This window comes from Niveibacterium sp. 24ML, assembly GCF_026586805.1.
In the GTDB taxonomy this organism is placed as follows: Bacteria; Pseudomonadota; Gammaproteobacteria; order Burkholderiales; family Rhodocyclaceae; genus Niveibacterium.
Map to the genome: position 1 here is coordinate 224,589 of NZ_JAPFHA010000002.1, position 94,026 is coordinate 318,614.

Genomic DNA, 94,026 nt, shown 5'->3' on the forward strand with positions numbered 1-94,026 from the left:
GTTCGTGCGCGAGCCGACGTCGTTCCAGGTACCGTCAAGGCAGACGACGAGGGTGCGGGAGTCTTGGTCCGTCATGGTGTTCCGTCGGTGTGGGCGCCAAATCTCTTGATGGCACGATGCGTGGGCTTTTGCAAGCGTGATGTGCGCGCGCAGGGCGGCTGCGGGGCTGCGTGTGCGGCCCGCTATCGCACAAGGTGTGTGGCACGCCTCAGGTCTAGAATGCTGCGCAGCTTCACGTCGACGCAGGCCGGGTGGGTGCTGCCGCGATTGATCCAGACGGTGCCCATCCCCAGAGCCTTGGCGGCGCGCAGGTTGGGCAGGGTGTCTTCGACCAGCACGCAGCGGTGCGCCGGCACCCTCAGGGCATGCAGCACATGGCGGAAGGCGCGCGTCTGGGGTTTGGGCTGCAGCCCGAGTTGTTCGATGCCGAACACCGCCTCAAAGCTGCGATCGAGCCCGATGCCCGCGAGCACCGCGTTGGCGTAGGCGCGCGGCGCGTTCGAGAAGACCACCTTGCGCCCCGGCAGCATGCGCAGCCGTGCCGCCAGTGCGCGCTGGAACACCAGCATCTGCTTGAGTTGCGGGAACTGGTGGGTGTGGTGGAGGAAGTGGTCCGGATCGGTGCCGTGATGCCGCATCAGCCCGAGCAGGGTTGCGCCGTAGCGATGCCAGTAGTCGATCCGCAGCGCGTTGGCGGCGGATTCGTCGAGACCCAGATTGCGCATCAGGTAGTCGGTCATCGACCGGTTGATGTGCGGAAAGATGTGCGGGCTTGCGTCGTGCAGCGTGTTGTCCAGATCGAACAGCCAGATCCGGTGTGCCTGCGTCGTGGAAGTTGTCATCAAGGGGTGTCGCCCGGGCGAGGTTTGAACTGGATCACCGAGCGGCCGTCCTCAAGCGTTTTGGGGGCAGCCTTCCAGGCATGGCCATAGATGATCTCGAAGCTGGCGGGCAAGCGGCCGTCTTGCCGCAGTTGCTCGTAAGCGGCCCGCGCGCGAGCCCAGGCGCCTTTGCCCGCAAGGCCGCGCGGCCGGGCGTCGGAAACATTGGTGGCGCCGGCACGGCGCAGGTCGGCCAGCAGGCCGTCGAGATCGGCGTAGGTGAGGGTGATGGTTTCCATGTCCATCACCGGCTCAGAGAAGCCGGCCCGGACCAGGCAGTCCCCCAGATCGTGCATGTCGATGAAGCGGTGGACCCGTTCGCCGCTGCCGGCGGGCATCGCGGCGCGCAGCTCCTTCAGGGTGTCCGGGCCCAGCGTCGAGAACATCAACATGCCGCCCACTTCCAGCACCCGGTGCATTTCGCGCACTGCCGGCATCGGATCGGCAAGCCAGTTGAGCATCAGGTTCGACCACACCATCTGCATCGTGGCGCGCGCCAGCGGCAAGGCTTCCACATCGCCGCAGATCAGGCGCGGATCGGTGCTGCGGGCGCCGCCCAGCAGGCGTTGGAAGAAGCTGCGTTCGCTGCGCGCCATCTGGATCAGCGGCAGCGCGAAGTCCACGCCGAAGCGTTCGGCCTTGGGGTAGCGCTCGCCGAGCAGGGCGAAATCCGGGCCGATGCCACAGCCGGCATCGAGCAGGCGCGCCGGTTCGTGGCGGATGTAGGCAAGGCGCTCGGCCATGCGCTGCGCGACCTCGCGTGCGAGAAAGCCGCCTGCGTCGGCGTGTGGCGCGCTCCGCCCGAAGCGCAGCCGCGCCGCCCGGCGGTCGAGCGAAAAGTCCTGCGGGATTGTCATGAGCGAGGATTCTACCTTCCCCGGCGTAGGCGGGCGGGCTGTTGCGCGGCCGTCCGCCCGGGGCGCTGGCGCCGGGCGGCACGGTAAACCTTGAAGGCTGCGCGGCGGCCGGCTATGGTCTGGCTCGCCCATTCAAGCATTTGCTTGCTTGGGCCGTTAATGCGCCATCCAACCTCGTCCAACCCTTTGCCAGAAACGCTCAGAACAATGCGATTGCCCCTTTTGCCGCTTGCGCTTGTGCGCAGCCTGATTGCCGGGCTGCTGTGCTGGATGGCCGCAAGCGGCGCAGTGCTCGCCAGTATCGCGAGCGAGATTGAAGCGATCGAGCGCCGCCATGGCGCCGACGCCGAAGTGGTGATCGAGAAGATCCGCCAGTACGAAGGGCCGGCGCGCAAGGCCGGTGGTGCGGATTTGCGGGTGTTTCTCTCGGCATGGGGCTTCGCCCACGCGGCGGCGTCCAAGCTGGGCGTGGCCGAAGCGGCGCTCGCTGATCTCTCGCGCCTGGCCGAGCAGACGAAAGACCCGGAAACCGAGGCGTCTGCCTATGTCTTGCGGGCCAGCCTGCTCGATATGTCCGGCCGCGTGCGCGACGCGAAGATTTGGTCGGACAAGGCGATGCCACTGATTGCAAAGACCAAGGACGGCAGCCTTGCCTACTGGGCGCATTCGGTGGCCGCGATCCTGGCGTACGAGACTGGCAGCCTGGCAAGCGCGGTGACCCACTTCCAGCAGGCCCGCCAGATCGCAGAGGCATCGAACGACTTGCGCCGCGTCAGCCAGTCTTACCTGAACATGCTGTCCGTCTTGATTGTCATGAAGGACTGGGATGCTGCGCTGGAGGCCATCGACAAGGGCTATGCCGCCGCCGAGAAAGACGGCCAGAAGAGCCTGATGTTGCTGGCACGCAGCTATGAGGTGATTGCCGCCGAGGGCAAGGGCGATCTGGCGCGGCAACGGGCGGCGAGTGAAGCGTCGGTGGCGCTGGCCGAGGGCAGCGCGGGCCGGGTGGCGCAGATCGAGGCGGCGCTCAGCCTGGCGGACGTCAGTCTGCGGGCTGGCAACTACGAAACAGCGCTGGCCCACGCGCAGCGCATCGCCGTGCTGGCGGCGGAAATCGATGATCCGGCCTACAAGGCCGACGCCAATATTTTTCGTGGCCTTGCTTTGGTGGGCTTGCGCAAGCTGCCGGAGGGGCGGCGTCTGGTGGACGAAGGTTTCGCCTACTACCGTACGGTCGAGGCGAAAACCGACCTGTTGATATGGATCCAGCAGTACGGCGACATGCTTGAGCGGGCGGGCGACGTCAAGCATGCGCTGGAACAGGTACGCGAAGCGCAGAAGATGGAAAACGAGATGGTGTCGGCCGATCGACGCCGCGTCTTGCTTGAGCTTCAGCAGAAGTACGCCGCAGACGCGCGCGAGAAGGAAATTGCCTTGCTCAGCCGCGATAACGCCTTGAAGACTGCCGCGCTGGCGCAGGAGCGCACTTCGCGGCACCTGTGGTGGGCGCTGGCGGCGGTGTTCGTGCTGGCAACCCTGCTGGCCCTGTCGCTGTTCTTGCGGGTGCGGCGTGCGAACCAGTTGCTGGCGGCGAAGAACACCGATCTTGAATACCTCAGCGCGCACGATCCGCTCACCGGTTTGCTCAATCGCCGCCATTTCACCGGCGTGCTCGAATCCATGGCGACCGCTGTGCCGCATCGCCGTGTTGGCGATGCGGATGATCTTGTGCGGGCGGTCTTCCTGCTGGACGTGGACCGCTTCAAGCGGATCAACGATACGCACGGTCATGGTATTGGCGACAAGGTGCTGGTCAGCGTTGCGCACCGCCTGCGCGCGGCTCTGCGCGACAGCGAGACCGTCGTGCGCTGGGGGGGCGAGGAGTTCCTGGTGCTTGCGCCGGCCATTGCGCTCGGGCAACTGGATGAACTGGCCGTGCGGCTGCTCAACACCGTGGGCGCCGAGCCGGTGGACCTGGATGGCGCCAAGCTCAGGGTCACGATCAGTCTTGGCTATGCGCCGCTCGAAATGCCCGATGACCCAGAGCCCGCGAACTGGGAGCACGCCCTGCATCGCGCCGATCAGGCCCTGTTCCTGGCCAAGCGGCGGGGGCGCAATCAGGCGATTGGCGTGCATTCGATCGCCGATGTCGCCGCGCTTGAGGCGGATGCCGAGACGTCGCCGCGCTCGATTGTCGGGCCGGCGGGCTGAACCGGGTGTGGGGCGAGATCGCCGAATACCTTGCGACCCACCCGGGCGCCTGGCTGCTGCTACGCGCGACGCTTGCAAGCGGCTTGATGTGGCTGGCGTGGCGCCTGGGCGGCCCCTTCGGTCTTGTCATTGCGCTGGTGCCGGCCGTCACCCTGATCGTCGTGCCCTTCACCCACGCGAGCTTCGGGCTCCTGCGCTGGGCCCGCAAACGGCACCTCAAACCCTGGGATGGCCGATGGTATGAATTCGATGGCCGCCAGATCCGCATCTTCGAACAGGCCGATCACAGCTGGATCTGCGCCGAGGATGTCTTTGCCGTCTTCGGCGAGGTGAGCGACAAGGTGACGCACGAGCGTTACCGCACGCGCTTTGGCGCCCTGGGTTACCGCGAACCTGCTGGCGAGTCGCTCGTCTGTTTTTCCGAGGCGGCCTTGCGGCGTTACCTGAGCCTGCGGTCCGACGACACCGCCCGGCGGTTTGCCCGCTGGCTGGGGCAAACCCTGTTCGCGCATGAAAAACGGCGCCGTGAGGCGCCGTTCAAGTAGGGCTGGGCGGCGGATTACACCGACTTCATGCCCAGTCGTTCGAGCAACGTGCGGTCGCCTTCGACATCCGGGTTGCCGGTCGTCAGCAACTTGTCGCCGTAGAAGATCGAGTTCGCGCCTGCCAGAAAGGCCAGCGCCTGGCCCTCGTCCGTCATCTCGCGGCGGCCGGCGGAAAGGCGCACATAACTTTTCGGCATCGTGATGCGGGCTGCCGCAATCGTGCGGATGAACTCGAAGGGGTCGATCTTTGGCTGATCGGCCAAAGGCGTGCCTTCGACCGCGACGAGGCTGTTGATCGGCACCGATTCCGGCGGCGGCGTCATGTTCGCCAGCTGCGCAATCATGGCCGCGCGGCCCCGGCGCGTTTCGCCCATGCCGACGATGCCGCCCGAGCACACGTTGATTCCGGCATCGCGCACCTTGTCGATGGTGTCGAAGCGGTCTGCCTGCGAGTGGGTGCCGATCACGCTGCCGTAGAACTCCGGCGCGGTATCGATGTTGTGGTTGTAGTAGTCGAGGCCGGCCTCCTTGAGCTTTTGCGCTTGCCCTTCACGCAGCATGCCCAGGGTGACGCAGGTTTCCAGGCCGAGCGCCTTGACCTGCTTGACCATCTCGATCACCGGCTCAAGGTCGCGATCTTTCGGGCCGCGCCAGGCGGCGCCCATGCAGAAGCGGCTGGCGCCATTGGCTTTGGCAAGCTTGGCTTTCTCGACCACCTCGGCAATCTTCATCAGCTCTTCGCTCTGAACGCCCGTCTGGTAGCGCTTGGCCTGCGAACAGTAGCCGCAGTCTTCCGAGCAGCCGCCGGTCTTGATCGAGAGCAGCGTCGAGCGCTGCACGGCGTTCGGGTCAAAGTGTTCGCGATGCACCTGGGCGGCGCGGAAAACCAGGTCCATGAACGGCAAGTCAAAGAGCGCCTGAACCTCGGCGGTGCTCCAGCGTTGGGGGGCTTTCTGGGTCGGCGCCACGGCGGCGGATTCAGCGACCGATTCGTTGGCGGTTGCGGATAAGCTCATAGGAATGCTTCCTGCTGCGGTGTGACAATCGCCGAATGGTCGGTGAAAGGCGAGAGCCGTGTCAAACCTGATTGTCGCGTTGCAGCACGCAGGCGGGGCGCTTTGGGCGCGGATGCTGCCGCAGTACTGCTTTGTGTGCGGTGAAAACTCGGCGGCGCGCGTGCTCTGCCCGGACTGCGAATCCGCCTTGCCACGACTGGCCGCGGCGCGTTGCCCGGTGTGCGCCATCGATAGCCCGGAAGGGGCCGTCTGCGGCCGTTGCCTTGCCAGCCGCCCGCGCTACGACGCGGCGCATGCCGCCTTCCCTTACGCGTTCCCGATCCGCGAGATGGTGCATGCCTTCAAGTTTGATGCCCGCTTTGCGGTGGGGCGCTACCTTGGCCAAGCCCTGCCTGCGGCGCTTGCGGACGGCGTGTTCGATTGTGTGGTGCCGGCGCCGTTGCATCCGCAGCGGCTTGCGCAGCGCGGCTTCAATCAGGCGCTGCTGCTTGCCGAGCCGCTCGCGCGCGCCTTGCGGGTACCCTTGCTGCGCGACGCGATCCGCAAGACCCGCCTGGTGCCCACCCAAGCGGGGCTGCCGCTTGAAGCGCGGCGGCGAAATCTGCGCGGCGCGCTGCAGGCACAGCAGCGCTTCGACGGCCTGCGCGTGCTGGTGGTGGATGATGTGATGACCAGTGGCACCACGCTGGACGAAATCGCCGCAACGCTCAAGGCGGCTGGCGCCGCGCGGGTCGAGGCGCTGGTGGTGGCGCGCACGCCTTCGCGCCACAGCGGCTAGCCCGGGGCTAGAGCTCACCCATCATCATGGGGTCGGGTTCGGGCTTGATCGTGCCGCGGTGGAGCATGCTTTCGAACACGCCCGGGGGCACCGGCGGGCACCAGTAGTAGCCCTGGGCTTCGGCACAGCCTTCGCGCTTGAGGAATTCAACCTGGGCGATGGTCTCGGCGCCTTCGGCGATCACATCGAGCTTGAGCGCCTCTCCGAGCTGGATGATGGCGCGCACGATCGCCACGTCGTCCGAATCGCCCGGCACATCGCGCACGAAGCTCTGGTCGATTTTCAGGCGGTCTACCGCGAAGCGCTTGAGGTAAGAGAGGCTTGAGTAGCCGGTGCCGAAATCGTCGATCGACAGGCGCACACCGATGCTCTTGAGTTGGTGGATCGTCGCCAGTACCTCTTCGGCATTGTCCATCAGCAGCGATTCGGTCAGCTCCAGTTCTACCCGGTCTGGCTCATGGCCGGTTTCGGTGATCACCTGGCGCACCATCTCCACGATGTTGTCGCGGCGGAACTGCAGGGCGGAAATGTTCACCGCCATCATGATCGGCGGCAGGCCTTTCTGTTCCCAGGCACGCGCCTGGCGGCAGGCTTCCCGCAGTACCCAGCGCCCGAGCGGGATGATCAGGCCCGACTCTTCGGCGATCGGGATGAACTTGGCCGGCGAGATGAAGCCGCGTTGCGGGTGCTGCCAGCGCAGCAGCGCTTCGGCGCCCACCACCTGGTGGTCGTGCAGTGAAACCTGCGGCTGGTAGTAAAGCGTCATCTCCTTGCGCTCGATCGCCTGACGCAGCGCGTTCTCCAGCTGCAGTCGGTCGAGCGCGTTGGCGTTCATCGCTTCGGTGAAGAAGCGGAAGGTGTTTCGGCCGCCTTCCTTGGCGTGGTACATCGCGGTATCGGCATTGCGCATCAGCGTTTCGGGATCGCGGCCATCATTCGGATAGACCGAGATGCCGATCGAGAACGAGGTGCCGATGCGGTGCGCGTCTACCTCGAAGGGGGTTGCCAGCGCGTCGAGAATCTTTTCGGCCACCCGCGCAGGGGCGTCGGCCGTCTGCACCGGGTTGAGCAGGATGATGAACTCGTCGCCCCCCTGACGGCACACGGTGTCGGAATCGCGCACGCAGCTGCGCACCCGTTCGGCCACCTGTTGCAGCAAGCGGTCGCCGGCGTGGTGGCCGAGCGAGTCGTTCACCATCTTGAAGCGGTCAAGGTCAAGGAAGAGCAGGCCTACCATCGTGCGTTCGCGGTGGGCACGCGCGATCGCTTGCAGCAGGCGGTCCTGCATCAGCATGCGGTTGGGCAGGCCGGTGAGCGGATCGTGGTGACCCAGATACTTGATGCGCGCTTCGCTGGCCTTGCGTTCGGTGATGTCAGCAAACACCGCGACGTAATGCGAGATCTCGCCGTCCTGGCCGCGCACCGAACTGACCGAGAGCCACTCGGGGAATGCCTTGCCGTTCTTGCGGGTGTTCCAGACCTCGCCCTGCCAGAAGCCATCCCGCTCAACCGTGCGCGATACGCCTTCAAAAAAGCCGGTTTCGTGGCGGCTGCCGGCCACATCGGGCAGGCTGCGGCCAATCACTTCCTGCGGCTCGAAGCCGGTGACATTGCTGAAGGCGCGGTTGGCGCGCAGGATGCGCCGCGAGGCATCGGCCACCACAATGGCTTCAACGCTGTTATCGAAAACCGATGCGGCAAGCCGCATTTCGGCCTCGGCGTGGAGGCGGTCGGTGATGTCGATGATGGAACTGACCACCGCGTAGGGCGTGGATTCGCCCTCGCGCCGCAAGGGGGTGGACTTGGTCCAGATTGATCGGGTGCCGCCCTCGGCATGCTCGAAGGTAACGGTTTCGCTGACCACTTCACCGGTTTGCAGGGCGCGCATCGGCGGCAGGGTCTCCGGGGCGCGCGGTGCGCCGTCGGCGGTGACATAACGGACCAGGCCGGAATCGAGCCTGTAGCGCGCCATCTGCTGCATGCTCAGCCCGTAGATGCGTGCGGCGGCGTCGTTCGAGACCACCACGTTCGCGTCGGCGTCACGCATCACGATGCCTTCGTCGAGCGAGGCGACCAGGGTGCGCATGCGCGCTTCGCTTTCACGCAGCACGGCTTCGGCCTGCTTGCGCCCGCTGATGTCTTCAATCACCACCATGTACTGACTGGGTTCGCGCGAAAGGCCACGCACCAGGCTCACCGTCATGGCGACCCAGACGGCGGTCTGGTCGCGCCGGCGGATCCGCATCTCAAGCGACACGACTTGCTGCTGAGAGGCCAGCAGGCCCGCGAGCTTGGCATCGAGCAGTCCGGCGTCTTCCGGATGGGCGACGTCGCGAAAGTCCGCCTGCAGCAGATCGGCTTCCGAATAGCCGCTGATCTCGCTGAAGTAGTGGTTGATGCGGGTGTAGCGCCCGGCCAGCGAACACATTGCAATGCCCACGGCTGCTTGTTCGAAGGTCGAGCGGAAGCGCGCTTCCGAATCTTCCAGCGCGGCTTCGGTCGCCTTGTGCGCCGAGAGGTTGATCAACAGGCTGGTGACGCGCTCGATCTGGCCATCGGCCCTGCGATGCACGGTACGCATGTCGCGCAGGAAGACGGTCTGGCCATCGGCGTGCAGCATGCGGTATTCCAGTTCGTGGTCGTAACCCTGTTCCGTCTGGCTACGGAAAAACTCGATGACGAAGCTGCGGTCTTCCGGGTGAATGTTTTCGCGCCAGAAGGCGGGCTGACTCCAAGCTATGAGCGGGAAGCCCAGCAAGAGCTCGGCTTGCGGCGACACGTAGGTGCACAAACTGGTGCGCGGGTCGAATTCCCAGGCGACGATGTTCGTGCCTTCAACCGTTTTGCGGAAGCGCTGTGCTTCTTCGCGTGCGGCATCCCGCTGCCGCAACAGCGCGCGTGCGTGTTGTCGGTTCGCCAACGCGGCATAGGCGCCCACCATGCCCGCGATCATTCCGCCCAGCGCCAGCAGCCACAGCCAGTTGGGTTCTGAGGCGCCCGCGTTGCTGGCCAGCGCCGGCCCGGCAATCACTGCGGCGCTGAACGTCAGAAAGAGAGTCGAGGGCGTGTGGGGCATGCGGCGGAGGCGGTGCGCGTCTCTGTTTTGGGGGGTCCAGTTGGGGTTTACGGTCAGGGGGCGCAGAACTTGATGGCGCGCATGCGTTGGAATGCCCGGCCGCATCAAAGCAAACGGCCCCGCCGTGGCGGGGCCGTTTGCTTTGATGCGGCCAGAAGCGGACTGGCGGCCAAGCGCTTACAGTTCTTTGGCGTGGCTGGCGAGGTATTCGGCGACACCGGCGGTCGAAGCCTTCATGCCGGCCTTGCCCTTGTTCCAGCCTGCCGGGCAGACTTCGCCGTGCTCTTCGGTGAATTGCAGCGCGTCGACCATGCGGATCATTTCGTCGACGTTGCGGCCCAGCGGCAGGTCGTTGACGACCTGGTGGCGCACGACGCCGGCCTTGTCGATCAGGAAGGAGCCGCGGAAGGCGACGCCGCCTGCGGCTTCCACATCGTAAGCACGGCAGATGTCGTGCTTGATGTCGGCCACCAGGGTGTAGCCGACCTGGCCGATGCCGCCGTTGTTCACCGGGGTGTTCTTCCATGCGAGGTGGGTGAACTGCGAGTCGATCGACACGCCGATCACTTCAACGCCGCGCTGCTTGAACTCTTCGAGCCGGTGATCGAAGGCGATCAGTTCGGACGGGCAGACGAAAGTGAAGTCCAGCGGGTAGAAGAAGATCACGCCGTACTTGCCCTTGATGGCATCGGAGAGCTTGTAGTTTTCAACCACTTCGTTGTTGCCGAGGACGGCTGCCGCGACGAAGTCCGGCGCTTGTTTGCCTACGAGAACTGCCATGTGGGTCTCCTTGTTGCGTTTGGGGTTGGGCGCGGGAGTATTCCGCACGCCATGAAGGGCGTCAAACCTTGCGGTGACGAACAGACTTCATTCTAGACCGTCGGGCGCTCGGCGAAATCCCTTGTCACAGAAGGATCATCTTCGGCCGGCGTGCGCAGCACCTGGACCACCCGCGCGGCTGGCGGCCCGCGATGGGCCCATTCGGCGAGCGCGTCCACCGCCACGGCGGGGCCGCGCACGAAGGCTTCAACGCTGCCATCGCGGCGGTTGCGGACCCAGCCATCCACCCCAAGCCGCTCGGCCGCTTGCACCATCCACCAGCGGTAACCGACGCCCTGCACCGAGCCGGTGATCAGCAGCAATTCAGTCTTGATCGTGTTCAAGCGAGCCTCCTTAACATGCGCGCCTCTTCGATGCCTTCCTGCAGCGTGTCGCAGACACGGTTGCTGCCGAGCCGTTCGAGGAAGCCGGAGCGCTGGATGATCGAGCCCGGCTGCTTGTTCAGGCCGCACAGCACCAGATCCGAGCCGCGTTTGCGCAGATCCCGGAGCAAGGTGTCGAGCATTTCCAGCGCGGTGGTGTCGAGACTGATCACCTTGTGCATATCGAGCACCAGCATCGTCGTATCCATCTGCTCGGGGTCCAGCTCGTCTTCAATCTTGCCGACCGTGCCGAAGAACATCGAACCGAAGACCTGGAAGGCCATGATGCCGGCGTTGCTGCTGCCGTCGGGTGCCTGCGCCGGCAGCACGACGCGTTCAACGCCGCTGAGCGTCTGCACCCGGTAGATGAAGAACAGGCTCGCCAACACCATCCCGATTTCAACGGCCAGGGTCAGATCGAAGATGACGGTGATCACGAAGGTTGCCAGCAGCACCACCCGATAGTTCATCGAATAGCGCCGAAGTTCCCGGAATTCGTGCCATTCGCCCATATTCACCGCCACCAGCACCACGATCGCCGAGAGCGTGGCCAGTGGCACATGGGCGGCGAGTGGGGCGGCGATCAGCACCACCAGCAGCAGCGTGATCGCGTGGGCGATGCCTGCTACCGGCGTGCGGCCGCCGCTGCGCACGTTGGTGGCGGTGCGGGCGATCGCGCCTGTGGCGGCGAAGCCGCCGAACAGCGGCGCAGCCAGGTTGGCGATGCCCTGCGCCATCAGCTCCTGGTTGGGGTCGTGGCGGTCGTCGATGGCGGCATCGGCGACGCGTGCCGAGAGCAGCGATTCGATTGCCCCCAGCAGTGCGATCGTGATGGCCGGCGAGATCAGGCGTCCGAGGTCAGAGAGGGTGAGTGCGGGCAGGCTGATCGGCGGGATCGACTGGGGAATGCCGCCGAAGCGGCTGCCGATGGTTTCGACCGGCAGCGCGAACAAGGCGTTGGCCGCGGTCGCGAGCACCAGCACCGCGAGCGGGCCTGGCACCCGCGCCATCCAGGGCACTTGCTTGGCGGCGCGGTTCCAGCCCAGCAGCACGCCAAGTGAGCCGAACGCGAGCGCCACGGTGGGCAGATCTGCGTGCGGAATCGCCGTTGCCAGCGCCTGCACCTTGGCGAAGAACTCGGCCGGCAGGTTCTCGATCGGCAGGCCGAGGAAGTCCTTGATCTGGGCGAGGAAGATCACCACCGCGATACCGTTGGTAAAGCCGATCACCACCGTGCGGGGGATGAAGCGGATCAGGCTGCCCAGCCGCGCGAGCGCGAGCCCGACGAGCATGGCGCCGGCGAGCATCGTCGCGATCAGCAGGTTCTGCACGCCGTACTGGGCGACGATGCCGTAGATGATGGGGATGAATGCGCCGGTCGGGCCGCCGATCTGCACTCGCGAGCCGCCGAACAGTGCGATCAGCAGGCCGGCGACGATGGCCGTCCAGATGCCGGCGGTGGGTGACATCCCGCTGGCGATGGCGAAGGCCATGGCCAGCGGCAGGGCCAGAACGCCAACGGTGAGGCCCGCTGACAGATCCTGGCCAAGTTGCGCGCGGCTATAGCCGGGCAGGGTGTCGAGAAGCTTGGGTCGAAATTTGATCAAGGTGCTGCGCTCCAGTGCATTTGCGGACATTCGTGTCATGCATGGATAGCGCGCCGGGCCAGGCCCGGTGATGTGTGATCCAGCGCTTGTTCTTGGTTAGCGGCATCGTTCAGCCCAGCTTGATGAACAGGCCCACCACCAGCGGAATCAACACCGCGGCGACCAGGCCATGAATGCCGAGCGCAAGGCCGGCAAAGGCGCCGGCTTCCGGGTGCTCCTGAAATGCGCGCGCGGTGCCGATGCCGTGGGCAGCGGTGCCCAGCGCAAAACCGCGTACCGCCGGGCGATGTACGCCAAAGTTCGTCAGCAGTGTGGGGCCGGCCATTGCGCCAACAATGCCGGTGAGGATGCAGAACACCGCGGTCAGTGAGGGCGAACCGCCAATTTGTTCGGTAATGCCCATCGCGATCGGTGTGGTGACCGACTTGGGGATCAGCGCCAGCACGGTGTCGCGGCTGGCGCCCAGCGCCCAGGCGGTGGCCACCGCGCTGGCCGCGCCCGCTGCGCCGCCGCCGAGCAAGCCCACCGCGAGGGCCAGGCGGATACGCTTCATGCGCGACCACATCGCCGCCATCGGCACCGCAAAGGCCACGGTGGCGGGGCCAAGCAGGAAGTGCACGAACTGCGCGCCCTCGAAGTAACGCTGGTAGTCCTCGCCGATGGCGGTGATGCCCAGTGCGAGCAGGATCACCGTGATCGCAACCGGATTGGCGAGCGGGTGAAACTTGCACTTTTTCGCGATGGCTTGCGCGGCGAGGTAGGCGCCGAGGGTTGCGCTCAGCGCGAAAAGCGGCGAAGCCGAGAGGTAAACCCAGAGGCGGAAGATGTCGTCGCTCACGCCTCGTCATCCTCGGGCGCCAGTCGGTGCGCCACCCAGGCCGTCACGACCAACCCCACCGCCGTGCTGACGATCAGCGCAACGACGATCGGCAGCCACTCCTGCCGCAGACGCGGCAGGAACATCACCACGCCCACACCCGCGGGGATGAAGAGCAGTGCCAGGTGGCTGTGCAGCATTTCGGCCGTGGGGCGCAGCCGTTCGATCAACTGCGGGCGCGCGCGCAGCAGCACAAACAACAGCAGCAGGCCGATCACCGGGCCGGGGATCGGCAGGCCGAGCAGGCGAGTACAGGCCTCACCCAGGAGCTGAAAGACCAGCAGTGCGAACAGGCCTTCGAGCATCTGGGCGGTCAGCGGTCGCGCTGCGGTGCTTGATGTGGCATTTGCTTGAGTACTTCTGCCAGCATCTTGACGGCCGCCACGATGATCGTCGCCAGGCCACCCAGGGTAAAGACGGCCGCCTGCAGCGTCGACCCCGGCACGTTGTTGAAGAAGAAGCCGGGGCCATGCGCCAGGTAGCCCGCGCCGAGTGCAAGCGCGAGCACGCCGGCCACATCCACCAGCGCCCACATCATGATCGTGGGCGTCGGGCGGATGCGTGGTTTGCCGGCGGCGCTCACTTCACCCGCATCCCGGGCGTGGCGCCCGAGTCGGGCGAGAGGATGAAGAGGCCGGGCGTCGTGCCGCTGTCGTCGGACGCCGCGAGCACCATGCCTTCGCTCATGCCGAACTTCATCTTGCGCGGTGCGAGGTTGGCCACCATCACCGTCATGCGGCCGACCAGCGTGGCCGGGTCGTAGGCCGACTTGATGCCGGCAAAGACCTGACGCGGCTTGGGTTCGCCAATGTCGAGCTGCAGCTTCAGCAGTTTGGCGGCGCCTTCGACATGCTCGGCCGACACGATCTTCGCGATGCGCAGATCGACCTTGCCGAAGTCGTCGATGCTGATGAAGGGCTCGAAGTCGTCGGCCTTCTTCGCTTCTTCAACCGCCTCGTGCGTCTGGTGCTGGCTGTGACGCTGCGGTTGCTCCGGCGCCGCCGGCGGAATGTTCTCGGGCGGCGGGAAGAGGGCTTCGAGTTGTTTCGGGTCGACGCGGGTCATCAGGTGCTCGTAGGGGTTGATGGTGGCGAGCAAGCGGGTGTCGTCCCAGCGCGAGAAATCGCAGTTGAGCAGACGGGCCACTTTGCCGGCCACGGCGGGCATCACGGGCGCCAGCATGCGGGTGAGGCGCACGAAGGCGTTGAGCGCCACCGAGCAGACGCGGTGCAGATCGGCTTCGCGGCCGGCGAGCTTGGCCAGCTCCCACGGCGCATTGGCGTTCACGTATTCGTTGGTGCGATCGGCCAGCGCCATGATTTCGCGGATCGCCTTGGAGTACTCGCGCCCTTCGAGGAAGTCGCCCACCGGGCCGCTCGCAGCGGCGATCGACGCCAGCAGTGCGGCGCCATCGTCACCGAAGTCGGTCGACACCTGGCCGCCGAAGCGTTTGGTGACGAAACCGGCGCAGCGGCTGGCGATGTTCACATACTTGCCGATCAGGTCGGAATTGACCCGTGCGAGGAAGTCCTCGGAGGTGAAGTCCACATCCTCGACGTTGGCGTTGAGCTTGGCGGCAATGTAGTAGCGCATCCACTCGGCGTTCATGCCCAGTTCGAGGTAGCGCAACGGCGAGATGCCGGTGCCGCGCGATTTGCTCATCTTCTCGCCCGATACCGTCATGAAACCGTGCACGAACACGTTGTCCGGCACCTTGTAGGGCTTGCCGGCAAAGTGAAGCATCGCGGGCCAGAAAAGGCAGTGGAAGTAGACGATGTCCTTGCCGATGAAGTGGATCTGCTCGGTCTGCTTGTCGGCCAGGAAGGCGGCCATGTCGCCACCGAGTTTGTGGAAATGGTTCTTCAGGCTCGCCAGGTAGCCGATCGGCGCGTCCAGCCAGACGTAGAAGTACTTGCCCGGTGCATCCGGAATCGGGATGCCGAAGTAGGGTTCGTCGCGCGAGATGTCCCAGTCCGCGAGGCCGTCGCCGGATTCGAGCCACTCGTTGGCCTTGTTCGCAATCTGCGGCTGCAGGCGCTCGCCCTGGGTCCAGCCGCGCAGGAACTCGACGCAGCGCGGGTCAGAGAGGCGGAAGAAGAAGTGCTCCGACTGCTTGATCACCGGCGTCGCGCCCGAGAGCGCCGAGTACGGGTTCTTCAGCTCGGTCGGCGCATACACCGCGCCGCAGCTCTCACAGTTGTCGCCGTACTGGTCCTTCGCGCCGCAGCGCGGGCACTCGCCCTTGATGTAGCGATCCGGCAGGAACATCGACTTGACCGGATCGAAGAACTGCTCGATCACCTTGCGGTCGATGAAGCCCGCGTCGCGCAGGCGCACATAGATGTCCTGCGACAGCTCGACGTTTTCGGCCGAGTCGGTCGAATGCCAGTTGTCGAAGTGGATATGGAAGCCGTCGAGGTACTGCGGGCGGCCGGCCGCGATGCCGGCGACCAGTGCCTGCGGCGTGATGCCCTCGGCCTCGGCCTTGAGCATGATCGGTGCGCCATGCGCGTCGTCGGCGCAGACGAAATGGACTTCGTGACCGCGCATGCGCTGATACCGCACCCAGATGTCGGCCTGGGTGTATTCCATGATGTGGCCGATATGGAACGGGGCGTTGGCGTAGGGCAGGGCGGTGGTGACGAAGAGCTTGCGTTGTGGCGCGGTCATGTGCGTTCCGGTGCAGCGGGAAAACCTCAATTCTAGCAAGCGCGCGGCCGCGCGGCCGATTGCTTGATGCGCCGCCTTGTCAGTGCGCAATCTGAGCCGACAGATACCAGCCCTGCTGGTGTGCTTTGTCGGCGATATTGCCCAGATCGGCCCAGGCGGCGGTCAGCGAAAAACGCTTGGCCGGGAACCAGGCGATGAAGACATCCTTGAAGGCGTCTTCGCGGAAGGCGCTGAGCTTGTCTGGCTTGCTGCGGTACTCGGTGCCCAGCACCAGATCGTCGCGCAAGAACAGGCCGAGCGAAACTTCCGGCTGTATCGAGTAGTCATCCGAGCGGTCGCCGCCAAAGCCGAGCAGGCCGAGCTGGTTGGCGCGGGTGGCGCGCAGCGTAAGGTTGGCGAAGAGGCTGCGGCCAAGCGGGCCGTCCAGCCAAAGCTTGCTGGCGGCGAGGTAGGCCTCCCAGTCATCGCCACGCACCGCACCAAGCGCCTTGGGGACGAGCGCGTAGTCCCGGTTGCGCTTGTACTGCAGCCCCAGCGCGATCTGTGGCAGCCAGCGATCCTGGTCGAACACCGCATCACCGAGCAGGCGGACTTTGGCGCCATAGCTTTCCAGCACGATCGTTTCGCCCGGCACCGTACTGCCCAGGTCGAAATGCTGGATCGAGTATGAGAGTTCGAGCCGATCGGCCACGCCGATCGCCGCACCGGCGCTGTCGAGCCTGAAGTCGCCGGTATCCACGCGCGTGAGGAAGGCGCTGCCGCCGACCTGGTTGCGTGTGCCGTAGCCGGTGATCAGCGCCCAGGGCACCAGCCCGCCGCCGCCAGCGCCTTCCAGTTGTGACACGCCGCCCGTCGCAATCAGGCGATCGCCGGGTGCCAGCCGCAGGCTCAAGCCGGCCTCGTCAGCGGCGCGCACGCCGACGTTCAAGAAAACCGGCAGCAGGGCCGATATCCAGTGAATCAATCGTCTTGCGCTCGGGCGCGGCAAGCAGCGGGCTGGCATGAAGGGCATCGGATGTTGTTGAACGCAAAAGGGCCGGGGCGCGGACGCACGCGGATAGCCTTGATTACGGCCGCTCTCGCGTGCGGCTTGATGGCGCCCGCCTCGGCGCTTGCGAGTGAGCCCTCGAACTATGCGGCGCTGGGCGGCGCAGACGGCGTTGCCCAGATCGTCAGCGCCTTGCTCGACCGCTCGACGAGCGATCCGCAAACGCGGCGGACGTTCGCCAAAATCAACCGGCCACAGCTCGAAAAGCGCCTCGGGCAGCAGATCTGCCAACTGAGCGGCGGCGGTTGTGTGTACGAAGGCGAAAGCATGCTGCTTTCGCACGGCGGCATGAAGATCACTGAGTCGGAGTTCTACGGCATGGTCGAGCACCTGCGCGAGGTGCTCGACGCGCGCAGTGTTCCCTTGGCAACCAAGAACGCGCTGCTTGCGCAGCTGGCACCGATGAAGCGCGACATCGTGGGGCACTGAGCGGATGAAGCGATGCCGATGAAAGTGACGCTGCTGTGCCTGCTGCTCCTGATCGGTGGCGCGGCGCAGGCCGCCGAGCTGAGCCTTGCCGTGAGCAACGCGAGCGGGGCCGCGCTTGAGAACGCGGTGGCGACGCTCACGCCGGTGGGCAGGGCGAGCTCGCCCAAGCCCGCCAAAGCGGTGATCGACCAGATCAACAAGGAGTTCGTGCCCTACGTCAGCGTGGTGCCGGTGGGGTCCGCGGTGAGCTTCCCGAATCAGGACAACATCCGCCACAGCGTGTACTCCTTCTCCCCGGCAAAGAAGTTCGAACTCAAGCTCTACTCAGGCACCCAGGCCGAGCCGGTGGTGTTCGACAAGGCCGGCGTGGTGGCGCTCGGTTGCAACATTCACGACTGGATGATTGCCTACGTCTACGTCACCGAGGCGCCGTTCTACGGCCGCAGCGATGCGCGCGGCAACATTGCCTTCAGCGGCATTGAGCCGGGTGAATACGAGCTGCGGGTGTGGCACCCGGACAGCGCGGCGCCAGAAGTCGTGCGGCCGCTGCGGCTTGGCAACGAGGCGCAGCGGCTGAGCCAGAGTCTGCCGGCCAAAGCGCGGGCCGCCGCCGGAGGCAGCCATTCGCACTGATCTGCCGCCCGCGCGCCGGGCTGAGGATGTGGCGCCGGTGGCCCGCGCGATCGAAGCGCCGGCAAGCCCGCAACGCATGCACTGGCTGCGACGCTTGCCATTGCGCACCCGAATCGGCGTGCTGGTGATCGGCCTGCTGGCGTTGTTTCTGGCGGCGGCGATTCTCGCGGTGTGGTTCGGCAGCCAGAACTTTGCTCGGCAGCGGATCTCTGATGAGCTGATCGTCGGTCAGAAAGTCCTGCGCCGCTCGATCGAACAGGATCAGGCGCGGCTCGTACAGGCTGCCCGTGTGCTCAGCGCTGACTTCGGCTTCCGCGATGCGGTGGCCTCGGCGGATGCCGGCACCGTGTTGTCGGCGCTGGCCAATCAGGCCGGACGGATCGAAGCCAGCGCCGCACTGCAGTTCGATACCCGCGGGCAGGTGGTGGCCAGTACCGTGCCGGTGCGCAGCGGGGCCGAGGCTCAGGTGCTGCAGGCGCTGCTTGAGCGGGCGCGCACCGCCGGCGGCGCCGATGGCATCGTGACCCTCGGTGGCCGGCCGATGCTGGTGGTGCTCAGTCCGGTCAAGGCGCCGGTGGTGATTGGCTGGGTTGTACTCGGGTTTGCGCTCGACGATCGCGTTGCTGCGCAGCTCGGCGCGCTGACCGGCGCGAGCATTGCCATCGTCGGCCAGGCGCAGGGGCGCAGTGTGCTGCAGGCCAGCGCCAGCAGCGCGGCACTGCGCGGCGAAATCACTGCGGCGCTTGCGGCCAGGCGTTTGTTGGCGCCATCGCAGCCCCGCGCGATCGAGCTGGGGGGTGTGCGCTTCCTCTACGTGGCGACGCCGCTTGATTCGCAAGGGCAGGCGGCGATCCTGCAACTGCAGTCGCTCGACGATGCGCTCAAGCCCTACCGACAGCTCGCGATCACGCTGTTTGGCCTGCTCATGCTGGCCTTCTTCGCGGCGGTTGCCGCCACACGCTGGATCGCAGGCAGCGTCTCTGGCCCGATCCAGCGCCTCGCGCGGGCGGCCGCGGCGATCAGTGCGGGCGATTATGGCCAGACGCTGCCGGTCGACTCGCAGGACGAGATCGGCCGTTTATCGGAAGGTTTCAACGCAATGTCCTGCGCGGTGCAGTTGCGCGAAGCCGAGATCCGCGAGCTGGCCGCGAAGGATGTGCTGACCGGCTTGCTCAACCGCACTGAACTTGAGCGTCAGGCGCATGAGTTGCTGCAAGGCGGACAGCCGGCGCTGGTGCTGATCATCGACATCGACCGATTCAAGGCAATCAACAACGTGCTCGGGTTCCGGATCGGCGATCAGGTGATCTGCGAAGTCGCAGATCGGCTGCGGATGCTGTTCCGCGACGGCGACGCGGTTGCACGGCTGGCGGCAGACGAATTCGCGCTGATCGCGCACGGCCCGCTGTGCGAAGACATTGCAAGCATCAAGGCGCGGGTCGAACAGGCCTTCGCAACGCCGTTCGAGCTCGCCGGCTCGGCGCTCGACGTAGCGGTATCGCTGGGCGCATCGCGTTTCCCGGATCACGGTAACGACGTGCAGACGCTGATTCGCAACGCCGAGATGGCGCTCAAGTGTGCCAAGCGGCAGCACAGCGGGCTGCTGGTGTTCGAACCGGCGATGGATCAGAGCCGGGTGGTGCATCTGTCGATGTTGTCAGAACTGCGCCGCGCGGTGGAACGCGACGAGCTGCGCCTTTACCTGCAACCCAAGATTTCGCTGCGCACCGGGCGGGTGGAGAGCGCCGAAGCGCTGGTGCGCTGGCAGCATCCCGAGCGCGGCTTCATTCCGCCGGGGGATTTCATCCCCTTCGCCGAACAGACCGGGCGCATCGGCATGCTCACGCGCTGGATGCTGCGGCAGGCGATGCTGCTGGCGACCGAGCAGGCGGCGGCAGGCACACCGCTGCAGATATCGGTGAATGTGTCGACCTTCGATATCCAGGACGACGGCTTCCCCGCCGCGCTCGACACGCTGCTGGGCGAAACCGGCGGCAGTGCGTCGCAGATCCGGCTGGAAATCACCGAAAGCGGTGTGATGGACGACCCGGAGCGCGCCCTGTCGGTGCTGGCGGCGCTGCGCGAACGCGGCTTCACCCTGTCGATCGACGATTTCGGCACCGGCTACTCGTCACTCGCCTACCTGCGGCGGATGCCGGTGTCGGAACTGAAGATCGACCGCTCTTTTGTGCGCGGCGTGCATCGCGAATCGGACGGTGTGCGCCTGCTGCGCTCGACGATCGAGTTGGGGCACAACCTCGACCTTTCGGTGGTGGCCGAAGGCGTTGAAACGATCGATGAATGGCAGACGCTGGCAGCCTTGGGTTGCGACTACGCGCAGGGCTTCTACGCGAGCAAACCCTTGCCGATCAAAGACTTCCTCGCTTGGCGCGTGGCGAATGCGCCATTGCGGGTGGCGCCGACCGACTAGCGTCGGCGGTGTGCCACGAGCGGCGTGATAAACTTGACTGAATCAGTCGGAATTATCCCGTCTCTAGTGAGTGGAACGATGAGTCTTAGCGAACAGCAGGTTCTCGAACTGGTCGGCGCGCTGACCGATCCCAACACCAACAAGCCCTACGCGGCGGCCAAGGCGGTCAAAGCTGCGCGCGTCAGCGGTGGCAGCGTCGAGATTACGATCGAGCTTGGTTATCCGGCGCGCAGCCAGTTTGCCGGCATCGCCGCGCAAGTCGAAGCGGCGTTGCGGGCGCAGCCGGGCGTCAGCGCGGTGCGGGTGCAGGTGAGCAGCCGCATCGTGCCGCACACGGTGCAGGGCAACGTGAAGCTGCTGCCCGGCGTGAAGAACATCATTGCGGTGTCGTCCGGCAAGGGCGGCGTCGGCAAGAGCACGACCGCGGTGAACCTTGCGCTCGCGCTGGCGAACGAGGGCGCGCGCGTCGGCATTCTCGACGCCGATATCTACGGCCCCAGCCAGCCGCAGATGCTGGGTCTGGGGGGCGAACGCCCCGAGAGCGAAGACGGCAAGACGATGCTGCCCCTTCAGGCGCATGGCTTGCAGGCCAACTCGATCGGTTTCCTGGTCGATGTCGAGCAGCCGATGGTCTGGCGCGGCCCGATGGCGACGCAGGCACTGCGCCAGTTGCTGATGGATACCAACTGGGACGAGCTCGACTTCCTCGTCATCGACATGCCGCCAGGCACCGGCGACATCCAGCTCACGCTTGCGCAGATCGTGCCGGTGACCGGCGCGGTGATCGTTACGACGCCGCAGGACATCGCGCTGCTCGACGCCCGCAAGGGCCTGAAGATGTTCGAGAAGGTCGGCATTCCGATTCTCGGCATCGTCGAGAACATGAGCATTCACATCTGCTCGAACTGCGGCCACCAGGAATACATCTTCGGCGCCGGTGGCGGCGAGAAGATGTGCGCGGACTACGGTGTGCCGTTCCTCGGCGGTTTGCCGCTGGATATCCGTATCCGCGAGCAGACCGACTCGGGCGTGCCGACGGTGGTGGCCGAGCCCGAGGGCGCGCTGGCCGATGCGTATCGCGGCATCGCGCGCAAGGTGGCGATTGCGATCGCCGAACGTCAGCGCGACATGCGTTTCAAGTTCCCGAATATCGTGGTGCAGAACACCTGAACGCCGCCTTGCGGGGCAGAAAAAGAAACGCCGGCAATTGCCGGCGTTTTTTGTTGAATTCGGCTCGGTCTCAGCCGAATGCGAACCACGCCAGCACGGCGATTAACGCCGCCCCGCCGAGGGCGATTGCAATCAGGTGGGTCGTGTTGCGCGGAGGCTTGGATGTGGGCACCGGGGTGTCGCTGTCGGGCCCCATCACCATGATTGTGGTGGCGCCGTGCACGTCCGGTATGTGCGTGGGTGGATCGGGAAGGCGCACAGACTTGACCGGCAGCTTGATCAACTGAGGCGCCATCTCGGGGGTGATCGTCGGCGGGCCGTTCGGCGCGGGCCGCTTGGTTTCAAGGTGAGCCATCGCGCGCAACGGGGTTGCGCGGATTTCGGTCTTCAGTTGTTGCGGCGGAATCTCGGGGGGCTCGTGGGGCCGGGTCTCGGCTGTCAGCGCCTGGATCGAATCAAGATAAGTCGCCACGATCAGGTGATCAGGGTTCGCCTCTTCACTGGCTTGCGGCGCAGGCACCCCCGGCTTTGCCTGGGCCGGCTTGCGCGGCACGATGCGGGTTGGCAGCACCGATTGTTCGGCGAGCTCCGCGCGGGTCGGGTCGAAGGCTTCACGGACCCCGGCAGTGGTCTCCGACGATGCCCCCATGCCGTAATGCGGGAGGTTGTGGCTGGCGAGGTGCGTGCGTTCCGGATCGAAAGCTTCGCTTACGCCGCTGGTTCGCTCGGCGGCGGGCGGTTTATTGAACTGCGGCGAGGGGGTGTTGGGCAGGTCGGGCGGGGCCAGTACATCCTCAGCCGCCACCACGGGCACGGGGCTTGGGGCCGGTTTGGCTGGGGGGGCTGCAGGGCTTGGGCTGGCAGCGGGTGCCACCGGTGTTTCCGGCATCGGCTCAGCCGTGGCACGCATGCCGATACGCGCAAGAAGCGCCACGTAGCGCTCTGCACTGGCTTGATCGAGGTTCTTCTTGAGGATCGCCACGCGGCCGGAGAACATCATGCGCGCTTGCTCTACGCTGGCCCCGAGCCGCGCGGCCGCTGTCTCCATGACTTGTTCGCGAATGTGTCCTTCGATCACATCGCCACGGAAGGTGATCCGGTAGCGCGTCTCCATCGGGTTTGCCTGGCCTTTCAATTCGGGTCGGGGTGCTGTCGGGCGTCGGTGCGGCAACGCCGCCGCGATGACATGGGGGCGGGTGTGCGTCGCAACGAATACCCGGCATCATAAATTGCGATGCGTGCTTTTTAAGTGATTCGCCATGCCGCGACTCAGAATTTTGCGTTCGGGCGCTCGATTGTGATGTGCCATCCTTCATTGCGGGTCACGACGCGGTGGTCGGCGATGGCCCCCCAGCCGATTGCGCGGCCGTCTTGCCAGAGCACCGGCGTGGCGGCGCGCCACCAGGGCGGAACCGCCGCTTCGCGTGCGAGCGTCTTGATGTCGCGTGCGGGGCGGCCTGGATGTGGCTGGAGGCGTTCGCCACCTTGTCGCCGCCTGAACCGCAGCGCGCCCGGCTGCAATGCCAGTGCGCCCGGCTCGGCGCCGCGTCGCAGGTGGATGCAAAGATCGCCCCACTGCAGCGTTGGTTCGCCCTGCCAGACGGCGTCTTGCCCCGGCGCGGGCGCTTCACCTTGCTCGAACCACACGTTCCCGTCGTCGGCGCATAGCGCCCAGTCGCCAAAGCGCGCGCGCCAGGGCGGGTTGGCTTCGCGGAGCTGCCGCAGCGCTTCGAGCAGTTGCGGGGTGTCTGGCGGGGTGTAGCCGTGGCTTGCAAGGCGGGCGCGTATCAGGTTTTTCAGTCGCGCATCGCTTAGGTTCAGCAGCGCTGCGCGGGCGGCGCCGCGTGGCCCGGCTACGGCGGCCAGATCACGCAGGGCCAGTTCGTCGAGCAGGCCGGCGGCTTCGTCGAAGTGCCGGGCGGCGCGCGCAAGCGCGGCCTCGGCGCCAGGAAAGCGCTGATTGAGCGGGGCAAGCAGGGTGTGGCGAAAGAAGTTGCGGCTGTAGTGCGTATCGGCGTTACTCGGGTCCTCGATCCAGCGCAGTTGCGCCGCAGTGGCCCATGCGTGCAGGCAGGCGCGGGATTCGTCGAGGAGCGGGCGCAGCAGGCTCGGCGGGCCGCCACGTGGATCGGCCTCGCGCATGGCGGCCGCACCATGCACGCCGCTCCCGCGGGTAAGCCGGTGCAGCAGGGTTTCAGCCTGGTCGCCGCGGTGGTGGGCCAGCACCAGCGCGTCGCCGCCGAGCCCGCGCAGGGCGGCATGGCGGGCGGCGCGGGCCGCCGCTTCGATGCCCTTCCCGCTGCGACGGTCGACGTCCACCACGAGTACCGATACCGGTACCCCGAGCGCGTCGCCGACCTGCTGGCAGTGCCTGGCCCAGGCATCCGCCTGTGGCTGCAGGCGGTGATTGACATGCGCGGCTTCAAGCCGCAAACCCAGCGCCGGGGCGCTGCGGGCCAGCAGGTGAAGCAGCACGGTGGAATCGAGCCCGCCGCTGAATGCGGCAATCAGGCGTTGCCCGGGTTGGGTGAGGCGGGCGAGGGTGGTGCAAAAGCGCTCGGGGAGTGCGGCGACGTCCGCAGGAAGGGGCGTCGCCGGCACCGCCGGGTCAGGCAATCGACTGTTCCTTGAAACGGCCGTAGCTCATGATCTTCTCGAAGCGCTGTTCGATCAGTTCGTTCGTGGACAGGTCGGCCACTTGCCGCAGGGCCTCTGCGAGCCCGCGCTTGAGTGTTTGCGACATCGCGCGGTGGTCGCGATGGGCGCCGCCGATCGGCTCGTTGATGATCTTGTCGATCAGCCCGAGCGACTTGAGGCGCGAGGCGGTGATGCCCATGGTTTCGGCCGCGTCCGAGGCGCGCTCGGCGCTCTTCCACAGGATCGAGGCACAGCCTTCCGGCGAAATGACCGAGTAGGTGGCGTACTGCAGCATCATCAGCTGGTCGCCCACCGCAATCGCGAGCGCCCCGCCGGAGCCGCCTTCACCAATGATGGTGGCAATCAGCGGCACCTTCAGTTCAGCCATCACGTAAAGGTTGCGGCCAATCGCTTCGGACTGCCCGCGCTCTTCGGCGTCGATGCCCGGATACGCGCCGGGGGTGTCGACGAAGGTGAAGATCGGCATGCCGAATTTTTCGGCCAGCCGCATCAGGCGCTCGGCCTTGCGGTAGCCCTCGGGCCGTGGCATGCCGAAGTTGCGCAGGATCTTCTCTTTGGTGTCGCGCCCTTTCTGATGGCCGATCACCATGCACGGCGTGCCGTTGAAGCGCGCAATGCCGCCGACGATCGCCTTGTCGTCCGCGAAGTTGCGGTCGCCGTGCAGTTCCTTGAAGTCGGTGAAGATGTGCTCGACGTAATCGAGCGTGTAAGGCCGCTGCGGATGGCGCGCCACCATGGCGATCTGCCACGGCGTGAGCTTGGCGTAGATGTCTTTGGTGAGTGCCTGGCGTTTGACCTCGAGGCGAGCGATCTCTTCCGAGATGTCGACCGCCGAGTCGTCCTGCACAAAGCGCAACTCTTCAATCTTGGATTCGAGCTCCGCGATCGGTTGCTCGAAGTCGAGGGCAGTGATTTTCATGCCGGGCCGCAATTTGAAAGGTGGGCGATTGTAACCGAAGCCCCGGTCAAGGAATTGCTGCCTGCTTGTGCAGTTGACCTGACCCGGACGGCTGCCGTGCGCGCGGCCCGGCCACGCATCGGCCGGCGGCCTCAGTGGCTGGCGGCCACCTGATAGCTGCGGATCTCGTACCGATCGCCTTGTTCAAGCATTGATAGTGGCGTCAGTTTCAGCGCCTTGTTCTGCCCCAGCAGGAATAGCGGCGCGCCGGGCCGTACCCCCGGTGCGGGCACGACCAGACGGATCGTGGCATCGCGCTGCAGCGGGTCGAGCAGTAGTACCCGCACATGCTGCGAGCCATCGTCGGCGTCGGCGGCGAGCGGGTGCCAGGACAGTACTTCGACGCCGACATGAATCGTGCTATCGGCACTGCGCTGCATTCGCCGCACGACCGCGGCGATCCAGCGGGTGCCGTCGTTCGAATGCAGGCCGAGCAGTGCGCCGATCCGCAAGCGGCTGTTTTCATCGGGCGGAGCGCTGAGCCCGATGCCGTGGGTGCTCGCGTCGCGCTGCTCCCACAAGGCGTTCTGCCCGCCCGCATGGTTGCTGAGTTGGTCGGCGAGGGGGTCGAGTCCTTCCACCACATGCAGCTTGCCGGGCAGTTTGTGGCGGCGGTGGCGCCGCACCGGCGGGGTCTCCGACCAGTGATGGATCAGGTGATGCAGCAGCGCCGAGAGCAAGGCGGCATCCTCGGTGGCCGCACCGAGTGCGGGTGGTAACTCGCCTTGCTTGACTTGCTGTTCCATTTCGAACAGCAGGCCCAGGGCGTCGCCGCCGCTGAAGTAGCGTATCGTGGGTCCGGGCTCGGGTGGGCGTGCCATGCGCATCGGCGCATCGCCGCGCGCCGGGTCAATCCAGAAGACGGTGCTGCGATCCGGGGTGGTGCTGAGCAGGAGTGAGCCGAGCACGTAGTGGATCACCTGGCCCGCCAGCATGATCTGGCGTTCGGAGAGTTCGTCAAGCGCTGCCGTTGCGAAGGCTACCGTGCGCAGGTACTCGCGCTCGGCGGTGGTCTCGGTCTGCCGCCCGCTGCGCAGGCGCACCGGTTTGGTGGCTTGCTCGTTCTGCAGCGCAACCAGGTAGGCATCGCCACAGCGGCGCCAGTGGTTCGGATCGAAGGGGCCGTAGCGCAGGGCGTCCCAGCGCTGCATGGCGCTGCTGGCGCGCAATTGCCGCACCGATATGTCGGAGGCCAGTTGCGCATAGGGTTTGCGGCCGTTCTCGATGAGTTTGAGCAGATCCGCGTAGCGCCCGCACAGCATCGCGAGGTAGTGCCGCGTGCGTTGCCAGCGTTGGCTGGCAACGGCCCCCCACTTGAGGGTGCTCGACACATAGCGTTCGGTCAGGTGCCGGGCATGGGGCTGCATGGCTTCGTCGAAGCTGAGCAGGAGCCGGAACAGCGCAGCGGGGTCGCTGCCTTCGTCAATCGGCGTGAGCGTTTCGAGCCAGCCGGTGGCCTCGCGCAACGCGTCGTCTGGGGGCAGCGCGCCGATCTCGGTGACCGCGCGCTGTAGTTCGCGCACGTCGGCAAGCGGGTGGTCGGGGCGAGAAGGGAAAAGCTTGAGCATGCGGGCCTTTGTCGTGTGCGCCAGAACGCAGGGCGATGTCCTGCCTGCCCATGGCAGATAGCATCGCACCAATGCCGGGGCGCTGTCACCGGTACAATGGCGACTTTTTTCGGGCCGGTATCAGCGATGCGCCAGTATCACGAACTCATGCGTCACGTGCTCGAGCACGGACACCGCAAGTCGGACCGCACCGGTACCGGCACCCTTTCCGTTTTTGGCTGGCAGATGCGCTTTGATCTGGCAGAGGGCTTCCCGCTGGTGACCACCAAGAAGCTGCACTTGCGCTCGATCATCCACGAACTGCTGTGGTTTCTGCAGGGCGATACCAACATCCGCTACCTGAAGGAAAACGGCGTTTCGATCTGGGACGAATGGGCGGACGAAAACGGCGAACTGGGGCCGGTTTATGGCAAGCAGTGGCGGCGCTGGGAAACGGCCTCGGGTGAGACGGTTGACCAGATCAAGCAGTTGGTCGAAGGCCTCAAGAAGAACCCGGATTCGCGGCGCCACCTGGTGTCCGCCTGGAATCCCGGCGAGGTGGACAAGATGGCGCTGCCGCCCTGCCACGCGCTGTTCCAGTTCTACGTGGCCGAAGGCAAGCTTTCCTGCCAGCTGTACCAGCGCAGCGCAGACATCTTCCTTGGCGTGCCCTTCAACATTGCCTCCTACGCACTGCTGACGCTAATGATTGCGCAGGTCTGCGGCTACGAGCCGGGCGATTTCGTGCACACCCTGGGCGATGCGCACCTGTACTCCAACCATCTTGACCAGACTCGCCTGCAGCTCTCGCGCGAGCTGCGCCCCCTGCCGACGATGCGGATCAACCCAGAGGTGAAGGATCTGTTCGCCTTCCGCTTCGAGGACTTCGTGCTCGAAGGCTACGACCCGCACCCGCACATCCCGGCGCCGGTGGCTGTGTAATGCCGCGCATTGCCCTGATCGCCGCGGTGGCGCAGAACCGTGTGATTGGCCGCGACAACACCTTGCCCTGGCGCCTGCGTGATGACCTCAAGCGCTTCAAGGCGCTGACGCTGGGCCAGCCGGTCGTTATGGGCCGCAAGACCTGGGATTCGCTGGGCCGGCCCTTGCCCGGGCGGCGCAACATCGTGATCACGCGCCAGCAAGGCTTGGTCCTTGAAGGCGCCGAGGTGCTGCATTCGCTTGACGAGGCCTTGGCCGCCTGCGGCGAGGTCGAGCGCATCTTCATCATCGGCGGTGCGCAGCTGTACGCCGAGGCGCTGCCCCGCGCGGACGAACTCTGGCTGACCGAAGTGAAGGCCGATGTGGCCGGCGACACGGTTTTCCCCGAGTGGCGCGATCAGGGCTTCACCGAAGTGCGGCGCGAATCCCGGCTGGCGGACGCCGCGCACGATCACGACTTCGATTGGGTCGACTACCAGCGCGTGAGCTAGTCGCCGGGCCGCCGCAGCGCGCGGCGCGCCCTTAATGCCGCAGCAGCGGCTTGATCAGTTGCTCGGCGCCGTCCCAGACGATCTCGATGCCGATGCACAGCACGACAAAGGCCGTCAGGCGCAGCAGCACGGTGGTGCCGGTCTTGCCCAGCAAGCCGACGATGCGGTCGGCAAAGCCGTAGCTCAGGTAAATGATCAAGGCGATCACCGCCACGCCCAGCACCGCACCCAGCGGTGCGGCGATCGGGCGGGTGCCGTCCTTGTAAATGCTGGCACCCAGCGTCAGGGCAACGGCAATCGAGCCCGGCCCCACCGTGAGCGGAAAAGTGTGCGGATAGAAGGCCCGGCTGGCAGCCACCGGGCGCGTCAGTTCAACCCGCTTGGCCGGATCATCCTGATGGGCATCGTCGGTCTGCAGCATGTTCCAGCCAATCGACGCGACCAGCATGCCGCCGGCAATCTTCACGGTGGCCGTCGAAATGCCGAAATACTCAAGCACATAAGAGCCGATGAACATGGCGCACAGCAGCAGCAGCGACGCATTCCATGCCACCTGGCGCGCGAGGTAGCGGCGCGTGTCCGCCGAGGCGCCGTGGGTGAGCATGAGGAAGATTGGCGCGCCCCCGGGTGGGTTGATGATCGGCAGCAGCGCGGCCATGATCAGCGCGGTGTTCTTGACGGTGTTCTGAAGGATTTCGAAGAGCATGGGCGGTGCGGTTTCCAGCAAACCGCGATTGTGCCGCAAGCGGCGTCAGCGCGGCTGCCAGCGTCGCAGGAACAAGCAGGCCGCCGCCGCAAGCCAGCCCAGCGAGTGGGCCAGCAGGGCCAGCAGTTCGGTGCGGATGGCCGAAAACGGCGCGCCAAGCTGATTCACCGCCAACGAGGCCTGGATGCCAGCCGTGGAGGGCAGCAACCAGCGCAGGGTTGCGATCGGTTCGGGCAGCGACTCGGCAGGCCAGGGGAAGCCGGAAACAAACAGCATCGGGATCGACGAAAACAGCAGCATCTGCATGCCACGCTCGCGCACACCGAACAATTGCCCGAGAAACAGCCCGAAGGCGCTGCAGGCGAGGCCGAACAACACCGCCACGCTCAGCATTTCGGCCAGGCGTGGCGCTTGCGGGTAGCCCTGGACGTGATAGACAAAGCCGAAGAAGTAGAGCGCGTTGAGGCTGCCGATCAGCGCAAAGGCCAGCCACAGCCCGAGCAGGCCGCTGACCGGCGCGGCGCGCAGCTGCCCGGCCAGCGTGCGCTGGCCCGCGGCCTGTTGTTCGGCCCAAAGCCCCAGCAGCAGCGAAATGCCGATCACCAGCGTCTGCTGCACGATCAGCGGCGCAACGCCGGGCACCACGTAGCTGCCATACCCTTCGTTCACGTTGAAGAGGGGGCGCGCCAGGTAATTGACCGGCATAGCGGATTCGAGCGCTTGCCTCGCCGTCGCGCCGCGGCTCTCGAAGCGACGCACGTCAATGCCGGCCGACAGCGTGCCCGCCGCGCCGGCAAAGCCGCTCAGCAGGGTTTTGCTGACCAGCGGGTAAGCGCCGTTGCCCACCACCTGCAGGACTACATGTTTCCCGCGCATCAGATCCGCGCGAAAGCCGCTCGGGATCACCGCGACGCCGAACACCGCGCCACTTGCCAGGGCTGCCTGCGCGGCGGGCAGATCGCTGGAGATGCTGCGCACGTCCAGCTGCGGGCTGGCCTGCGCGAAGCGGATCAACTGGCGCGACAGCGCTGTGTGATCCAGATCGACCACCGCGACCGGAACGCGTTCAAGCGTTTCGCGCTCGTAGGGCAACGGGTAGAAAAAGGAATAGCCGACACAGGCGATCAGCAGCAGGAGCACCGCGCCGGGGTCGGCGAGTACTGCGCGCCAGGTGGCAAGGACGGCACGGCCGATATTCATCGTGCGCCCCAGCGTTGCGCTTGCCCCGCCACCCGTTTGAGGGCGATCGCGGCGCCGACGGTGCCGAGCATCAGCATCAGCAGCAAGATGCCCAGCGCCGGCGCCGACTCATGCAAAGGCGTGCCCATTTGCCACTGCTGGCTTTGCAGTTGCAGCCACCAGGTTAGCGGCAGGATCGCCGCCCAGGCTTTCGCGGCAAGCGGCATCGCCATCAGCGGGAAGGCTTGCCCGACGTAGGCGAAAGCCGGCGCGGTGTAGAAGCCCACCACACTGAGCGCGGTGCGCAGGTTGGCGGTGAGGGCGGCAATCATGGCGCCAAGCAGCAGGTAGGCGGCCACCATGGTGAGCATGCCGAGTGCCAGCATGGCGTGCGCGCCCCAAGGCACGGCGCTTTGAAGCCCGCCCCAGGCGATCAGGAACGCGAGCCCCCAGATCGCGAACACCGCGAAGGCCGGCAGCAGCTTGCCGAGCAGCGCCGCAAGGGGCTGGCCGTCGGCAACCGCGAGCCAGTCAGGCAGGGTGCGGTCACGGATCTCGCGGCCGACGACACTGACGCCGACCACCATGATGAAGATTTGCAAGACCGACGGCAGCAGCGCGGCGCCCAGAAAGGCCCGATAGTCGATCGATTCGTTGTAGAGGCTCACCAGGCTCAGGCTGATCGGCTGCGCGCTCTCGCTCACCGCCAGCGGGGACTCACCGCGTTTTTCACGGGCGACAACGCGGATACCTGCGCCGAAGGTGAGTGTGGCCGCCTGCACATCCTTGGCGACGATGCCGGCCGCGGTGGCGAACTGGGCGTTGTAGAAGAACAGGACGTCGGCGCCTTGTGCGCGCTTGAGCTTGCGCTCGAAGCCGGCGGGGATCTCCACCACGCCGTAGATCGTGCGGGCCTGGATCGCATGCGTGGCGGCCTGGTGATCGCTCGGCGCGGTGACGATGCGCACGCCCGGCGCCGCGTCGATCAGGCGGGCGAGCTGGCGCGACAGCGGCGAACGGTCGGCGTCAAGCAGGCCGATCGGCAAATCGCGGATCTGCCCGGCAGCGAAGATGCCGGCGATCAGCAAGAAGCTGATCAGCGGCAGCCAGAGCAGCAGCGCGCGGTCCCAGCGATCGCGCGCGAGGTGGGCCAGTTCACGCCGCAGGCTGCGGCGCAGGGCGGCAATGAACATCGCGTCAGCGGCGCACGACAACGCTCATGCCGGGGTGCAGATCGGCCTCGGGCTTGAGCGGATGGGCAATCACTTCAAAGGTGCGCAGATCGACGCCCTGCGTGCCGCGCACGTTCTTCCAGGTCGCGAAGTCAGGCAGCGGGGCCAGACGGGTGACTTTGAACCGCAGGGTCTTGCCGAGTGCCGGAAGCTCGGCGTCGAATTCGGCACCCAGCTTGAAGCGAGCAAGCTGGTCTTCGCGCACGTTGATCACGGCCCAGCTGTCCTTGCGGTCGACCAGGGTGATGACCGGAAAGCCCTGCGGTGCCATTTCGCCGGCGTGGATCTGCAGCTTGGCCACTTCGCCGGCCGCCGGCGCGCTGATGCGCGTTTCGTTCAGGTAGGCGGCCACCTCGGTCATCGCGCCGCTGGCCTGGCGCGCCTGCGCGGCGGCGGCGGCCTTGTCCTCGACCCGCGCGCCAGTGCGTGCCATGTCGTACTGCGCGCGGGCCGCGTCGGCCTGGGCGCGTGCGGCGCGAGCCTGGGTTTGTGCTTCGTCGTGCTTTTGCTGGGCTATCAGGCCTTCGCGGTAGAGGGTGGCAATTCGCCTGGCGGTGGTTTCGGCCAGCTCGGCAGCGGCCACGGCCCGCTGCCAGTTCAGTTCCGCCATGCGGATTTCCTCGCCGCGGGCGCCGGCCTGGGCCTTGCTGCTGACCGATTCGGCCGCTTCGTGCGCGGCCGTGGCTTGCAGCATCTTCGCCTTGAGTTCCGGGCTTTCGATCTCGAACAGGGCTGCGCCAGCCTTTACCTGCTGCCCTTCGGCAACCAGCACCTGCGAGACGCGGCCCGGCAGCTTGCTTGCGACATCGATCGTGCGCGATTCGATCTGGCCTTGAATTGGCAGGCTGGCCGGCCCGCTCGCGGCCCAGATGCCCCAGGCGATCAGGCCCAGCGCGGCAAGGCCGACGGCTGCGGAAGCGATGAATTTCTTGTTCATGGTTGGGTGACCGTGACGGGGGTAGGGCGCTCGATGCGCAGATCGGCGTGTTGGGCGTACTCGGCAAAGCGCTCGCTCTGGCCACTGGCTTCAAGCAGTTCGGCCAGGGCTACGACATAGTCCCGAGCGGCCTGGGCGCGGTCGATCTGCGCGCGCGACAAGGCGAGGCGCGCATCGACCAGATCGAGCGAGGTACTCAGGCCTTCGCGAAAGCCGCTTTCGCGCAGCTTCACGTTCTCGTCGGCGAGGGCGATGCTCGATTCGAGCAGCAGGTAGCGCTGGCGGGCCTGTTCCACCTCGCGCCAACGTTTGTCGATGAGGGTGCTGATGTCGTCGCGCGCCTGTTCGGTGTAGGCGGCAAGGCCCGCGCTCTGGCGCTGGCTGGCGGCGATCATGCTGCCGCGGTCGATGCGGTCGAACAGCGTGAAGCGCAGGCCCACGCCGACCACCCAGTCCGGTTCCACTGGCGTCAGCACTTCCTTGTTGAACTGGTAGGTGCCAAAGGCGAAGACTTCCGGCATCAGAGCCGAGCGCGCAATCGTTTCAAGCTGTGCGGTCTGTTGGCGTTTGGCGTCGAGCAACGCGAGGCCCGGGTGTGCGGCCAGGCCGTGTTGCGCCCAGGTCTCGATCGGTTCGAGCGGCTTGCTGCGTACGAACAGCGGTGAGCTGGGCGAGACGTCTTGCGCGCTGACCAGCATGCGGTTGAGCGCAATCTGCGCCAGCGCGCGCTCGTCCTGCGCCTTGAAGAGGTTGCGCTGCGCTTCGTCGTAAGCCACCTGGGCGTGCAGGCGGTCAGCGCGCGCAATCATGCCGGTCTTCTCGAAGCGTTCGGCCTGATGCAGATGGCGGGTGAGCGCGGCCGCTACGGCGGTGCGCACCGCCACGGCGTGTTCGGCCAGCAGCAGGCCGTAGTAGGTTTTCACCAGTTGGGTGGTGAGCGCCTCGCCGGCATGGCGCTCTTCGGCGCTGGCTTCGGCCGTGCGCGCGGTGGCCAGATCCTGCGTGGCGCTGATCTTGCCGCCGGTAAAAAGCGGCCAGTTGAAGCCGACGATCGGGCGCACGCCTTCGTTCTTGTACTGGTATTCGACGGTGGAAGGCAGCTGCGGCAACTTGATGCCGGTGGCCCCCCCGATGACGCCGACCGCCTGGTTGAGCTTGCCGGTCACGGGCGAAACATCGACTTCGTAGTCGCGTTCGAGTTTCGAGTACATCACCGTTGCATTGACTTGCGGCAGCGACAGCGAGCGGGTTGCTTGCGCTTCCAGCTCACGCGCTTCGCGATGCAGGCGCGCGGCGCGCAAGGTGCCGGACTTGTCGGCCAGCCGCAGTTGCGCCTCTTCAATGCTCAGCGGTGCGGCACCGGCACTGGCTGCGCCAAGGCTGAGGGCAAGCAACAGGGCCGCGTGCCAGGGCGTGCGATGCAATGCGGCTGCGAGCGGAGTAGGGCGGGCAGGTGTGGGCACGGCGGGTCTTTCGATCAGCGGACGCCCATGGTAGCGACTGAAGGCTGCTTAGGCAATTACATGGGCACTTCGGTTATCGGCGCAGCGGCGCTTGGGCGCCAGGATTCACGCCGCCATCCATGGTCTCACGCCGCCGCGCATGGCCCGAAGGTTTACCATGGCGCCCAGCGCTCCGATACCCACTCGCCACTCCCCACTCCCGATACCAGCCCCCACCGTGCCGCCCATCACACGCCTGAACCCCATCGTCGCCCTTGCCCTGCTGTCATTGACTTGCCTCGCCACGGCCCGCGCCGCCGCGTTCGAGTTTGAGGGTTTCGCGCTCGGCATGCCGCATGCGCAAGCGAGCACGCTGCGGCCAGACGTGGCGTGGCAGCCCGATGCCAGCGGCGCGGCCGGCAGCATGGCGCGCAAGGAATTCACGGCCAGCTACCTGGGCCGCGAGGCCCAGGTTTCGATTGGCCTTGACCCGGAAGGCAAATTTGTCCGCCTGATCGCGTTCGCCTTCCGCCCGGAGTCCGGCAGCCAGTGCATTCTTGATGCCGTGGGGGCGCGGCTGCAACTGGAGAAGCGGATCGGCCCGGCGATGGAATCGAGCAACGAGGCCTTCGGGCGCCGCATGAAGTGGATTGACGCCGATGGCGCCACCGTGCGCTGGCTTGAAGCGTGCGCGGTGGATGCCGGCGGCTATTTCGTGACCTACGCGAAGCCGGCCGACTGAGCCGGCGCCCATGCAGCGGAGCAGGCCACGCCACGCTGGCCTGCTCCGTTAGCGACTTACGCGCCCGTTTCGCTTGCCGCCTTGCCGCCCGCTGCCGCGTGTGTTGCGTGATGCGGCAACAGGCGGCGGACGAAGTTGATGCCATCGTCGACGTAGGTGAAGACGACCGGGATTACCAGCAAGCTGAGGAAGGTGGAGGTGATCAGCCCGCCGATCACGACAATCGCCATCGGGGCGCGGAAGCTGGGGTCCACGCCCAGGCCGATCGCGATCGGCAGCATGCCGGCGCCCATTGCGATGGTGGTCATGACGATCGGGCGCGCGCGCTTGTGGCAGGCGTCGAGCAGGGCGTCCCAGCGCGACATGCCGTGGTTGCGGCGCGCCATCACCGCGTACTCGACCAGCAGGATCGAGTTCTTCGTGGCAACCCCCATCAGCATGATCAGCCCGATCATCGAGGGCATCGACAGCGCGGTGCCGGTGAGGAAGAGCGCGAGGAAGGCGCCCGGCACCGAGAGCACCAGCGCAGCCAGAATCGTCACCGGCTGCACGAAGTCGTGGAACAGCAGCACCAGCACGATGTAGATGCACAGCACGCCGGTGAGCATCGCCAGGCCAAAGCTGGCGAACAGTTCCGCCATTGCTTCGGCGTCGCCCACCGTGGTTTGCGATACACCCGGCGGCAGGTTCTTCAGGCTGGGCAGTTCCAGCGCTTTGGCCGACACCTCGCCGAGCGGTTCGCCGTTGAGTTCGATCTCGAAGTTGATGTTGCGCAGGCGGTCGTAACGGTCGATCTGTGCCGGGCCGCTATCGACCGTGAGCGTGGCGATGCTGCCCAGCATCACCGGCCCCTTGCTGCCCGGCACGCTCAGGCGTGCAATCAGATCCAGGTCCTGCCGCGCATCGGCCTTGAGCTTCACCACCACCGGCACCTGGCGTTGCGACAGGTTCAGCTTGGCCAGGCCCTGGTCGTAGTCGCCCGCGGTGGCGATGCGCAGCGTATCGGCAATGGCGGCGGCGGTGACGCCCCGCTCGGCCGCCTTGGCGAAATCGGGCCGCACGATCACCTCGGGCCGCACCAGGCTGGAGGTGGAGGTCACCGCGCCAATGCCGGGGATGGTGCGCAGTTCGCGTTCGACCTTGGCGGCATGTTCGCTGAGCAGGCGGCCATCTTCGCCGGCCAGCACCAGCACATACTTCTGGTTGGCGCCCGGCAGGCCGACCGAGACGCGCGCGCCCGGTATCACTTCGAGCGCGCGGCGCAAGTCGCCTTCGATGTCTTGTTTGGTGACGCCGGGGCGGTCGCCGCGCGGCGTCATGTTGATCGTCAGCGATGCCTTGCGCACCTCCGATGCGCCGCCCGCAGCCCAGGGGTCGCCGCCGGAATTGCCGCCGCCGATTGCGGTGTAGACCAGCTTCACATGCGGGTGCTTTTCGACCAGCGCCCGCGCCTGTTCGGCCACCGCGAAGGTCTGTCTGAAGGTGCTACCGGGCGGCAACTCGATCACCACCTGGCTTTGCGAGAGGTCGTCGGGCGGCAGGAAGCCGGTTTCAAGGTACTGCACCAGCGAGAACGAGCCGAAGAAGAACACCGCCGCTGCCAGCATCGTCCAGCCGCGATGATGCAGACAGGCCTTGACCCAGCCGGTGTAGACGTCGAGCCAGCGCGGCTCGACATGCTCGCCCTTTGGGGGCTTGAGCAGGTAGGCGGCCATCATCGGGGTCAGCATGCGCGCCACCACCAGCGAGGCAAACACCGCAATCGCGGCGGTCCAGCCGAATTGCACGAAGAACTTGCCGGGCACGCCACCCATGAAGGCGGTGGGCAGGAAGACGGCGATCAGCGTGAAGGTGGTGGCGATCACCGCGAGGCCGATCTCGTCGGCCGCTTCCATCGCTGCCTGGTAGGGGGTCTTGCCCATGCGCAGGTGGCGGGTGATGTTCTCGATCTCGACGATTGCGTCATCGACCAGGATGCCGACCACGATGGAGAGCGACAGCAGGGTCACTACGTTGATCGAAAAGCCCAGCATGTGCATGCCGGCGAAGGCCGGGATGATCGACAGCGGCAGCGCGGTGGCCGAGACCAGCGTGGCACGCCAGTCGCGCAGGAACAGCCATACCACCAGCACGGCGAGCAACGCGCCCTCATAGAGCAGATACATCGAGCCGTGGTAGTTCTCTTCCACCGGCTGCACGAAGTTAAAGGCCTCGGTGATCGTGACGTCCGGGTGTTCGGCCTTGAGCGCTTCGAGCGCGGCGCGCACGCCTTGTTCGACTTCCACCTCGCCGGCGCCGCGGCTGCGGGTGATCTCGAAGCCCACCACCGGCTTGCCGTTGAGCAGCGCAGCCGAGCGTTTTTCGGCCACCGAGTCGCTGACCTTGGCGACCTGGTCAAGCCGGATCCGGCGCCCGTCAGAGAGCGGGATCTCCATCGCCGCCAGTTCGGCCGCCGAGGCCACGGTGGCGATGGTGCGAACCGATTGTTCCGATCCGCCCAGATCGGCCCGCCCGCCCGAGGCTTCCTGCTGCACCTGGCGCAACTGGCGCGAGATGTCGGCAGCGGTGGCGTTGAGCGCGAACAGGCGGTCGGGGTCGATTTCGATGCTCACCTCACGGGTGACACCGCCCACGCGCGCCACGGCGCCCACGCCGCGCACGCTGAGCATGGCCTTGGTGACGTTGTTGTCCACGAACCAGGACAGCGCCTCTTCGTCCATGCGGCTGGAGGCGATGGCGTAGGTCAGGATCGGGACGCCAGCGAGGTTCACCTTCGAGATCACCGGATCGCGCAGATCGCCGGGCAAATCCGAGCGCACGCGTGAGACGGCATCGCGTACATCATCCACCGCTTCCTGGGTGTCCTTCTCCAGCCGGAATTCGGCAGTGATGGTGGCGGTGCCGTCCTGCACCTTGGTGTAGATGTGCTTGATGCCCTGCAAGGTCGCCATCGAGTTTTCGAGCTTGCGTGCCACCTCGGTTTCGAGCTGCGCCGGGGAAGCGCCCGGCAGGCTTGCGGTGACGACGACCATCGGCAGATCGATGTCGGGGAAGTTCTGGATCTTCATCGCCTTGAAGCCGACGATGCCGGCGGCGGTGAGCAGGACGAAGAAGAGCAGGGCCGGGATCGGGTTGCGGATCGACCAGGACGAAACGTTGATTGCCGACATGGTGGGGCTCAGTTCTTTGCGGCGCTGACAACGCGCACCGTATCGCCATCGGCAAGGAAGGCGCCGCCGGCCGCGACCACCGCGGTGTCTGGCTTGAGCCCACGGACCTCAACCCGGTCGCCGACGCGGCGGCCCACGTCGATCTTCTGCTGCCGTACGCGCGAATCGGCCTCGACGACCATCACGTAGCTGAAGCCGTCGCGCAGTGACACGGCGCTTTGCGGCAGGCTCTGGGCGCTGAGCTTGCCGATCTCGACTTCGCCGCGCGCGAACATGCCGGCGCGCGCCGCACCCGCTTCGGTCAGGTCCGCATACACCAGGCCGGTGCGGGTTTGCGGGTCGATCGTGGGGGCCAGCACACGCACGCGACCGGTGGCGCTGGTGCCGCCTGCAAGATGCAGGTGCACCGTGGCGCCGGGCGTGATCTGCGACATTTCGGCCTCGGCCAGTTCGCCGCGCCACTCCAGGCGGCCGCCGCGGATCAGGCGGAACAGCTCGCCCTGCGCGATCGAGCCCACCGTGCCGGTGCGCGCCGAGATCACGCCATCGTCCGGCGCCACGACGCGGGTTTGCGACAGGCGTACTTCGTCGGCCCGCAAGCGTGCGCGCTGCGCTTCCACCCGGGCCTGGGCGGTCACCACCGCGGTTTCGGCCTGCACCATCTGCTGCGCGCTGGACATGCCGGCGCTGCGCAACTGGCGCGTGCGTTCAAGGTTGGCCTGCACCTCGTTGAGGGTCGCTTCGGCTTCGGCCAGGCCGGCCCGCGTCTGCGCGGTGTCGGCGTTGAGCGTGTCGCTGGCCAGGCGCGCGAGCAACTGGCCCTTGCGCACGGTATCGCCGACGTTCACCAGCACTTCGGTGATGCGCAGCCCGCCCAGTTCCGGCCCGACGGCTGCTTCTTGCCAGGCGGTGATGCTGCCGTTCGCGCTGAGCGTGCGCGCCCATTCGGCGGTTTCGGGCTTGACGGTCTGCACCGTCAGGGCGGCTTTGGCGCCGGGCTTTGCGGCGGCATTGGCGGGTGCCTTGGCCGGCGCATCGGGCGTGCCGCGCGTGGCGACGAAAAGGCCAATGGCGATGGCGGCGACGATGAGTGCCGCAATGACAGCGCGTTTGCGCAATTGCATGACTGCCTCTGATCTGGATGCTTACCGGTTAAGTGGCCCGCTTCCCCGCGGACGCCGACTTGGGCTCTGGGCCTGTGGGGGGCGTTGCGCTTTGGCGCGCCGAGCCTGCGATGCTAGGGCAGCACCGCAGGCATGACAAGGCGGCCGGGTGGGCGAACGCGGAGGCTGCGCGCGATGATTCTTGCGCCCGAATTTGTACGGCATGTGTCAGCCAGGATGCGCGCGGGGGGGGAAACGGAAAACGGCCCGTGCGGGCCGTTGTCATGTGCGACTGCCCGCCCGAGGCGGGGGTGTGCGCGGATCAGGGCTTGGGTTCGCCGACGAAGATCTCTACCCGGCGATTGCGCGCGCGGCCGTCGGCGGTGTCGTTGCTGGCGATCGGGTCTCGCGCGCCGCGCCCGTCAATGCTGACCCGCGTGCTGGCCACGCCGCGGCCGGCCAGGTAGTTGCGGGTGCTGGAGGCGCGGTTGACCGACAGCGGGTCGTTGATCGCGTCAGAACCGGTGCTGTCGGTATGGCCGACCACGCGCACTTCCGTGGCCTTGTTCTCGTTCAGCGTGGTCGCGAAGCGGTCGAGGATCGGGCGCATGTTCGGCTTGATGTCGGCGCGGCCGGTATCGAAGGAAAAGTCGCCCGGTACGTCGAGCTTGAGCTGGTTGTCGGCGGTCTTGCTCACCTGCACTCCGGTGCCGGCGGTGGCCTTTTCCATCTCTTTCTTCTGTTTTTCCATGTGGGCCGACCAGGCATAGCCGCCGGCCGCACCGATCACCGCACCGATGGCGGCGTCGCGGCCGACCTTGTTGCTGCCGGTGGCGGCCCCGATCAGGGCGCCGGCTGCGGCACCGCCGAGCGCGCCAATGCCGGCGCCCTTGGCTTTGTTCTGCGAGCTTTCATCCATGGTTGCGCAGCCGCCCAGCGCCAGCGTGATGGCGGTGGCGAAAGTGGCGAGTCGGGTCTTGTTCATGGTGAATTCCTGTTCGTGTGACGATGACAACTTTGCAAGTTTGCGCCACCCGTGGCGCCGCGGTTGCTACGAAATGAAACGGGCCGCATCGCGGCCCGTTGGGTGCTGCCGGTGGGCGCTGCTCAAGCCTGCTTGACGCAGTCCACGAAGTACTTCTTCTTGCCATCCACGACTTCGCTGACGAGGCCGTGCACATCAGTTTCGAAGCCGGGGAAGCGGTCGTTGAACTCGCGTACGAAGCGCAGGTAGTTGCAGATCGTGGCATTGAAGCGCTCGCCCGGGATCAGCAGCGGAATGCCGGGCGGGTAGGGTGTCACCAGCATGGCGGTGATGCGGCCTTCGAGTTCATCGATCGAAACGCGCTCGATCTCGCGGTGAGCCATCTTCGACCAGGCATCGGTCGGGCGCATCGCCGGTTCCATCTCCGAGAGGTACATCTCGGTGGTGAGGTGGGCCACGTTGTTGGCGGCGTAGAAATCGTGGATCTGCTGGCACAGATCCTTCAGCCCGATTTTCTCGTAGCGCGACTGCTTGCCGATGAATTCGGGCATCACGCGCCACAGCGGCTGGTTGCTGTCGTAGGCGTCCTTGAACTGCTGCAGCTCGGTCACCATGGTGTTCCAGCGGCCCTTGGTGATGCCGATGGTGAACATGATGAAGAAGGAGTACAGGCCGGTCTTCTCGACGATGATGCCGTGCTCGGACAGGTACTTGGTCAGGATGCTCGCCGGGATGCCCCACTCGGCAAAGCTGCCGCCCACATCCAGGCCCGGTGTGATGATCGTGGCCTTGATCGGGTCGAGCATGTTGAAGCCTTCGGCCAGGTTGCCGAAGCCGTGCCAGCGCTCGCCGGCGCGCAGCATCCAGTCTTCGCGCAGCGCCATGCCGTCGTCGGCCAGGTAGTCCGGGCCCCACACCTTGAACCACCAGTCGGCGCCCCATTCCTCGTCCACCTTGCGCATCGCGCGGCGGAAGTCGAGCGCCTCGGCGATCGACTCCTCGACCAGCGCGGTACCGCCGGGCGGTTCCATCATCGCGGCGGCGACGTCGCACGAGGCGATGATCGCGTACTGCGGCGAGGTGGAGGTGTGCATCAGGTAAGACTCGTTGAAGGTGTGCAGGTCCAACTGCCGCTGTTCCGAGTTCTGCACCAGGATCTGCGAGGCTTGCGACAGGCCGGCCAGCAGTTTATGCGTGGACTGCGTCGAGAACATCATCGACGCCTTGCAGCGCGGGCGGTCGGCACCGATGGCGTGGTAGTCGCCGTAGAAGTCGTGGAAAGCGGCGTGTGGCAGCCAGGCTTCGTCGAAGTGCAGGGTGTCGATCTTGCCATCGAGCGCCTGCTTGATTTCCTCGACGTTGTAGAGCACACCGTCGTAGGTGCTTTGCGTGATCGTCAGCACGCGCGGCTTGGCGTTCTTGTCGGTGATGAACGGGTTCTTGGCGATCTTCTTCTGGATGTTTTCCCAGCTGAATTCGCTCTTCGGGATCGGGCCGATGATGCCGAAGTGATTGCGCGTCGGCATCAGGAAGACCGGGATCGCGCCGGTCATGATGATCGAGTGCAGGATCGACTTGTGGCAGTTGCGGTCTACCACCACGATGTCGCCCGGCGCCACGGTCGAGTTCCACACGATCTTGTTCGAGGTGGAGGTGCCGTTGGTGACGAAGAACAGGTGGTCGGCATTGAAGATGCGTGCGGCGTTGCGTTCCGACGCGGCGACCGGGCCGGTGTGGTCGAGCAGCTGGCCCAGTTCATCCACCGCGTTGCACACGTCGGCGCGCAGCATGTTCTCGCCGAAGAACTGGTGGAACATGCGGCCGACCGGGCTCTTGAGGAAGGCCACGCCGCCCGAGTGCCCCGGGCAGTGCCACGAGTACGAACCATCCGCCGCGTAGTGCACCAGTGCGCGGAAGAAGGGCGGCGGCAGGCTCTCAAGGTAGTCGCGCGCTTCGCGCACGACGTAGCGGGCGATGAACTCCGGCGTGTCCTCGAACATGTGGATGAAGCCGTGCAGCTCGCGCAGCACATCGTTCGGGATGTGGCGGCTGGTGCGGGTTTCGCCATGCAGGAAGATCGGGATGTCCGGGTTGCGGAAGCGGATCTCCTGCACGAAGGAGCGCAGCTCGCCGATCGTTTCTTCTGCCTCGTCGGAGGTCAACTCCTCGTCGTCGATCGAGAGGATGAAGCAGGATGCGCGGCTCTGCTGCTGGGCGAAGGAGGTCAGGTCGCCGTAGCTGGTGACGCCCAGCACTTCCATGCCTTCTTTCTCAAGCGCATCTGCGAGCGCGCGGATGCCAAGGCCCGAGGCGTTCTCCGAACGGAAGTCCTCGTCGATGATGATGACTGGAAACTGAAAGCGCATGGCCGAACCCCGCAAAGCCAAAAGAGAAAACGGGTTGTGCGGCAGCACCCCCCGTCGGAAAGGCGCGAATGATAACAGCGTCGTGTGTCAGCGAAAGGGGCTTGGCGCAGCAGATCGGCGTAAATGCAAACGCCTGTCGCAAACTTGCAAGCGCAGCCTTGCGCGGCGGGCCCGCGCGGGGCTCAGTAGCCTGCCGTCAGGCGGTGCAGACGGGTCTCGTCGTAATAAAGCCGGTCGCGTTCCTGACGCAGTTCGTAATCGAGCCGCGAAAGCTCGGCGCGCAGCTTGCGGCGCGCATCGTCGGATTCTGCTTTTTCGAGCTTGTATTCAAGCGAGCGGCGCTGGCTGTCGAGGCTGCTCACGCGTTGGCGTTGGTCGTAAACCGCCCGCGCCACGCGGTAGTGGTCGGTGAACAGCGCATCGGTATCCGGCGGGCAGGTGCCGTAGTAGGCCGCACCGGCAAGGCCCACTTCAATCGCGTTCTCGGGCGTGCAGTAGCGGAGCAGGCCTGCGTCGTAGCCCTTGAAGTAGAGCGGGCGATCAACCTTGATGCCGATCTTGCCGCAGGCTTCGCCATGATCCGATGCCCGCGTGCGGGCAGCGCCCGCGAGGCCGTCGCGATAGCCGATCTGCTCCCAGTCGGCATCGCGGCACTCCTTTTCCGACAGGCTCGCGCAGCCGCCCAAGGTGAGCAGTAGCAGCGGCAGCGCAATCCAGCGGGACTTCATGGCTCAGATCTTCGGCAGCGTCACGCCGGTCTGGCCGAGGTACTTGCCGCCGCGATCCTTGTACGAGGTCTCGCAGATTTCGTCCGACTCGAAGAACAGCATCTGCGCGACGCCCTCGTTGGCGTAGATCTTGGCCGGCAGCGGCGTGGTGTTCGAGAACTCCAGCGTGACATGGCCTTCCCACTCGGGCTCCAGCGGCGTGACGTTCACGATGATGCCGCAGCGTGCGTAGGTGCTCTTGCCCAGGCACACCGTGAGAACCGAACGCGGAATGCGGAAGTACTCCACCGTGCGGGCCAGCGCGAAGGAGTTCGGCGGGATGATGCAGAAGTCGCCGGTGAAATCCACGAAAGTCTTGTCGTCAAAGGCCTTCGGATCAACGATGGTCGAGTTGATGTTGGTGAAGACCTTGAATTCGTTGGCAACGCGCACGTCGTAACCGTAGGACGAGGTGCCGTACGAAACGATCCGTTCGCCATTGGCCGAGCGCACCAGCTCCGGCGCGAAGGGCTCGATCATGTTGTGTTGTTCCGCCATGCGGCGGATCCACTTATCGGATTTGATGCTCACGGTTCGAGCTTCCAGCTTAGAAAAAGACCGCGCATTCTACCTTTACCGCTTGCGGTGTGGGGGTTGCGTCTCTGGTGGTCTGGCGGCTGCTTGGGCTTGATCTTGCAGGCATGACGAACGCTTCTAGCATCTCACGCCCCCGTTTTTCCCTCACAGGGCAAAGACCGCATCCTCAACAAATCGGCGTAGTGACAGGTACCTGGCGATTGGCTAGCTTGATGGCGCCCGCAACAGAAACAAAGCAAGTTCAGCGTTCGGCGCTCGGCAGCGGCAGCCCGCTCGCTGGCGAAAACTCAATTTCAACGATGCTCGCTACTGGTCGCCCCTTGATCTCGCCGGGCACGAATATCCAACGTTCGATCGTTTCGAGTGCCGGCCCAAGTTGCGCGCGGAGCGCCTCTGGATCAAGGTCAATGCGCGCGACACTGCCTTCAGTGGTGATATATAGCCGAACCTTGACGGGCGCGGCAGGCGCGACCCCATTGGGGAACAAGGCGTCGAATTCAACCGGCGTCAGCAGCTCGGTCTTTCTGGTTAGCGCTTCCTGGGCATAGAAAGACGGAGCTTCTTGTTTCAAATCGACTTCGCTCGAGGCGTCCGATGCAGGGCTTGCGCTATCGGAAGCCGCATGCGTTGTTGCCTTGAAGCTCGCGACGATGTGCGCGCTTTGCGCAGGTTGCCATCCCCTGCTGTTCCGATGCGCACCCTCTTGAATGTCGGTCCGTAGCCCGAAGTACAGCATCGCGTGCAGCAGAACTGAAAGCACGGTGGCAAATGACAGGCGGGACCGCGGCGAGCCGTAGATCACGCGCCAAGCGCAGTGCGTATCAGCCGCCCCGAGGCTCCAACCGTTTGTCGCGTCTTGCGACCCGCTGGTCTTGCACGGCTTACGTTTGGGCGGGTCTGTTACGATCATTGAACCAAGAACGGAGGATGAGGTTATGAAGGGCTCAAACGGATTTACGCTGGTTGAAATGATGATCGTGGTCGCCATTGTAGGCATTCTTGCGGCCGTCGCGATTCCATCGTATCGGCAGCATGTGGAAAAGGGTCGCATTGCCGCAGCGACAGGCTTGCTCGCTGAGTCAAAAGTGCGAATGGAGCAAATCTTCAACTCGAACCGCTCTTACGAAATAGAACCCAATAAATGTCTCGACCTGACGGCAACATTTGCGGATTCAAAGTTCACTCCAACAGTCACCTGTAGTGCAAGCGGCTTCACGATTTCAATCTCCGGCACGGCAGGTGGGCCAATGGTTGGGTTCAGCTACTCGATCAATCAGGCTGGCGAGAAGTTTTCCACAACGCCGGATTCGGGTGGTGAAAAGGCATGCTGGCTGCGGGCGCGGGGGACCAACGCATGTTGACCCGCATTCTCAAAAGTGAGGCACGGGGCTTCACTCTGATCGAACTCATGGTATCGGTCGCCATTCTTGCGGTGCTTCTGTCCGTCGGTGTGCCGGCGATGTCGACATGGACGAAGAATGCGGCAGTCGCAGCACGCGGCGAGACTATTCAGAATGGCCTGCGGCAGGCATATGGCGAAGCGATTAGGCGAAATGCGCCAGTGCAGTTCATCCTCACGGATGGTCCCGCGACTGTGAATGGGGTTACGTCGACAGCCAAAACGAACGGTAAAAACTGGATTGCCAGGGTGCTCGATGCGGCGGCATTTCCTGGCACCCTCACCGTTGTAGGGTTTGTGGCGGGCTCTCCGGCGGCTGAGGTGTCCGGCTCGGGTGGTTCGACAATCGAGGGGCCTGCATCGGTCATTTTCACGGGTTCGGGCCGGCTGCTGAACAATTCAGGAAATCTCTTGTCGAGCTACCAAGTTTATCGCGTATCGAATCCCGCAAGCACACGAGTCATGTGTGTCTTTGCTTCGCCGGGCGGGGGCGTGCGGAGTTGCGATCCTGCTTACGCTAGTGGTGATCCAAGGGCGTGCCAGCCAATCCTGACAGCGACCCAATGTAGAAAGGCGGGTGTCTAAATGGCGCGTGTTCACCAGAATCAAGCCGGGTATGCACTCCTGGAAGCGTTGATGTCGATTCTTGTATTTTCGCTGGGCCTGATCGGGATTATTGGTTTTCAGGCGACAGCGATCAAAGTTTCAACGGAAAGTCAGGCGCGCACGGAGGCTATGCTCCTTGCTGACGAGCTCATAGTTCAGATGTCGGTGTCCGATCCGGCAACGCTGAAGTCTGAATTTGCCACCGGAGGAAGCAAGTACAGGTCTTGGTTTGATGACCGTGTGGTCGGCGGCAGCAAATTGCCGAGTCCTTCCGCGGCGGTGTTCGTTTCTGAAGGCTCTACGCCGACCACGATGAGGGTGCGTGTGTGTATTGACTGGGAGGTTCCGGGCGATAAAGACGTCGCAGGGTTTAGTCCGGACGATGAGTGCCCGCGCTCTGGAACCGATCCGTGGAAATTCCAAACAACCGCTTTGGTTTTCTGATTGGCAACTGACATGAATACCAGTCTCAGCGCGCGTTTGCGCCGGCAGCAGCAAGGCGTAAGTCTTATTGAGGTGATGGTGGGCGTCTCACTGGGGATCGTCGCATCCCTGGTGGTTACCAGCGTCTACTCTGCAAGCGAGTCCTTTCGGCGCAATATAAGCGGGGGGGCAGATGCAATGCAGACCGCTGCGCTTGCATCCGTTCGCATTGATATGACGGTTCAGGAGGCTGGGGCCGGTTTCGTGCGTGCCAGCAACCTCTGGGGATGCAAGCTCAATGCAAAGAGTGGCACCACACAGCGTATGCCGTTGACCGCAGCAGCGCCGACGCCTTTTTCCGCGATACCTATTAATCTGCGGATGGTGCCAGTTGCAGTGATCAACGGCGGAAGTGGATCTGATGTCTTGCTTGTATTTTCCGGGGACTCAGCGGGGAGCAACCGGGACGTGCTCTTCGATCCGGCAGTCGAGTCTCTTGTCACGAGCGTTTCCTTGGCAATCTCACCAAAAGATCTTCTTTTAGTCGTTCCGCAGGACTTCACCGGGGATCCGGGTGATTGCCAGATTGTTCAGGTGGCGAATTCTTTCGCGCCCGGGGCTGCGGTTTCTGATGCGGGGCTCGGCGTCAAGGTGGCGGCAGTGGCCCCGACGACAGTGCCTCTGGATAAGACGACTTATGGAGATATTGCAGCCGCAATCAAACCGACCTCGCCGTCCGCGCTTCAGCTCGGTGCGGCGCCGGTATTCAGTGCATTTGCATTGAATAGCCGTGGCGAGTTACTGGAGCGAGATCTGCTTGGACGTCGCGGGCACCAAATGGTCGCGGAGAATGTGTTTCTGTTTAAGGTATTGCTCGGGGTTGATAATGGCAATGGCGGAACCCCGAACGACAACATCGTGGACCAATGGGTTTCACCTGCAACCGCAGGTTGGAGCGCCGCCGAGCTCATGGACGGCAAGGCGTCGACACAGCAAAAGATAACTCAAATAAAGGCCGTGCGTTTGGGATTGGTTACGCGCTCAAAGCGAAGCGGTGGCAGTGATGTTGTCAAGAGCGAGATCAAGCTCTTTTCTGATTTGGGTGAAAATGCGGCGTACAGCAGAACGCTCACAACCGACGAGCGAACCTATCAGTATCAACAGTACGAGTGGATTGTTCCACTTCGGAACATGAAAGCAGTTCCAAAGGGCTAAACCATGAATGTTCGAATTGGTTGCGTAAGGTCGCTGCCTCGCTCAAATCGCGGAGTGTCATTGGTAGTGGTTTTGGTGGTGCTTGTGGCGATGATGTTGGGTGGTCTTTCGGTATTGCGCGGTGTTGATACGTCGTCGATTCTGTCTGGCAACCTGGCATTCAAGCGTGACAGCATCAACCAAACAGGCAGCGGCATCGCAACGGCGCTCAGGATTATGCAAACGGCAGACTTCCGCGCAAAGGGAGATACCGATACAGGTTGCCCTGCGAATTGTGGCGACGCAGCAGTCTGGAAGAAAATGAATTACTCACCGAGATTGCTTGAGTCAGATGCCAATGGAATCCCGGTAGTCCTCAAGAGCAGCGGTACATTCGATAGCGTCTTTACGGCTGACAAACCCGCTGCAGCGCCAGGAAACACCGTACGGGTCTTGATTGAACGTATGTGCAACGGTTACGGCCTGGTTACTGAAACCAAGTGCGCCTTGGCGGCGAATTTTGAGCGTGGCGGCTCTCAGCCACAGGATAAGCCTGGCGCAGCCGCCTTGCCTCTCTATAGAGTGACTGTCCGCACGGACGGTCCGCGAAATACTCAGACGTACGCGCAAGCGATCGTTACGGTCAAGAGTGACTGACCAGAAATGGAGCGTGTCATGGAAAAGCAATATTCTACCGCTGCGCGCATAAAGCGTACTGGAGCGGGGTGTTTGGCTCTTGTTCTTCTCATTGCTGGAATACAGAATTCCGCGCTCGCCGCGAGCGTTCCTTTGGCGGATCAACCGATTCAGGCCACCCAAGCAGCCCCCGCCAATGTGTTGCTTGACCTGTCGGTTGAATTTCCAACTGCGGTGAGCTACGCAAACATCTCCGCCAAATTTGATCCTGGCAAACCGTATTACGGTTACTTTGATTCAGCGAAGTGCTACCAGTACATTGATGCCGCGATTGGTGGGGTTACTGGCTACTTCAAGCCGATTGGTTATGCGACGAATTCTGCTTGTTCAGGTAGTTGGAGCGGGAACTTCATGAACTGGGCGACCATGGCGGCGATTGACGTATTCCGCTGGGCCCTCACCGGCGGAGGTCGAGTGGTGGACCTCCCGCTCAAATTCTCTGACTCGACGGCTGCCGTGACTGTGCTGCAACGCTCTTATCTCGGCGTTCAAGCGGGAACTAAGAATTTTCCCAATCGCGTGATCAGCGATGCGGAGACTTCGGCCTATACCGAGATTCCTGGCAAACTTGGCGGTGCATTGTGTATCCAGAACGCCAACTCAAATACCGAGGTAAAATTCTTTTCCGATAATTGTGCTACTAATGACCCGAAGGTCTTTTCAGTAAACGTTCAGGTTTGCGTGCCCGGTTTGGAGGAGCCCAACTGCGCTGACTATGCAAGTTCAGATGGAAAGAGGATTATCAAGAAGCCGCATGGCCTGATGCAGGATAACAAAGGGAAGATGAATTTCGGTGCCTTTGGTTATTTGGTTTCCAATGATGACACTTCCGCCAATCTTACTATTGATGGTGGGGTGCTTCGCGGCCAGATGAATGACCTTGCCGCCGAAATCACCGAGACAGGTGCGTTTGCGCTTGATCCTGAGGGGCTGGTAGACGCGGCGAAAGGCATCGACGCTAGCGGTACCATCAATTACTTGAATCGATTTGGCTACAAGTCCGGGATCTACAAGCGCTTTGACCCGGTGAGCGAAATGTATGCTGAGTCAATAAAGTACTACAAGAACCTCGGCCCAACCAAGAGCTATATAAGCGCCGTTACTCCCGCTCTCCGCGACGGGTTTCCAGTGTTCGAGCGGTGGAATGACCCGATCAAGTACTGGTGTCAGAAGAACTTTGTCCTTGGGATTGGTGATGTGAATACTCACGCGGATCGGAATCTATCTGGCAATGCCACGACACGGCCTAAGGAGCCGGCCGGACCGATTCCGTCTGATGTCGATGGCGACCTGGCGGGGCAAACGACGAATGCCTGGACGGCGAAGGTCGGGGCTCTTGAGGGCATCACTGGCTTGGAGTCGGCTAAGTTTGGCGGGAATGATGCTGGCAATTATATTGCCGGTATCGCGCACTATGCGTTTACACAAGATATCCGCGCGGATTTCAAGAACAAGCAAAACGTGGAAACCCATTGGGTCGATGTGCTCGAGTTCGGGAATTACCGGCATCGCAATCAATACTGGCTTGCCGCGAAATATGGGGGGTTTAAGGATACGGACAAGGACGGTGTTCTGGACAAAGACACGGAAGTCTGGAAAAACGCGACGAACTTCTGGGGGCGACCGGCTGTTGATAAGCCTTTGGCTGAATATGAGATTCCCTACAATTACTATCCCGCCAGTGATGCGGGGTCATTAATTAACGGGCTTAAGAATGCATTCTCCAATATCAAAGCATCCGCTGGTGCCGGCGCCGGCGTTGGCTTGTCGAGTTCCTCGTTTTCGACTACGGCATCGGATACATCGGTGTTTCAGGTCACTTATGACAGTGAGCGCTGGACTGGTGACGTGAAAGGGTTTCGTATCAACACCATTGATACGGAAACGGGGGCTATTTCCCTGACTCCAAAGTGGAGTGCTTCGGCGAAGCTTACTGACCTTGCGAGCGGAACCGGCTGGGATTCGGCCCGGAAAATTGTAGCGGTAACCAGAACTGACTCTGGAGGGCGTATTGGTAAGCCCTTTAGGAAGTCTGATCTGCATTCGGCCGACTTTGCACTTCTTGGGGCGGATGATGCAAGACGGCAGAAGGTTCTGAATTACTTGCGGGGCGATCGGACGTATGAGTCCACTGATTCGGTGACAAAGGATTTCAGGTTTCGCAAATCGTTGTTGGGCGATATCGTGAACTCCAAGGCCATTTACGTCGGCGCTCCTTCTGCGCTGTACAGCGACGCGTTTAACCCGAAGTATTCGGAGTTTGTGACGAGCCAGAAGAGTAGAAAGACGGTCGTCTACGCCGGCGCAAACGACGGAATGCTCCACGCATTTGACGCAAGCACAGATGGTAGTGCGGATGGCGGAAAGGAATTGTTTGCCTTGGTGCCAAATGCGGTATTCCAGGGGCCCGATAAGAAACCAGAGGAAAGCGGTCTGCAAGCGCTAGCGTCCAATGCTTACACGCACCGCTATTATGTCGACGCTTCGCCTGAAGTGCGCGACGTGGACTTTGCTCGCGCTGGAGGCGCTACCGGGGCTGCATTGGATTCGGCCGATTGGCGTTCGCTTCTGGTTGTCGGGTTGGGTAAAGGTGGGCGTAGCTTCGTCGCGATGGATGTGACGGATCCGGCGTCCTGGACATCGGAGTCCGAGATTGCCAAGAAGGTGCTCTGGGAGTTTACTGCCCCGGATATGGGTTACACGTATGGTCGGCCCTTGATCACCAAGGTGCCTAAGTACGGCTGGGTGGTAGTGCTGACTGGCGGGTACAACAATACGCTTGCGCCATTTGCTAATGATGCATCGGATTTTCGGGGGAAAGGGGTGCTGTATTTTGTTGACCCCCGAAACGGTAATTTGCTGGAAAAAGTTACCACTGACGCCGGATCCTTTGGTTCTCCATCGGGGCTTGCCCAAGTAACCGGTTATACCCAAAACTACGCTGACTATACGACCGATCAGATCTACGGCGGGGATTTGGAAGGAAACGTCTGGCGTTTCGATGTCTCGCAGACTAGCAAAACGGACAGCTTTCCATTGCCGGATAAGATTGCAATCGCTAAGGATTCGGCTGGCAATGTGCAATCGATTACCACGGCACCCCAAGTTGAGTACAGTGCGTCCGATCTGAAGCGTTATGTGTTTTTCGGGACGGGCCGTCTGTTGCACAGCTATGACATCACGACTTCCGCTGCTCGTTCGCAGACGCAGACCTTCTATGCCTTGCGCGACGGCACGAAAACGAAACCGTATACCTCGGCGACGCTCCCATCTGGCGGGGCTTTTCCAACAGGCCGTACGAGGATGGCCGAAGTCACTGATCTTCTTTCTGGAGTCACCGTCGATTCAAGTAAGCCCATGGGTTGGTACTATGATTTGACCGGTGTCGAGACGGGGGCATCTGGAACGATTTCTGAGCGTGTAATCATTAATCCGCAAGCCAATGATGGAGTGATTTCATGGGTTGGAACGCGGATGAACACGGACCCATGTGATCCAGTGGGGCAGAGCTCCATTTATGCGGTGAAGTACGGTAGCGCGAAGAGCGTCTTGACCGAGACAGTCACCGTCGGAGGGGTTTCTTCGACTTTGCCGATTGCATTCAACAAGACCGCTGACGGGTTGGTTGGCTTGCAGCAAATCCGATATGGCGCGACGGTCCGTCTGCTTGGCACCAAGTCCGACGGTAGCCCTCAGTTCTATGGTGGTGGTATTGCGGGATTCGGTACGCCTAGAGTGGTCAATTGGCGAATCATTGGGCAGTAGCAGTCTTCGCTCCGTGAACATCGATCCCGGCCCTGCGGGCGGGATCGATGTTAAGGGCCGCAGGCCGTGAGCACGAGATCTCTGGTGGCACACGCAGGTGGCCAGCGGGGTCTTAAGGAATGTCTGATCAAGTCGTGAACGATTGTCTCGTCTGCCGGTCAGAGCCTTGTCATCCACACCGGATCCTCGTCCACGAAACAACTCAGTCTTGCCGCCGGGGTCTTCGAGGTGCATCGCAAGCACACGCGTCGCGAGCAATTTCTGATCGAGATGGATCGCGTGGTGCCCTGAGTGGCGTTGTGCGCGCTGAATGCACCGCACTACCCGGTGGCCGGCCGCGAACGTCGGCAGGTGGCGCTCGAACGCATACTGCGCATCGACTTACTGCAACAGTGGTTCGATTTGTCCGATCCCGGCGTGGAAGAGGCGCTGCACGACTCGGTCTCGTTCGCGCGCTTTGTCGGCATCGATCTGGGCAGCAAGACGGTGCCGGACGAAACCACGGTGTGCAAGTTCCGCCACCTGCTGGAACGTCACGAATTGGGCTCGCGGCTCTTTGAATCCGTTCAAACGCATCTTCAAGCGCAGGGCTTGAAGATTGCACGCGGCACGATTGTGGACGCGACCATCATCAATGCCCCGTCCTCGACCAAGAGCCGCGACAAGACGCGCGACGCCGACATGCACCAGACGAGGAAGGGTCAGCAGTGGTACTTCGGCATGAAGGCGCATATCGGGGTCGATAGCCAGACCAAGCTCATCCACAGCATGGTGGCGACCGCGGCCAATGTGGCCGACTCGGCTGTGCTGCCTGATCTGCTGCACGGCGACGAGACACGGGTGTGGGGCGATCAGGCCTACCGCGGGTAGCGCGAGAAGATTCGAGAGAAAGCGCCGCGCGCACAAGACTTCACCCATCGCCGCTACCGGCATCGCGGTGTGGTCGACGCAGCGGAAAAGGCGCGCAACAAGACCAAGTAGCACATCCGTGCGCGCGTCGAGCATGTGTTTGCCGTCATCAAGCTCAAGTTCGGTTGCACCAAGCTGCGCTACAAGGGCCTCGCGAAGAACGCACAGCGCCTGTTTGTCGCCTGCGCCCTGGCGAACCTCTTCATGGCACGCCACCGATTGCTGCGCGCCTGACGGGAGCGGTTCGTCCGCCGCATCCCGCTCCCTAGCAGTTTCGGGGCACATCCGCGCGGCAGAAGCGCTGAATGATTACCTAGAATCCGTCGCTTACCCCGGTGTTGCGACGACCGGTTGAATCCGCCCGCTGCGGCCAATCTGGCCGATCGAATGACCGATCCTCTGGTTCGCTGAGTTCTTGAATCGCGCGAAGCAATGCGGAAGGGGAAGGCCGTGCATCCCTTCGTCATCATCGCAGCTGGGTGCTACTCGAATACACAAGCTGGCAATTGCCCACAGCCGACGCCGACTGCCCGCCCGGTTAAGCGGGTACGAGGGGGGCATTGGTGGCGTTGGGCGCGCCTTTGCCGTGACTCTTGAGAACGTGCGCGGCGAGTCGATCGCATCGATGCGATGCCGGCAAAGCATGGCTTCGGAGGGCAAGTGCCCGTCAGCGCATTGTGGAACGTGCAGCGATTCAATGAGTGAGGCTGAGTGGCTGCGGAGCAAGGCTGCGGCCGCAGCTTAGGCGTAGTGGGCGCACTCTGCGCTTGCGGATGCCGGGCGTCATTTGCCGGCGCCGGCACTCGGTCTGCGTTGGCGCTTCGAAATGGGTAAGGCCCACGGATGTGGGCCTTGGGTGTTTGTGGTGAGCCGATGCTTTCGCTGCATCGGCGGGGCGGGCTGCAGCGCGCGCCCGCCCGAACCTTGGTTTTACTTTGCCGATACCTTGCGCCGTGCGAGGCCAAGGCCTGTCAGCGCCAGCCCGAGGAGCAGGGCGGTTGAGGGTTCCGGCACTTCGGCGGCATCCATCACGAGGTTGTCGAACTGGTGGTAGGGGCTTGCTTGCACCCAGCTCACCGAGTTGAGGTTGGAGAAGCCGCTGAACGTGAAAGTCTGGAAGAAATAGCCATCGTCAACGGTGAAGGACTGGTTGACGGTGCCGCCGCCGCTGAGCTGGCCGACGAAGGAAATCGTTGCGCCCAAGCCCCAGAATTTCGATGCCGGCGCGAGGTCAATCGAGTTCAGTGCGAAGGTGCCGCCGCTGACTTTGGCGAGCGTGGTGGTCGCGCCGCTAGAGTTGTTGAACAGGCTGGCGGATCCGAAGTACCAGCCGGTATTGCCCTGCTGGGCAGAGGCGAAGTTGTTTGAAGTCGAGGTGATCTGGAAGCCGTCTTCGGTGTAGCTGCTCAGAGAGGTGAAGCTGGTGCCGCTTTGCTCAAGGGAGTCAAAGCTGATGATCGATGCCTGGGCGCCAGTGCTCAGCAGCGCCAATGAGGCCGCGAGGGCGGAGAGTGTGGTCTTGATCTGCATGGTTTTGTCTCGTGATTGTTTGCGGTCGGGTCGCCGTGAAACGAGCAGAGCATTAAAAGTGCCAGAAGCGCGATTTCCTTGCGGTGTGTGGCTGTCGGCAGCATTGGGAGAGCGCGGCGTCATTTGGGCGTCAAGTCGGCCGACACTTCCGGCAGGGCAAGGCAATAGGGGGGCTGGCCCCGCTTGAGCCCGACAGCCAGCGCGGCTTGGGCGGTGGGCGGCTGCGCCATGCATGGCAAACCGGGAAGGTGGGTACATTAGCCCTTCAGGAACTGCTGGCCGGGCCGTAATTTGGGGAGATTTTCCATTTTCCGGGCCACACCATGGTCAAGCCGCAAAAGTTCAGGCTGGGCGAGCTGCTCGTGCAGCAGCAGTTGATCAGCCAGCAGCAATTGGAAGAAGCGCTGCTTGCGCAGAAGCAGACCGGGCGCAAGCTCGGGCGCGTGCTGGTGGATATCGGTTTGGTGACCGAAGAGCAGATTGCCGGTGCGATTGCTCGCCAGCTGGGTATGCGCTACGTCGATCTGCGCGACTTCGATGTCGACCGCAAGGCTGCCGTGCTGTTGCCTGAGACGATGGCGCGGCGCTTCCGCGCGCTGGTGCTGGCGGAGGAGGGCGCAGGCTTCCTGGTGGGAATGTCTGATCCGTCGGACGTTTTTGGCTACGACGAGATCGCCCGCACGCTCAAGCGTGATGTGTCGCTGGCGGTCTTGAGCGAATCGCAGCTGGCGCAGAACATCGATCGACTGTATCGCCGCACGGAAGAAATCAGCGGGCTGGCCAAGGAGCTTGAGCGCGACCTGGGCGACACCTATGTCGACTTCGGCGCGCTGGGCGCCACGCCAGGGGCCGAGGACGCGCCGGTCGTCAAGCTGTTGCAGTCGATCTTCGAGGATGCGGCGCAGATCAAGGCGTCTGACATCCATATCGAGCCACAGGAAACCAAGCTGCAGATCCGCTTCCGCATCGACGGCGTGCTGCACCTGCAAACCGAGAGCGACAACCGGATCACGCCGGCGCTGGTGCTGCGGCTCAAGCTGATGTCCGGGCTCGATATCAGCGAGAAGCGATTGCCGCAGGACGGCCGCTTCGCGATCCGCGTGAAGCAGCAATCAATGGATGTGCGGATCTCGACCATGCCGACGCAGTTTGGCGAATCGGTAGTGATGCGCTTGCTGGCACAGAACGCCGGCCTGCTTGATCTGGACCGCATTGGCATGCCGGCGGAGATGCTGGCCCGCTACAAGCGGCTGATCTCGGCGCCCAACGGCATGGTGCTGGTGACCGGCCCCACCGGCAGCGGCAAGACGACCACGCTCTACGCCAGCCTTGCCGCGCTCAACAATATCGAAACCAAGATCATCACGGTTGAAGACCCGGTCGAGTACCGGCTGCCGGGCATCAACCAGGTGCAGGTGAACGAAAAGATCGAGCTTTCCTTCGCACGGGTGCTGCGTGCCACGCTGCGGCAAGACCCTGACGTGCTGCTGGTGGGCGAGATGCGCGATCAGGAAACCGCGCAGATCGGCATCCGCGCTGCGATGACCGGGCACCTCGTGCTGTCCACCCTGCATACCAATGACGCGGCCACAACGCCGACACGGCTGATCGACATGGGGGTGGTGAAGTTCCTGGTGGCCACCTCGTTGCTGGGGGTGGTGGCGCAGCGCCTTCTGCGCGTGGTGTGCGAGAGCTGCAAGGAGCCCTACACCCCGCGCCCGAACGAGATGGCCTGGCTTGAACGGGAACTCGGCGCGCAGGCAAGCGGGGGGAAGTGGATGCACGGACGCGGCTGCCCGCAGTGCAATGGCACCGGCTTTCTTGGCCGCAAGCCGGTTTATGAGTTGCTGGAAATGAACGGGGCGCTGGTTGATGCGCTCAATCGGCACGAGGTGGCGGATTTTCCTGCAATCGCGCGTCAGCAGCTCGGTCAGCACACCTTGCGTCACCACGCCGCGCAACGCGTGCTGGCGGGGGAGACCACCGCGCATGAAGCGATGCGCATGGTTTCGGTGGCGGACGACTGACGATGGCCGGCTTTTCTTACCGTGGGCGTGACGCGCGCGGCGGCCTGGTCGAGGGCGCCGTCGATGCCGTCAGCCAGACGGCCGCGGCTGACTTGCTGCTGGCGCGCGGGGTTACGCCGCTGGAAATCACGCCGGCCAGGCAGGGAGGCGGCTTCGCGCTGACCTGGGCGCGCCTGAACCAGCGCAAGGTGAACGACGAAGACATCATGTTCTTCAGTCGGCAGATGTACACGCTGCTCAAGGCCGGCGTACCGATCCTGCAGGCGCTCGGTGGCCTGCGCGAATCCTGCCATGTGCCCACCTTTGCCGCCGTGCTGGGGCGCTTGCGCGAAGGGCTTGATTCGGGCCGCGAGCTGTCGATCGCGCTGAACGACACCGGCGTGTTCAGCCCCTTCTACATCGCCATGGTCAAGGTGGGTGAGATGACGGGCCGGCTCGACCTGATCTTCTTGCGCCTGTTCGAACATCTGGAGTTCGAAAAGGAAATGCGGCAGAAGATCAGCGCGGCCATTCGCTACCCCACCTTCGTGATCATCGCCATGGCGGTGGCGATCGGCGTCATCAACCTCTTCGTGATTCCGGCCTTTTCGAAGGTCTTCAAGCAGTTCAACGCCGAGTTGCCGGTGATTACCCGCGGCCTGATCGCGTTTTCGGACTTCACCATCAACTACTGGTGGCTGGTGCTCGGCCTCATCGCGGCGGCGGTGTTCGGCGTGCGGCACTGGGTATCGACCCCCGAGGGCCGCTTGCGCTGGGATCGCGCCCAACTGCGCCTGCCCATCATCGGCCCGACGATCAACAAGGCCACGCTGGCGCGCTTCGCACGCGCCTTTGCGCTGTCGCTCAAGAGCGGCTTGCCGGTTACGCAGGCCTTCGCCGTGGTGGCGCAGGTGGTGGACAACACCTGGATTGCGCAAAAGCTCGACGCGATGCGCCAGGGCGTGGAGCGGGGCGAGAGCATCCTGCGCACCGCGTCTGCATCCAAGGTGTTCACGCCCATCGTGCTGCAGATGATTCAGGTGGGCGAAGAGTCGGGCGATGTTGACGGCCTGCTGATGGAGGTGGGCGAGATGTACGAGCGCGAGGTGGCCTACGAGGTGGACAACCTGAGTGCGCGGATCGAGCCGATCCTGATCGTGAGCCTGGCTGGTCTGGTGCTGCTGCTGGCGCTGGGGGTGTTCCTGCCGATGTGGGATCTGGGTGGCGCAATGATGAATCGAAAGTAATGCGCAAGAGTGCGCTTGGCCTGCCGTTAATTGAAGTGGCAGTGATTGCGCTGCTCGGCGCGCTGCTAGCCTGGCAACTGTTCTATCGGCTTGAGCGCATGGCGGTAGAAACCGAGCGCATTGCGATGGAGCTGACGGTGGCCAATCTGCGAACGGCCTTGCGCTGGTACCAGACGCGGCAGTTGATGGGCGCGTCGGCAGCGGATCTGGGGGGCGAGCCAGAGCTGACGAACCCGGTTGCGCTGCTGGAGCAAGCGCCCGCCACTTATGTTGGCGTGGTGGAGCCGGGGCAGACGGGCGCGGTGCCGCCGGGGAGCTGGTATTTCGACAAGGCCCTGGGCCAGTTGTGCTACCGGCCCAAGGCCGAAGTGGACATGAAGGGTGTGGCGATCTGTTACGCGTTGCGCCGCAAGGGCAACGAAATGGGCGATGTCGTGTTGCAACTGACAACGCCGTATCGCTGGCAGTGAGGCTTGCTGGTGGCCTGTGTGCCGGGAGCAAGGTGTGAATCAAAAACCGAAAGGACGCAGCAAATGAAAAAGAACCAGGGCTTTACGCTTATCGAACTGATCGCGGTCATCGTGATCCTCGGCATTCTGTCGGCGATTGCCTTGCCGAAGTTCGTGAACCTCACGTCCGAGGCGCGCGTGGCCAAGATGCAGGGTGCGGTGGGGGCGGTGAATTCGGCTTCGGCGCTGGTGCATGCAAAATGGCTGGCGGGTGGGTCGACTGGGGCAAGTGTGGTGGTTGAGGGGCCGACGACGATCAACGTTGTCAACGGCTACCCCGCTGCAGCGAGTCTGGCCGATGCAGCTGGACTCTCCGGCAGCGACTACAAAGTGACTGTCGCCGGGACTAAGGCAACGATCGAAGATCCGGGCAAGGCAAGTTGCAGCTTTAGCTATACCGAGGCAGCGGCAGCGGGTGCGACGCCCACCGTCGACCAGAGTGGCGTGATACCGGCCAACTGCTGAGTCCTCGTGTATCGAAGCGGGCGTTCTCTTTGCCGATCGGCGGCGCCCCGGCGTAGCAAGGGCTTCACGCTTGCCGAGTTGATTGCGGTGCTGGTGATCGTTGGCGTGTTGTCGGCGGTGGCCGCGCCGCGCTTCTTCGCGCGCGGCGGCTTCGATGCCTACGGCTACGGCGAGGCGGTGCGGCGTGGCGTGCGCCTGGCGCAAAAGGCAGCGATCGCCAAGCGCCGCACGACTTGTGTGAGCCAGACCACGACCGCGCTGACGCTGACATTCGCCACCGCGGCGGGGGGCTTGGCCTGCGACGCGGCATTGCTTGACCCGGCGACCGGCACGGCCTTCTCCGAGCCGGTGCCCAGCGGGCTGACGGTGAGCCCCGCCACCTTCACCTTCACCTTCACTCCCCTCGGGCGGCCCAGTGCCGGGCAGACGATCACCGTCACCAGCGACGTTGTGGCAACCATCATCGTGGAAGCGGAAACCGGCTATGTGCGCTAGGCCGCGGCGCCAGTGCGGCGTCACCCTGGTTGAACTGCTCGCCTTCATCGTCATCATTGGCGTGGCGCTGGCGGGCGTGCTGCTGGCGGTGCGCACGGCGGTCGGGAGCAGTGCAGACCCGCTGATCCAGAAGCAGATGCTGGCGATAGCCGAATCGCTGCTTGAAGAGATTGAAAGCAAGGCCTTCACCTTCTGCGACCCTTCCGATCCGAACGCGCTCACCGCAAGCAGCCCGGCAGGCTGCAGCCCGGGCCTGGCGGTGGGGCTGGGGCCCTTGCCCGGGCAAAGCCGCTACAGCAGCACCAACCCCTTCAACAATGTTGGCCACTACCACGGGTTCGCGATGAACACGGGCATCCTGAACCCAGCTGATGGCACGCCGCTGCCGGGGCTTTCGGCCTACACGGCGAGCGTGACGATCAGCCAGGTCGGAACCAGTTTCGGGATCGCCGCCACTGAAGCCCTGCAGATCGACGTGACGGTGAGCGGCCCGAACCCGACGCAGATTCCGCCGATCACCCTGACCGGCTACCGCCTGCGCCATGCGCCCAATGCCGTCCCCTGAATTTCGCCGCTCGTGCGGCTTCACCCTGATCGAGATGGTGCTGGTCATCACCATCGTGGGCATTCTTGCGGCCACCGCGGCGGTGTTCATCCAGCGCCCGATGGAGGCGATCTTCGATACGGCCGACCGCGCCGCCTTGTCGGATTCCGCCGAAACCGCCATGCGGCGCCTGGGGCGCGAGATCCGCTCGGCCCTGCCGAACAGTTTGCGCGTGACCAGCACCGGCAGCGGCGCGACGGCCCGCTACTACATCGAGTTTCTGCCGGTGCTTGGCGGTGGCCGCTATTGCGCCGCGCCCGACGCGGGCGGCGTGTGTTCCAGCATGGCGGGGAGCATCAGCAACCCGCTGACATTCGATCTGGCCGACAGCAGTTTCGAAGTGATCGGCCCGGTGGTGCAGCCCACCACCGGCACGCTTGCCTATGTGGCGGTCTACAACCTTGGCACGCCCGGTGCCGATGCCTGGGCCGGCGACACCCTCGCCGCCTTCGGCAGCCTGACCGGCGGCGGCGCCCGGACGGTGACGCTGGCCGCACCGAAGCTGTTTCCGTTTGCCTCGCCGGGTAACCGCTTTCACCTGGTTGGCGCACCGGTCAGCTACGAATGCGCGCCGCAGACTGCGGGCACCAGCGGCACCGGTACGCTGCGGCGCTACTGGGGCTATGCCTTGTCGGCGGCACAGCCGACGAGCTTTGCTTCGGCGAACTCGGCTCTGGTGGCGGACCGTGTGGCCGCGTGCCGGGTTGACTACACGCAGACAGCGATTGAGCAGAATGGGCTGATCAGCCTCACGCTGGGCCTGCAGCAGAAGGCCGAAACCGTGACGCTGACCCACGAAGTGGTGGTGAACAATGTGCCGTGAGCGCGGATTCCTGCTGCCTGCCGCAGTATTCCTGCTGGTGGTGCTGGCGGGGTTGGCGGCCTTCTTGCTGCGGGTGGGAGCCACCGCACAACAGGGTGCCGCGCTGGATGTCCAGGGCGCACGGGCCTATCAGGCTGCCCGCGCCGGCATTGAGCTGGGGCTCTTTCAGGTGCAGCGGAACAACGCCTGCACCGCCTCACAGACGGTGCCGCTGCCCGTGGGCTTGAACGGTTTCAGCGTCACGCTCACCTGCTCGGCCACCGCGTTTCAGGAGGGCGGCAATGCCCGCGCGCTCTACCTGCTCGTCTCGACTGCCAGCTATGGCACGGTGGCCAGCAGTGATTTCGTTGAGCGACAGATTGTGGCGACGACGGAGCGATGAGAATGCGAGTGATTGGTCTGCGCTGCTTGTGCGGCTTTGTCCTGATGTGTTGTACGGCGGTGGCGCTGGCCGCGATTTCGGTTACGCCGGGCGCCACTGCCACCACGAGCGGCAACAGCACGCTGACGCTCGTCACGCCGACAGGAACGGCCTCTGGCGATGTGCTGGTCGCGCTGATTGCGGCGCGCGCGCCAATGAGCAGCGCACCCCCTTCTGCGGCGTGGAGCAAAGAGGCCGAGATAGTCGATGCCGCAGGTGGTACGTCCACAGCGGTCTACACGCTGGTGCTGACTGCAGCGCCGGCTGTGGGCTATGGCTTCACGCTCGCCGGGGGGGCCAGCAACGCCACCTCGGTCGGTGGATTGCTCGCGTTGCGTGGCGTAAATACGGCGGTGCCGGTTTGTGCCTTCAAGAAAATCTCTGCCGCCAGCGGTAGCACGCTGACAGCGCCGGCCGTTGGCGCTACCTGCGCGGCAGGCGGCGTGCAGGTCAACTTTTTCTCGGCAACCCATGGTAATGCCACGATTTCGCCTGCGTCGGGGTCGATTGGCTTGCAGCGCGGTGGAGGCGGGGCCGACGGTGCTGCCATTGCAGCATCGTGGCGAACCCTCACTGCGACGGGTGACAGCAGAGCGGTGACCGCCAGCAGCACTTTAAGCGCCGGCTGGGGCGCCATCAGCATGGTGTTTCAGACTACGGCAATGACGTGCTTCAGCGACGATTTCAATCGTGCCGCACTTGGGAGTGACTGGGTTGCCATCAAGACGAACGGCAGCTTCACGCCGACCACGGTCACTTCGCCAAGTCCCGCGAGGGCGCGCCTGACCGACAACATCGGCAATGAGTCCACCGCGATGACCCTGCAGCGGTTGATCCCCGCGGCCAATGGCATCGTGCAGGTCACGCTGAAGTTCTTCGCCTATGGGCAGACCAATCCCGCAGATGGTGTTTCGGTGATCCTTTCTGACGCGACCATCACCCCGCAGGCGGGCGGCAGGGGCGGTGCGCTCGGGTATGTGAAGTTCGCCGGCGGTTGGTTGGGCGTGGGCCTGGACGAGTACGGGAACTTCTCCAATACGGCCGGTGGACAACTTGGTGGTCCGGGTCGCGTGCCTCAGTCGGTCGCGATTCGCGGCTCTGGCGCTGGGGTTGCTTCAACTGGTTATCGCTGGATTACCGGCACAGGCACCTTGACGCCCACCCTGTCGACCAATACGACGAGCACGACCCCTTCGCCGGGCCATCTGTACCGGGTGACCATCGACTCGCGGACAAGCGGCAAGAGTTTCGTCACCGTTGAGCGCGATACCACGTCGACCGGCAATGCCTATTCGACCTTGTTGGGGCCGATTGATGTCATGACCTCATCGGGTCAGGTTGCAGTTCCAAGCAATCTTTTGCTTTCGCTGGCCGGCTCTACCGGCGGCAGCATGGCCTTTCATGAGATTACGGGCCTGAAGGTCTGCGCCAATGCCATCAACCCGGTGTCCGCGCAGATCGATCACATCCGCTTTCTGTATGCGCAGCAGGCGCTTACCTGCACGCCCTCGGACATAACCGTGCAGGCTTGCATGGATGCGGCATGCACCACCACTTATGAGGACAATGTCACCGTCACCTTGACACCGACAGGCTGGCTTGGGGGCGATACGAAGGTGATCGCAGGCTCGGGCACGCCCCTCAAGCTCGCCAAGACGGTGGCGGGCACCTATACGCTGGGGGTCAGTGCCACCTCGGTGCCGCTCAAGCCCTACAGCGCGCCCCAGTGCTGGGACGGCGCAACGAAGACAGACTGTTCCATCGTCTTCAATGCCGCCGGCCTGAGCTTTAGCGTGCCGAACCTGGTCTCCGGCCAGACCTCGGCGCCGATCACGGTTTCGGCGGTGCGGCAGACCGCGCCGAACACGGCGTGCGTGCCGGCGTTCGCCAACGTCACGCGTAACGTCGGCTTCTGGTCCAGCTACTCGAATCCGGCCACCGGCACGATGAATCTGGCGGTCAATGGCAGCAACGTGGGCACCACCGCCGGTGCTGCCACCAGCCTTGCGCTGGCCTTCAATGGCAGCGGCCAGGCGACGATCAATGTGCAGTACCCGGATGCCGGGCAAATCCGGCTCGACGCCCTTTACACCGGCAATGCGGCCAACAGCGATAGCGGACTGAGCATGCCGGGAAACTCGCAGTTTGTGGTCAAGCCGGTGGGCCTTTGCGTCGAAAGCCCGGATGCCAACTGGAACTGCGCCTCGCTCAGCGCCGGGTGCACGAAATACGTGCAAGCAGGTCAGCCCTTCAATTTGCGTGTCAGCGGCCGTAAATGGGTGAATGGAAGCACCGATCTGTGTAGCAACCCCGTGACGCCCAACTACCAACAAGCTGGAATTGCTTTGTCGTCCGCCGTGCTGGCACCGGCAGGCGGTAGCAATGGCACGCTGGGCGTTGGCAGCATTTCGCCGGCAGCGGGCGATGGCGGTTCGAAGACGATCAACAACCAGACCCTCTCGGACGTCGGCGTCTTCCGGATTACGGCAACACCTGCGACAGCCGCTTACTTCGGCGAGACGGTGGCGGGGGGGGCTGGCGTCACTGGCCGCATCTATCCGGCCGGTTTCAAGGCCAGCGGCGTGGTGCTGAACAACCGCAGCACGGCAGGCTGCGCGCCGGCGTCGAGCTTCAGCTATCTGGGCGAACCCTTTGCGACGGCATTTACCTTGCAGGCGGTGTCAGCGGCAACCGGCAACCCGGCGGTGCAGAACTACCTCGGCAGCTTTGCCAAGCTGAGCCTGGCCTCGGCGGCGAACCTGGGCTTTGGCGTGCAGCACGGTGCGGTGTCGCTCAACAGCCGGCTCACCGCAAGCTGCGCCGGTGCGGCGGGTAGCTGCGGTACCTGGGCGGCGGCGGGTGTGCCGATCAACGCATCGCTCACCGTGGCACGCGCGGCTTCGCCGGACGGGCCTTACACGGCAGCGCTGGTGGGCATGAGCCCGGTCGATAGCGATGGCGTGCGCATGCTGCCGCAAAACTTCAGCAGCGTGCCCGGCGGAGCCACCGACGGTGCGCAGTTGGCGAGCACCCATCTGCGCTACGGGCGGGTGCGCGTGAGCAATGCCTACGGTACGGCGCTGCAGAGCCTGGCGGTGCCCAGCATTGTTGAAAGCTATACCGGCACGGCATTCGCGAAAAATACGCTCGATAGCTGCACGCTGCTGCCGATCCCGGCCAGCACGCTGGTGGGCAGTGTTGCCACCCCCACTGCCGCTGCGCTGTACTGCGCGGGCGGACTGGGTTTCTATCCGCTTGCGCCGCCGCGCAATCAGTTGGCGCCCGGCAGTACTACCCTGACCGCGCTGGCCTCTGCGGCCGCCGGCGACATCGGGGTCAAGCTGGGTAAGCCGAACCTTGCAGGGTATGTTGATCTGGCGCTAGCGGTGCCGGACTGGCTCAAGTTCAACTGGGACGGCGTCAAGAACGCGAGTGGCTGCACCGTGCCAGGGGCCGATCTGAACGACGACAATCCGCGCGCCCGCATTCGTTTTGGCGCCTTCCGTAACCCGTCGATCATCTTTATGGGAGAGAGCTATTAGCCCCCTTGCCCGCCTTCTCGACCAGCCTTGGCTGAAGCGGCGCGCGGGCGGCGATGCGGCCGCAATCAACCTCGCCTGCCGCGCGAGCGCCGTAGTGGCAACGCAGATCACGCTCCCGGATGCGCCGAGGCCCAGGGTGGAGATTGCCCGCGTCCTGTTTGCGCAGGGTGACGATATCGCGCGTTGGGAGGCGATCAGCCAGGCCGTGAATTTGCGCGATGCGCCGATCCGCGTCCTGTTGGCCCCCGGGGAATACCAGTTCCTGCAGGTGGACCTGCCACAGGTGGCGCCAGAGGAACTCAAAACCGCCCTGCGTTGGCAGGTCAAGGATCAGCTTGCGTGGCCGGTTGAAAGCAGCACGCTTGACGTGATTGCTTGCGTGGAAGATCCCGCCAGTCACCGCCGGCCTCCCGGTTTCGTCGTGGCAGCGGCGAACCCGATTTTGCTGAAGCACATGCAGCGCTTTCGCGCACACAATGCGCGTGTCACCGTAATCGACATACCGGAAATGGCACAGCGCAATCTGGCCCAGATGCTGGATGAGCCGGGGCGGGCAACAGCCTTGCTGTCGATCGGTGAGAGCGGGGCGCTATTGACAGCCACGCGTGGCAGCCAGATTTTTTTCACACGGCGTTTCGATTCGCCATTCGAAGCGATCAGCAAGAGCGAAGAGGGCCGCCGTGCGGTGTTTGATCGCCTGGTACTGGAACTGCAGCGCTCGGCCGATGTGCTGGAGCATCAGCTCTCGCACCTGGGGGTGTCGAAACTCTGGCTGGCGCCGTTCCCGCACCGCGATGAGTTGCTCAGTCTGTTGATTGATTCGCTCTACCTGCCGGTGAAGGCGATCGAACTCGAAAGCCTGTTCGACTTCGGCGCCGAGGGCGCGCCGCAGGACGAACTGGTTGCCGCCGCGCTCTTCCTGCCGCTGGGCTTGGCCCTGCGTGAACGGGCGGTGCCATGAAGCCGAACATCAACCTTGCCGATCACTCGCTGCTGCCGCGCGAACCGCAGTTCACGCTCAACAGCCTTGCGCTGGCCTTGTTGCTGGTGGCGCTGTGCATGAGCGCGATTGCGGCCGGCGCACTGCATGTGGCGCGCCAGCGGACAGCCGAGCGCGCTGTGCTGCAGGCGCAGTTTGATCGTATGCAGCGTGATGTTGCCCAGCTTACCGCCGAGCTTGCACCGCGCAAGAACGAAACGGCCAATGCGCAGCGGCTTGCCGCGCTCACGCAGGAAGGCGAGGAGCTGCGCCGCATTTCGCGCATGCTCGATGGCGGCATCGCAGGCTCCAGCAAGGGCTTCTCGGAGAGTCTGGACGGGCTGGCGGCGCAGCGGGTCGAGGGCGTCTGGCTCACCGCGTTCACGCTGGCGCCGGCGCGTGCCGAATTCGTCGGTCACGCGGTCGACGCGGCGCGGCTGCCCTTGTTCATTGCTGCACTGGGGCGCATCGACGCGCTGCGTGAGCACAGCTTCGCCAGCATCGAACTCAAGGAAGCGCCGGCGCCAGCGATCGAGCAATCCGCCCCGGGTGGTGCGCGCAAGCCGGTGCCCCTGAGCTTCCGGATCGGCCCCGGCGAGGAGGGCAAGCGATGAAAGCGCGCTGGATCGCCTTGAGTGATCGCTTCAATGCGATGGCCGATCGCGAACGCATCCTGCTTTGCGCCGCGGCAATCGGGGTGCTGCTCGGGTTGTTCTGGTTCTTGCTGATCGAGCCGGCGATGAATCGCCAGGCAGCGGCTCTTGCGCAGGTGCAGACGCTGCGCAAGCAACTCGATGGCCTGGCGGAGCAGGCGGCCTTGCTGGACGAGGCGCGCCGCAATGACCCCGATCTGCTCGCGCGCCAGCAGATCGAGCGCCTGATCAAGGAGAACCTTGAGCTCAAGGCTGCGCTGTCGAGCAAGCGCGCCTTGCTGGCCGACCCGCGCGAGGTGCCGGCGCGCCTGCGCGATCTGCTGGCGGCCCAGCCGGGCCTGGAGCTGGTGAGCCTGACTTCCTTGCCGGTGCAGAACCTGATGGCGAGCGATCCGCTCGCCGCCGCGCCGCCCCCGGGTGCGGTGCAGTCGGCCCCGCTCAGCGATACGGTGCCAAGCACGGCGGTGTATCGCCACGGGCTGACCATCGCGGTACGCGGCGACTACGCAACGGTTTCAAAGTGGCTGCGTACGGTGGAACAGTTGGGCTGGCAGGTCTTCTGGGGCAAGCTGCACTATGAAGTCGATCGCTACCCGCAAGCGGTGGCGACGGTCACGATTTACTCACTAAGTCTGGATGCTGCATGGCTGCGTCTTTGAAACCTTGGTTCGGTCTGGCGTTTGGTCTCTGCGCCATGGCCGCTTTGGCGGCGCCGGGGGATCCGACGCGCCCGCCCGATGCTTACCTGCCGGCCGCGATGCCGGCGGCTGGCGCACCCAGCGCTGAGGCGATGGTCTTGCAGTCAGTGCTGATCGGGCCGGACCGGAAGCTGGCCGTGATCAGCGGTCAGACGGTGTTGTTGGGCGGCAGGATTGGCGAGGCGCGCCTGGTGGCGATGAGCGAGAAGTCGGCAACGATTGAGGACGCCAGTGGCCGCCGCGTGCTGCCGCTGGTGGCCACCATGAAACAGACGCCAGCAGCCGTGGGGACGAAACCCGGCATGGCAAGGAGGGGGGGCGAATGATCCGCCGTTCATACAGCAGTCTGCTGGTGCTGTGCATGTTGGCGGCTTGTGCGTCCAACCCGCCCGGCTACGATGCGCCGCAGCAAGCGATCCGATCCGAGATGGCCAAGGCCAGCACCGCCACGGTGGCGCCGGCGCCAACGCCTGCACCGGTTGCCAGGCCCGATCCGCTGGCGCCGCCACCGCGCGCGGCCGTGGCGCAGAAGCGCTTTGACCTTGCGGTCAACAACGCGCCCGCGGCGCAGGTGCTCCTGAGCATCGTTTCCGGCACGCCGTATTCGATGTTGCTGCCGCCAGACTTGAGCGGCACGATCAGCATGAACCTGCGCGAAGTCACGGTGATGGAGGCCTTGCAGGCGATCAGACAGGTCTATGGCTATGAGTTCCGTGTTGATGGCACGCGGATCGCGGTCATGCCGCAGACCATGCAGACGCGGGTGATGCAGATCAACTACCTGGACATCAAGCGCAAGTCGATCAGCGATGTGCGGGTGATTTCCGGTTCAGTCAGCGATGGCAGTTCAACCGGCTCGACCACCAATTCCTCCAGCGGCACGACAACGCAGACCAGCGGCGGAAGCAGCAGCAACTTCGTTGCGAATCAACTGACCACCAACACCAAGAGCGACTTCTGGACCGAGCTGATGAGCGTGCTCCAGTTGATCATCGGCGAAGGCGATGGGCGCAAGGTGGTGGTCAGCCCGCAGGCGGGTCTGGTGGTGGTGCGGGCGATGCCTTCGGAGCTGGCCCTGGTGGAGCACTACCTGCGCAGCGCGAAGCTGTCGCTTGAACGGCAGGTGATCCTTGAAGCCAAGATCATCGAGGTTCAGCTCAACAACCAGTTCCAGGCCGGTATCAACTGGGCAGCCTTCGGCAATGGATCGAGCGGTTCGGTCTCGGCGGGGCCGATTGCCCCGGGCATGACCCTCTCCAACGACGGCTCGGCGCAGATTGGCAACATCATCACCGGCGTTGCCGGGCAGACGCTCAGCAATGCGATCACCTCGGCCGGAACGATGTTCGGCCTGGTCTTCCAGAGCGGCAACTTTGCAGCGGTGCTCAACCTGCTGGAGCAGCAGGGCAAGGTGCATGTGCTGTCCAGCCCGCGCATCTCGGCGCTGAACAATCAGCCGGCGGTGCTGAAGGTGGGCACCGATGACTTCTTCGTTACCAACGTCAGCTCGACCGTGACCACCGGCGTCTCTTCGACCAGCACGCCCACCGTCACGTTGCAGCCGTTCTTCTCCGGCATCTTGCTGGATGTCACGCCTTCGATTGACGACCAGCGCCAGGTGACCTTGCATGTGCATCCATCGGTGAGCGATGTCACCGAAGTCACCCGCCGCATCAACCTTGGAAACCTGGGCACGCTGACGCTGCCCCTGGCGTCAAGCAAGGTCAGTGAAACCGCCAGCGTGGTGCGCGGGCAGGATGGGCAGATCATCGCGCTGGGCGGGCTGATTCGCGAGGCGCTGACTGACGACGTGGATCAGGTGCCGGTGCTGGGGGGCTTGCCGGTGCTGGGCAGCCTCTTCCGCAGCACCGGCAAGAAGATGGTCAAACGCGAACTGGTGATCCTCATTCGCCCGACAATCGTCGATTCCAATGTTGCCTGGTCCGACGATCTGAAGGGTGCCGATACGCGTTTGAACAAGTTGCTTGAGCTCGACAATCTGAAGTTCGACAACGAACTGCGGCAAAGCAAATAGTCGCCCCTTCGGCATGACATGAAGCGCACGCGCAGCCGTGCGCTTTGTTCATTCATGGCGATCGCGCAGACAGCGACTTTCATGCTCAGGCTCTTCTACTACCCGAGCAATGCCCGCCTTGCGCCGCCGCTGGAATTGCCCGCCATGGCGCGGACCTTTGAACAGGCAGGTCTTCAGCGGCCCGGGGTTTGAGCTTCGCCGGCGGCGTTCCGTGGCACCTTGCGCGGGTTATCAGCGCCGCTGGATCGCCTGCATCAGCTTTTCCAGGGCTGCATCCTGGCTGGCGGCGCGCTGGGCTTCGGCTTCGCGCCGTAGGCGATCATGATCCTCAAGGCTTTCAAGTGCGCGGGCAAGGTCGAGCATGACGACCGGCGCATTGCAGTAGGGGCAGTTGCAGTCCTTGAGTGCGTGCAAGGGGGCGCCGCATTGGGTGCAGGCCATGCCCAGCAACTGCTTGCCGGGCATTGCGAGGTCTGCGGGTGTGACTTTGCGCAGCAGCCCTTTTTCGGCGAGGAATTGCGCGTGCGTGACCGCGTGGCCGTGGGCGCTGGGGCAGCGGTGGTGGATCATGCGCCCGTAGCGGCTCATGTTGTGAATGCGATTGAGCGCTTCGCCGCAGCGCGGACAGGCGAGTCGCTGGCGCAGCGGTTGATCGGCGCTGTCGGAGGACTCGGCGATCAGGCGGAACAGCTCAAGCAGGCCTTCGCGGGCGAGGGTTGCAGTCTCCATCTGGTCGAACCACAGCACGCGGCATGCCGCGCAATGGTCGATCTCCACCACCTTGCCGTAGTGGGCGGCAAGCGAAATCGCACGCATCGGGCCACCGCAGTTGGGGCAGGGGGCGGACGTGCTCATGGTGCGGGCCTGCGCAGCGGAATCACGATTTGCGAGAGCTCAACTGCGGAGCGGACGCCCATCTTGTCGAAAACCCGCGCGCGGTGGACTTCGACGGTACGCATTGAAATGTCGAGTGCGTCGGCGATCTGTTTGTTGAGCTTGCCTTCGAGGATGCGTGTCATGACTTCTTGCTCGCGCGGGGTCAGTGAGGCCAGCCGTGCTTCGATGTTGGCGCGTGAACCCTGGTCGGCGCGGTTGCGGGCATCGAAGGCCAGTGCTTCCTGCACGAGGTCAACCAGTTCGTTGTCGTTGCAGGGTTTTTCGACAAAGTGCCAGGCGCCGCGACGCAGCATCTGCACCGCCAGTGGCACGTCGCCATGGCCGGTGAGAAACAGCACCGGCAGCGTTGCGCCGCGTGCGAGCATCTGCTCGAAGCACTCGGGGCCGCTCATGCCCCCCAGCCGCACATCGAGCACCACGCAACCGCGCAGGGTGGCATCGAACGCGGCGAGGAAGGCCTCGCCGCTGGCCCAGGTGCGGCAGGCGAGGCGCCGGCTCTTGAGCAGCCAGGCGAGCGCATCGCGGATGGCTTCGTCATCGTCGACGACATGGACAAGTGGCCCCATCTCAGACCTTGATCGGCAGTGCAAAGTGGAAAAGCGTACCGCCGCCGGGGCGGGTTTCAAACCACAATCGCCCCTGGTGCAGTTCGATGATCGAGCGGCAGATGTTCAGACCCATCCCCATGCCGTCGGCCTTGGTGGTGTAGAGCGCGTCGAACAGGCGCTCGCCGACTTCGGGCGGGATGCCGCTGCCGCAGTCGGCCACGCTCAGTTGCACCCACTCTTCGTCGGCGTTGGTGCTGACAGTCAGCGTGCGCGCGTGGCCGGGGGTATCCGCCATGGCGTCAAAACCATTGCGGACGAGGTTGACCAGTACTTGCTGAAGCATCACCGTGTCGGCATGGACTTCCGGCAGCGCAACGGCCAGCACGGCTTCCAGGCGTACGCCGCGCCGGCGGGCTTCGGATTTGACCAGTTCGAAGGCTTCCACCACAACGGAATTGACCCGCGTCGGGCGGAAGTTCGATTCGCGCTTGCGCACGAAATCGTGCACCCGCCGGATGATGTGGCCGGCCCGCGTGGCTTGCTGAACCAGTTTTTCCAGCGCGGCCTCGACTTCGCTTTGCGGCAGGCTGCCCTGCCGCAGCGCGTTGAGCGCCCCGGTGGCGTAACTGGTGATGGCGGCAAGCGGTTGGTTGAGTTCATGCGCGAGTGACGACGCCATCTCGCCCATCGTCACAAGGCGCGAGTTGGCTTGCAGCTTTTCTTGTTGCTGGCGGGCCAGTTCTTCGGCGCGGCGCCGCTCGGTGATGTCGAGCACCGAACCCATCCAGCCCACATGGCGGCCGGTTTCATCGATCAGCGGGGCCTCGTAGAGCAGGGCGTCGAACTTCTCGCCGTTCTTGCGACGGAACCGCAGTTCCACGCCTTGCGCGGGCGTTTCACCTGCGAGGATGCGATCGTGCACCGCCTGGGTTGCCTCCATTTCCTCGGGCAACCAGTACGGCATCGGCGGCGCCATGCCCACCATTTCATCGGCACTCCAGCCGAACATGCGGCAGAAGGCCGGGTTCACATAGGTGATCCGCCCGGTCAGATCGCGCGCGCGCAAGCCGGTCAGCAGGGCGTTCTCCATCGCTTGACGCACGGCCACTTCGCGCAGCAAGGCTTGCTCGGCATCGCGGCGGCGACGCATGTGCCGGCTCAGTGTCCACAGGCTCCAGACGGTGGCCGCCGCAAACACGATGACCGCCCCGGCGAAGGCCAGGGGCACCAGCCGGGTGCCGACGCTGTAGCCTTCCACCTTCAGGCTCAGTCCGTGCCCGGGCGGGTCGAAGGGGATCTCGTAGCTCAGCTCCGGTGCCAGCGGGGCGACCAGGGACTTGGCGACCACTTCGCTGCCCCGCTGATCACGGATCGACAGGCGATAGCGCTCTGAGAACCACCAGGGCACCTGCGTCGACAGGATGTTGCGGAAGGCATAGACCGCGACCACGTAGCCGACCAGCCGGTCGCCATCGTGCCAAGGCACCGCAACCGCGAAACCAGGCTCGGTTTGCGGCTCTGCGACATAGCCGTAACCCGCGCGGCCGGTGGCGCGCGACATGTCGGCGGCTTGTTGCACCAGTTCAGGGTCTTCCGGCCGAAGCTCGGGCGGCCAGGCGCCCCGAACCGAAAGCCGTTCATCCACCCAGATGACCCGCTGAAAGCCATTCTCGCCTTCGGCCAGCTTGCGCAGGCGCGCCAGGGTGGCTTCCGAGTTTGCTGCGCGCGAAAACAGGCGGGGAGCCAGTTGCCGCAGCAAGCCTTCGTTGCGTTCGAGCCCGAAGCGCAGGTTCTGCTCCAGCCACAGTACGTCGGACACCACTGCGGCGCGCTGATCTTCCCGATCCTGCTGCAAGGTCAGCGCCACAAAGCCGACGATGCCGGCCACCAGCGCGAGCAAGGCCACTACGGGCAGCCGCCAGTACCATTCGCTGCTGGGTGTCGGAGGGGCGTGGTGCGGAGTGGTCACGCGCCTAGTCTAGCGAGCGCCAGCGGGCATTGGGCACCTGTTGTGGAAGACCACAATGGCCCTGGATGTATGCGTCGCGAAGTGGCACGTAATCTGTCGCGTGGGTGCGTGGGGTGATGGACGCGCGATCTGGCGCGCCGCTTACGGGCTTCAGCCTGGCATTATCCGGCCCATGAAAAAGGGCGCCGCGGGGCGCCCTTGCTTTGCTGGCTGCGGCGGGAAGTCAGTGCGCCAGCGGAATCGTGCGGGCCTGGTCGAAGCGCAGCAATGCGTCGATCTTTGCCTCGATCTGCATGAAGCGGGCCACTTTCGCGGCGGAGAGCGATTTCACCATCTTGTTCGTGTGCTCGCCGCGGAGCTTGATCAGATCGCGTTCGGCCGCGTTGATGTCCTTCATCAGCCGCTTTGCGTTCGCGTCGGTCAGTTTCGAGTCGACCGCGATGAAGTCGATCATCGCAAGCGTCAGGCGCTGACGGATCGGGGCCTGAGCCTTTTCGAAGGCTTCATACATTGGCCAGAAGCGTTCCGCTTCGGCGGCGCTCAGCTCCATGTTGTCGGCAACGAGCTTCTTCTTGTCGGTACGGATCTTGTCACGCAGGGCTTGAATGGCCGTGGTGTCGATCTCGGCGGGAGGCGCGGCAACTGCATTGACGCCAATCAGCGATGCGCAGCAAATCAGCGCGGCAACAAGTCGTTTCATCTTGAACCCTCATGGTTGTTATCCCCAAATATTATGAGCGCTCGGCGCGATTGGGGAGGGGCTGGTCGCACATTCGACAAAGCTTGCCTCAGCGCCGGATCGGCAGCCTGCCTGCCAACAAATTCACCAAGAGTCTGGCAAATATTCCCTGATATAATCAAAAGTTGCCTTTTTTGTACCTATCAACTTGTGGAGTTTGAACATGGCTATCGAACGCACGCTCTCGATCATCAAGCCCGATGCGGTCGCCAAGAACGTTATCGGCAAGATTTACCAGCGTTTTGAAGACGCAGGCCTGAAAGTGGTCGCGGCCAAGCTGGTGCATCTGTCGGCGCAGGAGGCGGGTCAGTTCTACGCCGTGCACAAGGAGCGTCCGTTCTTTGCCGATCTGGTGAAGTTCATGACCTCGGGCCCTGTGATGATCCAGGCGCTCGAGGGCGAGAACGCCATTGCCAAGAACCGCGAGCTGATGGGTGCGACCGATCCGAAGAAGGCCGCGCCGGGCACGATCCGCGCCGACTTCGCCGAGTCGATCGACGCCAATGCCGTGCACGGTTCCGATGCGCCGGAAACCGCCGCTGTTGAAGTGGCGTTCTTCTTTCCGGGCATGAACGTCTACTCCCGCTAAGCAAGCCGTAGCGATCCAACAGGCGCGCCGGCCGGGAATTCGAATGCCCGCCGGCGGTCTGAACGGTCTCTGCCCCCGGAGACAATCATGACGACAGCACAAGATAACCGCGTCAACCTGCTCGATTTCGATGTGCAGGCCATGACAGACTGGTTCGCCGCGCAGGGCGAGAAGCCCTTTCGTGCGCGCCAGGTGCTGCGCTGGATTCACCGCTTCGGGGAAACCGATTTCGAGGCGATGACCGATGTCGCCAAGAGCCTGCGCGCCAAGCTGCAGGGCTCGGCTTGCATCGTTCCGCCCAATCCGATCCGCGACAGTATTTCTACCGACGGCACGCGCAAGTGGCTGTTTGATGTGGGCAATGCCAATGCGGTCGAAAGCGTGTTCATCCCCGAGACGAACCGGGGCACGCTCTGCATTTCTTCGCAGGCGGGTTGCGCGCTCGACTGCTCCTTCTGCTCCACCGGAAAGCAGGGCTTCAATCGCAACCTGAGTGCGGCCGAGATCATTGGCCAGTTGTGGATGGCCAATCGCCTGCTGGGTGCGGTCAAGCCTGGTGCCGATGAGGCCGGCGAACGGATCATCAGCAACGTGGTGATGATGGGCATGGGCGAGCCGCTGGCCAACTTCGACAATGTTGTGTCCGCGCTCAACCTGATGCTGGATGATCACGCCTACGGGCTCTCGCGCCGTCGCGTCACCGTGTCGACTTCAGGCATCGTGCCGGCGATGGATCGCTTGCGCGATGCATGCCCGGTGGCGCTGGCCGTGTCCTTGCACGCCCCCAACGATGCGTTGCGCGATGTGCTGGTGCCGATCAACAAGAAGTACCCGCTGGTGGAGTTGATGGCGGCTTGCCGCCGCTACCTTGAGCGCGCACCGCGCGACTTCATCACGTTTGAATACGTCATGCTCGACGGCGTCAATGATCAGGACGAGCATGCCCGCCAGCTTGTTGCGCTTACCCGCGACGTGCCGTGCAAGTTCAATCTGATCCCGTTCAACCCATTCCCGAATTCTGGTTACGAGCGCTCGCCCGCGCCCCGGATCAAGCGCTTTGCGCAGATCCTGATCGACGCCGGCATCGTCACCACAACCCGCAAGACGCGCGGCGACGATGTCGATGCCGCATGCGGACAACTCGCCGGGCAAGTCGTGGACAAAACCCGGCGCACCACGCGAACCACCATACCGCTCACGGAGGTCAGATCTTGATCGGATTTCGTACGGCTCTTCTCTTGCTCGCGCTCGCTGCCGGTGGCACCGGCTGCAGTTCCGGTGGTTCGCGTTCCAAGGCAGGCGAATCCGATCGTCCCTCGGCGGATCAGCCGGTGACTTCCGACGCGCGCAAACGCTCACGAGCGCACGTCGAGTTGGGGACTGAATACCTGAAGGCGGGGCGGTTCGGGGTGGCCATGGAAGAGGCGCGGATCGCGATTGAGGAGGACCCCTCCTACGCTGCGGCGCATCAGCTGAAAGCCTCGGTCCACGTTTACCTTGAAGAGAAAAAGGCTGCGCAGGATTCGTTCGAGCGTGCGCTGAGTCTTGCGCCGGGCGATCCGGAGTTGGCGAACAGCTACGGCTGGTTCCTTTGCACCAACGGTGAACGTTCGCGCGGCTTGGATCTGCTCGTGAAGTCCGCGCAGAACCCTTACTACGAGAAGGCGACGCGTCCGTACACGAACGCCGGATTGTGCTATCTGATGGATAACAACACCGAGGCCGCTCGCGTGCAGTTCCAGCGTGCTTACACGCTGGATCCGAAGAACACGACGGCGTTGTACAACCTTGCGCTCATCACTTACCAGAAGGGCGACACGCAACGCGCTCGCGAAATGACGACCGAGCTCAATCGCATTGGCGATCCCACCGCGGCCTCGCTCTGGCTGGGCCTTCGCGTCGAACACAAGCTCGGCAACCGTGAAGCGGAGGTTGCCTATCTGGCCCAGTTGAAGCGGCGATTCCCGGATTCGCCGGAGCTACAAGACTATTTGCAGGGGCGCTTTGATTGAGCGCGAGTTCGATGGAATCAACAACCTACGCGACTGAGCCCGGCGTTGCCGCCTCTGGTGCGGCTTTGCGTCAGGCGCGAGAGGCGCGCGGACTGGGTTTGGCCGAGGTGGCCACTACCCTCAAGCTGACCACCCGCCAGATTGAGGCGATTGAGGACGAGGCCTTTGAGGTGCTGCCCGGCAACGCCTTCGCGCGCGGCTTCGTTCGCAACTATGCGCGCTTCCTGAGTCTGGACCCGGCACCTTTGCTTGAGCGCATGGCGCAGCCTGCGCGTGCCGAAGAGCTTCGCCTCGCGCCCGAATCGAACGCCGAAGGTGCGGTACCGCGTTCGCCCTCAGGGTATCGATCGACCTCGGCGATGCCCGCAGTCTTGTTGTTTGGGGCGATTCTCGTGTTGGGCGGACTTGGCTATCTGTTCGACTGGTACGGTCGCCAGAGCCCGGTCTTGATCGATCAGGCTGCCTTGCAGTCAATGCCGGCGGTCGCCAGCAGCGAAGCTGTGTTTCCGCCGAAATCGGAAGAAACCGAAGTGGTGATGGCGCAAGTCGAAGCGGTCGCAACGGCTTCGGCGCCCGCGCTGCAGGCGCCTGCTTCAGAGCCTCTGCCAGCGCAATCAGCCGCGCTCGTGACGGCTGATGCGCCTGCGCCGCAGCCCATGCAATCGGCGCCGGCCACGCCGGAGGCTCCGCAGGCCGGCATCTCGTTTTCCTTTTCCCAGGATGCCTGGGTCGAGGTGCGTGACGCTTCCGGCCGAGTGGTGTTCTCGCAGCTGAACAAGGCCGGCTCGACTCAGGCGGTTCAGGGCAAGGCGCCGTTCTCGCTTGTGATCGGCAATGCAACCAACGTGAAGCTTTCATACAACGGTCAGCCGATTGACCTGACGCCCCATACCAAGGTCAGCGTAGCGCGGCTATCGCTGAAGTAAGACCATGGCTCTCTTCGACCCCTTCGGCGGCAAGCCTCTCTCACGTCATCGCACACGCCAGGTTCGTGTTGCGGGTATCCGGATCGGCTCGGACTCGCCGATCGTGGTCCAGTCGATGACCAATACCGACACCGCGGACCATATCGCGACGGCGATCCAGATCGCGCAGTTGGCGCGCGCCGGCTCCGAGATCGTTCGCATCACGGTCAACAACGAGGAGTCGGCGGCCGCCGTACCAAGGATTCGTGAGCAACTGTTGAAGATGAACGTGGATGTCCCCTTGGTCGGCGACTTCCACTACAACGGCCATCGTTTGCTGACCGCCTATCCGGAGTGTGCGTCGGTTCTTGACAAATACCGCATCAATCCCGGCAACGTCGGCGCAGGCCAAAAGCGTGACCTGCAGTTTGCGTCGATCATCGAATTGGCGTGCAAGCACGACAAACCGGTGCGCATCGGCGTGAACTGGGGCAGCCTGGATCAGTCAGTCCTCGCCCGGATCATGGATACCAACGCGCAGCGCGCTGAACCCCTGGATGCGATGGCGGTGATGCGCGAAGCGCTTGTGACGTCGGCACTTGAATCCGCTGCTCTGGCCGAGTCATGCGGCATGGCGGGGGATCGCATCATCCTGTCGGCCAAGGTGTCGAGCGTACAGGACTTGATCGCGGTCTATCGCATGCTTGCAGATCGTTGCGACTATCCGCTGCATCTGGGCCTGACTGAGGCGGGCATGGGCAGCAAGGGTATCGTGTCGTCTACGGCGGCGCTCAGCGTGCTCTTGCAGGAAGGGATCGGCGACACGATTCGCGTGTCATTGACACCCGAACCGGGCGGCGCGCGCACGCAGGAAGTCGTCGTGGCGCAGGAGATCCTGCAGAGCATGGGCTTGCGGGCCTTCACGCCCATGGTGACAGCCTGTCCGGGCTGCGGTCGCACGACGAGCAGCTTCTTCCAGGAGCTTGCGCAGTCCGTGCAGAGCTACGTGCGCGACAAGATGCCGGAGTGGAAAAAACGATACGACGGCGTGGAGAATCTCACGCTTGCGGTCATGGGCTGCGTGGTGAATGGCCCTGGCGAGAGCAAGCACGCAAATATCGGTATCTCGCTGCCAGGTACTGGCGAAACACCGGCAGCGCCGGTTTTCGAGGACGGCCAGAAGACCGTTACGCTGCGTGGCGACAATATCGCGCAGGAATTCATTGCGCTGATTGATGCCTACGTGGCGCGCAAATACACGAAGAAATCATCCTGAGCCTTTGGGTTCAGGCGTAATCGACAGGTAAAGATGGCACAGAAACTGATTCAGGGCGTGAAGGGGATGCACGACATCCTGCCGGAGGATGCGGAGCGTTGGGAGCTATTCGAGGAGATCGTTCGCGGCTGGCTGCGCGACTACGGCTACCGGCCGATCCGTACGCCGATTCTCGAGTTCACGCCCTTGTTCGTGCGCAGCGTTGGCGAGCACACCGACATTGTCGAGCGCGAAATGTACGCCTTCGAAGATCGCCTCAATGGTGATCCGCTCGTGCTGCGGCCGGAAGGCACCGCGCCCTGCGTGCGCGCCGTGCTCGAACACAACCTGATCAATGCCGCCGGCCCGCAGCGTCTCTACTACAACGGCCCGATGTTCCGCCATGAGCGCCCGCAAAAGGGACGTTTGCGGCAGTTCCATCAGTTCGGTGTGGAGGCGTTCGGCTACGCGGGCCCAGACATCGATGCCGAGCACATCGTCATGCTCTCCCGCTTGTGGCGCGATCTTGGCCTGGAAGACGACATCTGGCTGGAAATCAACTCGCTGGGCGCCAGCGAAGAGCGTGCGCGCCACCGCGAAGCACTGATCGCCTACCTTGAGACGCATATCGACCTGCTGGACGACGATGCGCGTCGTCGGCTTCACTCGAACCCGTTGCGGATCCTCGATACCAAGAATCCGGCGCTGCAAGCCGTGGTTGAAGCCGCGCCCAAGCTCTACGAATTTCTCGGCGTCGAATCCCTGGCGCACTTTGAGGGCGTGCAGGCCTTGCTGCGTGAGGCGGCGGTCCCGTTCAAGGTGAATCACCGCTTGGTGCGGGGCCTGGACTACTACAACCGCACCGTGTTTGAGTGGGTCACGGATAAACTGGGTGCCCAGGCCACAGTGTGTGGTGGCGGCCGCTATGATGGTCTGGTCGAACAACTCGGCGGAAAGCCGACGCCCGCCTGTGGTTTTGGCATGGGGATTGAACGTTTGATGATGCTGTGGGCCGAAGTCCAGGCTGACTCGGTGCGCGCAGAACCTGACGTCTACCTGGTTCACCAGGGCGAGGCGGCTTCGCGCTTGGCGTTCCGTGTCGCCGAGCAGCTTCGTGATCACGGTTTTGCGGTGATCTATCACTGTGGCGGCGGCAACTTCAAGAACCAGATGAAGAAGGCCGACGCATCGGGAGCCCGCGTTGCCGTGATCATCGGTGATGACGAGGCGGCGGCGGAAGAGGCCAGTTTCAAATTCATGCGGGAAGAGGGTGAGCAGCGCCGCCTTCCCGTCGCTCAACTCGGCGAGACTCTCGCCGCTCTGCTCTACAACGTGGAAGAAGAAGATGGCAGCGTTTGACCTTGAAGAACAGGAACAGATAGCAACCCTCAAGGCCTGGTGGGAAAAGTGGGGCACGCTCGTGACGATCGTCGCCGTTGCGCTGGCCCTGGCGGTTCTTGGCTGGCGCGGCTGGGAGTGGTACAAGCACAAGCAGGCCTCTGAGGCCAGCGTGATCTTCGCGACCCTGGTTCAGGCCGTGGAAGCCAAGGACGCACAAAAGATCCGCGAAGCGTCGGGTGTGATCTCCGAACGCTATGGCGCCACCGCCTATGCCGACATGTCGGCACTGCTTGCTGCCCAGGCGCAAGCGGCAGCCGGCGACCGCGCGAGCGCAAAGACCAAGCTCGAGTGGGCGGCGACAAAGGGTAATGACCCGCTGACCCGCGATCTGGCACGTCTGCGTCTTGCCGCAGTGCTGATGGATGACAAGGCCTACGATGCAGCGGTCAAGCAGCTCGAAGCCAAGCCGGCAAAGCCCTTTGCTGCCCGTTACGCTGACTTGCGCGGTGACGCTCTGGTCGCGCAGGGCAAACCCGCCGAGGCCTTGATTGCCTACAAAGAAGCGCTCGCACTCGTCAGTGCAGAGAACGAACAGGGCCCGCAGGCGATGAAGTCAGTGCTTGAACTCAAGGTCGATGCACTCGGGGGCGGCAAGTGAAATTGCGCCAGCCAATCCTGCTCCTTGCCGCGAGCCTTGTTCTGGGCGGCTGCTCGACGATCAGCTCCTGGTTCAGCAAGGCGTATGTCGAACCGATGGCTGAGCTGACCAAGTTCACGCCGTCCGCGCAGCTTGAGCAGGTATGGCGGGTCAGTGTGGGTTCGGCCGGCAAGGCACTGATTCAGCCGGCCAGCGCCGGCGACGCAATCTACGTTGCGAGTGGTGGTGGCGACGTTTACCGCATCGAGGGCGGGCGAACGATCTGGCGCGCGAGCACCAAGGAAGACGTGGTGGCCGGGGTTGGTGCATCGGGCGCGCTGGTCGCCGTCGGCATCAAGGGCGGACAGGTTGCCACCTTCGAGGCCGATACCGGCAAGCCGCGCTGGTCTGTTGATGTGGGCGGCGAAGTCTCTGCTGCGCCTCTTGTTGATGGCGACGCGATTGTCGTGCGGGTTGGCGATGCGAAGCTGGTTTCACTTGATGCGGCAGACGGGCGCAAGCGCTGGACTTACACGCGCACGACACCGCCTTTGTCCCTGAGGGCTTTCTCGGATGTTCGCCGCGCCGATGCGTATCTGTTTGCCGGCTTCTCTGGCGGCCGCGTCGCCGCGATCACTGCGAACACCGGCCAGCTCGCGTGGGAAGGGGCGGTGACACAACCGCGCGGTACCACCGAGCTTGAGCGTCTTTCGAATGTTGTGGGTGCGCCTGTTCTGGCGCCGGGCATGCTTTGCGGCGGTGCTTACCAGGGCCGTGTCACCTGTTTTGATCTGAATAAAGGCCTCTCGGTCTGGGGGCGGGATATTTCCACTGCAGTGGGAATCGCCTTGGATGGCACGCGGGTGTTCGTGACCGATGAGCGCAGTCTGGTGCATGCGCTCGACCGCAACACCGGCGCGACGCTGTGGAAGCTGGACGAGTTGAAGCTTCGTAAAGTCGGTCGCCCGCTCGATTTCGACCCGTACATCGCCGTGGGTGACCTTGAGGGCTACATCCATCTTTTGAACAAGGCAGATGGGCAGTTTGCCGGCCGTGCCCGCGCCGATAATTCGCCGATTGATGCACCGCTGCTCGCTCACGACAACGGAATAGTGGCGCTTTCACGTGACGGCGTTCTGTCGTACATGAAGGTGCGCTGAGGAAATGCAGTGAAACCCACCCTGGTATTAGTCGGGCGTCCTAACGTAGGCAAATCGACCCTCTTCAATCGCCTGACCCGCTCACGTGATGCCCTGGTTGCAGATATGCCGGGTCTGACGCGTGACCGGCATTACGGTATCGGTCGCCTGGGATCTCGGCCCTACTTTGTGGTGGATACGGGCGGGCTTGAGCCTGCAGCCAAGACCGGCATCCTCGCGGAAATGGCACGCCAGGCGGAACAGGCAATTGCCGAAGCCGATGCCTTGCTGTTTCTGGTTGACGGCCGTGCCGGCCTGACCCCCCAGGACAAGCAGATTGCGCAAGACCTGCGGCGTGCAGGGCGTCCGGTCCATCTGGTTGTGAACAAGGGTGAAGGGGCCAATCAGGCCGTGCTGTCAGCCGAGTTCCATGAACTCGGCTTTGGCGAACCGACCGTGATTTCCGCGTCGCATGGCGACGGCGTACGTGGTTTGATCGATTCGGCCCTTGCGCCGTTTCCCGAAGACCCGGAAAGTGATGACGATGGCAGCGGCGGCCCCAAGGTCGCGATCATCGGTCGCCCGAACGTCGGCAAGTCCACCCTCATCAACGCACTGCTCGGTGAAGATCGCGTCATCGCCTTCGATATGCCGGGTACGACGCGTGATGCCATATCGATCCCCTTCGAGCGCAATGGCAAGGCCTATACGCTGGTCGATACGGCCGGTTTGCGGCGCAAGGGCAAGGTGTTTGAGGCGATCGAGAAGTTTTCGGTAATCAAAACCTTGCAGGCGATCGAGGAGTGCAACGTTGCAGTGCTAGTGCTCGACGCCAGCCAGGACATCTCAGAGCAGGATGCGCATATCGCCGGCTTCGCACTGGAAACCGGCCGGGCAATGGTCGTTGCCGTCAACAAGTGGGACGCCGTCGATAGCTACCGGCGTGAGCAACTGAAGGCCGATCTGGCGCGCAAGCTGAACTTCCTCACCTGGGCGAAATTTCACTACATCTCCGCTCTTGAGGGCGATGGCATTGGCGCCTTGATGCGCTCGGTCGACTCCGCCTATGCGGCAGCGATGATCAAGCTGGCGACGCCAAAGCTCACGCGCATCCTGCAGGCCGCGTTGATCAAGCAGGCGCCGCCGCGCCATGGCATCTTCCGGCCGAAAATGCGCTACGCCCACCAGGGGGGCTCGAATCCCCCGGTGGTCATCATTCACGGCAATGCTTTGGAACATATCCCTGATTCCTACCGCCGTTTCCTTGAGCGGACGTTCATGGAAGTCTTCAAGCTCCAGGGCACGCCGTTGCGGATACAATTCAAGACAGCGAAGAATCCATTTTCCGAGTCGGAGTGAGCCCAAGCGGGGGCTAGGCTGATCCAATGCTCGAACTACCCCGGGACTCGTGCCCAGAATCATCACCAAAACCAACAATAGGACACCCGAAATGAGCAACAAAGGGCAATTGCTACAAGACCCGTTCCTGAACACGCTGCGCCGCGAACATGTTCCGGTCTCGATCTACCTCGTCAATGGCATCAAGTTGCAAGGCCAGATCGAATCGTTCGACCAGTACGTCGTGCTGCTCAAGAATACGGTGACCCAGATGGTCTACAAGCACGCCATCTCGACAGTGGTGCCGGCTCGTCCGGTTTCGATCCAGCAGGATGGCGCGGAAAAGCAGGATTGATTTCATCCAACCTCATGACGGCCGCGCTTTGCGGCCGTTCGCTGCATGTTTGACAGGCCTGCAAGCGGTAATCGAGCAGTCATCGTTCAGCTTGATCTTGGTGAGCCCGGTCAGGCGGAGCGGCTCACCGAAATCACCTTGCTTGCGCAGAGTGCGGGCGCACAAGTGCTTGCCGTTGTCAGGGGAAAGCGCCGCGCGCCGGACGCTGCCTTGTTTGCGGGGCGCGGCAAGGTCGAAGAGATTGGCACTGTGTGCCGCGAGCACATGTGCGATCTGGTGCTCTTCAACCATCAACTCTCGCCAGTTCAGCAGCGAAATCTCGAACGCGAACTTCAGTGCCGGGTCGTTGACCGCAACGCGCTGATCCTCGACATCTTTGCCCTGCGCGCAAAAAGCCATGAGGGCAAGCTTCAGGTCGAGCTTGCACAGTTGGAGCATCTTGCGACTCGCCTTGTCAAAGGTTGGACGCACCTTGAGCGACAGAAGGGCGGCATCGGACTGCGTGGCCCGGGCGAGAAGCAGCTCGAAACAGACCGCCGTCTGCTTGGTGTCCGTGTCAAGTTGCTCAAGCAACGCCTGGCCGTTTTTGAACGACAGCGCACCACACGTCGTCGCGCAAGGGAACGCCGTGAGGTTCCGACGGTCTCACTCGTCGGTTACACGAACGCTGGCAAATCCACCTTGTTCAATGCGCTGACACGCGCCGGCGCGTATGCGGCCGATCAGCTCTTTGCGACGCTTGATACAACTTCGCGCCGGGTCTTCCTTGGGCGTGGCACCGTGGTCTTGTCCGACACGGTGGGATTCATCCGTGATCTTCCGCATTCGCTGGTTGCGGCTTTTCACGCCACGCTGGAGGAAACGGCGAGCGCAGATCTTTTGCTCCACGTCGTGGATAGCGCGAGTGACGATCGTGAAGCGCAAATCGAGGTGGTAAACAAAGTCTTGCAGGAAGTGGGAACGGGCGAAGTGAGGCAACTCGTGGTTTTCAACAAGATCGACGCAACACTGGCTGCGCCGAAGGTTGAGCGGGATGCCTGTGGTAACATCGCCCGCGTTTTTGTCAGCGCTCAGACTGGCGCAGGCCTTCAAGGGCTGCGCGAAGCTCTCGCCGAGATTCTGCTCGGTGAGGTCTCGCCCGCTGAGCCGGGCTGATCTCTAGGGCCACAGGATGGTCATCACTGGAATACTCATGTCTCTGAACGATCCGCGCTGGGGTAACAAGAACCAGGGTGGGGGCGACCGCGGTGGTAATCAGGGTCCTCCCGATCTCGAGGAAGTCTGGCGCGATGTGAATCGTCGCTTGTCGAATCTCTTTGGTCGCCAAGGTAACGGTGATCGCGGTGGTGATGGTGGTGGTGGCGGCTCGCCGAGCCCGCGCCAACTCGGTGGCGGGATCGGCCTGATCGCCGGCGTTGTGGCTGCGCTCTGGCTTGCAAGCGGCTTCTACATCGTTGATGCGAGCCAGCGTGGCATCGTGCTGCGCTTCGGCAAGTTCGTTGAAAGCACGGAGCCGGGCCTGCGTTGGCGTATGCCGTATCCTTTGGAGACGCACGAGATCGTCAACCTGACCGGTGTGCGTACAGTCGAAATCGGTTATCGCGGCTCGGAACGCAACAAGGTCCTGAATGAATCCTTGATGCTGACCGATGACGAAAACATCGTGAACATCCAGTTTGCGGTGCAGTACGTGCTCAAGGATCCGAAAGACTATCTCTTCAAGAACCGCGAGCCGGACGCGAACGTCGTCCAGGCTGCCGAGTCCGCTGTGCGAGAGATCGTCGGCAAGAGCAAGATGGACTTCGTCCTTTACGAGGGCCGCGAGCAGATCGCCACGGCCGCCGCGAAGCTGATGCAGGACATTCTTGATCGCTACGAGGCCGGGATCACCATTTCCAAGGTCACCATGCAGAACGCACAACCGCCGGAGCAGGTTCAGGCGGCTTTCGATGATGCAGTCAAGGCCGGCCAAGACCGCGAACGCCAGAAGAACGAAGGCCAGGCGTATTTCAACGACGTCGTGCCGAAGGCAAAGGGTGCCGCATCGCGGCTCTTTGAAGAGGCATCGGGCTACCAGTCGCGCGTCATCGCCAACGCAGAGGGTGATGCTGCCCGCTTCAAGAGCATTGTGGCCGAGTACGCGAAGGCGCCAGAAGTCACCCGCCAGCGCATGTACCTGGACACCATGCAGCAAGTGTTTGCCAATACCACCAAGGTCATGGTGGACGCGAAAGGCAATGGCAACCTGCTTTACCTGCCGCTCGACAAACTGACGCAGGCGACCTCGCAAGCGCAAGGTCTGACGCCGCAGACTTCGGATGTGTCGATGCCGGCGCGTGCGGCCGCGCCGAATCCGGCGTCAGAACCCGTGGGGGCACCCAAGGCGGATGTGCCGGTGCCTGCCGATTATCGTAGTCGCGAGGCAATGCGCTCGCGTGAACGAGGAGAGCGTTGATGCGCGAACGTTTGCCATTGCTGGCGGGCCTCGCGCTCGCCCTTATCGCGGTGCTGTCTCTGTCGATGTTTACGGTTGATCAGCGCCAGTACGCCATCGTGTTCCAACTTGGTGAGATTCGTCGCGTCACCAGCGAACCCGGCCTGTTCTTCAAAGTTCCGCTGATCCAGAACGTGCGCTATTTCGACAAGCGCATCCTGACCTTCGAGACCAGCGAGCCCGAGCGCTTCATCACGAGCGAGAAGAAGAACGTATTGGTCGATCTATTCGTGAAATGGCGCATCGTTGATTCCCGCGTTTACTACACCGCCGTGGGCGGTGATGAAGCCCGCGCTCGCACGCGGCTTGAGCAGACGGTCAATGCCGGTTTGCGAGAAGAGTTCGGCAAGCGAACCGTTCATGAAGTCGTCTCGGGTGAGCGCGAAAAGATCATGGACGAGATGCGCCGCAAAGCGGACCTTGATGCGCGCAAGATCGGTGTGCAGGTCGTCGACGTTCGCCTCAAGCGTGTCGAGTTGCCGGCAGAGGTGAGTGAAGCGGTGTATCGGCGCATGGAAGCCGAACGCAAGCGCGTCGCCAATGAACTTCGCTCGCAGGGTTCGGCGGAAGCAGAGAAAATTCGGGCGGATGCCGAGCGTCAGCGCGAGGTGATCATTGCTGAGGCCTACCGCGATGCGCAAAAGGTCAAGGGCGAGGGCGATGCAAAAGCCGCAGCGATCTACGCGGAAGCCTTTAATCGCAATCCCGAGTTCTACTCGTTCTACCGCAGCCTTGAAGCCTATCGCCAGAGCTTCAAGAACCGGAACGACGTGCTCGTCGTCGACCCGGCTTCCGAGTTCTTCAAGTACTACCGTGGAGCGGGTGGCGGCAAGGGCGTCAGCAGCAAGTAGGCCATGCTCGAAACCTTGCTGATGGCCTTCGCACTGATGCTGGTGCTTGAGGGGCTGCTTCCTTTTACTGCGCCAGGGCTCTGGCGCAAAATCTTCCTGCAGGTCGCCCAACTGGGCGACGGGCAGATCCGCTTTATCGGGCTGACCTCGATGCTGGTTGGCCTGATTTTCCTGATTCTCTCGCACTGAGTCCGATGCCGTCCCCCCACTGGGCATTGCCCGACCATATCGAAGACGCGCTTCCGCTTGAGGCCGCGCGACTTGAAGCCATGCGACGTCGTCTGCTCGACGAGTTCCGGCTTCATGGCTACCAACTTGTGATGCCGCCTTTGATCGAGTACGTCGAGTCGCTGCTCTCGGGTACTGGCAAGGAAATGGGCGAGCACACATTCCGCATGGCAGATCCGTTTACCGGGCGCATGCTGGGACTGCGCGCCGACATCACGCCACAGGTCACGCGAATCGACGCCCATCTGCTCAATCGTCAGGGGGTTGCGCGGCTCTGTTACGCCGCGAGTGTCGTGCGGACAACCCCGCGGTCGCTGCTGGCCTCGCGCCACCCGATGCAGTTGGGTGCAGAAATCTACGGTCATGCCGGCATCGAAGCGGACATCGAGGTCATTCGCCTGCTCGCACGGACGCTAGACGTTGCCGGGGTGAGGGCTTCCCGGATCGACCTTGGCCACATTGGCCTGTTCCGCGCTCTTGCACAGATGGCAGGTCTATCGGGTGAGCAGGAGCGCGAGCTGTTTGCCGTGCTGCAGGCCAAGGATGTTCCCACCCTCAAGAGCCTGGTTGATGGCCTTCCGGCCGAGGCTGCAAAGGGGCTGCTTGCGTTGCCGTCGCTCTACGGCGGTGCCGAAGTGCTGGTTCGGGCAGCCTCGGTGCTGCCGAAGTCTGCACAGATCGTGGATGCGATTTCGCAGTTGCAGGCGATTGCGGACGCTCTGCCGGATCTGCCTTTGTCGTTTGACCTGGCTGACTTGCGCGGCTACGACTATCACAGTGGATTGGTGTTTGCGGCGTTCTGCGCAAGCTCACCGGCTGCAGTCGCGTTTGGAGGGCGATACGATGAGGTGGGGCGCGCGTTCGGGCGTGCGCGCCCGGCAACGGGCTTCAGTGTGAATGATCTGCGCGACCTGATTGGCGTGAAGCCTGCGACCGCCTTGGCTGGCGCAATTCTGGCGCCCGTGCTGGCGGATGCTGCGCTGGAAAGCGCAATCACCGACTTGCGAGCGTCGGGCGAAATCGTGATGCGTGAGCTACCCGGCCATACGGGGTGCTGGCGCGAGGCTGGTTGCGACCGGCAACTGGTTCTGCAGGGAGGCCGCTGGACGGTTGCCCCGCTTCAGGGAGAATGAGAATGGCAAGAAACGTAGTCGTCGTCGGCACCCAGTGGGGTGACGAAGGCAAGGGCAAGGTTGTCGATTGGCTTACCGATCATGCACAGGGCGTTGTGCGCTTTCAGGGTGGGCACAACGCGGGCCATACGCTGGTCATCAAGGGCAAGAAGTACGCCCTCAACCTGATTCCGTCGGGTGTCATGCGCGAGGGTGTCCGCTGCTATATCGGCAACGGTGTTGTGCTCAACGCCGAGCACCTGCTGTATGAGATCGACAAGCTTGAAGCCGGCGGCATCGAGGTGCGCTCGCGCATCATGGTCAGTGAAGGCTGCCCGCTGATTTTGCCGTACCACCAGAAGCTCGACATGGCGCGTGAAGCCCGCCGTGGCGACGCGAAGATCGGCACGACCGGAAAGGGTATCGGGCCGACTTACGAGGACAAGGTTGCGCGCCGCGCGCTGCGCGTTCTCGATCTTTTCTATCCCGAAGTCTTTGCTGAAAAGCTGCGCGAGAATCTCGACTATCACAACTTCGTCTTGACCCAGTATTTCGGGGGTGAGGCTGTCGATTTCCAGTCGACCTATGACGCCGCCATGGCAACGGCTGAGCGTGTTCTGCCGCTGGTTGGTGACGTGTCTGCAGCCTTGCACGCGGTCAACCGTCGTGGCGAAAACCTGCTGTTCGAAGGCGCCCAGGGTACCTTGCTGGATGTGGATCACGGCACTTACCCGTACGTGACCTCAAGCAACTGCGTCGCCGGCGCCGCTTCGCCGGGCGCTGGGGTGGGGCCGAACATGCTGCATTACATTCTCGGCATCACCAAGGCCTATACGACACGCGTGGGTGCCGGCCCATTCCCGAGCGAGTTGCCGATCGAAGAAGAGGGTTGCGTTGGGCATCACCTTTCTACCGTGGGGCATGAGCGTGGTACGGTGACGGGCCGTGTGCGCCGTTGCGGCTGGTTTGATGCGGCCCTGCTGAAGCGTTCGATCCAGATCAACGGCGTGTCTGGGCTTTGCATTACCAAGCTCGATGTGCTCGACGGCATCGAAGAGCTGCAACTTTGTGCCGGCTATCGGCTCGATGGCAAGATCATCGACTTGCTGCCGATCGGGGCGGATCGCGTTGCGCGTTGCGAACCCATTTACGAAACCATGCCGGGCTGGACCGAGCCGACGGTTGGCGTGAAGTCGTATGACGCGCTGCCCGCCAATGCCCGGGCTTACCTGAAGCGGATCGAAGCCTTGTGCGGGGTGCCGGTAGATATGATTTCAACAGGCCCCGACCGCGAAGAGACCATCGTGTTGCGTCATCCGTTCAAGAGTTGAGCGCGGCGGACACCTTTTAACGCGATGGGGCCTGTAGCGCTGCGCGCTCAGGCCCCATCGATTTGATACTTTCACAAAGCATTACCCAGACGGAAGCGAATGACGCCAAGCAGCGCAGGGGAAGCAGAAAAGAAAAAAGCCAGCTCAGAGAGCTGGCTTTCCTGCGAAATTCTTGGTGCCCAGGAGAGGACTCGAACCTCCACACCTTGCGGCACTAGTACCTGAAACTAGCGCGTCTACCAATTTCGCCACCTGGGCATTCACCGCGTTGCGGTGAGAGCAGAATTATAGATAGAGGAACAAAATTGTCAACGACACCAGAGAAAAAAACACCTCGGCGCAAGGCCGCCAAAATTGTGGACGAGACCGTCCAAGTTGAAAGCAAGCCGGCACGCCCGAATCTTGCCAAAGTGCCCAAAGTGCGGCGCGCGGATCCGTTCTTCGAGCGCGAGCGCGAGCAATACGAATTTCCGCTCCCCAGCCGTGAATACGTGCTGCAGATCCTGATCGAACGCGGCGTGCCGATGACCGGCGAAGAGCTGGCCGATGCGCTGGCGATCCGCGAGGAGGAAGAGGCCTTTTTCGCCAGGCGCCTTGGCGCGATGGAACGCGATGGCCAGTTGATGCGGAATCGACGCAACGCCTACATCATCCCCGACAAGGCAGACCTGATCCGTGGGCGGGTTGAAGGTCATGCAGACGGCTTTGGCTTCCTCAAACCGGACGAGGGCGGGGATGACCTGTTCCTCGGGCCGCGCGAGATGAAGGAGGTCCTGCACGGCGATCGCGCCTTGGTGCGAGTGACGGGATCCGACTGGAAGGGACGGCGCGAAGCCAAGATCGTTGAGGTGCTCGAACGCGCGAACACGCGTGTGGTGGGCCGGGTGGTGGTCGAACATGGCGTCCACTATGTGGTCGCCGAGAACCGCCGCATCAACCAGGAAATCATGCTGGCACGCGAAGGCCGCACGAAGCTGCCGCTTGCCGGCCAGGTTGTCACGGTTGAGCTGATCCAGCAGCCAACCAAGAACAGCCAGCCGATTGGCAAAGTGGTGGAATTGCTGGGCGCCTACGCAGACCCGGGCATGGAAATCGAAATCGCGTTGCGCAAGCACGACCTGCCTTTCGAGTTTTCCAAGGCGGCCAAGGCTCAGGCTGCGCGCATCCCTGATCAGGTCCGTCCGAGCGATCTGGGCGGAATTCGCGAAGACTTGCGCGCGCTACCGCTGGTCACGATCGACGGCGAAACAGCCAAGGATTTCGACGATGCCGTGTATGCCGAGCGCCTTGACAAAGGTTGGCGCCTGATCGTTGCGATCGCCGATGTCAGCCACTATGTCACCGAAGGCAGCGCACTCGACAAAGATGCCTATGAGCGTGGCAACTCGGTGTATTTCCCCCGCCGCGTGATCCCGATGCTCCCGGAGAAGCTCTCGAACGGACTCTGTTCGCTGAATCCTCATGTCGACCGCCTCTGCATGGTGTGCGACATGGCCATCTCGGTGACCGGCAAGATCCAGCGCTATCGCTTCTATCCGGCGGTGATGCACTCGAAGGCGCGACTGACCTACAACAAGGTCGCCGCAGCGATCTACGAGAAGGACGAGGCCATGCGCGCCGAACTGGCGCCGGTCTTGCCGCAGCTTGAGGTGCTTGATGAGGTCTTCCGCACCTTGCTCAAGGCGCGTGCCCGCCGTGGCGCGATTGACTTCGAAACCACCGAAACCCGTATGGTTTTCAACGATCAGGGCAAGATCGAAAAGATCGTTCCGGAAAGCCGCAACGACGCGCATCGTCTAATCGAAGAGTGCATGCTGGCGGCCAACGTGTGTGCCTCGGAGTACCTTGAATTCAACGAGCAACCCTCCTTGTATCGCATTCACGCTGGGCCCAGCGTCGAGAAGCTCGAGAAACTGCGGACCTTCCTGTCGGAGTTCGGGCTTGATCTGGGCGGCGGCGAAGAACCGGCAGCGTCCGACTTCGCCCGGCTGATCGACCGCATCCGCATGCGCCCGGATCGCCAGCTGCTGCAGACGGTGATGCTGCGGTCTTTGCGGCAGGCGATGTACAGCCCGGATAACGTCGGCCACTTCGGGCTTGCATACGACGCATATACCCACTTCACCTCGCCGATCCGGCGCTATCCCGATTTGCTGGTGCATCGCGCAATCAAGGCGGTACTCGCGCGCCAGACCAGTCGTCGCAGCAAGAAGGCCGAAGCCTCCGCGCCGCTTGATCTGGATGAGGTCGGGGCACATTGCTCGGCGACCGAGCGGCGCGCCGACGAAGCGACGCGGGATGTCGAGGCCTGGCTCAAGTGCTTCTTCATGCAGGATCGCATCGGAGAGGAGTTCGAAGGCAGCGTATCGGCGGCGGTGCCGTTTGGTATTTTCGTTGCGCTCGACGACGTGTTTATCGAAGGCCTGGTCCACATCTCTGACCTCGGCGCCGACTACTTCCATTTCGATGACGCGCGTCACGAACTCGTGGGCGAGCGCACCGGGCAACGCTTCCGGCTTTCCGATCGTGTCCGGGTGCAGTTGGTGCGGGTGGATCTGGAATCCCGCAAGATCGACTTCCGGCTTGTTGCGGCCGCTGCGCCGGCGACGGCGCGCGTAGGCAAGACCGCGCGGGATAGCGCGCGTGGCGGCCGCGAAAGCGTGCCGTCCGCGAAGCTTGATGACGAGATCGAGTTGCTTAGCTGGCGCGAATTGCAGGGCGTCAAGGCGAGCCCTGCCGGCCGAGCCCCGCGTGGCGGCAAGGCCGCGCCTGCTGGGGCGCCGCGCGAAGGCCGCGCCCCGCGATCCGGTGGCAAGGCGGCGCCGGCAAAGGCGGGTGCCCGCGCCAAACCCAAGGCCGGCGGCAAGCCGGCGTCACAAACAAAGAAAGCGGCGCCCAAAGGCGGCCCGCGCAAAAAAGGAGCCCGCCGTGGCTGAGTCGAGATACATCCATGGTTTTCACGCCATCAGCGCCAAGCTGCGCCATGACCCGGAAGCCGTCTTTGAAGTGTTCATCGATGCCAAGCGCGCCGATGCGCGGGCAAAGGATCTGATTGCGCGCGCCGAAGTGGCCGGCGTGCGCTTGCATCCGGTCGATGGCGCCCGGCTCGATGGTATGGCCGGTACGCATCGCCACCAGGGTGTGGTTGCGCGCATCGATGCGCGGCAGCGCGCGCTCAAGGTTGAGGATGTCCTTGAAGGGCTGACCGAGCCGGCCTTGATCCTGGTGCTCGATGGCGTGACCGATCCCCACAATCTGGGGGCTGCGCTGCGGGTGGCGGATGGTGCCGGCGCGCATGCGGTCGTCGCGCCGAAGGATCGTTCCGTCGGTTTGAATGCCACCGCGATCAAGGTGGCAAGCGGCGCTGCGGACACTGTGCCGTACATCACTGTCACCAACCTCGCGCGCACCTTGCGTGAGTTCCAGGATGCCGGGATCTGGTGCATCGGCGCGGCCGGCGAGGCAGAAAAGGATCTCTACGCGGTCGATCAACGTGGCGCAATCGCCTGGGTGCTGGGCGCCGAGGGCGACGGGCTGCGCCGGCTGACGCGTGAAACCTGCGATGTGCTCGCCCGGATCCCGATGTACGGTTCGGTCGAAAGTCTCAATGTATCGGTCGCCAGCGGCATTTGCCTGTTCGAAGCACGGCGCCAGCGCGTGATTGCCGGGTGAGGCGATCGAGAGTTGCCGTGCAGGCGGACCGCGCGGCAATTGAGATGCGCGCCGCGAGGGTCCGCTGTCACACGGCTGATCGCCCGGGCCGTGTTATGATTCTGCGTGGCGGGTCTCCTCGCATTGCAGCGTGGGAATCTGGTCAGGTCCGGAAGGAAGCAGCCATAACCGCTTCCTGCAAGTGCCGGGGGTCAGGCTCGCCACCCTGAACACCATGAAAGCCGTCGAAGATTTCTTCGACGGCTTTCTGCTTTTTTCGGCAGGCAATCAGCCCAGGATGATCTGCACGCCCGCAAACACCGCGACGCCCGCTGCCATGCTGGCGAGCCCGGCAACGCGATGGCCGGTGCGCATCACACGCGGCACGATCTCGTGCAGTACCGCGAACAGCATCGCGCCGCTTGCGAAGGCCAGGCCCCACGGCAACACAGCCTTCGAATCGCTGACTGCACCGGCACCCACCATGGCGAAGAGCGGTTCAGCCAAGCCGGTTGCGGCGGCAAGCCCCACCGACACGGGGGCCGAAAGGCCGGCGCCCAGCAGCGCAAGCGCGACAATCAGACCCTCTGGCACATCCTGAAGCGCGATCGCAATCGCAAGACTGCTGTCGGCGGATTCGCCGGCACCGTAGGCCACCCCGAGCGCAAGCCCCTCCGGAATGTTGTGCACGGCGATGGCGGTGACAAACAAGAGCGTTTGCGCAGGAATCGCGTGCTTGATCGCGTGAGCATGCGGAATCAGACGATCAAAGTGGGCAAGCCCCATCGCGCCGGCGCCCGCGCCCAGCAACAAGATGGCGATTGCTTCGGCGGTGCTGGCCCCGAGTGCGCGCGACTCACTGATCGCCGGCAACGCGAGCGAAATCAGCGCGGCGGCAAGCATGACGCCGCCGCCCAGCCCAAGCAGGGTGTCGCGCGTACCCGGTCCGATCCGCTGTGCGGCGAGTGCCGGCAATGCGCCCAAGGCGGTGGCCAAGGCGCCAAGCCCACCCGCCGCGAGTGCGTGGATCAGCATCGGGTTGCTGGCGAATGCCTGAAGGCCGCGACTCGCGAGCACGGCTGCGCCGGCAAGTGCGATGGCCAAACCGAGCCGCTTGCGGGCCGGCAGCTGGATGACAGCGTGGGCGAGTGCGCTCATGGCGGGCTCCATTGATGAGTGACGATGGCGCAAGTTTGTTCGTGGGCGAAAGATCAATCCAGTTGATCGTTGCTAAGCAAGTGATTGGATATGACTATCGATACGCCCAGTGCGAGCCCCCGGGCTGGGCTTGCCCCTCTGCTAGAATCGCCCGGATGAGCTATCTGGTGCTGGCGCGTAAATGGCGCCCAAAAAGCTTCGACACCCTGGTCGGGCAGGAGCATGTGGTGCGCGCGCTTTCGCATGCGCTGGCGACCGGCCGTCTGCACCATGCATGGCTGTTCACTGGCACGCGCGGGGTTGGCAAAACGACGATCTCGCGCATTCTTGCCAAGGCGCTGAACTGCGAAACCGGTGTCACCGCAACGCCGTGTGGCGTGTGCTCATCATGTCTTGAGATCGACGCGGGTCGCTTCGTTGATTATGTCGAGATGGATGCGGCCTCCAACCGCGGTGTCGATGACATGGCATCGTTGCTGGACAAGGCGGCCTACGCGCCGACCCGCGGCCGCTACAAGGTGTACATGATCGACGAGGTGCACCAGCTCACCGGGCACGCCTTCAACGCGATGCTCAAGACGCTGGAAGAGCCGCCGGCGCACATGAAATTCATCCTCGCCACGACGGATCCGCAAAAGATCCCGGTGACCGTGTTGTCCCGCTGTTTGCAGTTCAACCTGAAACAGATGCCGCCGGGGCATATCGTCGATCATCTCGCTGGCATTCTGACGCAGGAGCAGGTGCCCTTCGAGGCGGGCGCGCTGCGGCATCTTGCGCGGGGGGCCAACGGCTCAATGCGCGATGCGCTGTCCCTGCTGGACCAGGCGATCGCCCATGGTGCCGGCCGGGTTGAAGAGCAAGGCGTGCGCGACATGCTCGGATCGGTCGGCGAGGACCAGCTTTACGAATTGCTCGATGGCCTCGCCAGCGCGAATCTGCCGGCGATGCTGGCAGTCGCAGAAGAAATGCAGGCCCGCAGCCTCAGCTTCGAGGCCGCCTTGCAGGCCCTTGCAAGCCTGATCCACCGCGTTTCGCTGACGCAGTTTGCGCCGCAGGCCATCACTGACCCTCATGAGCGTGAGCAGCTCGAAGGCTTTGCCGCGCGCTTCGACCCCGAGTTCCTGCAGTTGGCCTACCAGATCGCGATCCACGGTCGCGATGACTTGCCCTTGGCGCCAGACCCCTACGCCGGCTTCACGATGACCTTGCTGCGCCTGTATGCCTTCCGGCCTGAAAGCGGCAGTGGTGGCGGGCGCGGCCCGGGCTCGCCGGCGCCGGCGGGGGG

The 94,026-nt window shown here is 63.8% G+C and carries 84 protein-coding genes, 1 tRNA gene, 1 other RNA gene and 1 pseudogene (1 of these 87 cut by a window edge); 51 read left to right on the forward strand and 36 right to left on the reverse strand.

What is annotated here, in order from left to right; translation table 11 throughout:
* The 3 genes from OPU71_RS02670 to OPU71_RS02680 all read right to left on the reverse strand — a co-directional run.
* Positions 1-75 carry the 5' end (the start) of a DUF2235 domain-containing protein gene (locus OPU71_RS02670; RefSeq protein WP_267724759.1) on the reverse strand. Its footprint begins 1,035 nt before the window's first position, so only the first 75 of its 1,110 coding nucleotides appear in the window; it begins with the start codon at positions 73-75; its stop codon lies beyond the left edge, outside the window.
* Between the two features lie 107 nt (positions 76-182).
* Complete coding sequence (locus tag OPU71_RS02675) at positions 183-842, reverse strand: pyrimidine 5'-nucleotidase (RefSeq protein ID WP_267724760.1); 660 nt, start codon at positions 840-842, stop codon at positions 183-185.
* Entirely contained in the window at positions 842-1,738 is an 897-nt protein-coding gene (locus OPU71_RS02680; RefSeq protein WP_267724761.1) for a methyltransferase domain-containing protein, read from the reverse strand. The genes OPU71_RS02675 and OPU71_RS02680 overlap by 1 nt, the downstream gene beginning before the upstream one ends.
* Positions 1,739-1,945: 207 nt before the next feature.
* Here OPU71_RS02680 and OPU71_RS02685 point away from each other — a divergent pair, with 207 nt between their 5' ends.
* Together OPU71_RS02685 and OPU71_RS02690 are read left to right on the forward strand one after the other, a co-directional pair.
* Positions 1,946-3,949, forward strand: coding sequence for a diguanylate cyclase (locus OPU71_RS02685; RefSeq protein ID WP_267724762.1), 2,004 nt, complete (start codon positions 1,946-1,948; stop codon positions 3,947-3,949).
* Between the two features lie 5 nt (positions 3,950-3,954).
* Complete coding sequence (locus OPU71_RS02690) at positions 3,955-4,494, forward strand: hypothetical protein (RefSeq protein ID WP_267724763.1); 540 nt, start codon at positions 3,955-3,957, stop codon at positions 4,492-4,494.
* 14 nt (positions 4,495-4,508) lie between these two features.
* Here the strand turns inward: OPU71_RS02690 and bioB are convergent, their stop codons facing one another.
* Positions 4,509-5,510 (reverse strand): biotin synthase BioB, encoded by a 1,002-nt coding sequence (bioB, locus tag OPU71_RS02695; RefSeq protein WP_267724767.1) that lies wholly within the window; start codon positions 5,508-5,510, stop codon positions 4,509-4,511.
* A 58-nt stretch (positions 5,511-5,568) separates the two neighbouring features.
* Here bioB and OPU71_RS02700 point away from each other — a divergent pair, with 58 nt between their 5' ends.
* Positions 5,569-6,288, forward strand: coding sequence for a ComF family protein (locus tag OPU71_RS02700; RefSeq protein WP_267724771.1), 720 nt, complete (start codon positions 5,569-5,571; stop codon positions 6,286-6,288).
* Between the two features lie 7 nt (positions 6,289-6,295).
* On the opposite strand, the gene OPU71_RS02705 is transcribed toward OPU71_RS02700, so the two are convergent.
* The 9 genes from OPU71_RS02705 to OPU71_RS02745 form a co-directional block, all read right to left on the reverse strand.
* Positions 6,296-9,364: an EAL domain-containing protein gene (locus OPU71_RS02705; protein ID WP_267724774.1), complete on the reverse strand. Its 3,069-nt coding sequence runs from the start codon at positions 9,362-9,364 to the stop codon at positions 6,296-6,298.
* 177 nt (positions 9,365-9,541) lie between these two features.
* Complete coding sequence (locus OPU71_RS02710) at positions 9,542-10,144, reverse strand: peroxiredoxin (RefSeq protein WP_267724776.1); 603 nt, start codon at positions 10,142-10,144, stop codon at positions 9,542-9,544.
* 92 nt (positions 10,145-10,236) lie between these two features.
* Positions 10,237-10,527, reverse strand: a complete 291-nt coding sequence (locus OPU71_RS02715) for an acylphosphatase (RefSeq protein ID WP_267724779.1) — start codon at positions 10,525-10,527, stop codon at positions 10,237-10,239.
* Positions 10,524-12,173, reverse strand: coding sequence for a SulP family inorganic anion transporter (locus OPU71_RS02720; RefSeq protein WP_267724782.1), 1,650 nt, complete (start codon positions 12,171-12,173; stop codon positions 10,524-10,526). Before OPU71_RS02720 ends, OPU71_RS02715 begins: the two co-directional genes overlap by 4 nt.
* A 109-nt stretch (positions 12,174-12,282) precedes the next feature.
* The gene (locus tag OPU71_RS02725; RefSeq protein WP_267724784.1) at positions 12,283-13,011 is read right to left on the reverse strand and encodes an LrgB family protein; all 729 of its coding nucleotides are present in this window, start codon (positions 13,009-13,011) and stop codon (positions 12,283-12,285) included.
* Positions 13,008-13,355 carry a CidA/LrgA family protein gene (locus OPU71_RS02730; RefSeq protein WP_267724787.1) on the reverse strand — a complete coding sequence of 116 codons (348 nt, stop codon included), beginning with the start codon at positions 13,353-13,355 and terminating at the stop codon, positions 13,008-13,010. The genes OPU71_RS02725 and OPU71_RS02730 overlap by 4 nt, the downstream gene beginning before the upstream one ends.
* An 8-nt stretch (positions 13,356-13,363) precedes the next feature.
* Positions 13,364-13,633, reverse strand: coding sequence for a hypothetical protein (locus OPU71_RS02735; protein WP_267724789.1), 270 nt, complete (start codon positions 13,631-13,633; stop codon positions 13,364-13,366).
* Positions 13,630-15,720, reverse strand: a complete 2,091-nt coding sequence (gene metG / locus OPU71_RS02740) for a methionine--tRNA ligase (protein WP_267724790.1) — start codon at positions 15,718-15,720, stop codon at positions 13,630-13,632. The genes OPU71_RS02735 and metG overlap by 4 nt, the downstream gene beginning before the upstream one ends.
* Positions 15,721-15,799: 79 nt before the next feature.
* On the reverse strand, positions 15,800-16,684 hold the full coding sequence (locus tag OPU71_RS02745) for a DUF3034 family protein (protein ID WP_267724791.1): 885 nt from the start codon (positions 16,682-16,684) through the stop codon (positions 15,800-15,802).
* 129 nt (positions 16,685-16,813) lie between these two features.
* Here OPU71_RS02745 and OPU71_RS02750 point away from each other — a divergent pair, with 129 nt between their 5' ends.
* The 4 genes from OPU71_RS02750 to apbC all read left to right on the forward strand — a co-directional run bounded on the left by OPU71_RS02750 (position 16,814) and on the right by apbC (position 21,431).
* Positions 16,814-17,197, forward strand: a complete 384-nt coding sequence (locus OPU71_RS02750) for a group I truncated hemoglobin (protein WP_267724793.1) — start codon at positions 16,814-16,816, stop codon at positions 17,195-17,197.
* 12 nt (positions 17,198-17,209) lie between these two features.
* On the forward strand, positions 17,210-17,830 hold the full coding sequence (locus tag OPU71_RS02755; protein WP_267724794.1) for a methylamine utilization protein: 621 nt from the start codon (positions 17,210-17,212) through the stop codon (positions 17,828-17,830).
* Positions 17,831-17,867: 37 nt separating this feature from the next.
* On the forward strand, positions 17,868-20,261 hold the full coding sequence (locus tag OPU71_RS02760; RefSeq protein WP_267724795.1) for a putative bifunctional diguanylate cyclase/phosphodiesterase: 2,394 nt from the start codon (positions 17,868-17,870) through the stop codon (positions 20,259-20,261).
* 78 nt (positions 20,262-20,339) lie between these two features.
* Positions 20,340-21,431, forward strand: coding sequence for an iron-sulfur cluster carrier protein ApbC (gene apbC / locus OPU71_RS02765; protein ID WP_267724796.1), 1,092 nt, complete (start codon positions 20,340-20,342; stop codon positions 21,429-21,431).
* Positions 21,432-21,501: 70 nt separating this feature from the next.
* On the opposite strand, the gene OPU71_RS02770 is transcribed toward apbC, so the two are convergent.
* The 4 genes from OPU71_RS02770 to OPU71_RS02785 all read right to left on the reverse strand — a co-directional run bounded on the left by OPU71_RS02770 (position 21,502) and on the right by OPU71_RS02785 (position 26,615).
* Positions 21,502-22,545 carry a hypothetical protein gene (locus OPU71_RS02770; RefSeq protein WP_267724797.1) on the reverse strand — a complete coding sequence of 348 codons (1,044 nt, stop codon included), beginning with the start codon at positions 22,543-22,545 and terminating at the stop codon, positions 21,502-21,504.
* A gap of 155 nt (positions 22,546-22,700) precedes the next feature.
* Positions 22,701-24,047, reverse strand: coding sequence for a tRNA lysidine(34) synthetase TilS (tilS, locus tag OPU71_RS02775; RefSeq protein ID WP_267724798.1), 1,347 nt, complete (start codon positions 24,045-24,047; stop codon positions 22,701-22,703).
* Positions 24,040-25,008, reverse strand: a complete 969-nt coding sequence (locus tag OPU71_RS02780) for an acetyl-CoA carboxylase carboxyltransferase subunit alpha (RefSeq protein WP_267724799.1) — start codon at positions 25,006-25,008, stop codon at positions 24,040-24,042. The genes tilS and OPU71_RS02780 overlap by 8 nt, the downstream gene beginning before the upstream one ends.
* Before the next feature lie 131 nt (positions 25,009-25,139).
* A complete protein-coding gene (locus OPU71_RS02785) occupies positions 25,140-26,615 on the reverse strand; it encodes a hypothetical protein (protein ID WP_267724800.1) in 1,476 nt (491 codons plus the stop codon).
* Between the two features lie 126 nt (positions 26,616-26,741).
* On the opposite strand from OPU71_RS02785, the gene OPU71_RS02790 reads away from it, so the two are divergent.
* Together OPU71_RS02790 and OPU71_RS02795 are read left to right on the forward strand one after the other, a co-directional pair.
* Positions 26,742-27,536 (forward strand): thymidylate synthase, encoded by a 795-nt coding sequence (locus OPU71_RS02790; RefSeq protein ID WP_267724801.1) that lies wholly within the window; start codon positions 26,742-26,744, stop codon positions 27,534-27,536.
* Positions 27,536-28,027: a dihydrofolate reductase gene (locus OPU71_RS02795; RefSeq protein WP_267724802.1), complete on the forward strand. Its 492-nt coding sequence runs from the start codon at positions 27,536-27,538 to the stop codon at positions 28,025-28,027. The genes OPU71_RS02790 and OPU71_RS02795 overlap by 1 nt, the downstream gene beginning before the upstream one ends.
* Positions 28,028-28,058: 31 nt before the next feature.
* On the opposite strand, the gene OPU71_RS02800 is transcribed toward OPU71_RS02795, so the two are convergent.
* From OPU71_RS02800 to OPU71_RS02820, 5 genes are read right to left on the reverse strand one after another with little or no spacing between them, the layout of a single operon-like run.
* Positions 28,059-28,733: a MarC family protein gene (locus OPU71_RS02800; protein WP_267724803.1), complete on the reverse strand. Its 675-nt coding sequence runs from the start codon at positions 28,731-28,733 to the stop codon at positions 28,059-28,061.
* 45 nt (positions 28,734-28,778) lie between these two features.
* Positions 28,779-29,933: an ABC transporter permease gene (locus OPU71_RS02805; protein ID WP_267724805.1), complete on the reverse strand. Its 1,155-nt coding sequence runs from the start codon at positions 29,931-29,933 to the stop codon at positions 28,779-28,781.
* On the reverse strand, positions 29,930-31,105 hold the full coding sequence (locus OPU71_RS02810) for an ABC transporter permease (RefSeq protein ID WP_267724806.1): 1,176 nt from the start codon (positions 31,103-31,105) through the stop codon (positions 29,930-29,932). Before OPU71_RS02810 ends, OPU71_RS02805 begins: the two co-directional genes overlap by 4 nt.
* Before the next feature lie 4 nt (positions 31,106-31,109).
* Positions 31,110-32,081 (reverse strand): HlyD family secretion protein, encoded by a 972-nt coding sequence (locus OPU71_RS02815; RefSeq protein ID WP_267724809.1) that lies wholly within the window; start codon positions 32,079-32,081, stop codon positions 31,110-31,112.
* Complete coding sequence (locus OPU71_RS02820; RefSeq protein WP_267724810.1) at positions 32,078-33,544, reverse strand: TolC family protein; 1,467 nt, start codon at positions 33,542-33,544, stop codon at positions 32,078-32,080. The genes OPU71_RS02815 and OPU71_RS02820 overlap by 4 nt, the downstream gene beginning before the upstream one ends.
* 217 nt (positions 33,545-33,761) lie before the next feature.
* Between OPU71_RS02820 and OPU71_RS02825 the strand changes: the two genes are divergently transcribed.
* Positions 33,762-34,265 (forward strand): hypothetical protein, encoded by a 504-nt coding sequence (locus tag OPU71_RS02825; RefSeq protein ID WP_267724811.1) that lies wholly within the window; start codon positions 33,762-33,764, stop codon positions 34,263-34,265.
* A gap of 56 nt (positions 34,266-34,321) precedes the next feature.
* On the opposite strand, the gene OPU71_RS02830 is transcribed toward OPU71_RS02825, so the two are convergent.
* The 7 genes from OPU71_RS02830 to OPU71_RS02860 form a co-directional block, all read right to left on the reverse strand.
* On the reverse strand, positions 34,322-37,435 hold the full coding sequence (locus OPU71_RS02830) for an efflux RND transporter permease subunit (protein ID WP_324256025.1): 3,114 nt from the start codon (positions 37,433-37,435) through the stop codon (positions 34,322-34,324).
* A gap of 8 nt (positions 37,436-37,443) precedes the next feature.
* Positions 37,444-38,559, reverse strand: coding sequence for an efflux RND transporter periplasmic adaptor subunit (locus OPU71_RS02835; RefSeq protein WP_267724812.1), 1,116 nt, complete (start codon positions 38,557-38,559; stop codon positions 37,444-37,446).
* A 301-nt stretch (positions 38,560-38,860) separates the two neighbouring features.
* Positions 38,861-39,523: an OmpA family protein gene (locus tag OPU71_RS02840; protein ID WP_267724813.1), complete on the reverse strand. Its 663-nt coding sequence runs from the start codon at positions 39,521-39,523 to the stop codon at positions 38,861-38,863.
* Positions 39,524-39,645: 122 nt separating this feature from the next.
* The gene (locus OPU71_RS02845) at positions 39,646-41,889 is read right to left on the reverse strand and encodes an arginine/lysine/ornithine decarboxylase (RefSeq protein WP_267724815.1); all 2,244 of its coding nucleotides are present in this window, start codon (positions 41,887-41,889) and stop codon (positions 39,646-39,648) included.
* Positions 41,890-42,071: 182 nt separating this feature from the next.
* On the reverse strand, positions 42,072-42,617 hold the full coding sequence (locus OPU71_RS02850) for a DUF2799 domain-containing protein (protein ID WP_267724817.1): 546 nt from the start codon (positions 42,615-42,617) through the stop codon (positions 42,072-42,074).
* Positions 42,618-42,620: 3 nt separating this feature from the next.
* Entirely contained in the window at positions 42,621-43,187 is a 567-nt protein-coding gene (dcd, locus tag OPU71_RS02855) for a dCTP deaminase (RefSeq protein WP_267724818.1), read from the reverse strand.
* A 247-nt stretch (positions 43,188-43,434) separates the two neighbouring features.
* On the reverse strand, positions 43,435-44,181 hold the full coding sequence (locus OPU71_RS02860) for a hypothetical protein (protein ID WP_267724886.1): 747 nt from the start codon (positions 44,179-44,181) through the stop codon (positions 43,435-43,437).
* Here OPU71_RS02860 and OPU71_RS02870 point away from each other — a divergent pair.
* The 7 genes and pseudogenes from OPU71_RS02870 to OPU71_RS02905 all read left to right on the forward strand — a co-directional run bounded on the left by OPU71_RS02870 (position 44,162) and on the right by OPU71_RS02905 (position 52,419).
* Positions 44,162-44,554, forward strand: coding sequence for a type IV pilin protein (locus OPU71_RS02870; RefSeq protein WP_324256026.1), 393 nt, complete (start codon positions 44,162-44,164; stop codon positions 44,552-44,554). The genes OPU71_RS02860 and OPU71_RS02870 overlap by 20 nt on opposite strands.
* Complete coding sequence (locus OPU71_RS02880) at positions 44,548-45,177, forward strand: pilus assembly FimT family protein (protein WP_324256027.1); 630 nt, start codon at positions 44,548-44,550, stop codon at positions 45,175-45,177. Before OPU71_RS02870 ends, OPU71_RS02880 begins: the two co-directional genes overlap by 7 nt.
* Before the next feature lie 51 nt (positions 45,178-45,228).
* On the forward strand, positions 45,229-45,642 hold the full coding sequence (locus OPU71_RS02885; RefSeq protein WP_267724819.1) for a hypothetical protein: 414 nt from the start codon (positions 45,229-45,231) through the stop codon (positions 45,640-45,642).
* Positions 45,643-45,654: 12 nt separating this feature from the next.
* Positions 45,655-46,836, forward strand: coding sequence for a PilW family protein (locus OPU71_RS02890; protein WP_267724820.1), 1,182 nt, complete (start codon positions 45,655-45,657; stop codon positions 46,834-46,836).
* A 60-nt stretch (positions 46,837-46,896) separates the two neighbouring features.
* A complete protein-coding gene (locus tag OPU71_RS02895) occupies positions 46,897-47,472 on the forward strand; it encodes a hypothetical protein (RefSeq protein ID WP_267724821.1) in 576 nt (191 codons plus the stop codon).
* An 18-nt stretch (positions 47,473-47,490) separates the two neighbouring features.
* A complete protein-coding gene (locus tag OPU71_RS02900) occupies positions 47,491-51,276 on the forward strand; it encodes a pilus assembly protein (protein ID WP_267724823.1) in 3,786 nt (1,261 codons plus the stop codon).
* A gap of 171 nt (positions 51,277-51,447) precedes the next feature.
* Positions 51,448-52,419 (forward strand): annotated as a pseudogene (locus OPU71_RS02905) (IS5 family transposase).
* A 696-nt stretch (positions 52,420-53,115) separates the two neighbouring features.
* On the opposite strand, the gene OPU71_RS02910 reads toward OPU71_RS02905, so the two are convergent.
* Positions 53,116-53,715, reverse strand: coding sequence for a PEP-CTERM sorting domain-containing protein (locus OPU71_RS02910; protein WP_267724825.1), 600 nt, complete (start codon positions 53,713-53,715; stop codon positions 53,116-53,118).
* Between the two features lie 323 nt (positions 53,716-54,038).
* On the opposite strand from OPU71_RS02910, the gene OPU71_RS02915 reads away from it, so the two are divergent.
* From OPU71_RS02915 to mshL, 14 genes are all read left to right on the forward strand, one after another.
* A complete protein-coding gene (locus tag OPU71_RS02915; protein WP_267724826.1) occupies positions 54,039-55,742 on the forward strand; it encodes a GspE/PulE family protein in 1,704 nt (567 codons plus the stop codon).
* 2 nt (positions 55,743-55,744) lie between these two features.
* Positions 55,745-56,968 (forward strand): type II secretion system F family protein, encoded by a 1,224-nt coding sequence (locus OPU71_RS02920; protein ID WP_267724828.1) that lies wholly within the window; start codon positions 55,745-55,747, stop codon positions 56,966-56,968.
* Positions 56,968-57,438, forward strand: coding sequence for a hypothetical protein (locus OPU71_RS02925; RefSeq protein ID WP_267724829.1), 471 nt, complete (start codon positions 56,968-56,970; stop codon positions 57,436-57,438). The genes OPU71_RS02920 and OPU71_RS02925 overlap by 1 nt, the downstream gene beginning before the upstream one ends.
* Before the next feature lie 63 nt (positions 57,439-57,501).
* The gene (locus tag OPU71_RS02930) at positions 57,502-57,942 is read left to right on the forward strand and encodes a type II secretion system protein (protein WP_267724831.1); all 441 of its coding nucleotides are present in this window, start codon (positions 57,502-57,504) and stop codon (positions 57,940-57,942) included.
* Positions 57,943-57,948: 6 nt separating this feature from the next.
* Positions 57,949-58,437 (forward strand): pilus assembly FimT family protein, encoded by a 489-nt coding sequence (locus tag OPU71_RS02935; protein WP_267724832.1) that lies wholly within the window; start codon positions 57,949-57,951, stop codon positions 58,435-58,437.
* Positions 58,427-59,002 (forward strand): type IV pilus modification PilV family protein, encoded by a 576-nt coding sequence (locus tag OPU71_RS02940; protein ID WP_267724833.1) that lies wholly within the window; start codon positions 58,427-58,429, stop codon positions 59,000-59,002. The genes OPU71_RS02935 and OPU71_RS02940 overlap by 11 nt, the downstream gene beginning before the upstream one ends.
* Complete coding sequence (locus OPU71_RS02945) at positions 58,989-59,864, forward strand: type II secretion system protein (protein WP_267724835.1); 876 nt, start codon at positions 58,989-58,991, stop codon at positions 59,862-59,864. The genes OPU71_RS02940 and OPU71_RS02945 overlap by 14 nt, the downstream gene beginning before the upstream one ends.
* Entirely contained in the window at positions 59,854-60,246 is a 393-nt protein-coding gene (locus OPU71_RS02950; protein WP_267724836.1) for a hypothetical protein, read from the forward strand. Before OPU71_RS02945 ends, OPU71_RS02950 begins: the two co-directional genes overlap by 11 nt.
* 2 nt (positions 60,247-60,248) lie before the next feature.
* Positions 60,249-63,827: a DUF6701 domain-containing protein gene (locus OPU71_RS02955; RefSeq protein WP_267724837.1), complete on the forward strand. Its 3,579-nt coding sequence runs from the start codon at positions 60,249-60,251 to the stop codon at positions 63,825-63,827.
* Positions 63,828-63,963: 136 nt separating this feature from the next.
* Positions 63,964-64,788, forward strand: a complete 825-nt coding sequence (locus OPU71_RS02960) for a hypothetical protein (RefSeq protein WP_267724838.1) — start codon at positions 63,964-63,966, stop codon at positions 64,786-64,788.
* Positions 64,785-65,420 (forward strand): PilN domain-containing protein, encoded by a 636-nt coding sequence (locus OPU71_RS02965; RefSeq protein WP_267724839.1) that lies wholly within the window; start codon positions 64,785-64,787, stop codon positions 65,418-65,420. Before OPU71_RS02960 ends, OPU71_RS02965 begins: the two co-directional genes overlap by 4 nt.
* Positions 65,417-66,118 carry a type II secretion system protein GspM gene (gene gspM, locus OPU71_RS02970; protein ID WP_267724841.1) on the forward strand — a complete coding sequence of 234 codons (702 nt, stop codon included), beginning with the start codon at positions 65,417-65,419 and terminating at the stop codon, positions 66,116-66,118. Before OPU71_RS02965 ends, gspM begins: the two co-directional genes overlap by 4 nt.
* Positions 66,103-66,483 carry a hypothetical protein gene (locus OPU71_RS02975; protein WP_267724842.1) on the forward strand — a complete coding sequence of 127 codons (381 nt, stop codon included), beginning with the start codon at positions 66,103-66,105 and terminating at the stop codon, positions 66,481-66,483. The genes gspM and OPU71_RS02975 overlap by 16 nt, the downstream gene beginning before the upstream one ends.
* The gene (gene mshL, locus OPU71_RS02980) at positions 66,480-68,192 is read left to right on the forward strand and encodes a pilus (MSHA type) biogenesis protein MshL (RefSeq protein ID WP_267724844.1); all 1,713 of its coding nucleotides are present in this window, start codon (positions 66,480-66,482) and stop codon (positions 68,190-68,192) included. Before OPU71_RS02975 ends, mshL begins: the two co-directional genes overlap by 4 nt.
* Before the next feature lie 231 nt (positions 68,193-68,423).
* Here mshL and OPU71_RS02985 read toward each other — a convergent pair whose 3' ends face one another.
* From OPU71_RS02985 to OPU71_RS03000, 4 genes are all read right to left on the reverse strand, one after another.
* Positions 68,424-69,047 carry a zf-TFIIB domain-containing protein gene (locus tag OPU71_RS02985; protein ID WP_267724845.1) on the reverse strand — a complete coding sequence of 208 codons (624 nt, stop codon included), beginning with the start codon at positions 69,045-69,047 and terminating at the stop codon, positions 68,424-68,426.
* A complete protein-coding gene (locus OPU71_RS02990) occupies positions 69,044-69,655 on the reverse strand; it encodes a response regulator transcription factor (RefSeq protein WP_267724846.1) in 612 nt (203 codons plus the stop codon). The genes OPU71_RS02985 and OPU71_RS02990 overlap by 4 nt, the downstream gene beginning before the upstream one ends.
* 1 nt (position 69,656) lies before the next feature.
* Positions 69,657-71,606 carry a sensor histidine kinase gene (locus OPU71_RS02995; protein WP_267724847.1) on the reverse strand — a complete coding sequence of 650 codons (1,950 nt, stop codon included), beginning with the start codon at positions 71,604-71,606 and terminating at the stop codon, positions 69,657-69,659.
* Positions 71,607-71,829: 223 nt separating this feature from the next.
* Positions 71,830-72,306: a hypothetical protein gene (locus tag OPU71_RS03000; protein WP_267724848.1), complete on the reverse strand. Its 477-nt coding sequence runs from the start codon at positions 72,304-72,306 to the stop codon at positions 71,830-71,832.
* Positions 72,307-72,508: 202 nt separating this feature from the next.
* Here OPU71_RS03000 and ndk point away from each other — a divergent pair, with 202 nt between their 5' ends.
* The 16 genes from ndk (at position 72,509) to OPU71_RS03080 (ending at position 87,932) form a co-directional block, all read left to right on the forward strand.
* Positions 72,509-72,934, forward strand: coding sequence for a nucleoside-diphosphate kinase (ndk, locus tag OPU71_RS03005; RefSeq protein WP_267724849.1), 426 nt, complete (start codon positions 72,509-72,511; stop codon positions 72,932-72,934).
* An 87-nt stretch (positions 72,935-73,021) separates the two neighbouring features.
* A complete protein-coding gene (gene rlmN, locus OPU71_RS03010; RefSeq protein WP_267724850.1) occupies positions 73,022-74,149 on the forward strand; it encodes a 23S rRNA (adenine(2503)-C(2))-methyltransferase RlmN in 1,128 nt (375 codons plus the stop codon).
* Positions 74,146-74,946: a type IV pilus biogenesis/stability protein PilW gene (gene pilW, locus OPU71_RS03015; protein ID WP_267724851.1), complete on the forward strand. Its 801-nt coding sequence runs from the start codon at positions 74,146-74,148 to the stop codon at positions 74,944-74,946. Before rlmN ends, pilW begins: the two co-directional genes overlap by 4 nt.
* An 11-nt stretch (positions 74,947-74,957) precedes the next feature.
* Positions 74,958-75,872: a RodZ domain-containing protein gene (locus OPU71_RS03020; protein WP_267724852.1), complete on the forward strand. Its 915-nt coding sequence runs from the start codon at positions 74,958-74,960 to the stop codon at positions 75,870-75,872.
* Between the two features lie 4 nt (positions 75,873-75,876).
* Positions 75,877-77,127 carry a flavodoxin-dependent (E)-4-hydroxy-3-methylbut-2-enyl-diphosphate synthase gene (gene ispG / locus OPU71_RS03025; protein WP_267724853.1) on the forward strand — a complete coding sequence of 417 codons (1,251 nt, stop codon included), beginning with the start codon at positions 75,877-75,879 and terminating at the stop codon, positions 77,125-77,127.
* Positions 77,128-77,160: 33 nt separating this feature from the next.
* Complete coding sequence (gene hisS, locus OPU71_RS03030) at positions 77,161-78,465, forward strand: histidine--tRNA ligase (protein ID WP_267724854.1); 1,305 nt, start codon at positions 77,161-77,163, stop codon at positions 78,463-78,465.
* Positions 78,452-79,105 carry a YfgM family protein gene (locus OPU71_RS03035; RefSeq protein WP_267724856.1) on the forward strand — a complete coding sequence of 218 codons (654 nt, stop codon included), beginning with the start codon at positions 78,452-78,454 and terminating at the stop codon, positions 79,103-79,105. Before hisS ends, OPU71_RS03035 begins: the two co-directional genes overlap by 14 nt.
* Entirely contained in the window at positions 79,102-80,244 is a 1,143-nt protein-coding gene (gene bamB, locus OPU71_RS03040; protein ID WP_267724858.1) for an outer membrane protein assembly factor BamB, read from the forward strand. Before OPU71_RS03035 ends, bamB begins: the two co-directional genes overlap by 4 nt.
* 9 nt (positions 80,245-80,253) lie before the next feature.
* Positions 80,254-81,582, forward strand: coding sequence for a ribosome biogenesis GTPase Der (gene der / locus OPU71_RS03045; RefSeq protein ID WP_267724859.1), 1,329 nt, complete (start codon positions 80,254-80,256; stop codon positions 81,580-81,582).
* Between the two features lie 91 nt (positions 81,583-81,673).
* The gene (gene hfq / locus OPU71_RS03050) at positions 81,674-81,916 is read left to right on the forward strand and encodes an RNA chaperone Hfq (RefSeq protein ID WP_267724860.1); all 243 of its coding nucleotides are present in this window, start codon (positions 81,674-81,676) and stop codon (positions 81,914-81,916) included.
* Between the two features lie 45 nt (positions 81,917-81,961).
* Complete coding sequence (hflX, locus tag OPU71_RS03055; RefSeq protein WP_267724861.1) at positions 81,962-83,071, forward strand: GTPase HflX; 1,110 nt, start codon at positions 81,962-81,964, stop codon at positions 83,069-83,071.
* Between the two features lie 37 nt (positions 83,072-83,108).
* Positions 83,109-84,371 carry an FtsH protease activity modulator HflK gene (gene hflK / locus OPU71_RS03060; RefSeq protein ID WP_267724862.1) on the forward strand — a complete coding sequence of 421 codons (1,263 nt, stop codon included), beginning with the start codon at positions 83,109-83,111 and terminating at the stop codon, positions 84,369-84,371.
* The gene (gene hflC, locus OPU71_RS03065; RefSeq protein ID WP_267724864.1) at positions 84,371-85,261 is read left to right on the forward strand and encodes a protease modulator HflC; all 891 of its coding nucleotides are present in this window, start codon (positions 84,371-84,373) and stop codon (positions 85,259-85,261) included. Before hflK ends, hflC begins: the two co-directional genes overlap by 1 nt.
* Before the next feature lie 3 nt (positions 85,262-85,264).
* Positions 85,265-85,450, forward strand: coding sequence for a DUF2065 domain-containing protein (locus tag OPU71_RS03070; RefSeq protein ID WP_267724865.1), 186 nt, complete (start codon positions 85,265-85,267; stop codon positions 85,448-85,450).
* A gap of 5 nt (positions 85,451-85,455) precedes the next feature.
* Positions 85,456-86,622 carry an ATP phosphoribosyltransferase regulatory subunit gene (locus OPU71_RS03075; protein ID WP_267724866.1) on the forward strand — a complete coding sequence of 389 codons (1,167 nt, stop codon included), beginning with the start codon at positions 85,456-85,458 and terminating at the stop codon, positions 86,620-86,622.
* Between the two features lie 2 nt (positions 86,623-86,624).
* On the forward strand, positions 86,625-87,932 hold the full coding sequence (locus OPU71_RS03080) for an adenylosuccinate synthase (RefSeq protein ID WP_420712358.1): 1,308 nt from the start codon (positions 86,625-86,627) through the stop codon (positions 87,930-87,932).
* Between the two features lie 173 nt (positions 87,933-88,105).
* On the opposite strand, the gene OPU71_RS03085 is transcribed toward OPU71_RS03080, so the two are convergent.
* Positions 88,106-88,190 (reverse strand) — tRNA-Leu (locus OPU71_RS03085).
* 266 nt (positions 88,191-88,456) lie between these two features.
* Here OPU71_RS03085 and rnr point away from each other — a divergent pair.
* The 3 genes from rnr (at position 88,457) to ffs (ending at position 91,809) form a co-directional block, all read left to right on the forward strand.
* Positions 88,457-90,868, forward strand: coding sequence for a ribonuclease R (gene rnr / locus OPU71_RS03090; RefSeq protein ID WP_267724884.1), 2,412 nt, complete (start codon positions 88,457-88,459; stop codon positions 90,866-90,868).
* Positions 90,861-91,604: a 23S rRNA (guanosine(2251)-2'-O)-methyltransferase RlmB gene (gene rlmB / locus OPU71_RS03095; protein ID WP_267724868.1), complete on the forward strand. Its 744-nt coding sequence runs from the start codon at positions 90,861-90,863 to the stop codon at positions 91,602-91,604. Before rnr ends, rlmB begins: the two co-directional genes overlap by 8 nt.
* A gap of 107 nt (positions 91,605-91,711) precedes the next feature.
* Positions 91,712-91,809: signal recognition particle sRNA small type (gene ffs, locus OPU71_RS03100), an RNA gene on the forward strand.
* A 62-nt stretch (positions 91,810-91,871) separates the two neighbouring features.
* On the opposite strand, the gene OPU71_RS03105 is transcribed toward ffs, so the two are convergent.
* Positions 91,872-92,741 carry a ZIP family metal transporter gene (locus OPU71_RS03105; protein WP_267724869.1) on the reverse strand — a complete coding sequence of 290 codons (870 nt, stop codon included), beginning with the start codon at positions 92,739-92,741 and terminating at the stop codon, positions 91,872-91,874.
* 155 nt (positions 92,742-92,896) lie between these two features.
* Between OPU71_RS03105 and dnaX the strand changes: the two genes are divergently transcribed.
* Positions 92,897-94,026, forward strand: a 1,130-nt coding sequence (gene dnaX, locus OPU71_RS03110; RefSeq protein WP_267724870.1) for a DNA polymerase III subunit gamma/tau, incomplete at its 3' end; no start/stop codon positions are given.

Excerpts from the sequence above, each read along its gene's own strand:
- OPU71_RS02675 (WP_267724760.1), bottom strand. The coding sequence starts at position 842 with ATGACAACTTCCACGACGCAGGCACACCGGATCTGGCTGTTCGATCTG.
- OPU71_RS02680 (WP_267724761.1), bottom strand. The coding sequence starts at position 1,738 with ATGACAATCCCGCAGGACTTTTCGCTCGACCGCCGGGCGGCGCGGCTG.
- OPU71_RS02685 (WP_267724762.1), top strand. The coding sequence starts at position 1,946 with ATGCGATTGCCCCTTTTGCCGCTTGCGCTTGTGCGCAGCCTGATTGCC.
- bioB (WP_267724767.1), bottom strand. The coding sequence starts at position 5,510 with ATGAGCTTATCCGCAACCGCCAACGAATCGGTCGCTGAATCCGCCGCC.
- OPU71_RS02705 (WP_267724774.1), bottom strand. The coding sequence starts at position 9,364 with ATGCCCCACACGCCCTCGACTCTCTTTCTGACGTTCAGCGCCGCAGTG.
- OPU71_RS02710 (WP_267724776.1), bottom strand. The coding sequence starts at position 10,144 with ATGGCAGTTCTCGTAGGCAAACAAGCGCCGGACTTCGTCGCGGCAGCC.
- OPU71_RS02730 (WP_267724787.1), bottom strand. The coding sequence starts at position 13,355 with ATGCTCGAAGGCCTGTTCGCACTGCTGGTCTTTCAGCTCCTGGGTGAG.
- metG (WP_267724790.1), bottom strand. The coding sequence starts at position 15,720 with ATGACCGCGCCACAACGCAAGCTCTTCGTCACCACCGCCCTGCCCTAC.
- OPU71_RS02750 (WP_267724793.1), top strand. The coding sequence starts at position 16,814 with ATGGCGCCCGCCTCGGCGCTTGCGAGTGAGCCCTCGAACTATGCGGCG.
- OPU71_RS02755 (WP_267724794.1), top strand. The coding sequence starts at position 17,210 with ATGCCGATGAAAGTGACGCTGCTGTGCCTGCTGCTCCTGATCGGTGGC.
- apbC (WP_267724796.1), top strand. The coding sequence starts at position 20,340 with ATGAGTCTTAGCGAACAGCAGGTTCTCGAACTGGTCGGCGCGCTGACC.
- OPU71_RS02770 (WP_267724797.1), bottom strand. The coding sequence starts at position 22,545 with ATGGAGACGCGCTACCGGATCACCTTCCGTGGCGATGTGATCGAAGGA.
- OPU71_RS02780 (WP_267724799.1), bottom strand. The coding sequence starts at position 25,008 with ATGAAAATCACTGCCCTCGACTTCGAGCAACCGATCGCGGAGCTCGAA.
- OPU71_RS02785 (WP_267724800.1), bottom strand. The coding sequence starts at position 26,615 with ATGCTCAAGCTTTTCCCTTCTCGCCCCGACCACCCGCTTGCCGACGTG.
- OPU71_RS02790 (WP_267724801.1), top strand. The coding sequence starts at position 26,742 with ATGCGCCAGTATCACGAACTCATGCGTCACGTGCTCGAGCACGGACAC.
- OPU71_RS02795 (WP_267724802.1), top strand. The coding sequence starts at position 27,536 with ATGCCGCGCATTGCCCTGATCGCCGCGGTGGCGCAGAACCGTGTGATT.
- OPU71_RS02800 (WP_267724803.1), bottom strand. The coding sequence starts at position 28,733 with ATGCTCTTCGAAATCCTTCAGAACACCGTCAAGAACACCGCGCTGATC.
- OPU71_RS02805 (WP_267724805.1), bottom strand. The coding sequence starts at position 29,933 with ATGAATATCGGCCGTGCCGTCCTTGCCACCTGGCGCGCAGTACTCGCC.
- OPU71_RS02810 (WP_267724806.1), bottom strand. The coding sequence starts at position 31,105 with ATGTTCATTGCCGCCCTGCGCCGCAGCCTGCGGCGTGAACTGGCCCAC.
- OPU71_RS02815 (WP_267724809.1), bottom strand. The coding sequence starts at position 32,081 with ATGAACAAGAAATTCATCGCTTCCGCAGCCGTCGGCCTTGCCGCGCTG.
- OPU71_RS02830 (WP_324256025.1), bottom strand. The coding sequence starts at position 37,435 with ATGTCGGCAATCAACGTTTCGTCCTGGTCGATCCGCAACCCGATCCCG.
- OPU71_RS02835 (WP_267724812.1), bottom strand. The coding sequence starts at position 38,559 with ATGCAATTGCGCAAACGCGCTGTCATTGCGGCACTCATCGTCGCCGCC.
- OPU71_RS02840 (WP_267724813.1), bottom strand. The coding sequence starts at position 39,523 with ATGAACAAGACCCGACTCGCCACTTTCGCCACCGCCATCACGCTGGCG.
- OPU71_RS02845 (WP_267724815.1), bottom strand. The coding sequence starts at position 41,889 with ATGCGCTTTCAGTTTCCAGTCATCATCATCGACGAGGACTTCCGTTCG.
- OPU71_RS02850 (WP_267724817.1), bottom strand. The coding sequence starts at position 42,617 with ATGAAGTCCCGCTGGATTGCGCTGCCGCTGCTACTGCTCACCTTGGGC.
- OPU71_RS02870 (WP_324256026.1), top strand. The coding sequence starts at position 44,162 with ATGATGATCGTGGTCGCCATTGTAGGCATTCTTGCGGCCGTCGCGATT.
- OPU71_RS02860 (WP_267724886.1), bottom strand. The coding sequence starts at position 44,181 with ATGGCGACCACGATCATCATTTCAACCAGCGTAAATCCGTTTGAGCCC.
- OPU71_RS02880 (WP_324256027.1), top strand. The coding sequence starts at position 44,548 with ATGTTGACCCGCATTCTCAAAAGTGAGGCACGGGGCTTCACTCTGATC.
- OPU71_RS02885 (WP_267724819.1), top strand. The coding sequence starts at position 45,229 with ATGTCGATTCTTGTATTTTCGCTGGGCCTGATCGGGATTATTGGTTTT.
- OPU71_RS02890 (WP_267724820.1), top strand. The coding sequence starts at position 45,655 with ATGAATACCAGTCTCAGCGCGCGTTTGCGCCGGCAGCAGCAAGGCGTA.
- OPU71_RS02900 (WP_267724823.1), top strand. The coding sequence starts at position 47,491 with ATGGAAAAGCAATATTCTACCGCTGCGCGCATAAAGCGTACTGGAGCG.
- OPU71_RS02910 (WP_267724825.1), bottom strand. The coding sequence starts at position 53,715 with ATGCAGATCAAGACCACACTCTCCGCCCTCGCGGCCTCATTGGCGCTG.
- OPU71_RS02915 (WP_267724826.1), top strand. The coding sequence starts at position 54,039 with ATGGTCAAGCCGCAAAAGTTCAGGCTGGGCGAGCTGCTCGTGCAGCAG.
- OPU71_RS02920 (WP_267724828.1), top strand. The coding sequence starts at position 55,745 with ATGGCCGGCTTTTCTTACCGTGGGCGTGACGCGCGCGGCGGCCTGGTC.
- OPU71_RS02925 (WP_267724829.1), top strand. The coding sequence starts at position 56,968 with ATGCGCAAGAGTGCGCTTGGCCTGCCGTTAATTGAAGTGGCAGTGATT.
- OPU71_RS02930 (WP_267724831.1), top strand. The coding sequence starts at position 57,502 with ATGAAAAAGAACCAGGGCTTTACGCTTATCGAACTGATCGCGGTCATC.
- OPU71_RS02940 (WP_267724833.1), top strand. The coding sequence starts at position 58,427 with ATGTGCGCTAGGCCGCGGCGCCAGTGCGGCGTCACCCTGGTTGAACTG.
- OPU71_RS02945 (WP_267724835.1), top strand. The coding sequence starts at position 58,989 with ATGCCGTCCCCTGAATTTCGCCGCTCGTGCGGCTTCACCCTGATCGAG.
- OPU71_RS02950 (WP_267724836.1), top strand. The coding sequence starts at position 59,854 with ATGTGCCGTGAGCGCGGATTCCTGCTGCCTGCCGCAGTATTCCTGCTG.
- OPU71_RS02955 (WP_267724837.1), top strand. The coding sequence starts at position 60,249 with ATGCGAGTGATTGGTCTGCGCTGCTTGTGCGGCTTTGTCCTGATGTGT.
- OPU71_RS02965 (WP_267724839.1), top strand. The coding sequence starts at position 64,785 with ATGAAGCCGAACATCAACCTTGCCGATCACTCGCTGCTGCCGCGCGAA.
- gspM (WP_267724841.1), top strand. The coding sequence starts at position 65,417 with ATGAAAGCGCGCTGGATCGCCTTGAGTGATCGCTTCAATGCGATGGCC.
- OPU71_RS02975 (WP_267724842.1), top strand. The coding sequence starts at position 66,103 with ATGGCTGCGTCTTTGAAACCTTGGTTCGGTCTGGCGTTTGGTCTCTGC.
- mshL (WP_267724844.1), top strand. The coding sequence starts at position 66,480 with ATGATCCGCCGTTCATACAGCAGTCTGCTGGTGCTGTGCATGTTGGCG.
- OPU71_RS02985 (WP_267724845.1), bottom strand. The coding sequence starts at position 69,047 with ATGAGCACGTCCGCCCCCTGCCCCAACTGCGGTGGCCCGATGCGTGCG.
- OPU71_RS02990 (WP_267724846.1), bottom strand. The coding sequence starts at position 69,655 with ATGGGGCCACTTGTCCATGTCGTCGACGATGACGAAGCCATCCGCGAT.
- OPU71_RS03000 (WP_267724848.1), bottom strand. The coding sequence starts at position 72,306 with ATGAAACGACTTGTTGCCGCGCTGATTTGCTGCGCATCGCTGATTGGC.
- ndk (WP_267724849.1), top strand. The coding sequence starts at position 72,509 with ATGGCTATCGAACGCACGCTCTCGATCATCAAGCCCGATGCGGTCGCC.
- rlmN (WP_267724850.1), top strand. The coding sequence starts at position 73,022 with ATGACGACAGCACAAGATAACCGCGTCAACCTGCTCGATTTCGATGTG.
- OPU71_RS03020 (WP_267724852.1), top strand. The coding sequence starts at position 74,958 with ATGGAATCAACAACCTACGCGACTGAGCCCGGCGTTGCCGCCTCTGGT.
- ispG (WP_267724853.1), top strand. The coding sequence starts at position 75,877 with ATGGCTCTCTTCGACCCCTTCGGCGGCAAGCCTCTCTCACGTCATCGC.
- hisS (WP_267724854.1), top strand. The coding sequence starts at position 77,161 with ATGGCACAGAAACTGATTCAGGGCGTGAAGGGGATGCACGACATCCTG.
- OPU71_RS03035 (WP_267724856.1), top strand. The coding sequence starts at position 78,452 with ATGGCAGCGTTTGACCTTGAAGAACAGGAACAGATAGCAACCCTCAAG.
- hfq (WP_267724860.1), top strand. The coding sequence starts at position 81,674 with ATGAGCAACAAAGGGCAATTGCTACAAGACCCGTTCCTGAACACGCTG.
- hflX (WP_267724861.1), top strand. The coding sequence starts at position 81,962 with ATGTTTGACAGGCCTGCAAGCGGTAATCGAGCAGTCATCGTTCAGCTT.
- hflK (WP_267724862.1), top strand. The coding sequence starts at position 83,109 with ATGTCTCTGAACGATCCGCGCTGGGGTAACAAGAACCAGGGTGGGGGC.
- hflC (WP_267724864.1), top strand. The coding sequence starts at position 84,371 with ATGCGCGAACGTTTGCCATTGCTGGCGGGCCTCGCGCTCGCCCTTATC.
- OPU71_RS03070 (WP_267724865.1), top strand. The coding sequence starts at position 85,265 with ATGCTCGAAACCTTGCTGATGGCCTTCGCACTGATGCTGGTGCTTGAG.
- OPU71_RS03075 (WP_267724866.1), top strand. The coding sequence starts at position 85,456 with ATGCCGTCCCCCCACTGGGCATTGCCCGACCATATCGAAGACGCGCTT.
- OPU71_RS03080 (WP_420712358.1), top strand. The coding sequence starts at position 86,625 with ATGGCAAGAAACGTAGTCGTCGTCGGCACCCAGTGGGGTGACGAAGGC.
- rnr (WP_267724884.1), top strand. The coding sequence starts at position 88,457 with ATGACCGGCGAAGAGCTGGCCGATGCGCTGGCGATCCGCGAGGAGGAA.
- OPU71_RS03105 (WP_267724869.1), bottom strand. The coding sequence starts at position 92,741 with ATGAGCGCACTCGCCCACGCTGTCATCCAGCTGCCGGCCCGCAAGCGG.